The following is a 115,343-nucleotide window of genomic DNA, read 5'->3' as shown; positions in this document are numbered from 1 at the left end:
TGAAAAGTGATGATATATTTATAAATACAGCAAGTGGATTACTCCTTATCCCATCTATTCCATTTGCAGCAGCTCCATTTATACAAAATAATATAAGTGAAATAAATGCAATAAATAGTTTAAAAAAAGAACAAAAGAAAAAACTAGATAATATCATAGAAAACTATAAGAAAAATGAACAATTAGTACAGGAGAATCACAATGAAAATAAATAATTTATTTTTTATCTTAATATTATTTATATTTTCAGGGTGTTATACAGGATCTAAAAATTATGATACATTTAAAAAATCAAATAATTTTATTATTCAAAATAATACTAGCTTTAATAATTATTCAAAGGGGTATATTCGAGAAAGTTATAGTGATACACACTATATATATATAAGAAATAATAATAAAAGAAATGTTCCTAAAAAATGTATTTATGGCTTTATAACAAAAAAAGATGACCCAAAACAAATACCAATAAGATGGGAAATCTTATCAGGAAAAGAGTATTGTAAAAAACAACAAAAATGGATATTATCATTTTAATATTTTATTTAATAAATACTGCAAAGGGATTACTCTTTTTCATATCTATTCCATTTGTAGCAGCACCATTTATACAAAATAATATAAATGAAATTAATGCAATAAGTAGTTTTCAAAAAGAACAAAATAGATAATATAATTAAAGAATATGAATAAAAACAATCTATAAAGGAAATGTAAAATGAAAATTAAGAATATTATATTTTTACTTGTAATTTCATTGTTATTAAGTGGGTGTGGAATTGGTGCTAAAAGTTATGAGGTATTTGAAGAACAACAGAATTCAGTTATTAGAAATCAGATTAGTATGTTAAACCCTAAACTAGCTTATATAAAGCAAAATTATAATGAAAATGAATATATATATATAAAAGACTCTAGTCAAATAAAACATATACCAAAGGAATGTAATTATGGCTTTATAACAAAAAAAGATGACCCAAAACAAATACCAATAAGATGGGAAATCTTATCAGGAAAAGAGTATTGTAAACAGCAACAGCAATGGATATTATCATTTTAATATTTCATTTAATAAATACTGCAAAGGGATTACTCTTTTTGATATCTATTCCATTTGCAGCAGCACCATTTATACAAAAATATATAAAGAGTAAAAATTCATGGATTCAAGTGTATTGATTTTTATCACTTTTTAAGGTGGCGACTGTCCCCGTTATCCAATAAATATTTATAAAAAAGGAAAAATAGATAATATCATAGAAAACTATAAGAAAAATGAACAATTAGCACAGGAGATACAAAATGAAAATTAAGAGTATTCTTTTAATATTTATAATTTCTTTATTATTAAGTGGATGTGGTATTGGTGTTAAGAGTTATGAAATATTTGAACAACAACAAAATGCTATAACAAACAATACAAATATATATAATAGTCATTCTAGTATTGAGTTTTACTCACAATACTATATTCAAAAAGACTATAATGATGATAAATATATATATATAAGAAATAATTACAAAAGAAAAGTATCAGAAAAATGTATTTATGGACATTTAGCAAAGAAAAATGATCCAAAACAAAAAGTCATAGGTTGGAAAATACTCTCAGGAAAAGAGTATTGTAAACAGCAACAGCAATGGATATTATCATTTTAATATATATAAGTCTAATTAAAAATATTATAGAGGAACTAATAAAATTACACTTATGGTAAGTAACAAATACCTATTTATAATGATTTGAATGATTAAAAGAATATTTACCTCTACCTCATCTTAATTTATAAATAAAGTAGCCACTAATTTAACTAAAAATTTAAAATTTAAAATTTTTTGTAATTTTAATTTAAATGTGACAGCTTTTGTAACATCTTTTTAATAAACTTTTCTTCTAAAGCAAAATTAGGAGAAAAAATGAATAAAATAAAATTAGGGTGTGCTCTATTGTTAGTAGTAACTTTAGCACAAGCAGAAAATAATAATTGGTATTTAGGTATAAGTGCTGGTCAAGCTAAAGTAGACACAGGAATTAATACTACTAGCTCTACAGAATCATTAGATGAAAAAGATACAGGATATAAAATATTTGGTGGATATCAATTTAATAAATATTTAGCAACAGAACTTTATTATAGTGATTTAGGAACCGTTACATATAAAGATAGTGCATCTTCATTAAATCTAGAAGCAGATATTAAATCTTATGGTATAACAGGTGTTGTATCATATCCTATACATAAACATATTAAACCATTTTTAAAAGCTGGTCTACAACATTGGAAGGGAAAAATAACAGGAACAAATGATATTAATGAAAATTCAAAAATAAAAGGAGATGGGAATAAACCAATATATGGACTAGGTATAAATTTTCCAATTACTGAATCTATATCTATAAGAACTGAATATGAAGTTATTAAACTTGATGAATCAGATTCTAAGTTTTTATCAGCTGGTTTTGTATATAGATTCTAATAAAGCCTAGAAAATCTTTCTTGTAGCAATATTTATTTGGATATATTTTTATTCAAATAGTTTTAAAATGAACTACAACTAAAAGAAGTAAATCTTATAAAATAAAAGGGAAAGTATTTATAAAAAGTGGTGCGGATGAGAGGACTCGAACCTCCACACCGTGAGGCACCAGATCCTAAGTCTGGCGTGTCTACCAATTTCACCACATCCGCATATAGACAAAAAAAAAGATTAAGTTGCAAACAACTTTAATCTTATTTAAAAGTGGCACGCCTGACACGATTCGAACGTGTGACCGATGCCTTAGAAGGGCATTGCTCTATCCAGCTGAGCTACAGACGCATCAAAAAATTATACAAAAAACATTCTGAAAGAATGCTAAAATGGGGTAAGTAATGGGATTCGAACCCACGGCCCTCGGAACCACAACCCGATGCTCTAACCAACTGAGCTATACCTACCACTTAAAAAAATGGTCGGGGCGAGAGGATTCGAACCTCCGGCCCCCTGGTCCCAAACCAGGTGCGCTAACCAGACTGCGCTACGCCCCGAATCATTCACTAATCTTTCAAAAAGTGGACGGAATTATACTATATAAATAAAAGTTTGTCAAGACCTTTTTGCGAAAATTAGAAAAAATTTTCTAATTTTCTATTTTTCACTAAAATTGGATTAACCCATCTACCGGTGAAGATGCCGTTGCATAGGGCTTCTTAGGTATTCTTCCTGCTTTATATGAAATTCTTCCTGCAATTGTTGCATACTTAAATGCTTCTGCCATTGCCATTGGATCTTGTGCTTGTGCTATTGCTGTATTAGCTAAAATACCATCTGCACCTAATTCCATTGCATATGCTGCATCACTTGCACAACCAAGTCCAGCATCAACTAAAACAGGAACTTTTACTGCATCTCTAATAAATGCAATATTATATGGATTTTGAATTCCAAGACCAGAACCAATTGGAGCAGCTAAAGGCATAATTGCATCTGCACCTGCATTTTCTAATCTCTTAGCAACAATTGGATCATCACTTGTATATGCCATAACTGTAAAACCATCTTTTTTTAGTACTTCACAAGCTTTGATTGTATCAATCACATCTGGATATAAAGTTTTTTGTGCATCACCTATAACTTCTAATTTAATAATATCAATTCCAGTTGCTTCTCTCATAAGTCTAAAAGTTGTGATAGCCTCTTCAGCTGTAAAACATCCAGCTGAGTTAGGAAGTAATTTTACATTTGTATCTTTAAAATAGTCTAATAAATTCTCTTCATTTGGATTTGTAATATTTACTCTTCTAATTGCAACAGTGATAAGTTCACTTCCACTTGCAAGAGTTGCATCTTTTGTTGTTTGGAAATCTTTATATTTACCAGAACCAACAATTAATCTACTGTTAAATTCATAATTACCAATTTTTAAAATATGGTCATTCATTTCTATTTTTCCTCCATAAGTTTTAACAATTTTTATCTATAAACTTTCTATAATCTTTACTAGTATCATTAATATCTAAGCTTATAATTTCGGGCACATCATAGCTATGTAATTCTTTAATTTTGCTTTTGATTTTTTTGAAGTTTTCTTTTTTAGTTTTGATACTTAAAAGGATTTCTTCATCATTACAAAACTCTTTTTCCCAGATATAAAATGAGTTTATTTCACTCATTTGAACACAGGCTGCTAACTTCTCTTCTATTAAGATTTTAGCGATTATTTTTGCCTCTTCTTTTGAAGAACAAGTTGTTTGTACAAGGATTGCTTTCATAATTTTTTTACCTCTTCTACTAAATCTGATGGAATTAAAGAGTAGTTATTCTTTTTATAATTCTTTGCAGCTAAAGTATGTGCTAGATTTGCAGTAATTGCTGCATCTAATGAGTTATAGCTTTGAGCAAGTAAAGAGGCTATAAGTCCACTTAAAACATCTCCACTTCCACCTTTACTTAAAGTTGATGTACCAAAACTATTAACATATATCTCTTTATCTTTTCCAATAAGTACATTTGCACCTTTTAAAAGAAGAGTTACCTTTGGATATTTATTACAAAATTTAGAAACATACTCAAATCTATCTTTTTGTAATTGTATTACACTAATATCTGCTATTTCACATAGTTTTAAAAGAGCACAAAACTCTTTTGGATGAGGAGTTAAAACAACATCACTCTTTAATTTTTCTAAAATAATCTCTTCATAAAAAAGGTCAGCATCTATAATAGTAGGTATCTCTTTTGCTAAAATTGTTTTAATTTCCTCAGTTTCATACTTACCAAGTCCCATTCCAATTGCAATTGCAGTACAGTTATCACTTAAGAAATGTGTCTGCATAATATGATATGGTAAATCAATATCTTCATGGCAAACTACACTTACTAAACCAGCACCAAAACCAAAAGCAGCTTTGGCAGCTATTATTCCTGCACCTTTTTTACAACCTGCAATTACATTTAGATGTCCAAAACTACCTTTATGTGAATTCTTTTTATTTCGTAAAGGAAGATTCATATCCTCTTTTTCAAGAAGAAAAATATTTGTCTTCTCTTCATAAATAGACCTTTGAATACCAAGATTAGCAACTTCAATCTTACCTACATAATCTTTTGCTTCATCATTAAAAAGAGCTACTTTTAATGCTCCCATAGTGATAGTTGTATCTGCATAAAAAGCCTCTTGATTTACTTGACCTTTTATATTTATACCGCTTGGAATATCACAAGCTATTTTATAAGTATTTAATTGATTTAAAGTATTGATAATGTTTAGTGAAGTTTCATCTAAGTCTTTATTTAAACCACTTCCAAATAGAGCATCTACAACAATATCAGACTCACTTATCTCTTCATGTAAAGTTAAGCCTAAAAGTTCTACTCTATTTTTCTGTAATTTTGCCATTTGAGATTTAGCACCAAAGGGAAGGTAGAGTTTAACTTCATATTCTTTATAAAGTAATCTTCCAAGGGCAAGTCCATCAGCTCCATTGTTTCCAGGTCCACACACAATTAAAACAGAACTTTTCTTTTCAAAGTTTTCTTCTATAAAACGAGCTATTGATGAAGCTGCATGCTCCATTAGAATATCTTCTGTTAAAGCAAATTTTTCATAACACTTTTTATCTAAAGAGCCTACTTCATAATAAATATGTTGCATAATGATATACCTCTATTTTTTAAACTTCCAACCCTCTTTCTCTAAAGTTAGTTTTACTTTCTCTTTTACATCGCCTTGTAGTTCAATCCACTCTTCTTTAATACTTCCACCACAAGCAAGCTTCTTCTTTAAAAGTTTTAAAACTTCTTTTTTATCACTCTCTTCAAGATAAAATCTTCCCACTAAAGTTACTGGTTTTCCTTTTCTTTTTTCAAAGGTAAATACTAAATGATGTTGATTTTTAGGAAGAATTTCTAAAGCTTTTTCTTTTGCCTTTTTATCATTTTTACTTGTATCAAACTCATTGCCTTCTAATTTTGAACCAAGATTTTGTGCTAATAAATCTGCTAATCCCATTTTAAAAGCCTTTTAATCGTGTTTGAACATCAATCTCATCTATTGATACAAACTCTTTATTTTTATATTGTTCTACTGCTACTCTTCCAATCATTGCTGCATTATCAGAACAATATTTCAGTTCACTAAGATAAAGATTTATTCTATTAGCTTTACATAACTCTTCAATTGCTGTACGAAGTCTTATATTTGCACTTGCACCACCAACTATTGCAAAATTTTTAGGTAGTTTTTGTTTAAATAGTTTTTTTAGTTTCTGCATAATATGAGCTACTGCTGTTTTTTCAAAAGAGGCACAAATATCACATACATCTTCTTCACAAAGCCCTTCTTCTTCTAACTTTTCAAGTCTCATTCTTACTGCATTTTTTAAGCCTGAATAAGAGAATTCTATATTTGGACTTTGTCTTAAAGGAACTGGAAAATCAAATCTATTTTCATCTCCTTTAAGTGCTTTTTCTTGAACTATTGGACCACCAGGGTAACCTAAATTCATCATCTTAGCTACCTTATCAAAACTCTCTCCAAAACTATCATCTAAGGTACTTGCAATTAGTTTCATATCATTTAAAGAGTTTGCCTCTATAATTTGAGTATGTCCACCTGAAACCAAAAGAATAGTCATAGGTAAAACCTCTTCTTTTTCAATAAAAAGAGAGTAGATATGACCTTTTAAATGGTTTACTGCAATAAGAGGAAGATTTAAACTTACACTTAAAGCTTTTGCCATTGTTACACCTTCCATAAGAGTAACAGAAAGGCCAGGAGCATTTGTAACGGCAATAGCTTTTAGTTTAGGAAAATACTCTTTACACTCCTCAAGTATTTTAGGAAGTGCTTCCACATGAAGTCTTGCAGCTAATTCAGGAACTACTCCCCCATAAACTGAGTGTTGAAGTTCTTGAGATATTTTTTTATGATATATTAATTTCTTTGTTTCAATCTCTGTTATTGCAATTGAACTATCATCACATGATGATTCTATCGATAAAATCAAGATTTCGACTCCTCACACTCTTCTTCTCTATTTATCCAATCAAGAGCACAATCTAATTTACCAAACCCTGATTCAGCATTTATATGTCCAGCTTCTTCTAATAGCTTCATTCCAATTTGTAATTTACTTTGTAATCTAATAGCCTCTTCCACATTCATATATGGATCATTTGTTGAAGCTGCCATAATTATCTCTTCCGCTTTTAAATCCGTTGGTATTGGATAAGGGAAAAATGTTTTTGCCTGTTCTAGCTCTTTGTCTCTAACAGGAGCAACTAACATTAATTTTTTTAAGTTAATATCTAATTCATCACAAAGATGAAACCATAAAAGGTTTGCTAAAGAGTGACAAACTACAATTGTTGGTTTAAAGTGTTCAATCTCTTTTTTTACATAAGCTTTCCACTCATTTAAATTTGGATTATCTCTATTTGGTAAAGAGGGAAATGATACAGGAGTATTTTGCTCTATTAAATCCCTTGCTAAATGTGCTTGCCAATGAGGGAAGTCACTCCCCCCTAATCCATGTAACACTAAAACTCTTTTTTCCATTTTTTCCTTTCTTTATATATCTCTAACACATCGAACATATTTTTTCTTGTGCCTACTATCAAAATATGGTGTTCCACTTATAAAATACATATAGTCAGCATAAAACCAAAAAGTTCTCCAATGAGCTTTACTAGCCCAGAAACCATCTGCTATATTAAATCTAAAACTTCTATTTATATAGGTTTTTTGGTTTTTTTTATCAACTATCAATTTTAATTCATCAATATCTGGTACTCTCCAATTTGAGAAACCAGCATAAGTTAGCTCCTCACAATAAGCTTCTGCTTCTTTATGAGTAAAAGTCTGTTTTAAGATGATTGAATCATCCATCCACATTAATTTATTTTTATTATCTACTACAACTTTTAATGAGCCATTTCTTTTCAAATCATTTGCAAAAGCAAATGAAAAAAAGCAAATAAACATTAAGAAGAATAAGGCTTTCATTACTTATCCTTTATTTTATATTTCCCTTGTTGTAAGTTTCTTCTTACACTTTCGTCAATAAGTTCTACTGTTATATTATACTCTTCTTTATAAATAATTCCCACAAGCTCTTTACAAACTTTTTTATTATTTTCATTTACTTGTGAATTTTCTTTCCACTGCTCAAACTTTTCTTCATACATATCTACAATATTTTTTTCAAATTTATTTCTTGTGTAGATTAAATAAATTACTAAGATTAATAGAATTCCAAAAGGTATGAGTAAATCAAGTGTCATAAAAAGACCTCACCTCTTTATCTATTTCAAAAATATCTTCTATTGATGTAGGTTTTACCCCTGAAAACTTCTCTAAAGCTTCTAAAGTTATTTTTGAAACATCTAAAAATCCAATTTCTGAGTTTAAGAATTTTGATACGGCTACTTCATTTGCTGCATTTAAAACCACACCCAAATCAAGGTTATTTAAAATTTCATCTTTTACTTGCCAAATAGGATATCTCTCTTTTTCTATTTGCCTAAACTCTAGACTTCCTACTTTTATTAAATCTACAGGTTCTAAAACTTGCTCATCACACTTTCCTAAAATTGCATAGGCAATTGGAAGTTGCATAGAAGCATTTGCAATATGTGCAGTTGAACTTCCATCTTCAAAATTAATAAGAGCATGAATTAAAGATTTTGTTTCAATTATGGCATCTAATTTTCTTGTATCAAATAACCACGCTGCTTCCATTAGCTCAAACATTTTATTTGTCATAGTTGCAGAATCAATTGTGATTTTATTTCCCATCGACCAATTAGGATGATTTAAAGCCTCTTTAATAGAGACATTTTTTAATTTCTCTAAAGAATAATCTCTAAAAGAACCACCACTTGCTGTAACCGTCATCGATGAGATTTTTTTATCTTGAAGTAGATACCAAAGAGCAAAGTGTTCTGAATCAATTGGACTTAAATGAGTTTGGTCTATAAATTTTCCAGCTACAACTAAAGACTCTTTATTTGCCAGTGCTATTTTTTTACCACACTCTATTGCTTTTAAGGTAGGTCTTAAACCTAAAAAACCTACAAGTGCATTTACAACTGTTTTAGAGTTTGATTCTTCAATTACTTTTAAAATTGAAGCCTCTCCAAAAGATACATCAGAGTGATTTATTTTATGAATATCTTCTTTTTTTGAGATTACAACCTTTTTAGGTTTAAACTCTTCTATTTGTTTATTTAAAAGTTCAATATTAGTTCCAGCAACTAATACCTCAACATTTAGATTAAATTTTCTTGCAATATTTAGAGTATTAACTCCTATAGAGCCTGTAGAACCTAAGATAATCAAATTACAGCTCTTAGAATCATTAACATTACTACCCCACCAAAAAGGTATCCATCTGTTCTATCTAATATTCCACCATGTCCAGGTAAAATATCTCCACTATCTTTCACATCTGCAAGTCTTTTTAAATATGACTCAAAAAGATCTCCAAATACTGAAGCTAAAGCAACTACAATTGAAATAACAATTGCTCCAAAAGTTGATACATTTTCTAAAGAGAAGATAAGTCCAAAAAGTGTTGCAACAATAACTCCACCTATCACACCCTCTACTGTTTTGTTTGGACTAGTTTCACAAAATTTAGTTTTACCCATACTTCTTCCTACAAAGTATGCTCCAATATCCGCTCCTGCTACAATTACAAGTAGCCATAATAAAGACATTACACCATATTCACTATAAAGTGCAAGTAAAAATAAAAATGAAGCTGTTGGATAAAGAAGTGGTAAGAAAAGTTTTCTGTCAATCTCTTTTTTATAAGCAATTAATGAAGCATAAAGAAGAGCTAATAAAAATACTAAATCCTCAGGATAAGGATAAAAATATGCTAAAAACCAAATGATTCCAGTATAAAAATATATTGAATCACTTTGCATTTTATAAAGTTTCATCGATTCATTAATTGAAACTACTAATAAAATACCAAAAAGTAACCACATTATAAAAAATGAGTCAATGTACCCTATAACTAATACTGCAATTATTAATGCGATACCAGTTTTAATTCTTGTATTACTTGATTTAATTATCTCGTTAAGTGCCATTTCTAGTCCTAAAATAATAAGTTATATATTTTAGCATTTTATCTCTTGTTATTAAATAATAGGCTACTTATCTGGGTATATTAGAAGAAAAGTAGAGAATTAACTCTACTCTTGAATCATAACAGTTAATATTCCTGTCGCATAATTTGTAGTTTCACTTAAATCATAAACCTCAAAATAAAATTCACATACAGAAGCAAAGGCTATCTTTTTTTCTACTTTGATTATATACTCTAAAGTATCTGCTTCTTTATTTAATTTCACCTCTTTTAAAGAGATTAGAAACCCTACTTTTGCCTCTTCCTCTTGTGAAAAACCTGCTGAGCTTTGAGCTGCTGCTTCAAAAAACATTGCTAATGAAGGTAAAGAGTCAAAAGCACATTTAACCTTTACAAACTCATCATTTACTTCTAAAAGCTCTTTTGCAAATTTAACTGGTTCTTGATGGGGGATATTCATAATTTTACTTCTATTATATTTTTTTTATTCTCATTAAACTGTTTTGCATATGATAAGAGCTCTTTTACAGAATTAGGAGCTTTTATATCATCATTTTGAATACTTAAAGTTGCTTCTTCTTTTGTAACTCTTACTTTTAAAGCGACTGCAACTTCTAAAAAATCGATACAGTTATTTACTTGTTCAATATTTTCAATATTCATAGTCTCTGTTACTACTAATAAAATCTCATCTCCATCTAAAGCTTTAATGGCACCCATTTTTAAAACTCTATTAGAAGTATTATCTCCACAAGAGATAGTCATAACTTCATTTTGATTTTTTTCTAAAATTGAAGCATATGAAACAGGTGTATTATAAACAGAATTTTGGAAATCTGTTGGAGAGATACCCTCTTTATTTAAAATTGCATTTAAAATATTTGCTGTTGCTGGCAATTCTCCATAAGCACTTCCATACATTATTCTTCCTACTTTGAACTCTACTTTATCCATAAGTTCTATAACAAGTTTTGAGGCTCTTGTTAATCTTCTTCTAAATACCATTTTAGGAACTAATGTTTTTGTATTTAAATCCTCTATTTCAGTTGGAGCTAAAAGATAAGAAGCATTTAAAATCTCTAAATTAATTGTCATCATCTAGTCCTAAAAGAATACTTGTATTATTTCCACCAAAAGCAAAAGAGTTAGAAAGCACATAAGAGAACTCTTTATTTAAAGCCTCATTAGAGAATAAAACATCCTCCCTTTCTACTGCTTTTATATCCTTTGAAGGAGGAATAATCTGTTTTTGTAAAGCCATAGTTGATATAATAGCCTCTATTGCTCCTGCTGCACCTAAAGTATGTCCAGTGAAAGCTTTTGTTGAACTAACATAAGGTTTGCTAGTATCAAATAATAAAGAAATAGCATTTAACTCTGAAGAGTCATTTGCCATTGTACCAGTACCATGGGCATTTATATAAAGAATCTTCTCTTTTTCTATCTTTGCATCATTTATTGCATTTTGCATTGCTTTAGCAGCACCATGTCCTTCGGGATGGGGTTGAGTCATATGATGTGCATCTGAACTATAACCTACCCCACATATTTCAACACTAGATGAAGCTACTTTTTCATCTTGAATTAATAATACAGCAATAGCTTCAGCTACATTCATTCCTTCTCTATTTTTTTCAAAGGGAGTACAAGGTTTTGAAGAGAGTACACTTAAAGCAGAAAAACCACATACTGTAGTATATGATAAAGCATCCACTCCAACAACTAATACATTTTTATAAATACCTTTTGAGATAACCTCTTTTGCATATCCTAAAGCATTTGCACTAGAAGTACAAGCAGTAGAAAATGAGATATCATCATAAAAAGAGAACTCTTTTTTTAATAAATAAGCAATTGCATCTATTGGGTGTTTTCTATAATCAATATTTTCATAAGAAGAGTCTTTAAAGAAAACTCTTTCAGTCTCATTCATCCCACCAACAGAAGAACCAACAATAAGTAAAGTATTTTCAAAATTATTTAAAGTCGAACTTTTTAAAACTTTTAAAACAGTCTCTAAAAGTAGTTCATTGAAAGTTTTATCTGATTTTATTTTACCAATTGCAACTTCTCTATCTTGAACATAAGTGTTGTCAATTGTTATGCAATCTTTTTTTTCGCAGATTGAAGCAAAAAGTTGTTCAGCATTTAAACCTGCACAACTTACTGCCTCATAATTATTTATGAAAGCTTTTTTATTTGTTGTCATTTATGTATTTTAATAAATTCTCAACTGATGCAAAAATCTCATTATATTGCTCTGGATTTTGTATCTTTACACCATACTCTTTTTCTATAATTAATACTAACTCAATTGAATCAACAGAATCTAAACCTAATCCCTCATCTCCAAAAAGAGCATCAGAATCTTCAATATCTGTAACTTCAATATCTTCAAGTTTTAAACCATCAATTAAAACTTGTTTAAACTCATCACTTGTAATAGCCATATATAATTCCTTCTTTTATTGATAGAATTGTATTATTATTGTACTTATAATTTATTTAGTGTTAAAATTATAAAATTAATATAATTTTTAGTGATAAATAAGTAAAATCACAAAATAACAAATGAAAGAAATAGATGCCCTTAACAAATAATTTATATACTATAACTTGTAAAACAGATTCGAGTATAGATATTTTATTAGCAGATGAAAATCATCCTGTTTTTGCTGCTCATTTTCCAAAATTACCGATACTACCTAGCTTTTTACAACTTGAAATAGCAAGTGAAATCTTTGATATTAAAATAACAGAAATAAAAAAAGCAAAGTTTATAAAAACAATAACACCTCAAAATAAAATTTCATTTAAAAAGAGCAATAATAAAATAATTATTGAATCAGAAGAAAAATTAAAAATTAGCGAGATAATCTATGAATAGTTTTATTATTGTTGTTCCTACTTATAATAATTTTCATACTATACAAGATGTTGTTAATGATATTTTATCTTATGACTACAAAGTAATAGTTGTAGATGATGGTTCTTCCACAGAGCTAACAAAAATATTAAAAGAGTCTCCTAATCTTACAATTGTAAGACATAAGAGTAATATGGGGAAAGGGCAAGCCATAATAAGTGGAGCAAAGAAAGCTAGAGAATTAGGTTTTACTCACATTGTAACAATGGATGGAGATGGACAACATTTAGCAAGTCAAGTTAATAAATTAATAAGTGCCTGTTCAAATGATGAAATTATAATTGGTTCAAGAAATTTTGATATTTCTAATGTACCAAATAGCTCAAAATTTGGTAGATGGTTTAGTAACTTTTGGGCATCATGGGATACAGGTTATGAAATAAAAGACTCTCTTTCAGGTTTTAGACTATATCCTCTTTCAATTATTGAACTACCAATTAAAACTTCTAGGTTTGATTGGGAAATGGAAGTTATCGTAAGACATGCAGATGCAGGAAAACCAATCAAAGAAGTAGAGATTGAATGCTTTTATCCAACATCTGAAGATAGAGTATCTCATTTTAGAAAATTTTGGGATACAGCTGCTATTGTTTGGGTTCATGTTCAAATACTTCCTATTAAGTGGGTTAAATATATATTTAACTTGTTTAGATTTAAAAAAAGTTAATGAAAACAAAACAGAGAGGAAGTGGCTGGAGTATTGCTCTAGTATTTAATCTATATAAACTTTTTGGCTATAAGTTTATATATATTTTAATGTATCCTGTTTCATTTTTTTATTTTATCTTTGCCACAAATGTAAAAAAAGCATTAAGAGATTATTATCAAACTATAAATATAAAATTTACTAATAGAATTTATTTCAAACACTTAAGATTTTTTGCTATTTGTATGGTTGATAGATTTATCTCTAAAGTTGATGTTAAAAGTTATACCTTCAATTATGATGATATAACTAAAATGACTGAGATTTTAAATAAAGGAACTATTTTATTATGCTCCCACTTTGGTGGATGGGCAGCCTCTACAAATGCTTCACATGTAAACAATAAACTAAATATTGTAATGCAGGAAGTTTTATTAGAAGGAATTAAAAAAATAGAAGACTCTTTACCTGTAAAAGAGAGCATTAATATTATTGATTTGAATAAAGGTACTATAAGAGTTTCAGTAGAGATTGCAAATGCTTTAATGAATAATGAAATAGTTGCAATTATGGGGGATAGAGCCTCAAATAAAAAAGCTGAAATAGAAATAGACTTTTTTAAAAGAAAAGCAAATTTTAATAAAAATCCTTTTGAAATTGCCTATAAAACAGATAAACCTATATTGATTTACTTTATTATTTTAATGGGTATTCAAGAATATAAAATTGAACATACTATAATTTATTTAGATAAGACAAAAGAACAAGAAGATGCAATTAGTCTTGCATTATCTACTTATATACAAAAATATGAAGAAGTTATAAAAAAATATCCAGAGCAATGGTTTAATTTTTACAATTTCTGGGAGAACAAATGAAACTAACAATTGACAAAAGACATATTAGCCTTAAAGAGATTGTAAATGCTACTAGCGTTGAAATCTCAAATGATGAGAACTTTATTACTTTTATTAACCATACTCATGATTTTATGATGGATACAATCAAACAAGGTAAGCCTATTTATGGAATAACAACTGGATATGGAGATAGTGGTAAAAACTATGTAAACTATGATGATGCAGCAAAACTACAAACAAATCTATTTAGATTTCATGGATGTGGAATAGGTAAAAACCTATCTTATGAAGTATGTAGATATGCAGTTATTTGCAGAACTATCTCATTAAGTAAAGCAAGATCTGGGGTTTCTATGAATCTACTTCATAGACTTGAAATGTTAATTGAAAAAGATATTATTCCAGTAATTCCTTCTCAGGGTTCAGTTGGAGCAAGTGGTGACCTAACTCCATTATCATATATTGCTGCTGTTGTTGCAGGGGAAAGGGAAGTTTACTATAAAGGTGAAATTAAACCTGCTATTGAAGTTTACAATGAACTTGGAATAGAACCATACTCTTTTGAACCAAAAGAAGCCTTAGCAATTATGAATGGTACAACTATCATGAGTGCTATTGCTTTAAAAGCTATTGAAGAGTTTGAAGTTATTTTAGATTCTATGGAATCATATGTTGCTGGTATGTTTGAAGTTCTATTAGGAGATGATACTCCTGTTGCTGATTTTGTTCATGATTCAAAACCATTTGAGGGACAAATAAAAGCTGCAAAAAATATCAAAGAAAAAATTGCTGGTTCAAAGTTAACTCATGGAAGAGATGATAGATATGATAAATTCTTTGCTGATAATAATTTAAATATCCAAGATACTTACTCTATGAGATGTGCTCCACAAGTTCTTGGTGTAATTAGAGATAATCTTGATATTTCTAAAAAATGGGTTGAGACTGAAATCAACTCTGTAAATGACAATCCATTAATTGATGGAGAAAATCAAAAAATTTATACTTCTGGTAACTTCTATGGTGGTTATGTAGCTCACGCTATGGATACCCTAAAAATTTGTGCTGCAAATTTAGCTGACTTATTAGATAAAGAGTTTGCTCTACTTGTTGACCACAAATTTAATAGAGGTTTAGGAGAGAATCTAAAGCTTTCTAAAGAGCCTTTCTTCCATGGATTTAAAGCTATGCAAATTAGTCTTAGTTCATTAAGTGCTGATGTTATTAAAAATACAACTGCAGCTTCAATTCACTCAAGACCAACTGAATCACTAAATCAAGATAAAGTTTCTATGGGTACAACAGCAGCAAACGACTTTGCAAAGATGATGCCAGAACTTCACAATATGCTTTCTATTGCCTTTATTGGTATGGCACAAGCAGTTGATATTAGAGGTAAAGAACAAGTATCTCCTCACTTAAGAAAAATCTACGAGACAACTAGGCAGATTGTAGAGCCTTTAATTGAAGATAGAAGAATGGATATTGATATAAAAAATATCAATAAACTAATTAAAGAAGCTAAATTTATATAAAGAGTTTGTTGTGGAAATTAAAAAAGTATTAGTAACAGGAGCAACTGGTTCTATTGGTGAAGCTATAGTAAAAGAGTATGCAAAAAATGGTTACTTTGTATATGTTCATTATAATAGCAACAAAGAGAAAGCCCAAGCTATTTTAGACTCAATTGAGCATGGTGAATTAATCACTTTTAATATGCAAGATAAAGAGGATATTAAAGCTACTTTAGAGAATCTAAGTGTTGATGTTTTAGTAAATAATGCTGGAATCATCAAAGACAATCTATTTTTCTTTATGGATGATGAGCAATGGGAAGATGTAATAAATACTAACCTTTCTGGAATGTATCATGTTACCAAAACTATCTCTAGAAATATGATGATGAATAAAAAAGGAAGTATCGTAAATGTAGCTTCTATCTCAGGTATTTCAGGAAATGCTGGACAAGCAAACTACTCAGCTTCTAAGGGTGGAGTAATTGCTTTTACAAAGACTTTAGCAATTGAGCTTGGAAGATATAATATTAGAGTTAATGCTCTTGCTCCAGGTATCATAGAATCTGAGATGATAGAAAATATTCCAAACAGTAAGGAACTTAAAAAAGCTATTCCTTTAAATAGATTTGGGAAACCTGAAGAAGTAGCAAAATGTGCTTACTTTATTGGAAATGATGCTACTTATGTAAGTGGTGAAGTTTTAAATATTAGTGGAGCAATGGTTAGGTAGAAATGAACCTAATTATCTCACTACTTTATGCACCAATTGTATTTACTTCACTAAGATATTTTGATATTACAAAAGTAAGCTTGGCAATTCTTTGCCTAAGTATTCTTTGGTTTTTATTGGTTTTTAAAAAAGGTTATAAAGAGTATTTGTATCCTCTTTTATATATTTGTATCTCTATTTTAGCTTTTTTCTTAAAAGAGTTTTTGATATTAAAAACTCTTCCTTTATTGATTTCAAGTTTTATTACTGCATTGATATTTATCTCTTACCTCAACAAAACTTCTATAATTCTATTTTTTGCAAAAAAGTTTTCTAAAAAGGAACTTTCACAAAAAGAGGAGGAGTATATTCACAAATCAACTCTTTTTTGGTTTTTTACTTCTTTAATTAATGCTATAATTCATCTTATTATTTTCTTTGATACAAATATAAATTATTGGATTTATTATAGTTCTATTGGCTGGTACTTTGTTTTTATCTTTGCAGGAGTATTACAGTTTTTACATAGAAAATTTATTTTTTTAAAGGCACAAAATGATTAAAGCACTATTTTTTACTCTTTTTAGTATCAACTTATTTGCACAAACTATTCACTTTCAAGAATCAAAATATATAGATGCTTTAAATAGTAGCACAAAAAAAACTGGCTATATAAACTTTAGAGAAAACTCTATTGAAACCTCTTATGAAAATAGTGATGTAGTTTTATTATTTGAAGAGGATACTCTTTTTATAATGAAAAATGAAGGAACAGTAGAGATTGATTTAACTAGAGATATGCCAAAAAAAATCTATGTTACTCTACTTCAAGCTATCTACTTAGATGAGATTTCAAAACTTGAATTATATTTTGAAGTACAGATGAAAAAAGATGAAATTTTTCTAAAACCTAAAAGTATTGTTGCAAACTACATAAAAAGTATTAACTATAAAAAAACTACAAAACTAGAATATCTTCATATAAATATGTTAAATAATGATAGGATAAGTATTGAGCAAATTGATTAAACTATCAAACTTTTTTATCTTTTCTTTTGCCTTATTACTCTTATTTTTAACTAATAACTATTCAAATATTTCAAATAGTATTTTAGCTGTTTTGCCAGATTCTAAAGATAAACAGATTTTACAAGCCTATTCAAAATACTATGATTCAAAAACTCTTTTTGTCTCTTTTGAAAATCTTCCTAAAGAGCTAATTTCAAAAGTTGAGCAAGAGTTACAAACTATTAAAGAGATAAAAAAAGAGTCTTTTTACAATAACTCTTTGTTTGAATATAAAAATAAAAATCAACTTCTTTTAAATAATTTGAATGAAGAAAAATTAAAAAATATAGATATTAAAAAAGAGTTGCAAATAATTCAAGACTCTCTTTTAAACTCTTTTTTCCCTTTTATAGTAAACAAATATGATCCTTTAAATCTTTTTATTAAAAAAGAGCAAAATCAACAAATAAAAGATATACGTGTTTATAAAATAAATAAAGAGATAAACAATTTAAACAGTTATAAAAAGCTTTATAAAAAGATTCAACTATTAGAAAAAAGATATCCTGAGCTAAAGATATTTAGTACTATTTTTTATTTTGTTGAAAATTCACAAGCAATAAAAGAGGATGTAAATAAGATTATAATTCTTGCTTTTTTGATTTTACTAACTCTATATCTTTTTATTTTAAGAAATATCTCTTTACTTCTTAATACTTTAACGACTCTTGCTACTTCTGCAATTATCTCAACAATAGTTGTTACTACTCTTTTTAGTGAGGTCTCAATTTTTGTTTTAGTTTTTGGTTTATCGATTAGTACTGTTGCTATTGATTATATGTTTCATCACTATATGCATGGTTATTATGTAGAAAAGAAAAGATTTAATAAAGAGGTGTTCTTTGGTTTCTTTACTACTTTTATAGCCTTTTTTATCATTAGTTTTGTCTCTTTTCCTCTAATTAAACAACTTGCAATATTTACTATAGTTTCACTTTTAATCTCTTATTTACATTTTAGTTTTTTATATCCTAAAATTGCTTTTTCATTTAGAGAAAAAGGCTTTAAAAAAAGTTTTGATTTTAATATAAATAAATTCTATATTCTTAGCTTTTCTACTATTTTAATTGCTATTTCACTTTTTACAATTACTTTTGATACAAACTTGCGAAACTTAGATTATCAAAATGAAAAACTTGATAGGCTAAATATCTATTTTAAAGAAAAACTAAAACACACAACTACCATACCTATTTTAATTGAAACTACTACAATAGATGATTTAATGAAAAAATATAAAATCATTAAAAAAGAGCTTCCTTCCTTAAACTCTTCTTTGGATCTATTAATAAGTAACTCTAAATTTGAAGAGAAAAAAAGCCTTTTAGAGAATAAGGAGTTCAGAGCTTTAAAAGAGAAGCTTATAAAGGAATCAATCACTTTAGGCTTTAAAAAAGAGTATTTTCAAGAAGCCTATACAATAGAAGAAAAACCAAGTTATAGTTTTGAAAAACTAAAAGAGTTACATATCAACTTCTTTAAATACAAAAACAAATATTACCTATTTATAAATATAGAAACTTCTTCTTATGAGGTTATAAAGGAGTATGAATTTATAAAAGCATTAAGTATGAATTTACTATTTAAAGATTCACTAAATAAAGTTAAAAATGAGATTTTAATTCTAGGAGTAATCTCTTTAAGTTTAATTGTTTTACTGATTTTATTTATTGCAAAAAAAGAGTCTCTTTTTGCTCTTTGCTTTTTACTTTTTCCTTTAGCAATGATTCTTACATACTCATTTTTTACAGCCTTTAATATTTTACATCTATTTATGATATTTGTAATCTTAGCCCTTAGTATTGATTATGCTATTTATAGCTCTAAAGGCTTAGATATAAATACAAGAAAAGCAATACTTTATTCTCTTCTTAGTACTTTTGCAGGTTTTGGAGTATTAGTATTTAGTAAGATTAACTCTTTATACTCTATTGGAATAGTTGCAACAATTGGTGTTTTAGCTATTTCATTTTTATTAATTTTTTTAAAAAGGTCATCTAATGAAAATTGAGGTTCATAATGATAATGGAACTATTACAACATATACTATAAATAAAGAAGATTTTACAAATAGTTCTTTAGAAAATCATCTTGGATATATAAATTCAAAATCAAAAGAGAAAAATGTACTAAATATTATTAAAGCTTATTACAGTAACTCAAAGATTATACTATTTGATGAAACAAACCAAATTATCTCAAAAAAACTTGAAGATTTAAAGATTAAAGAGTTTAACTCTGATAATAATACTAAAACTATTTTTGATGAGAAAGATTTTTCTATGATATTTTTTACAAGTGGAAGTACAGGAAATCCTGTTGGAGCTTTAAAAACGAAAAAACATCTAGAAGAGGAAGTTAAAGTTCTAACAAAACTATTTGAGAATAAAAATATTAATAAAGTAGTTTTAACTGTACCTTTTGTACATATCTACGGAATGTTATTTGGTCTTTTATATCCATTGTTAAATAATATAGATATAGTTTTAAAAGAGCATTTTTTACCAAATGATTTATTGAATCTAATTGATGATAATAGTTTAGTTGTTACAACTCCTTTATATATCAAAGCTTTAAATAAAATCTCTTCTATAAAAGATTTATCAAAAGCTATCTTTGTAAGTTCTACTGCTCCTTTAGATGCTCTAAATGCAAAAGAGTTTAAAGATAAATTTAATACAGATATTATGCAAATTTTTGGTTCAACAGAAACAGGTGGTATCGCATACAAACTTAATGATGAAAGCTTATGGACACCTATGCCAGAAGTTGAAATAAAAACTAATGAAAATAATGAATTAAAAGTTGTTTCTCCTTTTGTTTCAACAACTCTATATGAAAATGAGTTTAAAGATATAAATGGGATTATGCAAACTTTTGATTATATAGAAAAAGAAAATAATAAATTTAAACTTGTAGGAAGAAGTTCACAAATTCTAAAAATTGCAGGGAAAAGATACTCTACAATTCAAATAGAGAATATTTTAGAAGAAGTAGAAGAGATAAATAAAGCTTTAGTTTTTGTTTCTTCAAACGAAGATTCATTAAGAGGAGAAAGACTAGATATCACAATTGAGGGTTCAAAAGAGTTTAGTTCAAAAGAGATAAAAAAGATTTTACAAAATAGACTTTCAAATTTAAAATTCTCATTGTCTTTAAAGTATGTAGATAAAATACCAACTTCAAGTGTTGGTAAAAAACTAAGAGTTTAAACCCTTAGCTTTTTATTTACATTGCAGATAATTGAACTTGAATAGCATTATCTAAATTTTGAACCCATCCATTATAGTTACTATGGATAGTACCTTTTTGAGAGTCATAATTTAAGTTCATACTATTTTTATAGTTAATAGAATAGTTTTTATTGTTATATTTAATTTCAACTAAAGCCATGTGTTTTCTAATATTTAATCTTGCTTCTGCTACACCTGGTTTAACTTTTTTAACAATCCAACCTAAACTTGTACCAGCAGTTTTAATTGCATCATAAACTTTCTCATCAGAAACTTTCTTTGCTGCTTCTACAGGACTATTTGGAACATTATAAACTGCTGCTGTTCTACAACCAGTTAGAACAAATAAACCAATTGCTGCTACGAAAATTAACTTAATTAATTTTTTCATTTTTTCTCCATTTTATTAAATTTTTTTGATTGTATCATATAGTATGTTATTAATTATTTAAATATTACTAATTTATCACTCTAGTAGTTTTAATAAAAATTAAAATAATCTAAATTTTGTTATACTCCACTTTATAAAAGGGAAATATTATTTAATGTCAATAGTCATAAAAAATCTATGCAAATCATATAAAAAAAATCTTGTCTTAGACAATCTTAATTTAGAAGTAAAAGAGGGCACACTTTTTGGCTTATTAGGTCCAAATGGTGCAGGGAAAACCACTTTATTATCTATATTAAACTTTTTAATTCCTAAAGATTCAGGCACAATTGAGATTGCAGGTAAAAGTTTAGATACTAATCAAAAGGAAATAAAATCTATTTGTAGTATCGTTCCACAAAGTTATGCTTTTTATCCTAAATTAACTGCCTATGAAAATTTAGAGTTTTTTGCCTCTTTATATGGTTTAAAAAATGAAGCTCTTAAAAAAAGAATAAACTATTGTGTTGAAGTTTGCTCTTTAGAAAAATATATAAACAAACAAGCTCATAGTTTTTCAGGGGGCTTAAAAAGAAGATTAAATATTGCAATTGGATTATTAAATAAACCAAAAATTCTATATCTTGATGAACCAACTGTTGGAATTGACCCACAATCAAGAAAATATATTTTAGAAGTAATTAAAGAGATTAATAAAAAAGAGAAAACAACTATCATTTATACTTCTCATTATATGGAAGAAGTTGAATACTTATGCGATGAAATAGCTATTTTAGATAACTCTAAAATTATTTTTCAAGAGAATAAAGAGCAAATAAAAAATAGTGAGTTTGGATATAAAAATCTTGAAGAGATGTTTTTATCTTTAACAAAACAGGATTTAAGAGACTAATGTTTAAATATTTACTAAAAAAAGAGTTTACCCTTATTCTTAGAGACTTACATGCTTTATTAGTTCTTTTTGTAATGCCTGTTATTTTTATTTTAATTATGTCTTTAGCTTTAAAAAACAGCTATTCTAATAGCGTGGATACTCCTTTAAAAGTAGCTATTAGTAGTTCAAAAAATAATAAATCTATAAAAACTATGATTGAGAGTCTAAATAAAAGTAATTTCTTTGAAGCAAAATACTTAGAAATAGAGAATAAAAAAGAGACTCTATATAAACAAGAATATGATTTTATAATAGAGATTCAAAGAGATTATATTGAAAGAATCAAACTAAATGATGATAATTTCAAAGTAAGCATTTATAGTAAACCAGATATCTCTTTGCAGAAAATTGAACTTTTAAAAAATCTTATTTCAAATGCAAGTACCAAAATTATTTTAGAAGATTTAATGCTTGCACAAAAAATTGATACAAAAAATGTTTTAGATTTTGAAGCAAAAATTCAAAATAACTATATCTATAAAAAAGATAACTTTGAGATAGAACCTAGCTCTACACAACAAAGTGTACCAGCTTGGCTTGTATTTTCTATGTTTTTTATACTTATTCCTATTTCAAATACATTTATAAATGAAAAAAACTTTGGAACAATTGATAGAATTAGAAGTATCAAGGTATCTTTATTTCCTATTTTATTAGGAAAAATCATTCCTTATTATTTTATAAATCAAATACAAGTAGTTTTTATGATACTTGTAGGTATCTATCTTGTTCCTCTTTTAGGTGGAGATTCTTTAGAGATAAAAGGAAATATTGCTTTAATCTTTTTAGTCTCATCAGCCCTTAGTTTTGCTTCTATCTCTTTTGCACTTTTAATTGCAAATATAAGTAAGACAACGGAAGAGGCAACTACAATTGGAGGAGTATCAAATATTATTCTTGCAGCAATTGGTGGGATAATGGTACCTAAATTTGTAATGCCTAAATTTATGCAAGATTTTTCAGATTATTCACCGATGTCTTGGGGACTAGAAAGCTTTTTAGAGGTTTTTGTCAGAGGTGGAAGTTTTAATGATATTTCTACATATTTATATAACATGATAGTTTTTGCTATAATTTGCCTTTTATTAGCATATACATTATTAAAAAAGAGGAGATGACTTGATAGGGTCTAAAGATGAAAAGTTAAAATTAGAATTAAAAGAGTTAATTATTGAAGAGTGTGATAAAGATATTGAAGCCGAAGAGATAAGTGATGATGAAATACTTTTTGGTTCAGACTCAAAATTAGAATTAGACTCAATGGATGCCCTTCAAATATCTATGGCTTTACATAAAAAATATGGAATAGATGCAAATGATAGTAAAAAACTTAGAAAAATTATGGCATCAATAAATACTTTGGCAGACTACATTCAACCGGAATAATTTTGAACGCATATATCACAGGAACATCTTTAGTTTGTAATATTGGAGATAATAAACAAGATATTATCTCCAATTTAAAAAAGCTTTCATTTAAAAACTACAAAGAGTATTTAGAAGAGCTTTTTAAAGAAAAGACTTTTTATAAAATTTATAATTATGATTATTCAAAAGAAGAAAGATTTCAAAAGATTTTAGAAAAAGTAGTTTTAGAGGCAATAAAAGAGGCAAAACTTTCAAAAGAAGAACAAGAGGATTTACATATTTTTCTTGGTTCTACTTCTATGGAAATGGGAACAAATGAAGAGTTCAAAAACAACTATGACAAAAGTACTTGTAACTTTGAGTTTAAAGATATTGGAAATGGAGCTATTGGAGAGTATGTTAAAAAAATCTTGAACTCAAAACATAAACCCCTACTTTTCTCAACGGCTTGTACTTCAAGTGTAAATGCTCTAGCTTACGCAGCTAAAATGATAGAAAAGAAAAAAATCAAAAGAGCAATTGTAATTGGCTTTGAACTTTTTAATAAATCTACTTTAGGTGGTTTTTCTTCACTAATGCTTCTATCTAAATCAAAAATTTATAGACCCTTTGATAAAAATAGTGATGGCATTATTTTAGGAGAAGCTTGCTCTGCAATAGTTCTTGAAGATAAAAAAAGAGATGAAAAAGATTTTAGATATATCTGCTCTTCAAATGTTTGTGATAACTACTCTGAAACTACAAGTGATCCATCGGGAGTTCCTATTTTTGAAGCAATGAATCAATCTTTAGAAAAAGCAAATTTAAAGATAGAAGATATAGATTGTATAAAAGCACATGCAACAGGAAGTGAAAATAATAACTCTTCTGAGGCAAAAGCTCTATCTTTATTATTTGAAAAATATAAAAGCAAAACAAAAGTTACTGCACTTAAACCAATAATAGGACACACCTTAGGTGCTTGTGGTACAAATGAAATTACATTAATGTTAGAAGCTATAAAAAATGGTTTTTTACCTGCTACTTTTGGTTTTGAAGAGCCAATTGAAGATTTAGCCTTTACTCCAATATTAGAAAATCAAACTTGTAAAGAGAAACAAACTATTTTATTAAACTATATTGCCTTTGGCGGGAATAATAGTTCAATTATCTTAAGTAATAAGGCTTAATATGTATATTCACTCTGCTTATAAATTTATCAATTCCAACACAGATGTAAAAGAGTATAGAAAAGAGCTAAAAGAGCTTTCAAAAATAAATCTTAGAAGATCAAGTAAGTTTAATGTTTTAGCAGTGTTAGGAGCTTTAAAAGCTACAAATGATATAGACTTAAGCCAAAACCTTGGAATTTATGTAGCAAGTGAATATGGACCTATTAATGATGTTTATAAAATCTTACAAACGATAAATGAAGAGAACAATATTGTTATGCCTTTTGATTTTTTAAATATCAATAGCAATAATGTAAGTTTTTATGTTTCTCAAGCATTAAATAAAAAAGCTAAAAATATGCTTTTAACCTCTCAATGCTTATCTTTTGAAAAATCTTTACAACTTGCACTTTTTGACTTAGAGATAGAAGAGGTAAAGGATGTCTTAATTGGTGGAGTTGATGAATCCTTAGAAGAGATAAAAGCCTATGAAAACTATATCAATCTTGCAAAAAAAACAGAATCAAAAGATGGAACCTGTTGGTTATACTTAAATAACAATAGTGAAAATGCCCTTGGAAAAATTATAAAGATTGAAGAGTTTTCTAATTTAGAAGAACTTTTCTCAAAAAAGAATAAAGAGTACTCAAAAATCACTCTTAATCACTTTGCTCTTGCAGATGAGGAGTTAAGCTCTAAACTACCCCAAGAAAAAGTTTTTATCTCAGAGGATTTTTATGCCTGTGAAGGAGCTTTAAGAATACTTGAATTACTTGAATTTAAAGGAGAACATCTTTATATTGCTAAAGATGCAAAAGATAACTTCATTACAATAGAACTTAAAGTTTAAGTTCTATTATATTTTTTTTAATAAGATAAAAGCCTCTTCTTCATATTTTGAAGCTTCAATCAGTTTTTGGGCAATTTTACTTCTATCAAACTTCTCTATTTTTTTACTAGCTTCAACACAAAGTAAGGCAAACTCTCTTAAAGTATTTCCAGATTTTACAAGTAAAGATGAAGCCTCATCTAGCAGTTCTTGGTTTAAGTTATACTGTTTTGATTCTTTTAAAAAAGCAGCATATAAAAACCTAAAACCTCCACCACCAGTTCCTATTTCTTCTTGCATTCTAACAATATGAGTTAAATAGTTTTTTAAATATCTTTCATCTTTAGAGCTTAACTTTGAAATCTTTTTAGCTAAGGTTCTCATTCCTTTTACTCCCGCATATGGAAAAGGAGTTAACATTGATTTTGCATTTTTTTTAATTGCTTTTTTAACAATTAAAGATAAATCAAGATTACTTGGAATATTTTTAGGATAATACATAAAACCTTTTGGAGCAAATACTCCTTTAGCAAATCTGGCTTTTGTAAGCTCTTTTTCATCACATAAAACTGGCTCTTCAAAAACAGGGTCAGATACTTTGTAGTTACTTCCTTCTTTTCCATATACTAAGAGATTATGTGCATTAAAGTGAAACCTCATATCTTTTGGAAAATATGGCAAATAAAATACTGAGGTTTGAAGCCCAACCAATTTTTTTTCTTCAACAAATTTAGTTAAATCTTTATTTGCTTCAATACCATTTTTATATGTTTTTTTAACAATCTCTATACCTAAAACTCTAGATACTTTATTAACAATATTTTTAGGTAACTCTCTATACGCAATAAGTGGCATATTATTAAGTTTTATAATAGGAAGAAAAACAAAAGATAAAGAGCTTGTAAGTCCAAAAACCATTGGCTCACTAAGCTTTAAACCATAATGAGTTAATAAAGTTGAAACAACCCCACTCTCACAGTGTGCAAATTGAGAGTGTTCAAACTTTTCACTCATACTTTAAAATCCTTTAACTCTTCTATTTTAATATTAAATGCTTCAGCATATTTTGCAAGAATCTTTTCATTTAATTTTTTAAAATTACTCATTTTGAGATGTCTTTTTACTCTAAATTGAAACATTCCAACAACACTTGCTAAAGTAGCTAAATCCATTCTATTTTCATACATAAAATATTCAAGAGGAGAACTAATACCTCTTTTAATATTTTCAATGCTTTCTTGCTTTAAAACTTCAAACTCTTCAACAGCAGTTTGTGTAGCAAATTCTTCTACTGAACTTCCATAGTTAGTTCTTTGAAAATCACCAGTTTCAGTTGTTGTATACATCACTTTTTGATGACCTTCTAAAACTTTGTTCTCCTCTTTTGGAACTTCAATTTTTTCCATTAAACCACTTCTAAATACATAAATGAAGTAGAGAATCTTCCACTTTCAGGAACATAACAAAGAATTTTCTGCCCCTTAACTAATCTATTTGAGTTAAAAAGTTCTTCAAGCATAATATAAATTGAAGCTGAACCTGTGTTTCCAAATTCAGTTAGATTTGTAAACCATTTTTCATAAGGAATTTCTAAACCACCTTTTTTCATACCTTCATATAGTTTTTCTCTAAAAAATTTTGAAGAGTAGTGAGGCACAAAATAAGAGATGTCTTCCTCTTTTAAACCTCTTTTTTCTAATATTTTTTTAATAGGTTTTGTCACAGTGTATTCAGTAATATTTTCATTTAAAAGTTTCACATTTTGCTTTATTGATAAAAGCGATTTATTCATAACTTCTTGTTGTTCAAAAGCTCTCCAAGGAGTTACATTATTCTTATCATCCACTTCACAACCACTATACATACAAATTGGCATTTCACCAGCATATGATAATATATCAATCCATTTTATCTCTAAAGATAAGCCTTGTTTATTTGGTTTATCTTCTAAAAGCATAGCCCCTGCACCATCTGAAAGCATCCATCTTAGGAAATCTTTTTCAAACTCTATTCCTGGATTATTTTCTAACTCTTTATAATCAGACTCTTCTTTAAAGTTTTTTGAATTTAAAACCATTGATGAAGTTTCAGAACCAGTTGAAACTCCATTTTTAAGCTCCCCTGCTTTTATTCCATAATAGATATATTTTAAAGCATTTATACCACTTAGACAAATTCCAGAAGCACTTAAAGTTTCAACTTCATTTATACCTAATTCCCCTTGTACCATCAAGGTATGTCCAGGTAATAGTTGGTCAGCTAAAGTTGTTCCACATGATAAAGCTTCTAAATCTTTTAATTTAAAACTCTCATTTTCTAATTTTTTTATTGCATTTGCAGTAATTTGAGCATTTGTGAAAAGAGGTTTTAAACTACCCTTTTCTAAAACATAAAATCTTCTTTTTATTCCATTACTTCTTAAAACAATATTTTTAGCTTTTGATTTTTTTCCACCAATATAACCTAAATAATCTTCCATTTCATCGTTATAAACTGGTTCATTTGGCATAAACTTTTGTATATTGTTTATATAAACTTTATTCATCTGCTGAAAAATCCTTCATTCTATCTTTCGCACTTCCAGAGGGTGCTTCATAAATCTTTTTTTGTTCTAATATTTTTTCTTTATTTATTTTTCTTATTATAGTTTGAACTAGCATATTTATTGGAACAATGGTAATAATCATTAAAAGTAAAAAAACAACATAAAGTATCACAATCGGTTTTCTTTTTGCTTCACCTTGTTTTCCTACTTTTCTAATAAGTTTTCCCCAAATCATAAAACTCTTAGTTCCAATTTGTTCACTTTTAATTAGCTTCTCATCTACATTTACTGTATTTAAACCAGAACAAATAGATTTTTGTTTTTTTTCTTCATCTTTTGCTAAAGCTTGTTTTATTGCTTTTCCAAATCTTGATGCCTCTTTTATATCTTTTTTTGAAATCCCAGCTTCAGGGAATATTCCCCATAAAGAGTCTCTTTTCCCTGTTAACATCCATCTAGGTGTTGTAATAAAAGTTGCAAGAGAGTTTCCTTGGTCTATTAAAACTATATTATCAATTAGTTTAGCTTCAACCTCAGTAAGTAACTGTTTCATTTTTTCTTGTGCCATTACCCACATATTTCTACAACCAATAAGAGTAATTACAGGTTTACCTTTTAATTTTCTTTTTGCATAATCACTTTTTAAAAATGCAGTAATAGGTAAAGAAGGAGATAAGAACCATACTTGATAAGGTAAAATTATCAAATCATAGTCATTGTCATCCTCTTCAATCTCTTTAATTTTTGGTGGATCTAAATATACAGATTCAGGAAAACAATCCATAAAACTCATAAAATCCCAAGGAAAAGGATAAGGCTTAAGTGGCTCAATTTTCTTATAAACCACTTCGATATTTTCATCCTCTTCAAGAGGTGCTAACATGGAGTTTGTTACTTGGCTTAATTGTCCTGTTTGGGAATATGATATAACTAATACTTTTTTAATAATCAAAATAAAACCTAATATATTATTAAATTAAATTATATCCAAGAATTTGTTAATAGTTTATTCATATATTAACTTTTATTGTTGTATAGGGATTATATAAAACATTTGCTCCATGCTGTATTTTAACATTTCTTCTTTGAGTATAATCTACACTATAAGCCCCTTCAAAATCTGTTGAAAATTGAGCACATATTTTTGCAGCTTTTTCAATAACATTTCCAGGAATTGTTTTTTTACTATTTTGAACAATAACATGTGAAGAGGGAGCATCTTTTAAATGAAACCAAAAATCACTTGCTTTTGAATTTTCTAATAAATAAATATTTTCTCTTTCATTTGTTCCAAGCATAATTTTATAACCTTCATAAAAAAAGCTTTCATAGTTTTGACTCTTTTTTGTACGAGCTTGATTTTTCTGCTTCTTAGGAAGTAAAAACTCTATTTCATCAATACTAGAACAAGAGTTAATATTGTTTATCAACCTCTTTAAAAACTCAACTTTCTCTTCTAAATTTGATTTTTCTATCTTAATATTATTAGCTTTTTGTTTTGCTCTTTTTGCTTTTTTAAATAGATTATTTGAAAAAGTTGAGGCTTGATATCTAGTATCTAACTCTATTGTAATGCTATTTCCTTGATAGTCATAGGTTTCTAAAACATCTTGATATGGTTTTATACTATGTAAATTTGCAAGAATTAAATTAGCTTTTTCATATAAAGAGTTAGACTCAATCTCCAAATCCTCTTTTTTAGGTAATGTTTCTAAAGTCTTTTGTAACTTTTTTAACTTTTTATTTACTTGAGTAATTTTTTGTTTTCTATGATTTTCAAGATTCTCTTTTTCTATTTTTTTATATACATCAAAAAGATACTCTTCCACATCTTTAATCTCTTCTATTTTTGGAATAAAATCATTTTTTGGTATCTCATCTAATTTTACCCCTACTTTTACAACTCTACTTGATGCAAATTCATCAATATGCCTTAAGGCTTCTAAAATAATTCTATTTTCATCTAAAATAATTGCATTTGTATGTTTACCGGTAAACTCTAATTGTAAAATAGTTGTTAGTTTTTTATAAGAAGAGGAAGAGTTAACTTTTATATTTATTATCTTATCTTCATTATAAATCTCGATGTTTTCGATTCTTGCATTGATAAATCTTTTTTGAAGGACTACATCAAAAGGAGCATTAAAGTCTTTTTTTGATGTTTTTTCTCCATTTTTCTTATAAATATAACTTTTCCCTTTACTCATATCAAAATAAATAGAGTTTTTATTATTAAATTCTATTATAATTAAGTTATTATCAATTCTTCTTATATGTTTTATAACTTGGGCTTCTTCTTGGAGATACTTTACAATCTCTTTTAAAATATAGTATTTCAATTTTTATCACTTTTTCTTATACTTGTATAAGTATTATTTTTATCAAAATTAGATATAATGATACCAAATTATATATTAGGAGATGAATAATGACTAGATTTTTAAAGCTTACTATGGCTGCTGTTTTATTATTAGGAGTTGCTTCAACAACAGCTTCTGCTGATGCAAGAAAGGGTCAAAAGATTTTTATTAAAAAATTTAAATCAAAATGTGGATTCAATGGTGCTAAATTTGCAGCAAAACATTCTCAATCTGAGTGGGCTTCAATTAATGAAGCAGGTAACTTTAAAAAAGAGATGATGACAATTTGTCCAGAAGTAAAAGAAGCAGATATTAATGATTCTTGGGTTCCTCATCTTTATGATTTCTCATATGAGTACGCAAATGATTCAGGAAATGTTCCTGCTTGTTAATCAGATTACTATAAGAGGATAATCCTCTTATAGATTCTCGTTTGCTTCAACTTTACAATTATTCTTTTCACAACTTACATTTGCATCAAAATAAAATATATCTTTACCTACTCTTTTCTTTAGACTAAGTGCAGCTTCAGCTGATTGCATACCTGTATTACAATAAAATACTAAAACTTTATCAGTTGATACTTTTGATAAATCAATTTTTTCAGCTTTTGAATCCCAAGGAGCATTTATAGCACCTTTAATATGACCCTCTTTAAAATCACTCTCTTTTCTAATATCAATAAGTTGAACATTTTTTGGTAAATCATTTAATACTACTTTCTCAAACCAAAATTGATCAATCATTCCCTTATCTTGTCCTAAAAAGATTGTTGCACCTTTTACTTGATATTTTTTACCTTTAGCTTCAATAACTTTATTCTCTTGTTGAACTTCTTCAGCTTTTAAAGCCATTAAAGGCATAGCTTTTTCTTTCCACTCAGGATAACCACCTTTATAAACTAGAACATTACTATATCCCTCTTTTTCTAAAAGTACAGCTAATTCATCTGATTTCTCACATTTAAAACCATTACAAAAAGATACTATTTTTGCATTTTTATTTATAGGTAAAAGTCCTACACTTTTTGAAAATCTATTTACAGGTAAATTTAAAGAACCTAAAATAGTTCCTCTCATATAAAGTTTCTCACCTCTAGCATCTAAAAATAGTGCTTCTTTATTTTCAAAAAGCTTTTTAGCTTCTGTAAAATCAATTATCTTTAACTCACTTGCCTGAGAAAAAGAGAAAACCATGATAAGTGCAAAAATTTTGCTTAATAAAAGTTTCATAACTCTCCTTACTAAATTATTTAGGAGAATTATACATAAGTTAAGATTAATTTTATTTATATTTATATTATAAGTAATTCTTATTTAAATGAGATGGCATCATATTTATAAATCAAGGCTTCTGCTAGCTCTAGCATAAGAATATTTATTTTTTTAAAAGTTTCATCTTTTATATTAATTAAAAGTTTGTCATAAACATTAGCATAAGGATAAATAGTAAAATAGATATATTCTTTAGAACGACTCTCTTTGTCTAACTCTTTAAACCAAACAGCAAGCATTGAAAAATAAAGCATTGAAGGATTAAATACCCTCTTTGATTCTTCTATTTTCTCAAACTCTTTAGTCAAAGTATTATTTATAAAGTCATATGCTTTTAATACAGCATTAATTCTATAGTGTTTTTTATTATTTATATAATGCTCTGTAGGAAAAGTTACATTATTTATCTGTTTTAATATTTCATCAGAAATAGAGTTTATATAATCTACTAACTCTTTATCTATATCAAAAAAATTATCTTTGTTATCTTTATATGAAAGAATTAAATCTTTGCAGAACAGTAATAAGGCTTCAGTTTTTATTTTAGATAGGTTCAAAATCATACACTATTTTAGCAATTTTTACTTAATAAGTAACTGTTAAGATTAAGTTTAAGAGCATTTAAGATAAAATATAAGAATTTTAAAAACTTTTAAGGAAAAAAGGAATTTATTGGAACCTATTGGTATATTAAAAGAAGGCCAAATCTATGACCTTCAAACAGCGGAGGCTTTAAACTTAAGTGGAGATGAGATTAAAGCTGACAACTCTCCTGAATCTCTAGAGATATTAAAACACTCATGTGCTCACTTAATGGCACAAGCTATCAAAGAACTATACCCAGATGCAAAATTCTTTGTTGGTCCTGTTGTAAAAGAAGGTTTTTACTACGACTTTAAAACAGAAGAAAAAATCTCTGATGAAGATCTTCCAAAAATTGAAAAAAAGATGAAAGATTTAGCGAATGCTAAACTTCCGATTGAAAGATATGAAGCATCAAGAGAAGAGATTCAAACAAAATTTGCAAATGATGAATTAAAACAAGCAGTTCTTGCAAACATTACTGATGAGACATTAACACTTTATAAGCAAGGTGATTTTGAAGATTTATGTAGAGGGCCTCATGTACCTAATACAAGAATGATTAGAAGCTTCAAACTTACAAGAGTAGCAGGTGCTTATTTAGGTGGGGATGAAGAAAATGAAATGATCACAAGAATCTATGGAATCGCTTTCTTTGATAAAAAAGAATTAAATGATTACATTAGAATGCTTGAAGAAGCTAAAAAAAGAGATCACAGAAAATTAGGAACTGAATTAGAACTATTCACATTTAGTGATGAAATTGGAGCAGGACTTCCATTATGGTTACCTAATGGTGCAAAACTAAGAAGTAAATTAGAACACCTTTTATATAAAGCTCACAGAGTTAGAGGTTATGAGCCAGTAAGAGGTCCAGAGATGCTAAAAGCAGATATGTGGAAAATTTCTGGTCACTATGATAACTATAAAGAAAATATGTATTTCACTACTATTGATGAGCAAGAGTATGGAATTAAACCAATGAACTGTGTTGGACATATTCAAATTTTTAAAAATGATTTAGTATCATATAAAGAGCTACCTCTTAAATTCTTTGAATATGGAGTTGTTCATAGACATGAAATGTCAGGTGCAATGCATGGACTTTTTAGAGTTAGAGAATTTACTCAAGATGATGCACATATTTTTTGTACAAAAGACCAAATCAAAGATGTAATTATTGAAGTATTAGATTTCGTTGATAGCTTAATGAAAGTATTTGATTTCAAATATGAAATGGAAGTTTCAACAAAACCTAAAAAAGCAATTGGAGATGATGCTTTCTGGGAAGCAACAACAAAAGGTATTATGGATGCCTTAGATTCAGAAAATCTACCTTATGGAATTGATGAAGGTGGAGGTGCATTCTATGGACCAAAAATTGATATTAAAATTACTGATGCAATTGGAAGAAAATGGCAATGTGGTACTGTTCAAGTAGATATGAACTTACCAAGTAGATTTAATATTGAGTATGTAAATGATAAGGGTGAAAAAGAACAACCTGTTATGATTCACAGAGCAATTCTTGGTTCATTTGAAAGATTTGTTGGTATCTTAACAGAACACTGTGCTGGTGAATTTCCATTTGTAGTAGCACCAACACAAGTTATTTTTGTACCAATTGCTGATACTCATGTTGAGTATGCAAAATCTTTACAAAAAGAGCTTTTAGAGAATGATATAGATTCAAAAATCTTTAATATGAATGAATCATTAAATAAAAGAATTAGAATGGCTGAAAAGCAAAGAGTACCAATGATTGTTGTTGTTGGGGATGAAGAAGTTGCTAATGAAACTATTGCATTAAGAGATAGAAGAAATAGAGAACAATCAAATATAAGTAAAAAAGAGTTCATTGATATGTTAAATGAAATTAAATCAGGGAGTAAAATTTGAGTAGACAAAACAAAAAACCAGAAGTAATTATGAATGAGGACATCACTTCAAAAGAAGTAAGGTGTATGGGAGATGATGGTACAAATTATGGAATTATATCAACAACAGATGCATTAAGCACTGCAGACGAATTAGGATTAGATTTAGTTCTTATTGCACCAGAAGCAAAACCGCCTGTTGCAAAAATCATGGATTATGGTAAGTTTAAATACCAACAAGAGAAAAAGAAAAAAGAAGCTAAGAAAAAACAAAAAGTAATTGTAGTTAAAGAAGTTAAATTTTCTGTAAAAATTGCAGAAAATGATGTTAACTATAAAGTTAAACATGCTGTTGAATTCCTAGAAAAAGGATATCATGTTAAGTGTAGAGTATTTCTAAAGGGGCGAGAAATGGCTCATCCTGAAGCTGGTGTTGAAGTACTGGAAAGAGTATGGCCAATGCTTGAAGAGTATGGAACAAGAGATGGAATTCCAAAGCAAGAAGGAAGATTTGTAAATATGATGGTTCTTCCTAAAGCTGAAAGTAAAAAATAATATACACAATAAAATAATCTCCACAAACTATTTTATTTAGCAGAGGAGCTACTCCCTCTGCCCTCCCTTCCATTTTTATTTAAACTTAAATAAAGCAAACTTTAAGTAAAATCTCACACTTTTTCATAATTATGAAAATGCAAATTTATTAGAAAGGAACTGTACGATGCCAAAGATGAAATCAAACAGTGGTGCTTTAAAGAGATTTAAAGTAAAAAAGAATGGTTCTATTACAAGAGGATCAGCTTTTAGAAGCCACATCTTAACTAAGATGACTCAAAAAAGAAAAAGAGCTCTAAGAGGGCCACAAACTGTAGATGCTGCTGATGCAACTAGAGTTAAAAGAATGTTATGCCAAGCATAATTAACTTTTAAAAGTTAATTATTTAGTCCCTCCACATAAGTGGACAAGTTCGACAACACTATTATGAAGAGTGTCGACACCTATTAAAAAATAGAGTAAAGAAAGGAAAAATATGCCTAGAGTAAAAACTGGTGTAGTTAGAAGAAGAAGACATAAAAAAGTTTTAAAGCAAGCTAGAGGATTTTTCTCAGGAAGAAGAAAACACTTTAGAAAAGCAAAAGAGCAATTAGAACACTCTTTAGTATATGCTTATAGAGATAGAAGACAAAAGAAAAGAGATATTAGAAAGCTTTGGATCGTAAGAATCAATGCTGCTTGTAGATTAAATGATATTAACTACTCAAGATTCATGAATGGATTAAAACTAGCTAACATTGAGTTAGATAGAAAAATCTTAGCTGACATGGCTATGAATGATGCTCAAGCATTTACAGCATTAGTTGTAAAAGCAAAAGAAGCATTAGCAGCATAATTAATAAATTTGCTAAATATAAAAAAGGGGAAGAATTAATTTTCTTCCCCTTTTTTTATCTTTAAAATAAAGCTAAAGGTATTAAATACCTAAAGCCTCATTTACTTCAATTTTACAAGAGTTTCCTTTACAATCAACATTTGCATCAAAATAGAAAACTTCACTAATATCAAGTTTTGCATCTTTTAATTTTGTCCATGCTTCAATTGATCTTCCACCAGCTGTACAGTTAAATACTACTGTTTTTCCTTTTGGAAGCTTTTCAAAAAGCTCTTTTGCTGATAACTTTTCTGCAGGAATATTTATAGCACCCTTGATATGTCCATTTTTAAACTCACTTGGGTCAGTTACATCAACAATTTGGATAAATGCAGGTACTTTATCCTCTTTAATTAAAGAGTTTAACCATTCTCCATTAATACTTCCTTCATCAACACCTAATTTAGCCCCATTTTTACTCATTGTAGGTTTATTAGAAACTTTTTTTGTATCTACTTTTGCAGCACTTTTAGTTGTACTTAAACCAGCTTTTTTCCACTCTGGTAATCCACCTGCAAATACATTTACATCTCTATATCCCATAGAAATAAGTTTTTTAGCAACATTGTGAGATTTAACACATTTAAATCCACCACAATAAACAATGATTTTTTCATTTTGATGAACTGGAAATCTTCCTTTTAATTTTTCTACTTCTGTATCAGGAATAGAGATTGAACCTGCAATTGTCTCTGTTAAAAACATTTTATATGGTCTTGCATCAATTAATACTGCACTATTATTAACTTGTGCTGCTTGAGCTACAACTAAATCAACTTCTTGATAGTTTCTTTTTGCCCATTCAGGTTCACCTGCTTGATATAATTTAACATTTGTAAAACCATCTTTTTTTAGCATATTAGCTACTTTTGGAGATTTACCACAATTCCACCCACCACAAAATACTAAAATTTCTTTATTTTTTGGTGTATCTTTTAATTGTCCTACATACTTCTCATAATCAGTATCTGGAATATTTATAGAAGAAGGAATAGTTCCTACTTTGAACATCTTAGAAGGTCTAGCATCAACAAAGATTGCTTTTGCTCCATTGTGAGTTCCTTTTCCTACTTTTGCTTTTGCATAATTATAATCAACTACTTCAAGATTAAACTTTTTAATCATTGATTCAACTTTTGGGCTTGGCTTAATTAAATTTCCAGGCTCATTTGCATATGCACTACTTGTAAGTAAACCTACAACTACTAAACTTTTTAATACATTTTTTACTTTCATTTTCTTCTCCTTTTTTAAATTAAGCTCTACCTGACAACATTCCATACTGTGTCATTGGTTTTAGAATATATGCTTTTAATAACCACCAGATATATCTCTCTTTTGTTGGGTCAAGAGGGAAAGATGGAGTTGGTTTCATACTCCAATCAAATTCAGCTAACATTACAGTTCCAATTCCTGTAATAATTGGACATACAGTATATCCATCATATTTAGCTTTTAACTCTTTTCCTTCCATTGCAGAGATTAAGTTATCAACAACCACTTTATATTGTTTTCTTACACTTCCACCCGTTTTACCTAATGGAACTGCTGCTATATCTCCTAAAGAGAAGATATTTTTATATTTTACATGTTGAAGAGTTTCTTTATTTACAGGAACCCAACCTTTTCCTGAACCAATTGAAGATTTTCCTATCTCATCTGGAGCTTTCATTGGAGGAGCTACATGTAAGAAATCAAAATTTACTTCAACTTTTTTAGTTTTTCTTACTAAATCATACTCTTGTAAATCAGGGTCCCAATCCCCTTTTTCATCCCAAAAGTTTTCAAAAGTTGCAATTTTATTTTTTATATCAACTTCTTTTAGATTATGTGCAAACTTCCACTTCATATTTCTATCTTCATATTGTTTTTGAATTGCATCTGCATACTCTTTTACAGAAAATAGCTTTGTAGAATTTGGATAAAAAGTCATATCTACATTTGCTCTTACTTCTTTTCCTGCTTCATTTAATCTTGCATCCATAAGATACATCATCTTTTTAGGAGCCCCTCCACATTTAATTGCAGTATCGGGATGAGAAAAAATAGCATTTAACTTTTTACCTTTTTTAGCTTCTTCTATTGTTGCTTGCATATTTTTCCAAGTATAAACAGCTGCATCAGTATTATATACTGTACTAACTCCTGTACCATCAAATAACTCTTTGATTTTACTTTTTTCATCCATGGTATATGTATCACCAAGCTCTTCTAAACCTTTGATCTTCCCAAAATCTAAAGTTAACCCTGCTGCCACAACTAAAAAGTCATAAGTAATTTTTTCTCCACTTGAAATTGTTAAACTATTATTTTCAGGGTCAAATTCAATAGCTTTGTCTTTAATAAGTTTTACTCCTTGAGGAATAAAATCTTTTAAATTATACATTACATCTTTTTTTTCATATACTCCTGCACCAATAAAAGTATTCCCAGGTTGATATGAAACAGACACATCACTTGGCTCTATTACTGTAACATCTGGATTACTTAATGAATTCATTAATCTTGCAGCTGTTGAGATTCCTGATAATCCACCACCAACTATTACAACCTTTGCTTTAACATCACTTGCTTTTGCTTCAGAGGCTTTAGATTCAATTGGATTTAATAAAGCTGCACTTGCAGTTCCTAATCCCATTAATTTTAAAGCATCTCTTCTTGATATCCCATTTTTAATCAGTTCTTTTTCAAACTCATTAAGTAAATCTTTTTTATCCATTTCTTTCTCCTTCAATGAATATATAAATATTATATACTCTTTAATATTAATTATATTGATAATTTTGAATTGATATTCATTTTTTTTAAAAAATATTATTTTTTTATTGTTATTGACCATAAAATGTTACAAAAAACACCTTTTTATGGTATCTAGTAAGAATTATTTTTTATTATAAATAATATAATCAAAAGTTATATTAGTTATTTTTTTGTTTTACTTTTCTAATTATTTTAAATATAGTTCTTGGGATAAGTAGTATTAAATATACTAATAATGTAAATATTAAAGGGTGAAAAGAGTCAAAGCCATAAGCTCCTGCAGTTGATAGATTTTGTATATGAAGAAGAGGAGAGATTAGAAATTCATTATAATGCATTCCTAATGTTAATATAAGAAATATAATAAGAATAAAGCTAATCTCTCTTTTCACTATTATGCTCTTCCTGCTAATAATCCATATTGAGTCATTGGTTTTAACATATATACTTTTAATAACCACCAAACATATCTCTCTACTGTTGGATCTAGTGGGAAAGAAGGTGTTGGTTTTTTACTCCAATCAAATTCTGCAAGCATAACTTTTCCAATATCAGTAATTAATGGACAAACAGTATATCCTTCATATTTAGCTTTTAACTCTTTACCCTCCATTGCAGAGATTAAGTTATCAACTAATACTTTATATTGTTTTCTTACACTTCCACCAGTTTTTCCCATAGGTACAGCCGCAATATCTCCTAATGAAAAGATATTCTTATATTTAATATGTTGTAATGTCTCTTTATTTACAGGAACCCAACCTTTTCCTGAACCAATTGCAGATTTTCCAATTTCATCTGGAGCTTTCATTGGTGGAGTTATATGTAAAAAGTCATATTCAACTTCAACATCTTTATGTTTAGTTACAATATCATATTCTCCTAAATCAGCATCATATTCACCTTTTTCATCCCAGAAGTTATCAAAAGTTGCAATTTTTTTCTCTAAATCAACTCCTACTAGATTATGATTATAATGCCATTTAAAATCTCTTACTTCAAACTGTTTTAAAATAGCTTCATGATACTCTTTTACTCCAAACATGTTTCCACCATTTGGATAGAAAGTAAGTTCAGCATTTTGTCTTGCACCAGCTTCTTCTAATCTAGAATTTGTAAGATACATAATTTTTTTAGGTGCTCCACCACATTTTATTGGTGTATTAGGATGAGTAAATACTGCATTTACTTTCTTACCAGCTTTTGCATCTTGTACAAGTTTTTGCATATTTTCCCAAGTAGCTACTGCCCCATCTGTTGAGTAAATAGAACAAACACCACTATCTTTTAATTTTGAAATAAGTTTACTTGAATCACCTAATGTTGTAAGTTCTCCTATCTCTTCTAATCCTTGGATTTTTCCAAAATCTAATTTTAATCCTGCTGCAATAACCATATAGTCATAATCTAAAGTTTCACCATTTTCTGTTTTTACTTTATTGTTTTCTGGATCAAATTCAACTGCTCTATCTTTGATTACAGTAACTCCATTTGGTACAAAATCTTTTGTATCATACATAACATCATCTTTTGTATAAATACCTGCTGCAATTAAAGTATTACCTGGTTGATATGAAACAGACTTAGGATTTGGTTCTATTACTGTTATATCTGGATTTGATAAACTACTTGATAATCTTGCTGCTGTTGCAATTCCAGCAAGACCTCCACCAATAATTAAAATTTTTGCTTTAACATCACTTGCATTTGCAACTGTAGCTGCTTCAAGCTCACTACTTCCCATTAAAAATGAAGCAGAACCTATTCCTGCTAATTTTAATGCTTCCCTTCTTGAAAGACCCTTGTTTTTCAGCTCTTTATCGATTATATTCAAGGCTTCTTTTAACTCAGTATTATTAGACATACTAATATCCTTATTATAAGTATAATTTATATGTAAGAGTATCAAAAATTAAATAATACGAAACTTATATATTTCTGAAATGAGTAATATTTATTATTAATTTAACTTATAATTGATAAAGCTTTTTTATACTCATTTTTATCATTTAAATTTATGAACTCATCTTCATTAGAAAAGTTTATATATTGAGTATTTAACTCTTTTAATAAAAAGCCTACTTTATGAAAATCTTCACTAAGCATTTTATCTATAACTAATAAAGATTTTTCTCTATTATATATACCACAAAGGTTATGAATCCTATGTGTTTTTGCAACAGTAATATCATAACTATTATGTGAAGAAATTAGTTTCTTAATTGAATCAAGTTTTATTAAAGGAGTATCAACAGTTATAATAAAAATATTCTTATCATTTAAACTTGTAAAAATAGAATTTAAGGCAATAATAGGAGAATAAATATCTGAATCATCAATTATTAATTGCTCTTTATTTATAAAATCAAATTTATTATCTTTAGAAGAAAGATATACTTTTTTAAAAATCTTTTTTAATTTATCAAATTGGTATTGAGTAAGTGTTTTTGAAGAATCAAAAGGAAGAAGAGCTTTATCTTCTCCCATTCTTGAACTTTTACCACCACAAAGAATAACACAAGGTATATCAAGTGGTGAAGTGTTCATTTTTATAAACCTCTTGGGTCAGTAATATATCCAGAGATTGCAGATGCAGCAGCAACTGCACTATTTGCTAAATAGATTTTAGATGATCTAGATCCCATTCTTCCAACAAAGTTTCTATTTGTAGTAGAGATACATACTTCATTATCTCCTAAGATTCCCATATATCCACCTAAACATGCTCCACAAGTTGGATTTGATACAACAGCACCAGCATCTACTAAGATATCAATATATCCTGCTTTTGTTGCATCTCTAAGAATTTTTTGAGTACCTGGAGTTAAAATCATTCTTACATGTCTTGCAACTTTTTTGCCCTTCATAATTTCTGCTGCTACTTTAAAGTCAGATAATCTTCCATTTGTACAAGAACCTATAAATACTTGGTCAACACGGATTTCATCAGCAACTGCTTGAGAAACAGAATGTCCATTATCTGGTAAAAATGGATATGCAATAACTGGCTCTAAATTTGCTACATCAATTTCAATAACTTTAGTATAGTTAGCATCTTCATCAGAGTAGTGAATTTTTGGTTCAGCTCTTAAACCATCATTTAATTCAGCAGTTCTCTTTAAAAATTCTTCTGTAATTTCATCATAAGCAAAAATACCATTTTTTGCTCCAGCTTCAATAGCCATATTACAAATAGAGAATCTATCATCCATAGATAAATATTGTACTGTATCACCAGTAAATTCTAATGTTTGATAAAGTGCTCCATCAACACCTAACATTCTAATTACTTCTAAGATAATATCTTTTCCAGATACATATTCAGTCGGTTTTCCAGTCATAACAACTTTGATTGATTCAGGAACTTTAAACCAGTTTCCACCAGTAATCATTCCAAATGAAATATCAGTAGAACCCATACCTGTAGAGAATGCTCCAAGACCACCATGTGTACATGTATGTGAATCTGCACCAATAATTACATCACCTGGTAATACTAAACCTTTCTCTGGTAATAATGCATGCTCAATACCCATATCTTTTTCATCAAAGAAATGTTTTAAATCATGTTTCATTGCAAAATCTCTAGAGATTTTTGCTTGGTTTGCAGATGCAATATCTTTCGCTGGAATAAAGTGGTCAAGAACAATAGCAAAACCATCTGGATTTGCTAATTCTTTAAATCCACCTTCTTCAAATGCTCTAATAGAAATAGGAGTAGTAATATCATTTCCAATTACCATATCAATTGGACTTCTTACAATTTCTCCTGCGTAAACTTCTCTTCCTACGTGTTCACTAAATATTTTTTCTGTTATTGTCTGACCCATAAAAACCCCATTATTAATAATTTTTGTCCGGATTATACCTAAATAAATATTTAAGTCCCAAATTTTACGATTTGGACTTTTTTTTCTTCTCTTCTCTTGCTTCTAATATTTGCATAATTATAATAATTGCAACTGCAAGATTTATCATCACATCTGCTATATTAAATATTGCAAATTCGAAACCATAATGCCAATAAAAATAATCTACTACAGCTCCATAGGTAAATCTATCTAAAATATTAGATAATCCTGCTGCATAAAGTATTGATATTGGTATAAAATATTTATAAAAAATCTCTTTATTTTTTACTAAATAAATTGTTGCTACAAGAGCTATTACTAGTTGAATATACTTTAAATACTCTTGTAAAAAAGCAAACATTGAGAAAGCAACCCCATAGTTATATGCTAATTTTAAAGACATATAAGGACCATCTACTTCCCAAGAAAAGTTCACAAAAGCATATTTTACAAACTGGTCAAAAATAAAAATAGATATAAAAATGATTAATGATAATTTATACTCTTTTCTCATAAAACTTTTTCTATAAACTCTTTTAATACTTTCATTGAATCTTCAACTTCTTTTTTATCTTTACCTTCTAAAAGAAGTCTTATTTTATTTTCTGTTCCTGAGTATCTAATTAAATCTCTAATACCTTTTTTTCTAATTGGTTCTAAAATCTCTTCTAGTCCAGCAATCTCTTCTAAAGGTTTTTTCTCATTTACTTTTAAATTTACTAAAAGTTGAGGATATAATTCAAATGGATTTAAAGCAATACTTGCTTTTTGTTTTTTTCTTAAAATTAAAGCTAATACTTGAAGTGCTGATGCTAAGCCATCTCCTGTTTTAGCTACGTCAGAGAAAATTATATGTCCACTTTGTTCTCCACCAAAATTAACTTTATTCTCTTTCATTTGCTCTAAAACATTTTTATCTCCAACATTAGATCGTAATAGTTTTAAATCATGAGAATTTAAAAAGTCTTCTAAAGCTTTGTTTGACATAACTGTTGCTACACAAGCATCACCTTTTAAAGTTTTCTCTTCTTTTAGGAAAAGGCAAAGAGCTCCAAGAAGTTTATCCCCATCTACTACTTCCCCTTCCTCATCTATAACAACTAGTCTATCTGCATCTCCATCCAGAGCAATACCAATATCAGCTCTATACTCTTTCACAACTTTTCCTACTGTTGCAGGATGTAAAGCTCCACAACCATCATTTATGTTATATCCATTTGGTTTATCATTTAATGTAATTACATCTGCACCTAATTCATCTAAAATTGTAGGAGCAACTTTATAAGCAGCACCATTCGCACAATCTAATACAATTCTCATACCACGTAGTGATAAATCATTAGGAAAAGAACTTTTAATAGAAACGATATATCGTCCTATAACATCATCAATTCTCTTTGAAGAACCTATTTTTTTCCCAGTTACTGTCCCTTCTTTTAAAAGGTCATCATTAAAAAATATTTTTTCAATATTCTCTTCACACTTTGTTCCAAGTTTATTTCCATGATTATCAAAGAATTTAATTCCATTATCTTCAAATGGATTATGTGAAGCAGAGATCATAATACCAGCATCACATCTCATACTCTCTGTTAAATATGCAATTGCAGGTGTTGGCATAGGTCCAATTTGAATTACATCATAACCTACAGATGTAAGACCACTTACAAGTGCATTTTCAATCATATATCCACTTCTTCTAGTATCCTTACCAACTAAGATTCTTTTTGTTGTAGAGTGCTTTCTAAAATAGATTCCAGCAGCCTTTGCAAGCTTTAATACAGTGATTGCATCAAGAAACTCACCAGCTAATCCTCTAACTCCGTCTGTTCCAAATAGTTTCATTAAATCTTCCTAAATTTAAACTAACTTTAAAGTTATTTAGGTACTATTCTATCCTTAAAATTTTTATAAAGAGGTTAAATAATAATGGCAAATCATAAATCTGCTGAGAAAAGAGCAAGACAAACAAAAATTAGAACTGAAAGAAACAGATTCTATAAAACAAGAATCAAAAATGTTACTAAAAATGTAGTAGCTGCAATTGAAGCTGCGGATAAAGATAAAGCAGTTGAAGCTATGAAAGCGGCAAATAAATACATTCACCATTGTGTTTCTAAAGGTATCCTAAAAAAAGGTACTGCTGCTAGAAAAGTATCAAGATTACAAGTACAAGTTAACGCTATATAATTCAAATATTTTATTTAGAGTCTATATAACATTACATAAATACAAACAAATATGCTACAAGATAAACTAAGACCATTTATAGACAGATATGAGGAAATCAATAATTTATTGATCTCTCCTGATATCACTTCTGACATCAAAAGGATGACTGATCTTTCAAAAGAACAATCTAGTATTGAACCTATTGTAAGTAAAGCAAAAGAGTATATCAAAACGATAGAAGATATTGAAGAAAATAAAATGATGCTTGATGATCCAGAACTTGGAGAATTAGCAAAAGAGGAACTTAAAGAGTTAGAGGCTAAAAAACCTATGCTTGAGGATGATATTAAATTTTTAATGATTCCTAAAGATCCTAATGATGAAAAAAATATCTATCTAGAGCTTAGAGCTGGTACTGGTGGAGATGAAGCGGCGATTTTCGTTGGTGACCTTTTCAGAGCTTACCTAAGATATGCTGAGGGTAATGGTTGGAAAGTTGAGATCATGAACCAAAGTGAGAGTGAAGCTGGGGGTTATAAAGAGATTGTAGCTTTATTTAAAGGTGACCATGTATTTTCAAAATTAAAGTTTGAAGGTGGTACCCATAGAGTACAAAGAGTTCCTGCAACTGAATCTCAAGGAAGAGTTCATACATCAGCAATTACTGTTGCAGTAATGCCAGAAGTTGATGATGTTGAAATTGAAATCAACCCTAACGATTTAAAAATTGATGTTATGAGAGCTAGTGGAAATGGTGGACAATCAGTAAATACAACTGACTCAGCAGTTAGAATTACTCACATTCCATCAGGTATCGTAGTAACAAACCAAGATCAAAAGTCTCAACATAAGAACAAAGATAGAGCAATGAAAGTTCTTAAAGCTAGACTTTATGATTTACAAATGCAAGAAAAAATGCAAGAAGAAGGTGCCAATAGAAAAGAGCAAGTTGGTACTGGAGATAGAAGTGGAAGAATTAGAACATATAATTATCCACAAGGAAGAATCTCAGATCATAGAATCAATCTAACTCTATATAGATTAGATGCGATTATGAACGACGGTCTTTTTGATGAAGTAATTGATCCTCTTATTGCTGATCATCAAGCAAGACTTATTGAAGCAAATGGGCTATAAGCTCATTTGTTCTTACATAATAAATCCCCATATATAAAATTTCATTTCGTAACCAAGTTGTAATCAACAACTAATATACTTCCATATCATAATTAAAATATGGAGACAAAAATGACATTCAAAAAAACAACAGTTGCTTTATTAGCAAGTGCTGCACTTACTGTATCTTTAAGTGCTAGAGATCAGATTAAAATTGTAGGTTCATCTACAGTATACCCTTTCTCATCTGCAGTTGCTGAAGAATTAGGTGCTACAACTAAATTCCCAACTCCAGTAGTTGAATCAACTGGTTCAGGTGGTGGAATGAAACTATTTTGTGCTGGAAATGATTTAAATACACCAGATATTACAAATGCATCAAGAAGAATGAAAGCAAAAGAGTTCACTATGTGTGAAAAAAATGGAGTTACTGATATTACTGAATCAGTAATTGGATATGATGGAATTGCATTTGCACAATCAAAATCTAATCCTGCATTTAATATTACAAGTGAACAATTAGCATTAGCAGTTGCTGCTGAAGTTCCTTCTAAAGATGGAAAATCTTTAATTGCTAACCCATATAAAAAATGGTCAGATATTGATGCTTCTTTACCAAATAGAGAAATCATTATTTATGGACCACCAAAGTCATCTGGAACAAGAGATGCATTTGAAGAGCTAGTAATGCAAAAAGTATTCAAAAAAATGCCTGTATATACTGATTTATTCAAAAAAGATAATAAAGCTAACAAAAAATATAAAAAATACTCTGTTGTTAGAACTGATGGTGTTTATGTTCCATCTGGAGAGAATGATAATATTATCGTTCAAAAGTTAAATAAGAACAAAGAAGCATTTGGTATATTTGGATTCTCTTTCTTAATTGAAAATGATGATAAACTTTCTGGTGCAACAATTAATAATGTATCTCCAACTCCTGAAACTATTTCATCTGGAGAATATCCTGTTTCTAGATCATTATTCTTCTACATTAAAAACTCTCATAAAAAAGAAGTTCCTTCTATGAATAAATATGTAGAGATGTTTATGTCAGAAAATATGATTGGACCTGATGGTATTTTAGCAGAAATTGGTCTAATTTCTTTACCTGATGCAACAAGATCAGAAATTAGAAATGCTGTTATGAGTTCTAAAAAACTTAAAATTGAAGACTTAAAACACTAATCCTTCCCTACTAATAATATATAAATTAAAAGAAGACTTTGTCTTCTTTTAATAGTTTTATATATGGACTTTTATTATTTCACGCGAACAAATACTAAGAGCCCATATTTAATACTATTTTAAAGAGGTGCTCCATGTCAACTAAAATTGATGTTGACAAACTTGACTTTGCTTTTCAACCTATTGTAAATACATATACAGGTAAAATTTTTGCTGTAGAAGCCTTAATTAGAAATGTTGAAGAATTAGAGTTTGAATCAATCTTTCATTTCTTTGATACTTTAGCTGAAAAAAAAATTTTATACAAAGTTGATATGCTCTTAAGAAAAAAAGCTATTAAAAAATATAGAAAAATTAATATTAATAATCTAAAACTTTTTTATAATATTGATAATAGATTTTTTACAATGCCTGATTTTAAATTTGGGGAAACTGCCGAACTACTAGAGAAATATGAACTTAGTAAAGATTCAATATGTTTTGAGATTACAGAACATAGTTCTTTTGATAAAGACCAAGAAATCAAACATATTATTAGTACCTATAAATCAAAAAACTATAATATTGCAATAGATGATTTTGGAACAGGAATTTCAGGTCTTCACTTATTATACATCTCAGATACAAATTTTATTAAAATTGATAAATTCTTTATTGAAAATATTCACAAAGATGCAAAAAAAAGATTGTTTTGTGCTTCTATTGTAGAGATGGCTCATACTATGGGAATAAAAGTTATTGCAGAGGGCATTGAAACAAAAGAAGAATATTATGTTTGTAAAGAGATTAAAGCAGACTACATTCAAGGGTATTTAGTTTCTAGACCCACTTTAGATATAAAAGAGATAAAAAAATTCTATACTAAAGAGAATATTTTTGAAAAAGATAGAAGGGTATCAAGAGGAAATTTTATTGATAAATCCTTTATCGATAAGATTGACCCTTTAAATGTAAATGCAAGTTTACATGAACTATTTGTATATTTTAAAGAGCATACTTTAAATACTTTTGTACCAATTATTGATGATGAAAAAAAGATTCTAGGTGCAATTTATGAAGTTGATATTAAAGAGATTTCTTATTCACAATATGGTTTATCATTGGCTAAAAATGACTCTTTTAAAGCTAAGTTAAAAAGTTATATAAAACCTGTACTTGAAATTGATATTAGTTGGGGAATAGATAAAGCTTTAGAAATATTTAATATGCAAAATGATGCAAAAGGTATTTTTGTAACCAAAGATTCTCAATATTATGGTTTCATTAACTTAAATAACCTATTATCTCTTTCATATAAAAGAAATATAGAGATAGCTCAGAATCAAAATCCTTTAACAAAACTACCGGGGAACAATCAAATAGAGAGCTTTATTTCGAATAGTTTTAAAAATAATAAACATGCTCAAATTGTATATTTTGATTTTAATGATTTTAAACCTTTCAATGATACTTATGGATTCAGACAAGGTGATCGTGCAATTTTAATGTTCTCAGAAATCCTACAAAAAAATATTTCAAGTGAAAATTTTATTGCCCATGTTGGAGGTGATGACTTTTTTGTAGGTTTTACAAATAGTCAATATGAAGATGTCTATTATCTAATAAAAAATATTCAAGAAGAGTTTCAATCAAGTGCTTCAAGTTTATATAATGAAAAAGATATTGCTAATGCTTATATGACTTCTAAAGATAGATTTGGTGTAAGTAGAAACTTTAAACTCTTATCAGTAAGTGCTGCTATAATTGAAATCTCTGAAAATAGCTCTTTACAACAATTTAATCTATGCCTTGGAAATATAAAAAGTGCTTCTAAAAAAAGTTCTATACCTTTAGGAACTTCAATCTTTTAAATCTACAATTTATACACATTAAAATAATAAATTTAAATATATTTTATAATATATATCGTTAAATATTATTTTAATGATTATTTATATAAAATAACAAAAAATATTTTTAGGAGAAGAAAATGTTCAAACTTAAGAAGTTGTTTCTAATTACATTGTTAGCATCAGCACCTGTTTTTGCTTTTGATTTTGGTAATAAAATGGATCAATTTGCAGATAGCTTTTCAAATAAGTTATTTGATAAAGCAGTTGACGGAGTAAATAATTCACTTGATGGTGAGCCAGAACAAAAGGTTCAAGCAAATACAAAAGCATCTAAAAATAATAAAATGCAGCAGTTAAAAGAACTAGTTGAAATGAAAAAACAAGGCTATATTACAGAGCAAGAATTTAAAGCTCAAAAAAAATTAATTCTATCTCAAAAATAAACTAAAAGAGGGATATTTAAGTTTCCCTCTTTTCTCTTAATAAAAACATTACTTATTTCACAATTTTGTAACCATCATGTAACTAAGCCATTGTAGAATTACGAAAATTTAATATAAGGTTGTCAATTGCATTCATTTGAATCAAAAAACAAATCAACAGCAATTAAAGAAAGTATGATTAAGTTTGCGTTAATTACAGCATCTACAATCTCTATTCTTACAACATTTGGAATACTTTTTTCAATTCTGTTTGAAGCAATCGCCTTCTTTGAAGTAAGAAGTATGTGGTATTTTTTAACTGGAACTGAGTGGTCTCCGGGGATACCAGGAAGTAAATTTGGAGCTGTTCCTATTTTTGCAGGTACTTTAATGATTACATTTATTGCGATGTGTGTTGCAATTCCTGTAGGATTAGGTAGTGCTATTTATATGAGTGAATATGCTTCTCACAAGACTAGGTCTTATTTAAAACCTATTTTAGAGGTTCTTGCAGGTATTCCTACTGTTGTTTATGGTTTCTTTGCTGCAATTACAGTTGCACCTTTTATTGTTAAAGCTGCTGCATGGTTTGGATTAGAAGCTACTTTTAACTCAGCCCTTGCTTCAGGTGTTGTTATGGGAATTATGATTATCCCTGTAATTTCATCTTTATCTGATGATGTTATTAAAGCAGTTCCTGATTCTCAAAGAAAAGCATCTTTAGGGTTAGGGATGACTCAAGGGGAAACTATTAGGAATATTGTTCTTCCTTCTGCATTACCAGGAATTATCTCAGCAACACTACTTGGTTTTTCAAAAGCAATTGGAGAGACTATGATTGTTGTTATGGCAGCAGGTTTAAGACCAAACTTATCTATTAATCCTTTAGAAGATATGACTACTGTTACTGTTAGAATTGTTGATGCTCTTGTTGGAGACCAAGCTTTTAACTCACCTGAAACATTAGTTGCTTTTGCCTTAGGATTAGCACTATTTATTGTGACTTTAATATTAAATATTATTTCACTGTCACTAATTAGAAAGTTCAAAGAAAAATATAAAGTGAATACATTATGATTAAAAGAAAAGATAAACAAAAAGATAATCCATTTTATGACCCAACATTGACTAAAAGGCATAGAAGCTCAAGAAGATTTAAAAGATTTACACTAACTTCTTTAGTTTTCTCAATCGCTTTTTTAATTTTTTTCCTTTTTGATATTGTGACAAAAGGAACTCCAGCTTTTCAACAAGCTTATTTAAAAATTGATGTAACTTATAGTCAAGAAGCTAAACAAAACTATAGAAAAGCAATTGATAAAAAATATCAAAATATAGTTTCAAGAGCATGGCTTAGAACTATTCCTATGGAGATTGAAAATAATCCAGAACTTTTAGGAACAAAAACTACAATTTGGGTTCTTGCTGATGACCAAGTTGACCAATATTTAAAAGGTCACTACTATAAACTAAAAAGAAAAGATAGAGCTTTAATTGATGATATGAAAGCTGATGGACATGCAGAACTTAAGTTCAATGAAATTTTCTTTAAAAATGGGGACTCAAAAACACCTGAGTTTGCAGGTTTAAAGTCAGCAATTATTGGTTCTATTTTAACACTAATAATTACTATGGTATTTGCTTTCCCAATTGGGGTTATGACAGCCGTATATTTAGAAGAGTTTGCAGAAGATAATAAGTTTACTCAAACTATTGAAGTAAATATTAATAATCTTGCAGCTATTCCATCAATTTTATTTGGTCTTTTAGGTCTTGCAATTTTCATTAATTTGTTTGGTCTTCCAAGGTCATCACCACTTGTTGGAGGACTTACCCTTGCACTTATGACTTTACCAATTATTATTGTAAGTTCAAGAGCTGCATTAAGAGCTGTTCCAGATTCAATTAGACAAGCAGGATATGGTTTAGGTCTTACAAAGATTGAAGTTACAAGAGACCATGTTTTACCATTAGCTTTCCCTGGAATTCTTACTGGTTCTATTATTGGTTTAGCACAAGCTATGGGAGAGACTGCTCCTTTAATCATTATTGGTATGATTGCATTTATTCCAGATTCTCCTAGTTCAATCATGGAAGCAGCAACAGTTATGCCTGCACAATTATTTACATGGGCTGGGATGCCAGAAAGAATGTATATAGAAAAAACAGCAGCTGGTATTATGGTGTTATTAACAATCTTAATCTCACTAAATGCTTTAGCAATTTATTTAAGAAAAAAATACGAAGTTAAATGGTAATAAGGAATAAAAAAAGATGTCAAACGAAAATAATATTAAAATTGATGTAAGTGAATTAAATTTATGGTACGGAGATAACCACGCACTTCATAATATCACTGTACCTTTATATGAAAATAAAATTACTGCACTTATTGGACCTTCTGGATGTGGAAAATCTACCTTCTTAAGATGTTTAAATAGAATGAATGATTTAATCTCAACTGTAAAAATTGATGGTGCAGTTGTAATTGACAATAAAAATGTTTATGATAAAGATGTTGATGAAGTAAGTGTAAGAAAAAGAGTAGGAATGGTTTTTCAACAACCAAATCCTTTTCCAAAATCAATTTATGATAATGTTGCCTATGCTCCTTTAAAACACCACCAAGTTAGAAAAGGAAAAGAGTGTGATGAATTAGTTGAAAAATCACTAAGAGATGCTGGTCTTTGGGAAGAGGTTAAAGATAAACTTCACGAACCAGGAACTTCACTTTCTGGTGGACAACAACAAAGATTATGTATTGCTAGAACAATTGCTGTTAAACCTGAAATTATCTTAATGGATGAACCAACCTCAGCACTTGACCCTATTTCAACAGAAAAAATTGAAGCTTTAATGTTAGAGTTAAAGAAAAAATATACAATTATCACAGTAACTCATAATATGCAGCAAGCAGCAAGAGTAGCTGACTATACAGCATTTTTCCACTTAGGAAAGTTAATTGAATATGATGAAACAGAGACTATCTTTGTAAACCCATCAAATAAAAAAACTGAAGACTATATTACAGGAAGGTTTGGATAATGTTAAAGCCATATATTGAGAATATTAATAAAATTAAAAGTGAAATTTCAAGTATTGGAGAAGAGATTTCTCATGCAAATAAAATCTCTTTATCTGCATTAAAAGAGAATGATTTATCAATGTTAAAAGATGTAAATCTATCTTTAAAACAGTTATCAACTAAATCAAATGATATTGATAAACTAATTGTTAAGACTTTAGCTCTTTATTCACCAGAAGCTAAAGATTTAAGAGAGATGGTTTCATTTTTAAAAATCACAAATGAATTAATAAGAGCAGCGGCTTATTCTAAAACATTTGCTAAAAACTTTAGAAAATCTTTCTCTGAAGATTTAAACTCAGAAGCAATTTTAGAGTATGCTATTCCTCTATTAAAATCATCAAATTTAGCTCTTCAAACAGCTATTGAGATGGTATTAGAAGATGATGAAAAAATTATTGAACAAAAATTTAATAAAGTATTAGTTGAAGATAGCAAAACTGATGACCTATATGCAATGGTTGAAAAAAATATCTTAAAACTTATTACTAAAAAAATTGAACTTTCTAAAGACTATTTTGAGGTATTAAGTTCTTTAAGAAAATTAGAGAAAATCTCTGGAAGAGCAGCTTCGATTGCAAACCTTTTAGTTTTTGCAGAAGTTGGCGGGGATTTAGAAAACGTATAGTATGAGAGCTATTGAACGAATAAAAAAATACTTTAGTTCAAATTATGAAGTATTAGCAGCTATAATTATTTTTACAATAGTTTTAGTTGCTAAACTAGAATTCTACAAAACAATTATCTTAATGCTTGAATTCATTGTTTTAATGGAAGTAGCTAAGATGATATCTGATTTTATTAAAAAAGAGAAGTTACGCCTAAGATTTGTTATTGACATATTTATTATATTTTTAATTCGAGATGTTATAATCTATACTTCAAATACAAATAAAGATTACTTTACAATTTTGTTTTTATTATTTGTAATTTTTGTATTCTTTATTTTTAGAATACTAGCTATAAAATACTCTCCAGGAATTGTAAAGTTACATCAAGGAAACAAAGAAGAACATGAATGATAAATTAATATTAATAGTAGAAGATGAAGAAGATATCTTAGAACTTTTAGAATATACTTTACAAAAAGAAGGTTATGAAACAATAGGTTTTTTAAGTGTAAATAAAAGCTTAGAAAAAGTATTAGAAGAAGAAAAAATTGACCTTATTTTAATGGATAGAAACTTGCCAGGGATTGATGGTACAGAGTTTATTTCAAAAATAAAACAAAAAGGTTATAACTATCCAGTAATCTATCTTACTGCAAAAGATAAAGATGAAGATATTTTAGAAGGCTTTAAATCTCACGCAGATGATTATATTACTAAACCTTTTAAAATCCAAGAGCTACTTGCTAGAGTAAATGCTGTAATAAAAAGAAGTTCAAAAGATGTAGATGTCTTAAAAGTTAAAGATATTACATATAAAGCTTCAAATAAAAAGTTTTATATTGAGTCAGAAGAGATAGAATTAACACATTTAGAACATGATTTACTATTAGAATTTATTAAAAACAGAGATATTCTTATGACAAGAGAACACTTACTTGAGACAGTATGGGAAGACTCTTATGATAAGAAACTAAAAACTGTAAATGTTGCTATCAAAAGATTAAAAGCTAAGATTGATCCTGATAATAGTAAAGAGTATATAAAATCTGTAAGAGGAGAAGGTTACTTATTTTGCTAAAACTTCACCAAGTATTCTTTAGAACATTTTCTTTAATCTTTTTATTTATATTAATAATTATTAGTACTACAACATACTTTTGGTCAAAGAATATATATCTTGACCAAATTGAAAAAAACTTATCTCAAAATATAGACTCTTTATCTATAAATCTAACTTCATTTAAAACCCTAGACTATACAATTAAAACCTTTAAAGGGAAAACAGGTCTTAGAATTACAATTATTAATGAAGAAGGGAATGTTATCGCCGATAGTGATAGAGATATTTTAACAATGGAAAATCACTCTACTCGATATGAGATTATTCACGCAAAATATGAAGGTTATGGAAAAAAAGTTAGATTTTCAAGAACTCTAAACCAAGAATTACTTTATGTTGCTAAAAAAATTGTAATTGATGATGAAATTTACTATTTAAGATTAGCAGATTATACTGCTAAAATTATTGAAAACTTCACAAAACTTGCATTTCAAATTATCTCTTTTATCTCTTTATTTATAATTGCTACTTTTATTGCAACATATTTTATTAGTATAAAAATTAGAAATGAGACAAATGCAATTTTAGGTTATCTAATTGAATTAAGTAATAAAAAACCTACTTCTACAATCTACTCTGATTTTTCTGAAGAGTTTTATAAAATTACTAGATTGCTAAATAAGGTTGCTTCAAAACTTGCAAAAAAAGAGCGGCAAAAATCAAAACAGACAGCAAAACTAAAACTTGCAAATAAACAAAAAGATGAGATTATCTCAGCCATTTCCCATGAATTTAAAAATCCTATTGCTGTAATTACAGGATATAGTGAAACAATTCTTACAGATAAAGATTTACCAGAAGCTATGAAAGAAAAGTTTTTAAAGAAGATACATTCAAATGGTATAAAGATGTCTCATATAATTGATAAGTTAAGACTTACACTAAAATTAGAAGAAGGAAAACAACAAATTCTTACAACAAAATGCTCTATAAAAAAAATCTGTACTCAAGTTGTTTCTGATTTAAAAGATAAATATCCTCAACGAGAAATTATCATTAATAGTGAACAAGATTATGAGTTTAATGTAGATGAGACTCTATTTGCAATGGTACTAGAAAATCTTGTTGAAAATGCTCTAAAATATTCAGAAGATGAAGTTATTATAAAATATGATGACAAACATATTTCTGTAATAGATAAAGGTATAGGTATTGGTGAAGCTGATTTAAAAAGTATTAAACAGAAATTTTTTCGTGTCTCACAAAATGGTTGGAATAACTCTTTAGGTTTAGGATTATTTATAGTATCATCTATCATCTCTTTACATAATTTCTCACTAGAAATAAATAGTGAACTTTCAAAAGGTTCTGAATTTATAATAAAATATTAAAATAGACTTAATTTAAGTTAATTTTAAGTAGTTGTACACTATTATTCCACCTCATTAACAAAATCGGAGAAAATAAATGAAATTTACTCAAATGGCAAAAGCTAACGAAATCGAGAGAGATTGGATAGTAGTTGATGCAACTGATAAGATTTTTGGTAGAATTATTACAGAAGTTGCAACACTATTAAGAGGTAAACATAAACCTAGCTATACTCCAAACGTTGACTGTGGAGATAACGTAATTATCATCAATGCTTCAAAAGCAAGATTTACTGGAGCTAAATTAGAAGATAAAAACTATTTTACACACTCTGGTTATTTTGGAAGTACAAAGACTCACAAAATGTCTGATATGTTAGAAAAAAACCCAGAAAAACTATATAAATTAGCAGCAAGAGGTATGCTTCCAAAAACTAAACTTGGAAAAGCAATGCTTAAAAAATTAAAAGTATACGCAGGTTCTGAACACCCTCACACTGCGCAAATTAAAGGATAAGACTAATGGCAAAAGTATACGCAACTGGAAGAAGAAAATCAGCTGTAGCAAAAGTATGGTTAGAAAACGGTACAGGTGAGCTTACAATCAATGGTCAATCTTTAGACGCATGGTTAGGTGGACACGAAGCAATTAAAAAAAGAGTTATGCAACCATTAGAAGTATCTAAACAAGAAACTTCTGTAAACGTAGTTGTTAAAACTGTTGGTGGTGGATATTCTGCACAAGCTGATGCTGTAAGACATGGTATTTCTAGAGCACTAGTAGCTTTCGATGAGCAATTCAGAGCAATCTTAAAACCTTATGGTTTATTAACAAGAGATGCAAGAGCTGTTGAAAGAAAAAAATACGGAAAGAAAAAAGCAAGAAAATCTACACAATTCTCAAAAAGATAATCTGTACTTCAAATTATCTTTTGCATTTGTGCAAAGCTTTTTACAAAGGAGAGACAAAAGTCTCTCCTTTTTTTATGCACTTTTTTCAATCAAAAGATTAAAAAAGATATAATCTTTCCATGAAAAAAATAGTATTAATATTCATCCTAATAATAACAGCAAATGCAAGTACTTTAAATCTTTCAATGACTTCAAGTCCTAGTAGATTAAATCCTATTTTATCAAATGACACTGCAAGTTCTCAAGTTTCGGGATGGTTATTTAATGGACTATTTAAATATGATAAAGATGGGAATATTATTCCTGATATAGCTACTTCTTATAAATTTGAAACAAATACCAAACTAATAATAAATTTACGAAAAGATGTTCTTTGGCATGATAATAAAAAAGTTACTGCACATGATGTGGTTTTTACCTATGAAAAGATTATAGACCCTAAAGTTTTTAACTCTATTGTCTCAAATTTTAAAGAGGTTAAAAGAGTAAAAGCCTTAGATGATTTTACCCTTGAAGTAATTTATAAAAAACCTTATTTTAAAGCTTTACATATTTGGATGATAGGAGTTCTTCCAAAACATTTATTAGAAAAAGAAGAGAATTTAATGACAAGTTCTTTTAATAAACAACCTGTTGGAAATGGACCTTATAAACTAGAATCATTTAAAAACTCCTCAGATATTATTCTAAAGGCAAATGAGAACTATCATGAGGGAAAACCAAAGATAGATGAAATCTCTTTTAAATTTCTTCCAAATCCTGATACTGTTTTTTTAATGTTAAAAGAGAATAAATTAGATGTAGGAGCTTTAAGTCCTCTACAAATTGATAGGCAAATCAGTCCAAAGTTTAAAGAGGATTTCAAAATTGTTGAATCACAAAGTTTTTCTTATGACTATTTAGGTTTTAATCTTAGAAATAAAAAGTTTCAAGATAAAAGAGTTAGAGAAGCCTTATCTTTAGCTATAAATAGGCAAGAGATGGTTGATATTCTTTTCTTTGGGCATGGAAAGGTTTGTAATGGTCCTTTTTTACCAGGAAGTTTTGCTTTTAATGAGAAGATTAAACAGACAAAACAAGACCTTAAAAAAGCAAAGCAACTTTTAAAAGAAGCAGGATATGATGAAAAAAATCCTTTTAGCTTTGAAATAGTTACAAATACAGGAAATGAGATAAGACTTAACGCGGCTCTTATTATTCAATACCAACTTGCAAAAATTGGTGTAAATGCTAAAATCAAAGTAATGGAGTGGCAAGCTTTTTTAAACACAATTGTTCATCCAAGAAAATTTGAAACTGTACTTCTTGGTTGGAGTTTAGCTCTTATGCCAGATGCCTATCCTTTATGGCATAGTGACTCTGATAAATTAGGAAGATTTAATCTTGTAGGATATAGAAATAGTGAAGTTGATGAACTTATAGAAAAAGGTGCACTTACTATAGACCAAGAAGAGTTAAGTAATATTTATAAAAAGCTTTTTAAACTTATTAGTGAAGATCTTCCTTACTTATTTTTATATATTCCAAACTCAATTACTGTTGTAAATTCTAAAATAAAAAATGTAGAACCTTCTTTTATAGGAGTTATGCATAATCAAAAAGATTGGATAAAGCCATAAAAAACTAATTTATATATTAAATATGCTTGTAATGAATTTTATACTATATTTCTATCAAATTTAATTTAGGTGGAAACTTAGTGGAAAAAATTATACTTTTTGATTTAGATGGTACTTTAATTGACTCAACAGAAGCTATTGTTTCAACATTTCATCACTCATTTAAAGAACTTAATTATAATTTTCAAGGAACTGATGAAGATATTAAAGCCCTAATAGGACACCCTCTTGATATTATGTATCAAGAATTAGGAGTAGATAAAGAAGTTGTTTGGGATTTTGTTGATTCATATAAACAAAGATATAGACAAATTTCAAGACAACAAACAGAACTACTTGAATTTGCAAAAGAAGCAATAGAATTAGCAAATACTTTTGCAAGACTTTCTGTTGTTACAACAAAAACAGGACTTTATAGTCAAGAACTATTAGAGCATATGGATATTATGAAATACTTTGAACATATTACAGGAAGAGAGCATGTTGAACATCCTAAACCACATCCTGAGCCTATTCATAGAACACTTGATTTAATGCAAATCAAACAAACTTGTGATATTTGGATGGTAGGAGATACGGAATTAGACTTAATTGCAGCACAAAGTGCTGGTATCAATTGTGTAGGTGTTTTATGTGGTTATGGTAAAGAAGAATCACTTAAAGAACATACTCCTTTTGTTGTAGGAAATCCTCTTGAAGCAGTTAAATTAATAAAGGATATGTAATCCTTTATTAATGCTTTTCTTTTAACTTTACTTATTCTATTTACTATTCATATCTTTTTAAGCCTTTTTTAATTATTATCTAAATAAATAACCTGAATTATAAGGATAGATAATGATTAAACAATTTGCTACAATGGATGGGAATGAAGCGGCTGCATATGTTTCATATGCTTTTACAGAAGTAGCAGGAGTATACCCTATTACACCCTCTTCTCAAATGGGTGACAATACTGAAAAATGGGCTACTCAAGGCAAAAAGAACCTTTTTGGTTCTACTGTTAAAGTTATCGAAATGCAAAGTGAAGCTGGTGCTGCTGGAACTTTTCATGGTTCACTTCAAGCTGGAGCTTTAACTACTACATATACTGCTTCACAAGGTTTACTTTTAAAAATACCAAATATGTATAAAGTTGCAGGACAATTATTACCTGGTGTTATACATGTAAGTGCAAGAGCCCTAGCAACACATGCTTTATCTATCTTTGGTGACCATCAAGATGTAATGAGTGCAAGAGCTACTGGTTTTGCTATGCTTGCAACTGGTTCAGTACAACAAGTTATGGATTTAGGAGGAGTTGCTCATCTTAGTGCAATAAAAGGAAGAGTTCCTTTTTTACATTTTTTTGATGGATTTAGAACTTCACATGAAATAAATAAAATTGAAGTAATGCCTTATGAAGAGTTTGATAGATTGCTTGATTATGAAGCTGTACAGAAGTTTAGAGACACTTCACTTAATCCAGAGTCTCCAATTACAAGAGGAACAGCTCAAAATGATGATATTTACTTTCAAGGTAGAGAAGCTTCAAATAGATATTATGATGCCCTTCCTGATGTTGTAAATGAGTATATGAAAGAGATTTCTAAAATCACTGGAAGAGATTATGCTCCATTTACATATTATGGAGATGAAAATGCAACAGATATTATTGTAGCAATGGGTTCTGTAACAGAGACAATAAAAGAGACAATTGATTATCTAATACAAAAAGAGAATAGAAAAGTAGGACTTCTTACAGTTCATCTATACAGACCCTTTTCTGCAAAATATTTTATGAATGTTTTACCATTAAGCGTAGAAAGAGTTTGTGTAATAGATAGAACAAAAGAACCGGGAAGTTTAGGTGAGCCACTATATCTTGATGTAAAAGCCTTATTCTATGGACAAAAGAATCAACCTAAAATCATTGGTGGAAGATATGGACTTTCTTCAAAAGATGTACCACCAAATCAAATTATTGCACTTTTTGATAATCTTGCAAGTGATAATTCAAAAGATAATTTTACTGTTGGGATTATTGATGATGTAACAAATACTTCAATTGATGTAAAAGAGAATATTTCTGTAGTAGAAGATATAAATGAGTGTCTTTTTTATGGACTTGGAGCAGATGGAACAGTAGGAGCAAATAAAAACTCTGTAAAAATTATAGGAGATAAAACAGAGCTTTATGCACAAGCATATTTTGCTTATGATTCTAAAAAAAGTGGTGGATACACAAGGTCACACTTAAGATTTAGTAAAAATCCTATTCGCTCAACATATCTTGTATCAAATCCAAGTTTTGTAGCCTGTTCAAAAGAGGTTTATTTAGAGCAATATGAAGTTGTAGATAAACTAAAAGAGAATGGTACTTTCTTATTAAACTCTATTCACTCAAAAGATGAGATAGAAAATAAATTACCAAATAGAGTAAAAAAAATACTTTCAGATAAGAATATTAAATTTTATATCATAAATGCTACAAGATTAGCACATGATATTGGTTTAGGAAATAGAACAAACACTATTATGCAAGCTGCTTTTTTCAAGTTAGCAAATATCATCCCTTATGAAGAAGCAAAAGAGTATATGAAAGAGTATGCTAAAAAAGCTTATGGAAACAAAGGGGAAGAGATAGTTAAAATGAACTATCTTGCAATTGACCAAGGGGAACATGGGGTTGAAGAAGTAGAAGTAAAAAAAGAGTGGTCAAAACTTGAAGCAGAAGAGTTAGTAGTTAACTCAAAATATAAAGGTTCAACATATGTAGAAAATTTTGCAAAAGTAGTTAATGCTGCAAAAGGTGATGAAATTCCTGTTTCTACAATTGTTGAGCTTGGTATGGAGTGTGGTACTTTTGAAAATGGTTCAACTCAATTTGAAAAAAGAGGTATTGCAACAATGGTTCCTCAATGGAATGAAGATACCTGTATTCAATGTAACCAATGTGCTTTTGAGTGTCCACATGCTGTTATTAGACCATTTTTAATGGATGAAGAAGAGTTTGAAAATGCTCCAACTGGTGTAAAAGAACACTCACTTGAAGCAAAAGGAAAAGAGTTTAAAGGAAAAGATTTAAGATATAAAATCCAAGTATCCATTTTAGACTGTACTGGATGTAATATCTGTGTTGATATCTGTCCTACAAAAGAGAAATCACTAAAAATGGTTCCATATGGAATAGAAGAAGATAACAATGAACAAGAAAATGCTGATTATCTATTTAATGAAGTTACATATAAAGACTATTTAGTAGAAAAAAACAATGTAAAAAATTCACAATTTGCACAACCACTTTTTGAGTACCACTCAGCTTGTCCAGGTTGTGGAGAAACTCCATATATTACCTTAGCAACTCAATTATTTGGAGATAGAATGATGATTGCAAATGCAACTGGATGTTCATCTATTTATTCTGCTTCAGCACCTTCAACTCCATATACAAAAAATGCAAAGGGAGAAGGACCAGCATGGGCAAACTCTTTATTTGAGGATACAGCAGAGTTTGGTTATGGAATGCATGCTGCAAATGAGACTATTAGAAATAGAATTGCAAGAATTATACTAAAGACTATGGATGAAGTATCAAATCCTCTTAAAGTACTTTATAAAGAGTGGTTAGAACATAGAAGTAATGGAGTTAAAACTCAAGAGATAAGAGATAAACTTGTACCTCAGCTTGAAAATAATCAAGACCAAAATGGAGTGAAAGAGTTACTATCTTTAAGAAAATACCTTGTAAGAAAATCACAATGGATGATTGGTGGAGATGGTTGGGCTTATGATATCGGATATGGCGGAGTTGACCACGTTTTATCAACTGGGGAAAATGTAAATATTCTTGTTGTAGATACAGAAGTTTATTCAAATACAGGAGGTCAATCTTCAAAAGCTGCAAGAGCTGGTTCTATTGCTGACTTTACAAATGATGGTAAACCAAATGCTAAAAAAGATTTAGGATATATCTCTATGACCTATGGAAATATCTATGTGGCACAGATAAACTCAAGAGCAAATCAAAAACAAGCAGTACAAGCTATGAAAGAAGCAGAAGCTTATGATGGACCATCTTTAATCATCTGTTACTCTCCATGTATTGCCCATGGTATCCAAGGTGGACTTATGAAATCAGTAGAGCAAGGACAACTTGCTACAGACTGTGGATATTGGCCTATATATACTTTTGACCCAAGAAAGATAGAGGAAGGACAAAACCCTATTAAAATTTTCGGTAAAAAACCAGCTTGGGATAGATATGAAGAGTTTTTATTAAAAGAGAATAGATATAGATCTTTAAAAAAACTGAATCCTAAACATGCTGATGAACTACTTGATAAAAATAAAAAAGATGCTCAATATAGATATAGACAGTTACAAAGATGGGCTTCTATGGATTATAGTGATGAAGTAGAGATTAGTGTTACACAAGAAGCAAAAGAGGTAATTGAAGAGTAATTTACTCTTCACCTCTTAGCCATTGCTAATTTTATTCCAAAAAATACAAACTAGATACTTTTTAAACAGTTTTTTAAAAAGAAAACTCATTGATTAGGATATAGTTATCTTATGTTTTAAGAGTTAGCAGCCCTCTTAAAATTCTTTTGTCATATCAAGTAGCAAAAACCCTAAATAAGTACTCTTAATTTAGTATCGTCCTTTAAAAGCTACTTGATATGATTCTAATACTAAATTTTTATACTAATTACCCATTCAAGCTTTTTTAGATAAAATCCAAAAATATTAAAAAAAAGGTAACAATATGCCACTATTAGATAGTTTTAGAGTAGACCATACAATTATGCCAGCACCTGCTGTAAGAGTTGCAAAAACTATGAAATCACCATCTGGTGATGTTATCACAGTATTTGATTTAAGATTCTGTGTTCCAAATGAAAAAATGTTAGGAGAGAAAGGTATTCATACCTTAGAGCACCTTTTTGCTGGTTTTATTAGAGAGCATTTAAACTCTGATAAAGTAGAGATAATTGATGTTTCTCCTATGGGATGTAGAACTGGGTTTTATATGAGTTTATTAGGGGCTCCTTCTGAAGAAGAAGTTGCAAGTGCTTGGAAAAAGTCAATGGAAGATGTATTAAAAGTAAAATCACAAAATGATATTCCAGAATTAAATGTATATCAATGTGGTACATATAAAATGCACTCACTTGAAGAAGCAAAAGAGATTGCACAAGATATTTTAGACCAAAATATTGGTGTAATGTCAAATGAAAAACTTTTCCTTTCAGAAGAGACATTAAATAAATTAGGAAACTAAGAGTCTAAGCCCAATAACTTTCTGGGCTTAGTTTAAAATATGATAATAAAAACAAAAGATAATTCAAATACACTTTTTTCAACTAAATATAATCAACACTTTCATGATTTAAAAACAGGGGCAATAAATGAATCCCTAATGAAGCATGTTATTCCTGCACTTGAATTTCATAAAAATAAAAAGAAGTTAAAAATACTTGATATCTGTTTTGGTTTAGGTTATAACACTTTTTCTACAATAAATTATATTTTAGAAAACAAACTTAATAAAGAACTACAAATCTTCTCTCCTGAGCTTGATTTGGAACTTATAGACTCACTAAAAGATTTTGAGTTTCCACAAGAGTTTGAAAAAATATCTTATATAATCAAAAAGCTTATTGAGACAAAAAAATATAAAGATGAAAAAATAGAAATAGAACTTTATATTGGAGATGCAAGGGAGTATATTAAAAAACTTAATGATATAGATATTGTCTATCAAGATGCTTTTAGTTCTGAGGTAAATAGTGAACTTTGGACAGTTGAATATTTTACTGATATTTTTTCTGCAACAAATGAAGAAGCCGTAGTAACCACATACTCAATTGCAAGTAATGTTAGACTTTCCCTTTATGAAGCTGGCTTTGAAATATATGAAAACAATCCTACTGGAAAAAGAAAACAGACTATGGCAGTTAAAAATAAAAAAGATATTGATGCAAAATATATTGATATGAAGTTAAAACAAACAAGGAATAAAGAGCTAAAAGCCCTTTATGATTAATCTTCTACAAGATTGTCTAAGATATATCTTTCTAAATCTTTTTTAGAAATCTCTTCTTTAATTGCTTGTTCATAAATCTCTTCAATTTTTTTATTGTACTCTTCATAAGAGAAATATGGGAATCTTAACTTCCAAGATTTTTTAATTTGTCTTTTTGTAATTTCATCTCTTAATCTTGCACGAAAAAAATTAAAACCAATAAAAATTACAGCAGTAATAACCATTGCTCCTAAAATAGAAATATGTGGGTCTATATTTGCTAAAGGTTTGTGCATTATCACTGAAATAGGAACTATAATTGCTAAGACAATTAAAATATATAAAAAATATGCTCGTCCTAGTTTTAGTCTAAAACCAAGTCTTGCTGGGTCAACATGCATTCCTTCATTATATTGTCTATTTGCATCAAGTAAATCTCTTAATAAAATTGGTTGCTTTGATAAAATATAAAGGTAATCTAATACTTTATCTATAATTGTTTTTTCTCTATTAGGCATCTTTTTTCCCTATGTAATTATTGAAACTATTTTATCTAAGAATTGTTTATAATTCTTAGACATTATAATATTTAGCCTTATGATGAGGCACAACAATAGCACAAGTTGACTGTTCAGGATGGATTTGGAAAGTCTCACTTAACTCTATTCCAAACTCTTCTGGTTTTAATAAATCAAACATATCTCTACTTTGTTCTAAATCAGGACAAGCAGCATAACCAGGAGAATATCTACATCCAATATACTGTTTCATCTGTACATCATGAAGAGTATGTCCTTCATTTGGAACAATATCAAGGTCAAGTCTTACTTGTTTATGTAAAACTTCTGCTAAAGCTTCTGCTAACTCAACACCTAAACCATGCACTTGATAATACTCTGTAAACTTACTATCTTTGTAAAGTTGTGCTTCATATGGAGTAAGTTTTAATCCTGCACTTGCAAAAGTAAAGGCAACCACATCTAACCTATCATTTGCAAAATAATCAGCAATACATCTATGAGGTTTTTTTCTCTGTCTTGGGAACTCCATCACTTTTATAGCTTTTTCTAAAGATGGTACCTTTCTTGCTTCTTCTTCTGAGTGAAAAGCATAATCTTCACTAAAGATATATAATTTATTCTCTTTTGCAATACAAGGATAATAAGCATAAATAGCAATTGGGTCAAAAAGCTTCTCTTCAATAAATTGCTCTTTTAATCTCTCATAAATAGGTTCAACCACATTTTTTTCATGGTCTAAAAACTTCTCTTTTGATTGTTTTGCTCTTTTATAACCCCATCTTTGTCTAAATAAAACTCTATGATTAATCCATTTGAATACAAGTTCTTTATCAATAGCTTTGTTATCAAGAGCTACTCTACCCCATAAAGGAGGGAAAGTAAATGTTCCTGCTTCAGGAAGAACTACATCCTCTTCTTTAATAGTAATATCAACATCTTCTTTTCTAGCAATCTCTTCTTCATCAATTAAGTCTGCAGCTAAACTTGTATTTTCTAAATCACCCTCTTCTATTCTTTGCATAGAAACAACACCATCAAAAGCATCTCTACAATAAAAAATTGGACCATCATAAATTGGTCTACAATAATCATTTACAAAACTTTTTGTAAGAGCAGCTCCACCTAAAAGTACAGGAATATCAATACCTTGTTTTTGTAACTCTTCAAGGTTATCTTTCATTACTGCTGTTGATTTTACAAGTAAACCACTCATACCAATAGCTTGTGCTTTATGCTCACGTACGGCTATAATAAAATCATTTAAATCAGCTTTAATACCAATATTGATTACTTTAAAGCCATTATTTGAAAGAATAATATCAACTAAATTTTTACCAACATCATGTACATCACCTTTAACAGTTCCAAGAACTAATACAGTCTCACTAGCTTTCTCTTCTTTTGGTAAATATGGATTTAAGGCATCAACTGTTGCTTTCATAGTCTCTGCACTTTGAAGTACAAATGGTAACTGCATTTGACCTGAACCAAATAATTCTCCAATTACTTTCATTCCATCAATTAGCCATTCATTTACTATAAGTTCTGGACTTACTGTATGTCTTAATTCATCTACAAGAGGAAGCATTCTCTCTTTATCTCCATCTAGTAGAAGTTTCTTAACCTTATCAATAGGTGCTAGTTTTTGATACTCTTCATCACTTTGCTCTTCCATATCACCTACATTTGCAAAGTGTTCAATAAATTTAAATAAGGGGTCACCATTTTCGCAGACGTTGAAAATTAAATCATCACAAGCTTTTCTATCTTCCTCAGAAATTTTATTTAAAGGCAAGATATGTTTAACATTTACAATTGCAGATGTTAATCCAGCTTTTACACAATGGTCAAGATAGATTGAGTTTAGATAAATTCTAGCTTTTTGGTCAAGACCAAATGAGATATTAGAAAGCCCTAAAGTAGTACCCACTTCTGGATGCCTTATTTGAAACTCTTTAATTGCTTCAAGTGTCTCAATACCAGCTGTTCTATACTCATCATCTCCTGAACCAATAGTAAATGTAAGCATATCAAATACTAAATCATCAGGTTTAAATCCATGTCTATTAACACATAAATCATAGATTCTCTCAGCTACTTCAAGTTTTCGCTCTAAAGTTTTTGCCATACCAATTTCATCAATTACAAGACAAACAAGTGCAGCACCAAACTTTTTAGCTAACTTACAAACAGCATCAAACTTTTCTTCCCCATCTTCAAGGTTTACTGAGTTGATAATACATCTTCCACCAATTTGTTTTAAAGCAGCTTCAAGAGCTGGAAGTTGAGTTGAGTCTGGCATTAAAGGAAGTGAAACTTTTTGAGAATATAAAGATACTACTTTATCCATATCTCCTGTTTCATCCCTTCCAGCAAATCCAACTGATACATCAATAACATGAGCTCCTGCACGTACCTGTTGTTGACCTACTGATAAAGTACCTTCATAATCATTTGCTTTAAGTAACTCTCTAAATGCTTTAGAACCCGTTGCATTTGACCTTTCTCCTATTAAAAGTGGAGCTGGGTCTTGTTTTAAAGGAACAACATTAAATAATGAAGCTAATGAAGCCTTTAAGAAACCACTAGGCTTTCTAGGTTTTATCCCTTCAACTGCTTTACTTAAAGCTTCAATATGTTCAGGTGTTGTTCCACAACAACCACCTAAGAAAGATACTCCATTAAATTGTAAAAACTCACTTGTTAGTTCAGTAAACTCTTTTGGTTGCATTGGATAATAAGTTTGCCCACCTCTATTTTGAGGAAGTCCTGCATTTGAGTGAACTGAGATTGGAAATTTACATACTTCACTTAAAGTCTTAACATGTTTATGTACTTGTTTTGGTCCCGTACCACAGTTAAATCCTAAAGATAAAATATTAAAAGGCTCCATAATAGCTGCAATTGTCATTGCATCTGTTCCAATAAGCATAGTACCACTTAACTCAATAGTTACAGAGACCATAATAGGTGTTTTTGGAGAAACTTCAGTAAGAGCATGAAGAGCTGCTTTTATTTGTAAAGGGTCTTGACAAGTTTCAAGTAAAAATACATCTGTTCCACCATCAACTAAACCTTGTGCCATAATTTTATAGCCTTCAAACATATCATCATAAGTAATATGTCCAAGAGAAGGTAGTTTTGTTCCAGGACCAATTGAACCTAATACAAATCTTGGTTTTTCTGGTGTTGAATATTTTTCACAAGATTTTTTTACAAGCTCAGCCCCAAGCCTTGATAACTCATATGAAGTTTCAGGAATATCATATTCATCTAATACCCATGGCATAGAACCAAAAGTATTTGTAGTGATAAAATCTGCTCCAGATTTTGCGTAAGCATCATGAATCCCTTCTAAAATATGTGGTGCTGTTAAGTTTAAAAGTTCATTACACCCTTCTAAATTTAAACCCTCATATAACCAATTCTCATCTTTGATATCTGCAATCTGAAGCTGTGTTCCCATTGCTCCATCTATAATTATTACTTTTTCTTCTATTATCTTTTTTATATCTATCATTTTTTCTTATTATCTTTGTTTTTTTTCTTTTATAAATAGTAGATAGTATATTGAAAAGTGCTTTAAAATTCAAATGAAAGTTATAAACTTCTTTTCTTCTTTTAGCTTTTTTGAAGCACTACTCTAATCACACTAGCCTCTCCTTGATGACCTTTCCCTTCGTCTAAAATAGTGATTTGTTCTTTTACTTGTGCCTCACTAAAAGTATAATGAGTTTTAAAATCTTCAACTTTGTATAAAAGCTCTTTATCTTTTGGTCCACCACTATCATATTTTAATTGGTTTTGAGAAAAGAACTCTCCTACAAAAATTCCATTTTCTTTTAAAGACTCATCAATATTATCAAATAATCTATCTCTATCTTTTTCATACATATGTAAATAAGAAGCTACAATTACATCATATTTTTCTTCAACTTCCCACTCATTTAAATCTATACAAATAGTTTTTATATTTAAGCCCTCTTCTTTTGCTCTTTGTTGTAATTTTGAAAGTCCTATATCAGAAGCATCTATTGCACTAACTTCAAAACCTCTTTGAGCTAAAAAGATTGCATTTCTACCCTCTCCTTCTCCTAAACATAACACTTTTGAGTTAGCAGGGAAAGATTTAATCTTTGAAGAAATAAAACTATTTGGCTTTAATCCATATAAAAAGCCATCTCTTGAGAATTTTTGATTCCAGAACTCTTGTTGAGACATAATATTACCTTTAATTTTTTTTTAAATAATAGCAAAGAAAAAAGAAAGCAATCTTAAAAAACTCCATATAAAATTCACATTGATTTAATATAATAATTAGTTGTAAAGAATAAAAACAATCATTCACTTTATTTTAAAGCAAGCTTGGATAAACTATCAGACAAAAATCAAAAAGTAAATTGAAAATACAATTACTTTATTTATAGGGATGGATATATGACAGAAGCAAAATACATCTGGATGGATGGGAAATTTGTTGATTGGAATGATGCAAAAGTTCATGTTTTAAGTCACACTCTGCATTATGGGAATGGTGCTATTGAGGGTACTAAAGCTTATAAAACGCATGATGGAAGATGTGCCATCTTCAAATTAAAAGAGCACACTAAGAGATTAATTAACTCTGCTAAAATGACACTTATTCAAGTTCCTTTTACTGAAGATGAGTTAAATGATGCTCAAGTTGAATTATTACAAAAAAACGAACTATTTGAAGGTGCATATATTAGACCATTAGTTTATTTAGGTTACGGAGTTATGGGATTATATCATAAAGATGCTCCTGTAAATGTTTCTGTTTCTGCTTGGGAATGGGGAGCATATTTAGGTGAAGAGGGAATGAAAAAAGGTGTAAGAGTTAAAATTGCATCTATGACTAGAAACCCTAATACATCTGGTATGGGAAAAGCAAAAGCTGTTGCAAACTACCTTAACTCTCAAATGGCTAAATTTGAGGCAGTTGAAGCTGGATATGATGAAGCTTTATTAAGAGATGACCAAGGATATATTGCAGAAGCATCTGGTGCTTGTTTCTTTATTGTTAGAGATGGTGTAATTATTACTCCTCCAAATGATAATACTTTAGAATCAATTACTCAAGCAACAGTTATTGACCTAGCTGAAGATTTAGGTTATACAGTTGTTAGAAGAAGAATCACTAGAGAAGAAGTATATATTGCAGATGAAGCTTTCTTTACAGGAACTGCTGTAGAAGTAACTCCAATTAGAGAAGTAGATTGTAGAGTTATTGGAGCTGGTGAAAGAGGTCCAATTACTGAAGCTTTACAAAAAGCATACTTTGACGCTGTTCAAGGTAAAAATGAAAAGTATGAAAAGTATTTAACTTATATCAACTAAAAATAAAAAGGGTAATTTATGCCAATAGATAATGACTATTTTAAAAATAGACAACAACAAAACAAAGGTAACAACTCAAATGGTGGTGGTAACTACCAACCTCCTTTTGAGCCACCTGAGTTTTTCAAAAATTTCGGTAAAAAAGCAGGATTCATTTATGTAATTATTATCATAGTAGCTGCTTTATTTATTTTCAAGCCATTTGTAATCATTGAATCTGGTCAAGTAGGTATCAAAGTTACTACAGGTAAATATGAAGACAAACCTTTAAATCCTGGTTTCCACTTATATATTCCAGTATTCCAAAAGGTTATTGTAGTTGATACAAAAGTAAGACTTATTAACTATGCATCAGTAGAAACAAGTGGTAGTGCAGGATTTGATCAAAGTATCAAATTAAACCCGGCTATTAATATTCTTGATGCAAGAGGTTTACCAGTTTCTATTGAATTAACTGTTCAATATAGACTTACTGCAACAGGTGCTCCTGTAACTATTGCTACTTGGGGTAGAGCTTGGGAAGACAAAATTGTTAACCCTGTTGTAAGAAATATCGTAAGAAATGTTGTTGGTGGATTTAATGCAGAAGAGTTACCAACAAAAAGAAATGAGATTGCAACTCTAATTGAAAATGGAATTAGAACTCAAATTGAGTCTTTAGAAGGTACTCCTGTAACAGTTGAGTCTGTTCAATTAAGAGAGATTGTACTTCCAGCAAAAATTAAAGAGCAAATTGAGAGAGTTCAAATTGCTAACCAAGAATCTGAAAGAGTAAGATACGAGGTTTTAAGAGCTAAACAAGAAGCTGAGAAAAAAGCTGCACTTGCAAAGGGTGAGGCTGATAGAAACAGAATTGAAGCACAAGGTAGAGCAGATGCTGTAACTATTGAAGCAAAAGCACAAGCTGCTGCAAATAAAGAGATTGCTAACTCTTTAACACCAAGATTACTTGAAATGCAACAAATTCAAGTTCAAGGTAAATTTAATGACGCTCTTAGAGAAAACAAAGATGCGAAAATTTTCTTAACTCCAGGTGGTTCAACTCCAAATATCTGGGTTGACACTAAAGATAAGTCAAGAGATACCGCAATTAACAAATAAAAGGAAATAAGAAGTATTTTTACTTCTTATTTTGAACAAAGATGAAATATATATTATTAATTAGTTTACTTTTTCTAGCTTTAAAAGCTGAAAACAAAGTAGACTACTCAAATGTAGAAATAAAAAAAGAACTTAATACTGAACTTCCAAAAGAGAATAACTACTACCAAAACAATTCAAATGTATATGATGAAGTTAAAAATAAAATAGATAATGCTCCTAAAACTAAGAAGGGCATCATTACTTATAAAAATAATCTGAAACCTACAGATGGACCTATTGATCCTTCAAAAGAAGAAGACATCAATATAAAAAGTAATTTTGATATAAATAATGAAACAAAATCTATTGACAAAATAGAAGTTGAGCTTGGTAAAAAATTTTAATATTAAGTTATAAAAAAGGGAAAAACATGAGTATGGTAGATAAAATAGACTGGAAAAAAATGGAAGGTTTAATTCCTGTTATTACACAAGATGCTACAACTAATGAGGTTTTAATGCTAGCATATATGGATGAAGAAGCATTAAAATTAACTTTAGAAACAAAACAAGCTCACTATTTTAGTAGAAGTAAACAAAGAATATGGAAAAAGGGTGAAAGCTCTGGACATACTCAAGAAGTAGCTTCTACAATGGTAGATTGTGATAATGATACTATTTTATTAAAAGTAAATCAAAATGGAGTTGCTTGCCATACAGGAAGAAAATCATGTTTTTTTACAGACTTAGAAAGCAATGAAATAAAACTAGACGTAGAAGTTAATACTACAAGTGCTTATGGAGTAATTGATACTTTATACCATGTGATTGAATCTAGAAAAAATGATGACCCTTCAACATCATATACTGCAAAACTTTTACAAGGTAAAGAGAACTCTATGCTTAAAAAGATTGTAGAAGAAGCAGGGGAATTTACATTTGCTGTTAAAGATAATGATGAAGAAGAGATTATCTATGAAGCAGCTGATTTACTATATCATAGTTTAGTTGCTCTTTCAAGCAAAGGAATTAATCCAGATAGAGTAAAGCAAGAACTTTCAAGAAGGTTTGGTTTATCTGGAATTGAAGAAAAAAACTCTAGAGAAAAATAGCCTTAGGCTTTTTTCTCTTTCTTTCTAATAAAGTGTTTAACCACAAAACTAGCACCCATAAAAGCTAATAATCCAACTACAACAAATATAAAAATCTCAGTTAAAAACATTTCTTAGCTCCTTTTGTCTTTATTTATAGTTTATTATAATTTTTAATTAAACTAAAATTTTCTTAGACAATTTGATTTTTTTCTTTAAATTGAATTATAAAAAGTAACAATAGTATAAAGAATTTAAACCTTATACTTTTTATAATTAAGCTCTTTTGCCATTTGAAGTTTATTTGAGTAATAGTTTTTAGGTGTTTCACTCATAAAAGATTTAAACTCTTTTATAAAATGCGCTTGATCAAAAAAACCATTATCATAGGCAGTATTTGTTAAAGTATCAACCTTTAAAGAGCTTATTTTATCCCTTGTATTTCTAAGCCTTATTATACGAATAAAAAGTTTTACAGTAAGCCCTAACTCTTTTTTAAATACTCTTTCTATTTGTCTTGCTGAAATATTAAAATAAGAACTTAGTTCCTCAACTGAAATATCACCTTTTCTTTTATTAATTAACTCAATAATTTTAAAGGTATATTTTGAGTTCTCCTTTTTTGATAAAGATAATCTTTTTAATAAAAACTCATCACATAATATGACTTTTTGTTCTTCACTACAAGTTTTTAACTTCTCAAAAAATTCTATAAAATTCCAAAAAGAGTCTTTATAATCTATATTTTTATTTTGAAAATAAAAGAGTTCTTCATCAAAAAATCTATATGCTCCACCAGGATTAAATCTAATGCCAAAGGCTTCAATTTTCTTGTTAAAATTAATAATAGTTGGATATTTAGTTTGCCCAGTTAAAGTTACAGGTGAACTACATAATATTTGCTTTTGATTTACTTCCAAAGAGAAGGGATTTGCAAAATTAATTACAAATCCAAGACTTCCATCAGTTAAAATTTTTAAGCTTTTTTTCTCACTAAGATTTGCTTCTATTTTCCAATAATTAAAAATGTAAGGTTTTAACTCTTTACAGGGTTCATAAAGTTTAAAACCTATCTCAGCTAACTCTTTATTAAAATATGCCACTATTTTTTTAATACCTTTTCTTTTACTTCTTGAAGATGCTTTTGAAGTTTTTCTTCTGTAATATCACCATACTCAGAGCCATATATAAAAACAGATTCCTTCTCTTTTGTTCCTAACATTTTCATTGTATAAAAATATGAATTTAAACACTCTTTTACACTTAATCTATCTTCTCCATAAAATGACTCCTCTTTTGCTCCCATTGAAATAAGAGTTTGAAACTCTTTATCTTTTAAAGCTAAAGCTTCAAACTCTCCTTTCTCATTGATTATAAAAGAGAAACCATACTCTAAAACCGTATCTACCCATCTTTTAAGTAATGCTGGTGCACTATACCAATACATTGGAAATTGAAATACAATTTTTGAGATATTTTTTAAATCCTCTTGCTCTTTTTTAACATCAATATTAAAATCAGGATATAGTTCATTTAAATCTTTATAAAGAACATTTTCTTCACATCTTAGTTCTTCTTTGATTCTTCTATTTACAAGTGAATTTTCTAAATCATCATGGGCTAGTAGTACAAGTATTTTTTTCATATAAACTCCTTTTTTTAGAAGTTTATAAAAATTTAAAATCTATTAATTGTATAAAAACGACAAGAAAGAATAAAAAGAGCAAAAGCTCTTTTTATTTAGTGACAACCACAACCAGTTCCACATCCACCTGATGATTGTTGTTGTGCTTGAGATTGAGATTGAGAAGCTGCTGCACCACTTGTAGAACAAGCTGATACACCATTTGTAGTTGGTTGAATAGAAGCATTTTCAGCTTTATCTGAGTTAGCATCTACAAATTGTAGTAACTTCTCTGTTGCTTGCATATATCTTTTTGCAGATTCAGATTCTGGTTTGAAATAAACTACTGGTTTACCACCATCTCCACCTTCTCTAATTGCTGGTTCAATTGGAAGTAATCCTAATACTTGTGTATTATATTGCTCTGCAAGCTCTTCACAAGTTCCTCTTCCAAAAATATCTGATTCAGTGTTACACTCTGGACAAATAAATCCACTCATATTTTCAACAATTCCACCAATAGGAATATGAAGTTTTTGGAACATATCTAAAGATCTTCTTGAATCATCAAGTGCTACATGTTGAGGAGTAGTAACATTAATACCACATGTTACAGGAACACTTTGAGCTAAAGTTAATTGAGCATCACCAGTTCCTGGAGGCATATCAATAAATAAAATATCTAAATCTTCCCAAAGAATATCTCTTAATAGTTGTTGAATTGCTTTCATAATCATAGCACCTCTCCAAATAAGAGATTGTCCCTCTTCCATTAAAGAACCCATTGACATTACAGCAACACCATAAGCATTAAAAGGTTTAGCTTTATTACCAACTACCTCAACTTCTAATCCATTTATTCCCATCATACGAGGAATATTTGGTCCATAAATATCAGCATCTAAGATACCTACTTTTTTACCTTGCATTGCTGCAGCAATTGCTAAGTTTACAGTTGTAGTTGATTTACCAACTCCACCTTTTCCTGAACTTACCATTACAAAGTTTTTAATTTGTGGAGCAATATTACTTCCACTTACACTATTACTTTGTTGTTTTGGAGCTTCTGGTTTACTAATTTTTAAATTTACATTTGTAACACCAATTGTGTTTAATACTTCTGAAATATCTTGTTCTAATTTAGAAGATACTTCTTGTGCACTTGAAGTAATATCTAAAAGTATTGTACAGGCGTCATCAGCATCAATTTGGATATCTTTTACGAACCCAAAATCAATAATAGATTTTTGGAATCCTGGATATATAACTTTTGATAACTCTTCTTTTATATCAGCTATACTTGCCATATCTTTTGTCCTTATAAATAGTTTCTATTGAAAATTTTATCGTATTATATTTTAAATAGGATAATTTTAGTCTTAATTGAATTCATTAATAAAAAAAGGTCAAGTAAAAAATACTTGACCTTTTTATAACTTATATTTTATTAATATTTTAAACTGTTGCAGTTGCTTCAATTTTATCACCATGATCTTTTACAATCTTTTGTGTGATTTTATATGAACAAAATTTAGGTCCACACATTGAACAAAACTCTGCTTCTTTAAATACATCTTGAGGAAGAGTTTCATCATGGTACTCTCTTGCTCTTTCTGGATCTAAACATAATTCAAATTGTTTATTCCAATCAAAAGCATATCTTGCATCTGACATTTCATCATCAATATCTCTTGCACCTTTTCTTCCTCTTGCAATATCTGCTGAGTGAGCTGCAATTTTATATGCAATAATACCTTCTCTAACATCATTAGCATTTGGTAAACCTAAATGCTCTTTTGGTGTAACATAACAAAGCATTGATGCTCCATGCCATCCACCAACAGCTGCACCAATTGCAGAAGAGATGTGGTCATAACCAGCAGCAATATCAGTTGTAAGAGGTCCTAAAATATAGAAAGGTGCTTCATGGCAATACTCTCTTTCTAATTTCATATTTCTTTCAATTTGGTTTAATGGAACGTGACCTGGTCCTTCAATCATAACTTGAACATCTTTTTCCCAAGCTCTAAGTGTTAATTCTCCTAAAACTTTAAGCTCAGATAATTGTGCTTCATCAGATGCATCAGCAAGACAACCTGGTCTTAAAGAATCTCCTAAAGATAAAGATACATCATATTTTCTACAAATATCTAAGATATCATCAAAAGCATCATAGAATGGATTTTCTTTATGGTAGTGCATCATCCATGCAGCCATTAAAGAACCACCTCTTGAAACGATACCCATTTTTCTTTTAGCAATGTGTGGCATAAATTGTAAAAGGAATCCCGCATGAATTGTAAAATATGAAACCCCTTGTTGAGCTTGCTTTTCTAAAACTTTAAGCATATTCTCAATACTTAAATCTTCAATTTTATCTTTTACATCATGTAAGATTTGATACATTGGTACTGTACCAATTGGAACAGTTGAGTGTTCAATTACAGCTTCTCTAATTGAATCTAAGTCTCCACCTGTACTTAAGTCCATAATTGTATCTGCACCATGTTTTAAACAAACATCTACTTTTTCAATCTCACCAGCTATATCTGATGCTAGTGCAGATGAACCGATATTTGCATTAATTTTACATGAAGATGCTATACCTATTGCCATAGGTTTTAAGTGCTTATGATTTACATTTGCAGGAATAATTAATCTACCTCTTGCTATTTCACTTCTTACAAGTTCTGGGTCAATATTCTCTACTTTTGCAACATATTCCATATCTGGTGTAATAATGCCTTTTTTAGCATAATACATCTGTGTTCTTACTTCATCATCTTTGTGATTGTCTAGCCAATCTCTCATAAAAAAATCCTATGTAATAATTTGGGATGATTATATCAAATTTAGATTATATAAACTTAATTAAAACAACTAGTTTCAATTTATTAATTATATAAGAAACATTAGATTATAATAATCTATTCTACTATTTAAGGTTCATATGAAAAAGGTCGAAACACTAGCAGCTATTTATGAACAATCCGTACAAAAGCTAAAAGAAATTCTTTCTTATGAACAAAATAAAGAAAAACAACTACTTTTTTTAATTCAAGACCTATCTTTTGAAAACTCTTTTTCTCTTTCAGTAAATGAAAACTATGATATAAATGAAGTTGATAAACTTTTTAGATATTACGAAGAGCTTTTAAAAAATAGTTTTAATCAAAACAAAGAGCTTTTTGAAATTGAGTTTAAGCTTTATCTTTTAATTATAAAAGTTTTTACAGAACTTTGTAATACTTTTATTTGTGATAAAGAAAAAAGAAAACAAATCTCTACTTTCTTTCAAACATTAAAAGAATCAAAAAATATGTTAAAACTTTTGTTACCCCTTGATATTAAACATATAAATATCTTAAATAATTTAATTGGCGAACAGCTATATTATTTTTCACATCTTGATTATCATGATATTTCTAAATATCCTTTAGACTATACTCTTGAAAAATATCTTTTAAACTTAGAAAGAATGTTTCATGGATTTGATTTAAGTGTAGCTTCTAATTTTGGAAATAAAGAGTTTACAAATAAAGAAATAGAATTAGCTATTTTAAAAAATAATGCTTCATTTTTGATTTTAACTCTTATTTATAAAATTTATTCCCTTGAAGATAATAAAATTTTTAAAAATGAAAAATTTAAAAATATTATTAATTTTTACAAAAATAATTTTTCTTTAAATGAATGTAATAATTTTTATGACATAGAATGCTTAGAAAAAGTACTGTTAAGTAATTTTAGAAAAAGTTCTTCTTATATAAATAAAATAACAAAGCAAAATTTATTCAAAGATAAACTTAATTTATTAGCTCTTGATACAGATGAGTATAAACAATTAATTGATATTATAAGAAAATTTGATTTCCAGGATAGAAAATGAAACAGTTGATAGTAGAAAAAATTGATTCTTTGCCACCTTTACCTCGTTCTGTTATTGAGCTTGAAGAATTTAGAAAAATGCCTACTAAAGAACCTCTTGATTTATTAAAGATTATAGAGAAAGATCCTCTAATAATCACTACTGTTTTAAGAGTAGCTAATTCTGCAATGTTTGGGTTTGTAAGTGAAGTAGAAACTCCAAGTCGTGCGATTTCATTATTAGGTGTTAATTTTACTATCTCTATTGCATTGGGTTCAGTAATTCAAAATCTAATTCAAACAGATTTAAGAGCATATGGTTCAACTACTGATGACTTTATGTTTACTTGTAATCTTGCCTCAAATCTTATAAATACTTGGGTTGCTAAAATTGATAAAGACTTAAAAGAGGATTTACTATTACCTGCCTTTTTACAAGAGACTGGTAAGTTTATTATTTCTGAAATAATTAATGATAATAATAAAATAGAAGAGTTTCAAGAACAACTAGCAATTACTAAAAATGTATCATTAGTAGAAAGAGAATTTATTGGCTACTCATGTGCAAGAATTACTGCAAATATCTTTAAACACTGGAATTTAAGTCATAATCTTATTTTTTCAATTGGTTTTGTAGAAGATTTAGAAAACTGTCCTGCAGATTATCTTAAAAAAGTACAAATATTAGAAATTGTAAAAATTTTATCTGACATTAAAAATCCTTTATCAGAGGCAAATATCCAAAGAGCTTTAAACAAAGCAGAAGAGTATGGTTTTGACTCAGAAATATTACATAAAGCAATTGAATCTATTAAATATAAATTAGAAGAAGATCTTTAAGAATTCATAAGTTACATTAAAGTATAATTTGTAACTTTTTTACTCAAAGGGGCCTTGTGTCGAACGTAACGCTGATTGTATTATGTGCTGGGAACTCTACTAGATTTGGGCTTCAAGCAAAAAAACAGTGGCTTAGAATAGATAATGATCCACTCTGGTTTTTTGTTACTAAAAGACTCGCTAAACTCTATAAATTTGATAAAGTTATTCTAACTTCATCTCAAAATGAACTCAGATATATGGAAAATTTTAGTGATGATTACACCTTTGTTGCTGGTGGAGATACTAGACAACAATCAATGAAAAACTCTTTAGAGTATGTTACCTCTGAATATGTGATGGTTACTGATGTAGCAAGAGCATGTATCCCTGATGAAGTTATTACTTCTCTTATTAAATCAAAAGAAAAAGCTGACTGTATTGTTCCTGTATTAAATGTAAGTGATACTGTTATTTACAATGAAGATACAATAAATAGAGATAAAGTAAAACTTATTCAAACTCCACAAATATCAAAAACTTCTGTTTTAAAAAATGCATTAAATACAAATACAGAGTTTACAGATGATAGTTCAGCAATTAAAAATATTGGTGGTTCAGTATTGTATGTTGATGGTTCAATAAAGAGTAAAAAACTAACTTTTGAAGATGATATAAAAGAACTATCATGTTTAAAAGCTCCTAGTAATAACTTCTTTACAGGGATTGGATATGATATACATCCTTTTGAAGATGATAAAAAAATGTATCTTGGTGGAATTAATATTGATGTTCCCTATGGTTTCAAAGCACATAGTGATGGAGATGTTTTAATTCACTCTATTATTGATGCACTTCTTGGAGCTTGTGGAGCAGGAGATATAGGAGAATTTTTCCCTGATACAGATGCTGAATTTAAAAATATAGATTCAAAAATACTTTTACAAGAGATTGTAAAGTTTATTTATAATGTTGGCTATAAAATTGTAAATATTGATTTAACAATCATTGCTCAACAACCCAAAATTAATCCATATAAAAATGATATTAAAAAAACTATTGCTTCTCTTTTAAAAATTGAAAAACAGTTTGTTAATATCAAAGCAACAACTGCTGAAAAACTTGGATTTATAGGACGAAAAGAGGGAGTTGCTGTACAATCTATTGCAACGCTAAAATACTATGACTGGACGAAAAAATGAATATACTTATAATTGAAAGTGAGATTTATCTCGCTCAAAAAGTTGTTTCAAGATTATTAGATGATGGACATAATTGTGATTTTGTAGAATCACCTAATATTGATAATCTTACAAAAGATTACGATATTATATTACTTTCTACATCATTACCTGCTGCACTTTGTAAAACAATAATTAGAAGATATAGTGACTCTATTATTCTACTTCTTGTATCTTATATCTCTGATGAAACAGTAACAGATCCAATAAAAGAAGGTGCTAAAGATTATATAATGAAGCCTTTTATTATGGATGAATTAGTTAGGAAAATTTATCATTATAGAGAGTGTAAATCAATTAGAAAAGAGTTACAAACATTAAGAGAATATCTTGATTTCCAATTTACTGAAGTGGATACTAGTGACCATGTACTACCAACTTCATTTCCAACACTTATTGAAACAAATTCTCAAATTAGTGCTGATAAATTAGCTTTTGAATTAGTTAGAAAGCTTGATTTACAAATGAAATTTATCTCTCTTAGTTCAGAAAACTGGCAAAAAAGAGTAAATGAAAAATTTAATGGTATTCTTTATTTAACTGATTATCATAGTTTAAAAAAGAGCGCAAAAGAGAATTTAAATAAACTTGTTGAAGATAAAAAATGTATTATTGTCTCTTTAGAAAAAGAGGATGATTTCCCATTTACTAAAATAGAGTTTGAAAAAACTGATACTCTACTTATGTCAAATAATATTATGACTATCAATGACTATGTTAAAATGATGGTATTATCTTATCAAACAAAATATCCTGATACAGAGCTTTCTAAAAAACTTGGTATTTCTAGAAAATCACTTTGGGAAAAAAGAAAAAAACTTGGAATTGAGAAAAAGAAATAATGAGAAAGCTATTTTTAACAGTTTTTTATAGTGGATTAAGTCCAAAAGCTCCTGGTACTATGGGAAGTATCGTTGCTTTAATCTTAGGAGTAATATTACTTCAATATATCCATGAATCTACAATGTTTCTACTTGCCTTTTTAATTTCTGCTATTGCAGTAAAAGAAATTAATAAATATGAGGAAGAAGTTGGAGAGCATGATAGTAAAGAGATAGTTATTGATGAATTAGCTGGAATGTGGATTGCACTATCTATTTGTGGTATCACAACTGAAAACATGTATTATTTAGCTCCAATTGCTTTTGTTTTCTTTAGAATTTTTGACATTTGGAAGCCTTCTATTATTGGAAGAATTGATAAAAATGTAAAAGGTGGTTGGGGTGTTATGGGTGATGACATCGTAGCTGGACTTGCGGCTGGTATTGCTACTTCAGGAACTTATTATTTATTAGAAAAGTTTGTATTTTAAATAGTAGTAAAAACTACTATTTAAATACCTCTAAAATTTCTCTAGTTGCATTTGTAACTCTAAAAATTTTATCTTGAATTTCATAAACCTTTGTTCCCTTAATCTCTGGATACTTTTTATAATCTCTTATTTCTCTAGCTTTTCTTAAGTCTTCTTTATCAAGAACTTCACCTCTTTGGTATTTTTTCTCCCATCCAGGAGGTAACTTACCATCTTTATGAACTTTTTTTTCTAGTCCTGGTGGAAGTTGTTTATATTTAGTATGCTTTTTTTCTTCATACTTTTTTTCATACTTCTCTTTTTTATCATGCTTATACTTGTCTTCATAATTATTATATTTATCTGCAAGTAATGTTGTAGAGAAAAATAATATCGAAGAGATAGCTATTGTTTTTACTACTTTCATTTTTACTCCTATTGCAATTTATTAAATCTTACTATATATTTGTGAAAAAATAGTTTACAACTTATAGAATAATATATTAAAATGATTGTCTTATTAAATTAATGTTTGGGAAGGATTTATAGTGTAAAGAGAAAAAGATGCTAAAATTCATCTTCTAAATTGAAGATGAATAAATAGCTAGTTTATTTTACAATCTTAGCGAATTCGTCGAAGATATATTTCGACTCATGAGGACCTGGACTTGCCTCTGGGTGATGTTGTACAGAGAAAATCTCTTTATTTTTATATTTTACACCCTCAATTGTTCCATCAAATAAATTTTGGTGAGTAATCTCAGCAATTTCTACTATATTATCAGGAACGTTATAGTTATGGTTTTGTGCAGTAATTTCTACTACTCTTTCTGGATTTGCAACTGGATGGTTACCACCATGTTGTCCAAATTTTAGTTTATATGTATCATATCCATGAGCAATTGATAACATTTGGTGTCCTAAACAAATAGCAAAGATTGGGATATTTGCATTGATTAATTTTTCTACTTGTTTTTTCTCTTCAGTCAATGTAAGTGGATCTCCTGGACCATTTGATAAGAAGATTCCACCAATTTCTTTAGCTTCAAATCTAGCAATTAAATCATCTGCTTTAAAATCTGCTGGTACAACTTCTACTTCAAGTCCAGATTCTACTAATTCATTTAAAATATTTCTTTTTACTCCAAAGTCAATAACTACAACTTTTTTATCACTCATTACAGCTTTGTTGTACTCTTTTTTAGCATGATTCCATGCTCCATTTTTATGTACATAAGCCTCTTTTGTAGTAACTTCTTTAATATAGTTAATATCTTCAATTCTTGGACTTTCAGATAGTTTTTTAGCTAATTCATCTTTATCACTAATTTCAGTTGAAGCAATCATCATCATTGCTCCTTCATCTCTTAACATTTTAGTTAAATATCTTGTATCAATATCACAAATACCTAATACTCCATGTTCTTTTAAAAATGAATCTAAATCACCTTCGGCTCTATAGTTTGAATATTCATGATGATAATTTCTAACCAGAATACCTTTACAGTATGCTGTTTTACTCTCCATATCATCTGAATTTACACCTACATTTCCAATTTCTGGCATAGTAAACGTTACAAATTGACCTGCATAACTTGGATCTGAAATAATTTCTTGATAACCAGTTAATGAAGTATTAAATACAATTTCTCCAACTGTTGTACCAGTTGCACCAAATGAAGTTGCTTCTAAATATGTTCCATTTTCTAAGTAAATCCAAACTTTTTGCATTACATTAACCCTCTTTTAATTAGTTCTTCCTCATATAACCTATGATAAACAATATCATACTCTTCTGTACCTGGAATAAGTTTTCTCTTATAGTGTTTGATTTTTTCAATTACTGCATCATCAGCTTTTTCAAACCCTTTTAAAAACTCATCAATTGAAGAGAAAATTACATTTTTAACTTGATTGTCTGAACAAGTATAATGAATATAATCTTCTTCCCATAAATAATCTAATACTTTGTGTGCAATATCTGAAAATCTATCTTCATTGTTTAATATTACACCAAAATCATTAGCAAGTCTTTTTTTAGTTAACCAAAAAAGTTGTCTTCTATCTGCATTTAAGAACTCAATCTCTTCTTCTTGTGCATCTAATAACTCATGAACTTTTTCATCTAACTCATGCTCTTTTTCAATATCTGCATCTAAAATTTTCTCAATTTGAGCACTAATCTCTTCTTTTGTTTTTCTAATCTCTACAAAATCGCAATTAACTAAATCTCTTGAAATTCTCCTTGAGATATATGGCGTATGATGTAACTTCATTCTCATAGGGCTATCCTCTTATAATTGTATCTGCTCTCTCTGGTGATGTTGATACTATTCCAACTTTTACACCTGTTAATTCTTCAATTTTTTCAATATATTTTTTAGCATTAGCTGGTAGTGCATCAAACTCTCTACATCCAACTACACTATCCCATCCATCAATCTCTTCATAAATTGCTTTCGCATTTTCTAAATCTGTTGGCATATAATCAATTCTTTCCCCATTATAATCATAAGCAACACAGATTTTTATTTTTGGAAATCCATCAAGTACATCTAATTTCATTAATGATAATTGATCACATCCGTTTAATCTACTAGCATGTTTAACTGCAACAGCATCAAACCATCCACATCTTCTTCTTCTACCTGTTGTAGTTCCTACTTCTTTTCCTACATCAGCCATAGTATCACCATCTTTTCCAAAATCTTCAGATGGGAAAGGTCCATTTCCTACTCTTGTAGTATAAGCTTTAACAATACCAGTTACAATACCAATATCTTTTGGTGCAATTCCTAAACCAGTACAAGCACCAGCACTTACTGTACTTGAAGATGTAACATATGGATATGTACCATGGTCAATATCAAGTAAAGTTCCTTGTGCACCTTCTAATAAAATCTTTTTATTTTCATCTAATGCTTTCCATACCATGTTTGTAGTATTTGCAATAAATGGTGCAAGTTTCTCTTTATATGAGTTTAATAAAGCTTCTAATTCATCTTTTGATGGTGTTGCAATCTCTAATACATCAAAAATTGCCCTATTTTGCTCAAAAAACTCAATAATATCTGTTGCCAATTTATTTGGATTTAATAATTCACCAACTCTAAATCCAGATCTTGCAATTTTTTCAGCATATGCAGGTCCAATTCCTTTACCTGTTGTACCAATTGCTTTATCACCTTTTAGCTTCTCTTTTGCTTGGTCAATTTGAGCATGGTATGGTAAATTTAAGTGTGCTTTATCAGAGATAAAAAGTCTACCTTCTAAATTTTCAAATTGCTCCATTTCTTTGATAATTGATTCAGGAGATAAAACAACACCATTACCAATTACATTTACTGCATTTGGGTTTAAAACACCAGAAGGAATTAAGTGTAATGCGTATCTAACACCATCAACCCAAATAGTATGACCTGCATTGTGACCACCTTGTGATCTACAAACCATATCATAATTTTGAGCAAGCATGTCAACCATCTTACCTTTTCCTTCGTCTCCCCATTGAATACCAACTATTAAATCTGCTTTCATCTTTTCCCTAATCCTCTAAAATTTTTAATAAACTATCTGTATAAAGTGCAAATCCTAATGAGCTAATTCCATCAGAACTATATTTTCCACCTCTGCTAATTACAAAGTTGTCTTGAATCACTCTAAAGTATACATCATCATAATATTTTAAACTACCATGATAAAGTGGTGCAACAACTAAGTTTTTATATTCAACACTTCTTGCTACAGCTAATAATTTTTCAAGTTCTGCTTTTATAACTTCAGGTGAAATTTTAATTGCTTTTTCTAAATCTTTTATATCTTTTACTTTAATTAATTGATTTAACCAAGCATCGTCAATTTCAAATAGTTTTGCAATTTCACCATTCTTGAAATAGTCAATATCAATATCAAACTCTTTTGAAATAAGTTTTGGAATATTGATATTTGATAATTGTAATACTGGATTTATCTCTAAATCTTCTAAAATAGTTCCAGTAATATTTACTAAATCAACAATATTATCATGGTCTATCCACTCACAACCAATTTGATAATCTTCTGTTGATGGATATGAAAATACTGGTTGTACATAAAACCATTTTTTATGAGATGTTGCTCTTCCTAATCTTTTTGTAATAATTCTCACAACATCTAATGTAGAATCAGCTCTAAGTGAAACTTGCTCATTCTCTTCATCTGAAAACTTAATTAGTTTTCTATCATTTGCTATTGCTTGATGTTGAGAATAAGAGAAGTTTGGAGTGATTATCTCTTCAAAACCTTTTGAATCAAGAATCTCACAAACTCTATTCTCTAAATTTCTTTTTGCTTTTGCTGTTTTACCAAAATATAGTCTTGACCCTTTTGGTATCTCATGTTCAAAAACCATGATAATTATTTCCCTTTAAACATTGTTTGAGAAAATACTTTTGATGCTGTTCCATCAAAACTTCTGATATTTAACTCATCCATTGCTAATTCAATTGCATTTACAGCCCATGTAGCTTCATAATCTTCTACTAATCCCATATGATTAATTCTGTAGATTGAAGTTTTGATATGGTCTTGCCCACCTGCAATATTTACATTATATTTTGTTTTTAAAATTTTTCTAATTTGTGGTGCATTTTCAGTATAGATTGTAGTCATTGCATTTGCTGGAGTTTGAGGATAAATCTCACATCCAATAGCTTTTAAAGCTTCTCTTGTAGCTTCTGCTCTTAATGCTGTATTTGCATATAACGTTTCAAATCCACCATTTGCTTTAACATAAGCTAAAATCTCTTTTAAGCCTATAATTAAAGTTGTAGCTGCTGTCCATGCAGTAGTATTTGTTCTTTGTTTTTTGATTTCTGTAGCTAAATTGAAATAGAAACCTCTTGCGTTCTCTTCAATTTTAGAAACTGCTGCATTTGATAAACCAATAATTGCAAGTCCAGGAGGAAGCATAAGTGCTTTTTGACTTCCTGTGATAACTGCATCTATGTTTGTGATATCAATTTTTTCTACACCAATTGCAGTAATTCCATCTGCAACAATTGTAATATCTTTATTAATCTTTTTTATTTCAGCTGCAAGTTCTTCTACTGGATGTCTTAATCCTCCAGCACTTTCACAAATTTGGATATAAACAGAATCGATATCACTGTCATTTTTTATAGCTTCAACTACTGCATCAACACTTACAGGAGTATTCCACTCATTTTTAATTTCAGTATATTCGATATTAAAAGCTTTACAAATTTTCCCAAATCTTTCACCAAATTTTCCTGAATTGATAGTTAATGCTTTTTTCTTTGTTAAGTTAGTAACACAAGCTTCCATCGCACCTGAGCCACTTGATGCAAGCATAACTACTTCATCCATTCCAAATAATTCAAATAATAGTTCTCTTGTTTCTTCAAATATTTTTTCAAATTCAGGCGTTCTATGATGTATTGTTACATCTGCCATAGCTTTTCTTACAAATTCCGGTACAGGCGTTGGTCCTGGTGTTAGTAACATATAATTTCCTTATAAGCTTTTAGTAAAACTCGATATTATATCTAAGTGTTTATAATTAATTGGTTAAATATACAAAAAACATTTTTTAAGCTATTATTAAGTTATAATCCTTGACATTATCAATTTAAAAATGTACAATACCCATATTTTATTACTATTTTCAATAAGTAATAGATAATTTTACATTTAAAAGGAATATAAAATGGCAAAAGAATTAAAAGAAAAGAAAGTTGCAAAAATCGCTACAAAAGCTGCAAAAAAAGTAGCTAAGAAAAAAGATGTTGAAAAAGTAGCTAAAAAAGTGACTAAGAAAGTATTAAAATTAAAACTTACTAAACCTAAAAAAGCTAAAAAAGTAGCAAAGAAAGTAGCTAAAAAAGCTGCATAATTTTTTATATAAATAAAAGGTAGACTCTTTCTACCTTTTATTTTTCAACTAAAATTTAATATAATCTTCTCTTATTTTACTCACAAAAGATTTTTTATGAACTTAGATGTTTGGATTACACTATTTCTAGCCTCTTTGGCTATTTCTATCTCTCCTGGAGCAGGTGCTGTTGTATCTATGAATTATGGAATTAAGTATGGTTTAAAAAAGTCTTATGCCGCAATTTTTGGTTTACAAGCAGGACTATTTATTCAAACTTTTATTGTTGTTATTGGTTTAGGTGCATTAATTGCAAACTCTGTAATGCTTTTTAATATAATAAAATGGATAGGTGTAGGTTATTTACTATATTTAGGTTTTACAAAAATATTTGAAAAAGTTGAAACTATTGAAGAGACAGAACACTTAAAAAACTATAGTGCAAAAAAAGCTTTTATATCTGCTACATTGATAAACCTTACTAATCCGAAAGCAACAGTTTTTTTAGTGGCATTTATTCCACAGTTTTTAGACCCAAACTACTCTTTATGGATTCAATTTCTTATCATTATTACAACCTTATGTATTATTGATATTTTTGTTATGACAGGTTACTCTTCAATGGCTTCTAAGCTAAAATTCTTAATCAAAGATGTAAAAGCAATGAAGATTCAAAATAGAATTACTGGTACATTTTTAATTTTAGCTGCACTATTTATGAGTACTACAAAAAGGGGATAAATTTTTATCACTTGACATTTACTACTAATTAGTAGTATAATTTTATCCAAGGAGTTAGAATGATTAAAGAATCACTTAAAAGCTATGGTCAAAGAGCAGACAAAAGTATGAAAACCTATCTAAGAATTGAAAGACTTAGATTAAAGATTCATAATAAAACTGTATCTTATCTAAGTGAAAACAATCTAACTTTCAATCAATTTAAAGTATTAGAAGTACTTTACCATAGAGGTGACCTAAATATAGGTTCAATAACTAAACTCACAATGAGTACACCAGGAAATACAACTGTTGTAATAAAAAATCTAAAAAGAGATGCTTGGATTACTTCAATTGCAGACCCTGAAGATAAAAGAGCTTCAATACTAACTCTTACTAAAAAAGGAAGAGATATTATTGAAAAAGTATTCCCTACTCATGCACAAAAGTTAAATAGTTACTTTGATGCTTTAGATGAAGAGGAAATTGATACTCTATATAATTTACTTGATAAGTTATATCAAGCAAATTAAAAAATTTTACATTCATATTACTAATTAGTAATAATTTTAATAAAAGGAAATAAAATGACAAAAATTGCAAAACTAAGTTTAGCTTCTATTTTAGCAGCAGGTGCATTATATGCAGGTACTTATAATGTGGATAAGAGCCACTCAAATATTGGATTCAAAGTAAAACATATGATGATTTCAAATGTAACTGGAAAATTTGATGATTTTAAAGGTAGCTTTGAATATGATGAAAAAACTAATCAACTAAAATCATTAACTGGAACAGTAGAAGTAAAATCAGTTAATACAGCAAATGAAAAAAGAGATAACCACTTAAGAGAATCTGATTTCTTTGCAGCAGAAGAATTTCCTTTAATCACATTTAATCTTGAAAAAGTTGAAGATGATAAAGCTTATGGAAAATTAACAATGAGAGGGGTTACTAAAGATGTTGTTTTAAATGTTGAAACAAATGGAACAATTAAAGATCCTTGGGGAAATACAAGAGCTGGTTTAGTTCTTGAAGGAAGTGTTAATAGATTTGATTATGGAATTAAATATAACTCAGTATTAGAAGCTGGTGGTGTTGCAGTTGGTGAAAAAGTAAAACTAATTGTTGAATTAGAAGGTATTTTAGCAAAGTAGTAAAAAGATGAACTCTTCACTATTTATTTCACATGGTGCACCAAATATTATTCTAAAAAACTCTCTTAGTAAAACAAACTTTGAGAATTTTTCAAAAAGAGTAAAAAAACCTCAATATATCATAATATTTTCTGCTCACTACCTAACAAAAACTCTAAAAGTGATTAATTATGAAAAGAATAGTCTTCTTTATGATTTTTATGGTTTTGAAAAAGAACTTTATGAGTTTAAATATGAAATAAAAAGTGATAAAGAAAAAACTCTTAATTTGATAACTTATTTAAAAAAAAGAGGAATTGAAGTCTCAATTGATAAGGATAAGTCTACTTATGACCATGGAGTCTGGACTGCCTTATCAATGATATATGAAAAACTAAATGTCCCAGTTATTCAATTATCAATTCCTACTTCTTATAGTTATAAACAACTAATAAACCTTGGAGAGACTCTTCAAGGTTTAAAAGAAGAGGCTTTAATCGTAGGAAGTGGAGGCACTACTCATAACCTCTTTGATATGCAAAATAGTACTATGATAAAAAAATATGCGAAAAATTTTAATAATGAGCTAATCAATATAGTAAATAAAGGAAAGGAAAATCAGTTACTAGCTTTGAGTAAAACTCCTTCTTTTAAACAAAATCATCCCTCAGATGAACATTTTTTGCCTTTATTTATTATATTTGGAAGTGCTAAAGATAAAAAAGGAGTATCTTTTAATAGTGAATTTTTCTATTCAAATATCTCCATGGAATCTTTTTATTTTGATAAGGAGGGTTTATTATGTTAAAAAAAATATCTAAAGAGAAGATGGGTTCTTCAAATCTTGGGTGGCTTGAGTCAAGATTTCACTTCTCCTTTGCAGAGTATAAAAATCCTAATAACATGAATTTTGGTGTCTTAAGAGTTTTAAATGATGATGTAGTTCATCCCAAAAGTGGCTTTGATACTCATCCACATCATAATATGGAAATTATCTCATACATAGTTGAAGGAGAGATTACCCATAAAGATTCAATGGGAAATGAAGAGACCTTAAAAAGAGGAGAAGTTCAATACTTAAGTGCAGGAAATGGAATTTATCATAGTGAATATAATCTACATGAAGCTAAGGATTTAAGACTTTTACAGATTTGGATTATTCCCCCTACTATAGGTCTTCCTAGGCTGTATGGTTCCCAAAAATTTGAAAAAGAGCAAAGAGAGAATAGACTTTTAAATATTGTCTCATCAAAAGATGGAAATGCTCCTATAAAAATACATCAAGATGTGAATCTTTATGTAAGTGAATTAGAAAAAGGAAATAGTTTAGATTTTAAAATAGATAAAAATAGACAAATATATTTTGTACAAATTGAAGGAACTTCATCAATTAATAATATAGACTTAAATGAAGGTGATGCCCTGGAAATCACAAAAGAAGAAAAGTTAACTATTCTAGCAAGTAGTAACTCTCATTTTTTATTTATTGAAATGCCACAAGCATAAAAAAAGGCAAGCTTTTAAACTCGCCTTTTTGATAAGAAAAAAGAGCTTATTAAATATACTCTACTTCTGCTGTTCCAGCTTTAATTTCACCAATCACATAACCATCTGTATTTGCTAATATTGCGTCAACATTTGCAGGGTTCACAACAAGAACCATACCAACACCCATATTGAATGTTCTGTACATCTCTTCTAATTCTACATGATTAGACATAAATTCGAAAATAGGTAATACTTTGATTTTACTTCTATCAACAACTGCTTTTAGATGAGAAGGTAAAACTCTTGGTAAGTTCTCAGTAATACCACCACCAGTGATATGTGCTAATGCATTGATTTTGTCTTTATTTGCTTTAAACTCTTTTACATAAATTCTTGTTGGCTCTAATAAAACATCAGATAATTTTTTACCTTGGAAATCATCCTCTAAAGACATTCCAAGTTTTTCTAAAAGAAGTTTTCTAACTAATGAGAATCCATTTGAGTGAACACCTGAAGATGGAAGAGCAATTAATACATCACCCTCTTCTATTTTCTCAACTCTATTTAACTCCTCTTTTTCTGCAATACCAACACAGAAACCTGCTAAGTCAAAGTCACCCTCTTTGTACATTCCTGGCATTTCAGCAGTTTCACCACCTACTAAGGCACACTCAGATCTAATACAACCTTCTGCAATACCTTTTACAACATCTGTTGCTTCTGCAACTTCTAGTTTTGCAGTTGCATAATAATCTAGGAAAAATAATGGCTCTCCAAAATTACAAAGTAAATCATTTGTACACATTGCTACTAAGTCAATTCCTACTGTATCAAATTTTTTTGAGTCAATTGCTAGTTTAAGTTTTGTACCTACCCCATCAGTTCCTGATAATAAAACTGGGTTTTTATAACCTGTTGGTAATTCAAATGCACCTGCAAAAGAACCAATTCCTCCAAGTACTCCTGGGATTAAAGTAGATTTAACATGTGGCTTGATATTTTCAACAAACTGATTTCCAGCATCAATATCTACACCAGCATCTTTATAACTTACTGTTGACATTATTTTCCTTCTTTTTTTGTTTTGAATATTACTCTTAAATATAAACTTAATTTTTTGCAGTCTCAAGATATATTTATTTAGTTTAATAGTATTTTGCTATTATACCTAAAATTTTATAAAATATAAGGACTTATAAAAATGAAAAATAATCAAGCCTTTAATGAAATGATGGTGCATACTCCTATTTGTACGCATAAAGAACCAGAAAACATTTTAGTTATTGGGACTGTAAATGATGAATTAAAAAAAGAAGTTGAAAAGCATAATATTAAAAATGTAGAATATGGTGACACTTCAATTTTAACTTCAAAAGATGAAAAAAATATTGACTTAATCATTTTTACTGATGTAAATCTTGATGAGCTACTTCTTGCAAATATTCAAAAAGTATTAAAAGATGATGGGCTTATTACTTTTTCTACTGCAAGTTTTAGTGCTGATGAAGAGAAATTAAAAGCTGACTTATCACTTGTTGGTGAAAAATTTTGGATTGCTATGCCATTCAAATTTGGACATGAAACTGCAGTTTTAGCTTCTAAAAAATATCACCCAACAGCAGATATAATCTTACAAAGATCTGATTTATTAGTTGATTTAGATTACTACTCAACAGAAATTCACCACGCTTCTTTCGTATTCCCAGCATCTCAATATAGAGCTTTAACTGGTATCGCTAAAAGATAATCTATCATTAAATAATTATAAATAAATCATTTTTATAGTAAAATATTTACTATGAGTAATGATTTATTTAAAAATGCAATCGCCCTTACAGGCGGAATATCTACAGGTAAAAGTACAGTTTGTAACCTTTTCAAACTTCATGGTTTTTTAATAATTGATGCAGATGAAATTGCACATAAACTACTGGATGAAAATTCAAATAAAATTGCTGAAATGTTTGGTAGCCAATATGTTCAAAATGGAAAAGTTCTTAGAAAAGAGCTAGGAAAAATCATCTTTACAAATGAAGAGAACAAAGAGAACCTAGAGGCTTTACTTCATCCACTAATCAAAGATGAAATTGTAAAAAGGTCAAGACTTTTTGAAAGCCAAGATAAACCTTATTTCATAGATATTCCACTATTTTTTGAAAAAATGCACTATCCTATTCCTCGGTCACTTGTAATTTATACTCCAAAAGATTTACAAGTACAAAGATTAATGAAAAGAGACAATATTAGTGAAGAAGAAGCATTAATAAAAATCTCAAATCAATGGGATATAGAAAAGAAAAAAGAGTTAGCCGATATGGTAATTGATAACTCTAAAGATTTAAAAAATTTACAAAATGAAGTTGAAAGAATTATTGAGGAAATAATATGACATATACAAAATACTCTGCAAGTGGAAATGACTTTGTGATTTTTCACACTTTTGTGGAAGAAGATTTTTCAAACAAAGCAATTGAACTATGTAATAGAACAGAAGGAATTGGTGCAGATGGTTTAGTAGCACTTATTCCAAGTAAAGATGCAGATTTTAAATGGTTATTTTATAATAGTGATGGAAGTGTTGCAGCTATGTGTGGAAATGCAACAAGAGCAGTTGCTCATTATGCTTATAATAATGGCTTAGCGAACTCTTCAATGAAATTTTTAACACAAGCTGGACTTATAGAATCAATTGTAGAAGATGATGTAGTACAAACTCAAATGACTGAACCTAAAATTATTAAAGATAGTTTTGAACAAGAAGGATTTACTTGGTATTTAATAGATACTGGTGTTCCTCATTTAGTAACTATTGTAGATGATTTAAAAGCATATGACCATGATTTATGTGCAAAAATGAGATATGAACATAATGCAAATGTAAATCTTGTAAAAGTTGAAGATAAAAAACTTTATGTAAGAACTTATGAAAGAGGTGTAGAAGGAGAGACAAAAGCTTGTGGAACAGGTATGGTTGCTTGTTTTTTAAGAGCTCTTGATTTAAACCTTGTAGATAAAAAAGCTCTTGTTTACCCAAAAAGTCAAGAAGAGCTAACTATCTCTAAAATAGATGGGAAAATCTATTTTAAAGGTGCAGTTAAAAAAGTTTTTACAACAACAATAGGATAAAAAATGAAACTATTAAAAATACTTTTTCTTGTACTAACTATTTGTTCTTTTGCTTTAGCAAATAGTTCAAATAAAGGTTTCTCACAAGAATATTATAAACTTCAAGGAAAAAAAGCAAAGGATTATTTCTTCAATTTTCTTGGTAAAAAAGTTGAAATTGAAAATCTAAAAATTTTAAAAGAGAGAGATTTTATTCTTTCACTTGATGGAAAAAAAGATTTAAACAAAGACTCAAAAGAGTATAAAGAGTTAGAAAAACTACAAAAAAAATATAAAGTAAAAAATATCTATGACTATAAAACTTTTTTAAATAGAGTAGATATTATTCCACCATCACTTGCCATTGCTCAAGCAGCAACAGAGAGTGCTTGGGGGAAAAGTAGATTTATAAGAGAAGCAAACAATATTTTTGGACACTGGACTTATGATAAAAAAATAGGAATGGTACCCCTAAGAAGAGAAGAAGGGAAAAAACATATGGTAAGAATTTTTCCTAACTTAGAATCTTCTATTGCTGTTTATATGAGAAATCTAAATAGAACAGGAGCTTATAAAAGCTTTAGAGATAACAGAGAAAAAATGAGAAAGAATGGAAAGTTTATTAATGGTCTTATCTTAAGTGAAGATATGACGAAATACTCTGCTATTGGATATGATTATGTGATAATTCTTAAATCTATTATCAAAAAATATAAGTTAACCCAACTTGATAAAAAATTCTATGAAAAACAAATAACTAAATAAGGAAAAATAAAAAAATGAATTTTACAGCACCTCTTAAATCAGACTCTATAAAGATTATGCTTCTTGGAAGTGGAGAGTTAGGAAAAGAAGTTATTATTGAAGCACAAAGATTAGGAATAGAGACTATTGCAGTTGATTCTTATAATAATGCTCCTGCACAATTAGTTGCAAACAAAGCTTATACTATCAATATGAAAAACAAGAATGAGATTTTAGATGTAATTAGAAGAGAAAAACCAACTTATATTTTACCTGAAGTTGAAGCTATTAATATTGAAGCACTTTTTACAGCAGAAGAAGAAGGTTACCATGTAATTCCAAATGCTGACGCAGTAAATAAAACAATGAATAGAAAAAATATTAGAGAATTTGCAGCTGTTGAACTTGGTCTTCCAACTTCAAAGTACGAGTTTGTAACTACTTTTGAAGCTTTAGAAAAAGCAGCTTCTAAAATAGGTTTCCCTTGCGTAATCAAGCCTGTAATGAGTTCATCTGGACATGGACAAAGTATTGCAAGAAGTGAAGCTGATTTACAAAACTCTTGGGAACTTGCAAAAGAAGCAAGAGGTGATGCTAGTGAGTTAATTGTTGAAGAGTTTATCACTTTTGATTATGAGATTACTATGCTTACAGCAAGAAATGAAAAGCAAACTGTATTTTGTGAACCAATTGGACATATTCAACAAGATGGAGATTATATTTTCTCATGGCAACCAATGAACATGAGTGAAGAAGCAAAAAGAAAATCTCAAGAAGTTGCACAAAAAATCACAGATGGTTTAGGTGGAAGAGGTATTTTTGGTGTTGAATTATTTATAAAAGCAGATGAAGTATACTTCTCTGAAGTAAGTCCAAGACCACACGATACAGGAATGGTTACTATGATTACTCAATCTCAAAGTGAATTTGCCCTTCATGTAAGAGCAGTTCTTGGTTTACCATTAGACTTTATTGATTATGGTGCAGGAGCAAGTGCTGCATATAAAGCAAAAGATGATACATTTAATCCAATTGTTGAAATAAAAGATGAAGCTTTTACAGCTACTTCATTTGCAAGAGTATTTGGAAAACCTCAAAGTCATAAAGGAAGAAGAATGGCTGTTGCTTTAACTTTTGATAAAGAAAGCAGTGACAAAGCACTTCAAAAAGCAAAAGAATTAATTGAAAACTATAGTGATAGATAATGATTAAAACTCTTTTCTCTTCAATTTGCTTAATAATTTTATTTAGTGGTTGTTTTTCTGTTTCATCACTTAATCCTTTTAGTGATGATACAGAGGAGACTCAAAAAAAGCAAGTTGTAATTTCTGATAATGCTCCTGTATGGATTAAAAATCCAAATGAAAAAAACTATATTAGTGTGCTAGGATACTCTTTCTTAAAACAAAAGGAAGTATCTGATTTTGATAAAAAAAGAACTTTACTTAATGCAAGTAATAATCTTAGTAAAAAAATTTATAAACAAATAGTAACTTACTATAAAGAGTATGAAAAAAAACTTGATAAACCAAGTGGTTTTGATAAAGATATTCATAATATTGCAGAGCAAATTTCATTAAAAGCTATATCAAAGAGTAAAATAAAAAATTCTTGGTTAAGTGAAGACAATACCTTATTTGTAAAAATTTCAATTGATTCAGATTTTGTTGCTACACAAATTCAAAATGAGAGTAAAAATATATACAAAGTTGATGAAACTTTATATAAAAATGTTTTATCAAATAGAGCAAAAGCTCTATTAATAGAGTACTTGGAGAAGTAATTTGTTTATAAAAAGCGAAAAACAGCTTTTAACTTTTATTAGGTTTTCACCTATAATTATTATATTTATTATTGCTATTTTAATAAATATTCTAATCTATTTTCAAAATGAACAAAATTTTAAAAAAGATTTAGAAATCTATAAAAGAAACTATATTGAATCAAATAAAATACTTACAAGATTTCAAGTTGAAAAGGCATATAAAGATATTTTAAGAGAGAGAAATAATCTTGAAAAAAGCCTTGAGGAGAAATTAAAAAGAAGAGTAAATGAAGCTTTTAGTATTATTGAAAATCTACATAAAAAATATTCTCATCTAAAAGAAGAGGAACTTCTTAATATAATAAAAGAGAGTCTAAGGGCAATTAGATTCAATGAGCAAAGAGGCTATTTTTATATAGCAAAACCTAATGGAATAAGTGTTCTTCATCCTATTTATCCTCAATTTGAAAATACAAATATTTCAAATAAAAAAGATATGCATGGTCACTATATTTATAAAGATGCTATTGAACATTTTAAAAATAATAGTGATTTTTTAGGATATTTAAAAGCAACAAAACCCAATGAAAATACAGGAAAAGAGTATGAAAAATTAACATATATGAAACTATACAAACCTCTTAATCTTGTTATTGGTACAGGTGAATACAAAGATGAATATACAAAAAATATCCAAAATCATATAATTGCAGAGCATATTCAAAATGTAAGATACGGAGAAAATGGCTATATTTTTATCTTTGATTATGAGGGGAAACAACTTGCCCATGTAAAAAAAGATTATATTGGTAAAAATAGAATTGATTTAGTTGATTCAAATGGTTTTATGATTACACAAGAAATTATAAAACAAGCAAAAAAAGGCTCAGGCTTTATTAATTATATTGGTTCTATTATGCCAGAGACTGGGGAACCAGCTTATAAAACAACTTATATCAAAGGTGTTGATGACTGGGGATGGGCTATTGGTTCAGGATTTTATAATTTAGATTTATTAAAATATTTAGAGCTCAAAAAAGATGAGTTAAGAGAGATTAATAATGAAGCATTAAAAAAGACCTTAGTAATTAGTTTTATTTTAACTCTTATTTTAATAACTTTAGCTTTTTATATTTCTAAAATTCTTGAAAACTTTTTTAAAAAATATCATGAAAAAATTGCAGAAGAGATTGAAGAAAATAGAAAAAAAGATATGGTTTTATATCAACAATCAAAAATGGCTTCAATGGGAGAGATGTTAGGAAATATTGCGCACCAATGGAGACAACCTTTATCTACAATTTCAACTATTGCTTCAGGAACAAGAATCCAAAAAGAGCTTAATATTCTAGAAGACAAAGAGTTTGATAAAGGAATGGAACTTATTGTTACTACAACAAAACATCTTTCTCAAACAATTGAAGATTTCAGAGAATTTTTTAATCCCAATAAAGTAGCAAAAAACTTAAATACTCTTATAATTTATGAAAAAGCTATTCAACTTATTTCATCAAGACTTACAGCAAAAGATATTGAGTTAGAAAGTAGTGTAGAAGAAACAAGTTTCATTACTTTTGAAAATGAACTTTTACAATCTCTTATGAATATTTTAAATAATGCAATTGATGCTTTTGAAAATAAAAAGATGGAAAATAAACTTATTGAATTTAAAATAAAGTATCAAAAAGAGTGTAAAATGCCTAACTGCAATATTATAGAATGTACTCAAGGCAAAGAAGGATATATTACAATAACTATACAAGATAATGCTGGTGGTATTTCAAAAGAGTATATAGATAAGATTTTTGATGCTTATTTTACAACTAAACATAAAAGTCAAGGCACAGGTATAGGTTTATATATGACTTATGAGATTATAAACAAACATTTAAATGGTTATATCAATGTAGAAAATGAAATAATTAAATATAAAGAAAAAGAGTACTTAGGAGCTAAATTTACTATTATCTTACCAATTAAAATAGAAGAGGAAAGTTAACTTACTTTCCTTCTTCTAAATTCCACTGAGCATAAAGTTTTTCAGCGGCTAAAATCTCTTCTCTTGATGGTTTTCTTCTACAAGATAAATATCCTTTTGTTCCATCACAACTCTCAAATGGATATACTGTTGCAAATACCCAATAATACCCTCCTGTTTTTGTTGCATTCTTCACATATCCTGTCCAGGTATCACCTTTTTGTACTGTCTCCCACAAGCTTTTAAATGCTTTCTTTGGCATATCTTTGTGTCTTACCATACTATGCGGATTCCCTACTAACTCTTCTAGTGAGTATTCTGCTATTTTACAAAAATCATCATTTGCAAATCTTATCATCCCTTTTGCATCTGTCTCACTAACTAGGAATGCGTATTCATCTAATACTGTCTCTTGTCCTGCTGCCATCTATCTCTTCCTTTAGTTAAACTTTTTACTTTTTGCGTCACTTACTAGTTCATTTGCCATTGTTGCTACTTCATCTGCTATTGCTTTTACTTGATTCGCTTCACTTGCGTTCTCTTGTGTTACTCGGTCTAGCATTGTTACTGCATCATTTATTTGTTCTATTCCTGTCATCTGTTCTTTACTTGCTTTTGACACATCTTCTATGATATGGATTGTTTCTGATATATGTGTATTTAATTCTTTATATCCGTTTATCATCTCATCTGATATCTTTTTACCATCATTTGCTTTTTGGTTTGCATCTTCTACTAAGTCTTTTATTTCTCTTGCTGCTTCTGCACTTCTATTTGCTAGATTTCTAACTTCTTGTGCTACTACTGCAAATCCTTTCCCTGCTTCTCCTGCTGTTGCTGCTTCTACTGCTGCATTAAGTGAAAGAATATTTGTTTGGAAGGCTATTTGATCAATAACAGTAATTGCTTCATTAATTGAAGTTACTTTTTCATTTATCTCATCCATTGAGCTTGCTGTTTTGCTTGCTAACTCTTCTCCTGTTGTTACTGATGTTCTTACTGTTTTTCCTAGCTCAGCCATTTTTGTAGCATTCTCTGCATTATTTCTTGTTATTGAAGTAATCTCTTCTACTGCTGCTGCTGTCTCTTCTAATGAGGCTGCTTGTTCATTCGCTTTTGCTGCTAGGTTATTCATTGAGGCTGTCATTGTTGCTGAATTATTCTCTAAGGTTTGTCCATTATTTAAGTTTAATCTTGCGTTACTCCCTAATGCCTCTCCTAGCTTATTTATACTTTCCATAAGCTCTCTCATCTCAGCAGTATAATTTTCGTAAACCTTAATACTATCTGTATAGTCATTATTTGTATAACTTGACATAACTCTTAAAATTCTAGTAGTTGCATCATCTAAACTATTTAGCATCTTATTAAGAGTATTTTTTAAAGTAACAATTGTAGGATTTGAACTATTTGAATTAATTCTACATTTGTACATACCTTGTTCTACTTTATCTGTAGTAAGAACAATCTCTCCAATTACTCTCATATCATCTTTAGTTCTTTTATCAACCTCAATAATTTTTTCATTCCATCTTTTAAACATTGCATCAACTTTGCTATTTCCTGTTGATTCAATATAATCAAATTCACTTTTATCATAAGAGATAAAATCAATAAATTGCATAAAATACTTATCAATATTTTCTAAATCTTTATTTGAAATACTTCCAAACATCATATTCCCCTTTCCTCAATTTTTTTACTTTTTGAATTAATATTTAACTCTAATTTAAAACACGCCCCTTTATAAACATTCTCTTTATAAACGTATGTTTTATTATAAACAGAGATATAACCTTTAAATAGTTTTGTAATTATCTCTTGAGACATATATAAACCTATACCTGTACCTTGGCTTTTATGCTTAGTTGTAAAATATGGTTCAAATACTCTATTTATAATCTCTAAATCAATACCATTTGCATTGTCATATATCTTTAATTCAAGTTTCTCTTTTATTCTTTTTGACTCAATAAAGATTAGTCTTTTTTCATTTTTACCTTTTAATAAAAGTGCATCTCTTGAGTTATTTAAAATATTTATTAATACTTGAATAAACTCATTTTCTAAAATGAAAAGATCTATATCTTCAATATTTTTTATTATCTCAATATCTTTTGCTTTAAATTGAGAATCAATCAAAGATAAAGACCTATCAATTAAATCTATTAAATTTATCTCTTTAAAACTATTGTTTTTAGGATTAAAAAAGTTTCTAAAATCTTCAATTGTTTGAGATAAATATTGTGCTGATTTATTTATATTATCCATAGCATGAATTAAATCTTCATCCTTTAAAATATCCATATCTTTTTGTAATTTAATTCCCGTAGAAGCAGTTGAGATTGTAGATAAAGGTTGCCTCCATTGGTGGGCAATATTACTTAGCATCTCACCCATTGCTGCCATTTTTGATTGTTGATAAAGTATTTTTTCTTGTTGTTCTTTTTCAATTTCTAATTTTTTTCTATCAGTAATATCCTGAATTGTTCCAACTACAATATTACTCTCTTCATCAAATTCACCAGTACAATCAATCCATCTAATTTTTTTATCATTTTCTCTTTTTATTTTATAAATAGCATTATGTTTAGTTTTGTTTAAAATTGTATTTTTAATAGAATCTTTAAAATAAGATTTATACTCATCATTAATCAATTCAACTACATAATCTAAATCAATTTTTTTATCTTTATCAACACCAAAAATTCTGTAAATCTCTTCAGACCAATAAAGTTCAGAGTTCTCTACATCTAACTTCCAGTCTCCTAATTTAGCAACTTTTTGAGCTTGAAGCAAGTTTTTATTTTTATTTTTTAAAGTACATTTATAATCTGTAAATATTTTTTCTAAGTACTTTGACATCAAATAAGATATAACTAATAAAAAAACTAAAAATATCGTACTTAAGATTATTAAATTTTTTAAATATCTATTATATTTCTCTTCTAAAGATTTTTGTCTATTTTCTACAATAGAACTTGCCTCTTCTATATTGAATCCTGAACCAATTACCCAATCCCAATTATCAAATTTCAACATAAAAGAAATTTTATTTTTAGGATTCTTATCCTCTAAATTTTTATGTATTTCATATTGAATAAATCTTCCTTTATCATCTGAATTCATAAAAGATGAAAAAGATTTAGAAAGTTTATCAAAAAGATTTACTTCATGAATATTTATTCCTATCATATCTTTTTGTAAAGTATTTAATAATAAACCATTTTTTTCAAAAACAAAAAGGTAACCATCATTTTTATATTTTAAAGTTTTGATTATATCAAGAGTCTCTTCTTTTAACTCTTCTGTGAAATCTTCCATATATTCACCAGTTCCAATAAACCAATCATATGGACCAAACTTTTTAAAGAATCCCACTTTTAAATATTCATCTTTTTTACCGTTTGGCTTATTCCAATACCAATCATAAAATACTTCATCTTGTATTTGTAGCTGTTTGTTCATCTCTTGAAGTAAAGATACTCCTTTTGAGTCTTGATAATGCCAAAGACTTTTCCCTTCAAGTTTTGGAAAAGCTGCATTAAGAACATTTGTTCCATCCATCTTATAGATAAAGAAGTAGCCTCTTCCATTTAAAAATCGAATATCTCGTAAAGCATCTTTTATGAGTTTTGTTATCTCTTCTTTTGATTTTGTATTTTTATTATTCTCATAGATAGACATCGTTATTTTATAGGCATTTAAAACATGATTTCTTATTTTTGCTTTCAAAAGCTCTTTTTTAGATTCATCTTTCTTTTCTAATAATTCATAAGCTTTTTTTGTAATAAATTCTACTCTTTTTCTCTCTTCAAGCACAAACTCTTTTTCTATTTGGTCTTTTTCTTCTTTTATATTTTTTTTGTGCTCAATATTAATAAAATAGGCAATAACAAGACTGATTACAAATATAAATATTGTAGATGAATATCTAATAATACTTAAAATTCTCTTCTCATTTTTATCAGTCACTTGTTACCTACTTTTTAAATATTTTTATATAATAAAAATCATAATTTCTTATAAAGGTCGAATACTACCCACTAAAGACTTAAAAGCAATTTTTTCTTAATTAAATTGTTTTTCTTTTGCCTCATTTACTAAATCATTTGCCATAGCTAAAGTATCATTTGCTATTTGAGCCACATTATTTGCTTCATTTGCATTTTCTTGAGTTACACGGTCTAACATAGATACTGTATCATTTATCTGTTCAATTCCTGTCATTTGTTCTTTTGAAGCACTTGAAACATCTGAAATAATATTTAAAGTTTGTGAAATATGCATATTTAATTCATCATAGCCTTTTATCATATTATCAGAGATGTTTTTACCACTATTTGTTTTATCTCTGGCCTTCTCAACTAAATCTTTTATCTCTTTTGCAGCTTCTGCACTTCTATTTGCAAGATTTCTAACCTCTTGAGCTACTACTGCGAAACCTTTTCCAGCTTCTCCAGCTGTCGCTGCCTCTACTGCTGCATTTAATGAAAGGATATTTGTTTGAAAAGCAATTTGATCAATTACTGTAATTGCTTCATTTATTGCAGCTACCTCTTCATTTATCTCTTCCATTGATTGAGCAGTTTTTGAAGCTAAGATTTGACCACTTTCAACAGATTTTTGTACAGTTGCTCCTAAGTTTGCCATTTCCACTGCATTATTTGCATTATTTCTTGTAATTGAAGTTATCTCTTCTAAAGCAGCAGCTGTCTCTTCTAATGAAGCTGCTTGCTCATTTGCTTTATGAGCTACATTCCTAACTGAATTATTCATATTAATTGAGTTTTTTTCTAGTTTTTGTCCATTTTGAAGATTTTTCTTAGCATTAGTAGATAGGTTTTCCCCTAAAATATTAATAGAGTTCATAACTCTAAGCATTTCATCACTTAACTTAGATGAAATCTCTATTTTCTCTGTGTAATCATCATCTGCATATTTTTCAACTACAGACCTCACATTTTTCATATTTTCTTCTGTAGTATCAAGCATTTTATTTATTGTTTCTTTTAAAGCTTTTATCATAAAGTTTTTAGAATCACTATGAATCCTACATTTATAAGTTCCTCTTGAAACCTTGTCCATTGTAAGAACAACTTCTCCAAGAACTTTCATATCTTCTTTTCTAAGTAAATCTATTTTATCTACATAAGAATTCATTTCTGTAAGAATTAATCCTATTTCATCATTCTTCATATATTGAGCTTTTTGAATTCTGTTTGTTCTCATAAAAACAAAATCCATAATATCATCCATATATCTTTTAAATCTGTCAATCCCACCTACGATTCTTTTCATTGCTGCAAAATTCATATATCCAACAATAATTGCAAAAATTAAATTCACAACAATAATTGCAACTAAATCATTTGAAGTAAGTATTGCTGTTGTAGTAATTAAAGCAAATCCAAACTGTGCTATAAGCATATTAATTAAAAGTTTTACTTTTGTAGGAAGATTCTTATACATCTAGTACCTTGAAAAAAATTTAGTCTAAAATTATAGCATATTTTACCTATTATTGAGACATTTGTGAGACATTCTTAAATGTAGAATTAAAGTTTAGAGTTAATTAGTAAATGTTATTTTATTACTTATTTATAGAGAAGCTTTAAAATGGTCTTTAAATTAATTATTTTTATAGATTTTTTTAATACTATTATTTAGAAAACATTGATTTTATTAAAGAAATGGCACGCCTGGTAGGATTCGAACCCACAACCACCGGGGCCGAAACCCGGCGCTCTATCCAGTTAAGCCACAGACGCGCTTGTTTTAAGAACCGTATTTTACAAATTTTGTCATTAAGAATATCTTATCTTATATAAAAGGTAAGTTTATTTTTACTATAATCCCTATTATATAGCTATTTAAAGGGTATTCATGAAATTTCAAATTACTATTTTTAAACTTCTAATTTTGATTATTCTTCCTATTTTTTTATTTTCGCAAGATAAAGAATTAAAAAAAAGTGTAGAAGAACATCTTGATGAGCAGATGGTTGTTGCTCTAAAAGTAGTAGAAAATATCAATAAGGAAAAATATCTAAAGCAAACTATAAATGAAAGAGAATATGATAAACAAGTAAACTATTTATTAAATAAAATTGCTATAAATCAAAGAGAAGGAAATTTTGTAGCAGTTAAAAGAGATGAGATAAATCTTCAAATCCTTCAAGAAAAAAGAGAGTATGAAAAAACATTAAAAGAGATTATTCAAGCTAAGAATTCGTACAAAGATAAAGAATATTTTAGAAAAATCATAAAAGAAAATATTGATTTAATAAAAAAGAATTCCCTTGTCAAATATAAAGAGATTTATCAAAAAGCAAAAAAAGATACAGAAAATATCGTATCTCAAGAGTTACTAGATAGTTATAATACTTTAAAAGAACAAAAAAATAAACAACATTTTATTTTAAAATATCTTTATGATAATATGGACCAATATAGACAAAGCTACTTTTTTATTGACAATTTTAATATAGAATATATTATCTCATTGATTGATTCTCAACCTATGGTATCAACCATTTCACAATTTACTTCATACTATTTTAAATTCTCTATTGGTGAGATACTTTTTGTAATTATTGTAATGGTATTTTTTAGAATTATTAATACAAAGCTTATCTTTTTGTTTACTACTTTTATAAATAAAATTTTTATGAAAAAAAGTGATAAAGAAGAAGATGAGATGGAACTTTTTATAAAAGACTCTATAGAAAAGCCTCTAATCTTTGCTCTGTATACACTATCAATTCATATTTCTATTTATGCGTTAATCAAAGATGTAGATGCTATAAGTATTATTATTCCTTGGATAAATACTATTTATATAGGAATCCTTACTTGGGCTTCCTATTCACTTTTAAACAACTGGATTTCAAACTATGCTGAGAATTTAGTAGAAAGATATCCAAATGTTAGAAGAGAGATGATTGCTTTTATTCTTAGAATTACAAAAGTTGTATTGATTTTATTAGTGATTCTATTTCTTTTTACTCAATTAGGTATTGATATAAAAGCTATTGCCGCTTCACTTGGGGTTGGAGGTATTGCTATTGCTCTTGCTTCAAAAGATACTCTTGCTAACTTCTTTGGTTCTTTAAATATTATGACTGATAACTCTTTTTCTCAAGGAGATTGGATTGTTGCAAACAATGTAGAAGGAACAGTTGTTGATATTAGAATGAGAACTACTAGAGTTAGAACTTTTGATAATGCAATGATTACTATTCCTAACTCTGAACTTGCTACTACTCATATAAAAAACTACTCAAAACGAAGAATTGGTAGAAGAATTAAAATGAAAATAGGTGTAACTTATGAAAGTTCAATGCAAGATGTTAAAAACTTAAAAGAAGATATTAAACAAATGCTTTTAAATCATCCAGATATAGCTACAGAAAACAACTCTGTACTGGGAAGAACAAGAAGATTTGAAGCTGCAAAAAGAGAAGACTTACAAGGGGTAAAAAGAACACTTCTTGTATATATTGATGAGTTTGATAATAGTTCAGTAAATATCTTAGTTTATTGTTTTAGTAGAAGTCCTGATTGGGAAGAGTGGCTAAGAGTAAAAGAGGATGTGATTATGAAAATTAGTGACTTAGTTGATAAAAACAACTGTGAATTTGCATATCCTACACAAACTCTATATGTGAAAAAGTAGTTTAGCTACTTTTTCTACTTTGTTTTTTATTTTCATACATTAATTCATCTACTTTATCTAAAAGTATTTCAAATTCATCACCTTTTTTAAATGGTACTATTCCATAAGAAAAAGAGAATCTTAATGATTTGATTTTTGAAGATTTTAATCTTTGTTCAGAAAGTTTTGTTTGTGCTTCTAAAACTTTTTTATCTACATTTAAAACACTACATTTATCTTTATTAAATAAAACAATAAACTCATCTCCTGCATATCTTACAATATCTACACCAGAATAATTTAACTCATTTTTTAAAAAAGTAACTAGATATTTTAAAACCTGATCTCCTACAATATGTCCATAAGTATCATTTATTATTTTAAATTTATTTAAATCTATAAATGCCATAAATCCATCATGAACAAACTTATCTTCATCTAAATAGTTATCTATAAACCATCTTCTATTATAAGCACTTGTTAATACATCTGAAAATAGCTCTTTTTGTAAAGAGTCTATTTGTTTTTGCATTCTTTTTAAATCTTCATTAATAGTATTAAGAGTTTTTTCATCTTTATCTACAATTGCTTTTTGAGCCATTTTTGTTGATGTGTGTAAAGAGTTTAAGTTTTCACTCGTCTTTTTTACAACAGTATCAATAGAATCACAATCTTGTTTTAAATCATTAAATATTAACTCTTTATCTTCTAAATCAACTTGAAGTTCTTTAGCATGATTATGAAAAGTTTTACTATACTTATCAGGAAGAATAATACTCTCTCTTTTTAGAGTTTTTAGTGTTAAATAAGTTAGTTCTTTTAATTTATTTTCCATATTATTTTTAAACCCTTAAAACTAAACTATACTAATGAATCTACTAAAACTAAAAAGAAAAAAACAATTCCAAGGTAACCATTTACTGTAAAAAAGGCTTTATCAATTTTTGTAAAATCTTTATTTACTAAATAGTGTTCATAACTTAGCATTATTGCACTAACTAACACAGCTATATAAATAAACATTCCACTATTTGAAGTTATTGCAAATAGAAGCCAAAAAATAACAGTTAATGCATGAAAAACTCTTGATATAAGCATTGTGTTTTTTGCACCAAATTTACTTGGAATTGAATGTAATCCAAGTTTTTTATCTACTTCCATATCTTGTAATGAATATAAAAGGTCAAATCCAGCTACCCAAAACATAACACCTAAACTTAATAACACTGACCATAGAGTAATAGTTTCACTAACTGCAACAACCCCTGCTATTGGAGCAAGAGCAAGTGAGATTCCTAAAATTACATGTGCTAAATAAGAAAATCTTTTAAAATAAGAGTATGAACCAATAATTATTAAAATTGGAACAGATAAATAAAATGCTAAGTCATTTACAAAATATGATACAAGGATAAAACCTAAAGCATTTGCAATATTAAAAATTAGCATTTGAGAGGCACTCACTCTTCCATCAACATTTGGTCTATTTTCAGTTCTTGGATTTAAAGCATCAATATCTCTATCCATATATCTATTAAATCCCATAGCAAAGTTTCTTGCTGTAATTGCAGCTAATACTCCTAATAATAAGAGTTTGAATCCAAACCATGCAGAATTATTAATCTCTACAGAAGCTACTATCATTGCAATAAAAATAAAAGGCAATGAGAAAATTGAGTGTTTGAACATTACAAGTTCATTGAAGTCATTCATAATTTTAATTAACTTATTCATGCGCAGATTTTATCGAATATATTATTTAAAAGATATTTCATAAGCAAATATATATAATAAATACTATAATAATCTTTATATATTAAATTTATAGGAGTAGTTAATGGATAGTGCTCATATTGAAAAAATAGAACTTGTGTATTTAAAAAAAGAGGATCATGAAAGCATCTGCAAACTTATGGAAGATGAATATAGATATTTAGATGATTCATCATGGAGTAAAGAGGAGTATGAATCATTAATAGAAAAGTTTCCTAAGGGTCAAGTTGCTATAAAAATTGATGACAAATTTGCTGGTTTTGCTTTATGTATAATAGTTGACTATACAAAGTTTAGTGATTCTCATAGCTATAAACAAATTACAGGAAACTATACTTTTAATACACATGATGACAATGGAAATATGTTATATGGAATAGATATTTTTATAAATAAAAAATATAGAGGATTAAGACTTGGAAGAAGGTTATATGATTTCAGAAAAGAACTTTGTGAAGAACTTAATTTAGAAGGAATAATATTTGGAGGTAGAATTCCAAACTACTCAAAATATGCAAATGAAATTTCTCCAAAAGAGTATATTTTAAAAGTTAAACAAAGAGAGATTTACGACCCAGTACTTAATTTTCAACTATCAAATGATTTTTATGTAAGAAGAGTAATTAAAAACTATCTTGAAGGAGATATTCAAAGTAAAGAGTACGCTTGTTTATTAGCATGGGATAATATCTATTATTCTAAACCTACTATAGAACCAATGGCTCAAAAAAAAGTTATACGATTAGGTCTTATACAATGGCAGATGAGACTTTACAAAAATTATGAAGAAGTAATAGAACAAGCTGAATATTTTATTGATGCTGTTTCTGGATATAGAAGTGATTTTGCTCTTTTCCCTGAATTTTTCAATGCTCCATTAATGGCAGAATTCAACCACCTAAGTGAAGCCGATGCTATAAGAGAACTTGCAAAATACACAAATAGATTTAAAGAAGATTTTTCAAAATTAGCAATTGCTTATAATATTAATATTATTACAGGAAGTATGCCTGAACTTAAAAATGGAATACTTAATAATGTAGGCTTTGTTTGTAAAAGAGATGGTACTATTGAAAAATATGCAAAAATGCACGTAACCCCTGATGAACAAAAAGTTTGGGGGCTAAAAGGTTCTGATGAAATTAGAGCTTTTGATACTGATTGTGGGAAAATAGGTGTTCTTATCTGTTATGATAGTGAATTTCCTGAACTTGGAAGATTGCTTGCTAAAGAGGGAGTTCATATTTTATTTGTGCCTTTTTTAACAGATACTCAAAATGGATACTCAAGGGTTAAAATATGTGCACAAGCAAGAGCTATTGAAAATGAGTGTTATGTTGCAATTGCAGGTTGTGTAGGAAATCTTCCAAAAGTAGAAAATATGGATATTCAATATGCACAATCAGCTGTATTTACTCCTTGTGATTTTGCCTTCCCTGCAAATGGTATAAAAGCTGAATCTACTCCAAATACAGAAATGATATTAATTGCCGATGTAGATATTGAACTTCTTACAGAACTTCATAATTTAGGTAGTGTAAATAATCTAAAAGACAGAAGAACTGATATCTATGATGTAATTAAGTTCTAAAAAGAGATATACTAAAATGCAAAAAAAGAAAGGCTTTACTTTTTCTATTTATAGGAATGAAACAACAAAATGAAAGAACTTGCAATTATTGGCTCAACAGCCTCAGGAAAAACTGGCTTATCTTTAGATATAGCTTCAAAAACTAATTCAATTATTTTATCTCTTGATTCTTTATCAGTTTATAAAGAGATTGATATTGCTTCTGCCAAACCAACAAAAGAAGAGAGAGGGGATATTATACATTTTGGTATTGATGAAGTTTATCCAAATGAGCAATATGATGTTGTTGAATTTTTTGAATCTTATAAAAAAGCAAAAAACTATGCTAAAGAAAAAGAGAAAAACCTTATTATCGTAGGAGGTACAGGTTTTTATTTAAAAGCTTTAGTTGAAGGCCTTTCTACTGGTGTGGAAAAAGATATAAAACTTGATATCTCTTTAGAAGAAGCCTATGAGCTATTACATTCTCTTGATAAAAACTATATGGAAAAAATTGCAAAGAATGATAAATATAGAATAGAAAAAGCTTACTCTATTTATAAACAATCAAATCTAGCTCCAAGTGAATATTTTGAAAAAAATCCTAAAATTCCTCTAGCAAAAGATTTAAAAATTTTTGAAATTGTTTGGGAAAGAGAAGAGCTAAGAAAAAGAATTGAATTAAGAACAGCTCAAATGATGAAAGAAGGAATAATAGATGAAGTAATTTATCTAGAAAAAAAATATAGAAGAGCACCAAATTGTATGGCTTCAATTGGTATCATTGAAACTTTAGAATATTTAGATGGAAAGCTTACAAAAAAAGAGTTAGAAGAAAAAATTGCCCTAAACACAGCTAAATTAGCAAAAAGACAAAATACCTTTAACAAGGGTCAATTTAAAGAGAAAACTTCTAATATTATAGAAAACTTAAATTCAGATATCATTAAGTATTTTTCGCTATAATCCAACTTCAAATTCAAGAGTTTAATAAAGGGCGACAAAGACTCGACCTTTTATTGAACATTAACTAAAATAAGGAAATTTGAAGTGAAAAAAGAAATTCACCCAGATTATAAAGATTGTACAGTAAGTTGTGCGTGTGGAAACACATTTGAAACTAAGTCAAACGTTGAGTCAATGAGAATTGACATTTGTTCTGCTTGTCACCCATTCTTCACAGGTGAGCAAAAAATCGTTGATGCTGCTGGTAGAGTAGAGAAATTCAAAGCTAAATACGCACAAAAATAATTGTTGCAATAACTTGCTTACATTAGTTCCAACTCCTATAGGGAATTTAGATGATATTTCTAAAAGAGCAATAACTGCTCTTTTGGAGGCGGAACTAATTTATTGCGAAGATACAAGAGTAACCAAAAAACTACTTCAACTTCTAAGTGAAAGAGAAAACTTAGATTTTAACTGCAAAGATTTTAAATCTTTCCATTCTCATAATGAAAAACAAATCTTAAAAAACTTATCTATAGAAGATTTTAATAAAAATATTGTTTATGTTAGTGATGCAGGAATGCCTTGTGTTTCAGACCCAGGAGCTTCACTAGTTCAATATTGTATAGAAAACTCTTTAGACTATGATGTAATACCAGGAGCAAATGCTGTTTTAACTGCTTTTGCAATGAGTGGTTTTTTAAATACTGAATTTACTTTTTTTGGTTTTTTAGCTCATAAAGGAAAAGAGCGAAGAGAAAAACTAACAAAGGTAATGCAAAGTAATACCTTATCAATTCTTTATGAATCACCACATAGACTTTTAAAGACTTTAGAAGAGATAAAAGATATAGATGAAAACCGAACAATCTTTTTAGCAAAAGAACTTACAAAACTTCATCAAAAAAGCTTTAAAGATAGTGCAATAAATATCTATGAAACATTCCTTTCAGAAAATATAAGAGGAGAATGGGTTATTGTTATTGAACCTACCCAAACTTTAGGGGAAAATTTAGAATTTGCTGATATTGAATCTTTAGATATTGCACCAAAAATAAAAGCAAAACTTCTTGCTAAAATGACAGGCAAAAGTGTGAAAGAGATTTATCAACAACTTTTAGATAAAATCTAGCCATGATTATATACGGCAAACAAGTAGTACTTTATGTACTAGATAAACACCCTAACCTCATAGAAGAGGTAATGTTCTCAAAAGAACTAGAACCAAAACTTTTTAAAAGATTTGCAAATCTAAATAAAAAAATTATCAAATTAGATAATAAAAAAGCACAAAGCTTAGCAAAAGGTGGGAATCATCAAGGTTTCTTCTTAAAACTTAAAGAGTTTGAAACAATAAACTTAAAAGAGATAAAAAACTCTAACTTTATTCTTGTGCTTGATGGCTTAACAGATGTTGGAAATATCGGTGCTATTTGTAGAACTGCTTATTCACTTGGAGTTGATGCAATTATTGCTTCAAATGTTAAACAACTAAATTATGAAGGTATTGCAAGGACAAGTAGTGGTGCTTTATTTGATATACCATTTTGCCAAACACAAAATATTTTAGATGTTTTAAATGAATTAAAACAAAATAATTTTACTCTAATGGGTGCTTCTATGGATGGAGAAAGCCTAAAAGAGTTTAAAAATGAAAGTGAAAAAACTGCACTATTTTTAGGAAGTGAAGGTTTTGGACTTTCTAATAAAGTAGTTAAAAAACTTGACAAAAAAATATCTATAGAGATGTCTAATGGCTTTGATTCATTAAATGTTTCTGTAGCAGGTGGAATATTAATTTACAACTTAATTAAATAAGAGAAGAGTGATGATAAAGAAACTTTTACTAATTTTTACATGTTCTATTGTTTTAAATGCAAATAGCCTTGATGAAAGGATTATTCAACTTATTGGAAATAATAAGTTTGTTGAAAACAAAGGTTTAATAAACTATCTTTTTTCTAAAAAAAGTGACTATTATGATGTAAATGGTACTGTAAAATATGTTGATTTATTAAACAAACTTCAAGAAAATGGTTTATTATATCTTAGCTTTGGAAAACCAGAAGACTTAACAATTACTTTTAATATTAGCCATGACCCAATAAAATCACTTAAAATTGTTTCAGACTCACTAAAATCATTGGGTTATTATCATTACTTTACAAAAAAACTTTCTTATACTCAAGAGGGTGAATTAAATTGGACTATTAACTTAAAAACTGAGGCCGCCATTGACCCTCTTATGTTATCAAAAGAGTTTGAAAAACATAATTGCAAACCTACTGATATCAAGAAAGAGGGAGAACTATCGTGGATATATGATGTTGACACATCATTATCAACTTTCAATGACGCTAAGGATTTAATCACTGGCGAAGAGATTGATTTAAAAAAACCATTAAGACCTTATTTTCTAAAAGTTTCAAATGCGAGTAAAATCCTAATTGATTCAAAGGTGGGGAATAGATGGTTTCCGCATATTGTATTTTATGATAGACACTTGACAATTGTGGATGTTGTAAAAAAAGAACAAAGACATCAAAAACTTGAAGTGGAGATTCCACAATATACAAAATATATTAAAATTGATGATCTTTTTACCCTTGCTAATATCAAGCGAGGTCTAAGCGTAACAATTAAGGAGAAATAAGATGTTTCCAGAAATAGAATTTGAAAGAATGAAAAGACTTCCGAACTATGTGTTTGCAGAAGTTAACAATATTAAGATGGAAGCAAGAAGAGCTGGAGAAGATATTATAGATTTTTCAATGGGGAACCCAGATGGTCCAGCTCCTCAACATATAGTTGATAAATTAAAAGAGACTTCAGATAAACCAAAAAATCATGGTTACTCTGCAAGTGCTGGTATTTATAAATTAAGATTAGCAATTTGTAATTGGTATAAAAGAAAGTATGGAGTTGACTATTTAGATCCAAATAAACATGCTTGTGCAACAATGGGAAGTAAAGAGGGATATGTACACCTTGTTCAAGCAATCGTAAATGTTGGAGATGTGGCAGTTGTTCCAGACCCAACTTATCCAATTCACTCTTATGCATTTATGTTAGCTGGTGCTGGTATCCACAATTTTGAGTTACCATTTGGTAGAGACTTTAAAGTTGATGAAGAGTTATTTTTTGAAAGATTACAAAAAACATTAAATGAATCTATTCCAAAAGTAAAATATGTATTAGTAAACTTTCCACACAACCCATCTTGTGCAACAGTTGAACCAGAATTTTATCAAAGATTAGTTGATTTAGCTAAAAAAGAGAGATTCTATATTATCTCAGATATTGCTTATGCAGATATCACTTTTGATGGATATAAAACTCCATCAATTTTCCAAGCTCAAGGTGCACTTGATGTAGCTGTTGAGTCTTTTACTCTTTCTAAGTCATATAATATGGCAGGATGGAGAGTTGGTTTTATGGTTGGAAATGAAAAACTAATTGGAGCATTAAAAAGAATTAAATCTTGGCTTGATTATGGAATGTTTACTCCTATTCAAGTTGCTGCAACAGTAGCATTAGATGGTCCTCAAGAGTGTGTAGAACAACATATTGAGAAGTATAGAAAAAGAAGAGATATAATGATTGAAACATTTAAAGATGCAGGTTGGGATATGGATGTTCCAAATGCTTCTATGTTTATTTGGGCTAAAATCCCAGAAAAAGCAAGACATCTTGGAAGTATGGAATTTTCTAAACAACTTTTAACAGAAGCAAAAGTAGCAGTAAGTCCAGGTGTTGGATTCGGTCACTATGGTGATGGATATGTTAGAATTGCTTTAATTGAAAATGAAAAAAGAATTAGACAAGCTGCAAAAAATATAAAAAAATATTTAAATAGTTTATAGGATGAATTAATGAGAATAGGAATACTTGGTGTTGGAACAGTAGGTGCAAGTGTTGCAAATATACTAAAAGACAATAAAGATATTATCACAGCAAGAGCAGGTGTTGAATTAGAACCCGTAATAGGTTTAGTAAATAATCTAAACAAAGAAAGAAATGTATCAATTAAATTAACAACTGATGTTGATGAGATTTTAAATGATGAATCAATTGATATTATTGTTGAGCTTATGGGTGGAATTGAAAAGCCTTATGAAGTAGTAAAAAAAGCTTTAGAAAAAGGAAAAGCTGTAGTTACTGCAAATAAAGCACTTCTTGCATATCATAGATATGAACTTCAAGATTTAGCAGGAGATACTCCTTTTGAATATGAAGCTGCTGTTGCTGGAGGTATTCCAATTATTAATGCATTAAGAGATGGTTTAACAGCAAATCATATTGAATCAATTAGAGGTATCATGAATGGTACTTGTAACTATATGCTTACAAAAATGATTAACGAAGGTGTAGATTACCATACTATTCTAGCAGAAGCACAAGAATTAGGTTATGCAGAAGCTGACCCTACTTTTGATGTGGGTGGATTTGATGCTGCACACAAACTTCTTATTTTAGGTTCTATTGCATATGGAATTGATGCAAAACCAGAAGATATTTTAATTGAAGGTATTGAGAATATTGCTCCTGCGGATATTGATTTTGCAAGTGAGTTTAACTATTCAATCAAACTTTTAACAATTGCTAAAAAAGTTGGAACTAAAATTGAACTAAGAGTTCATCCAGTTTTAATTTCAAATGATGAAATGATTGCAAAAGTTGATGGAGTAATGAATGGAGTTTCTGTTATTGGTGATAAAGTTGGTGAGACAATGTATTATGGACCAGGAGCAGGAGGAGATGCAACTGCTTCAGCTGTAATTGCAAATATTGTTGATATTGCAAGAAGAGGAAAAGGTTCTCCGATGCTTGGATTTGAGTCTTCTCATGGAGAAAACTTAACTTTAATGCCAAAGGAAGAAATTCAAACTAAATATTATCTAAGACTTAAAATTGAAGATAAAGCAGGTGTTTTAGCAAAAGTATCAAATATCTTTGCAGATAAAAATATCTCTATTGAAAAAATGATTCAAAAGCCACTTAAAAATAATTGTGCACATCTTCTTCTTTCAACTCATACTTGTATTGAAAAAGATATAAATGAAGCACTTAAAACACTTGAAGATACAAGTGTAGTAACAGATAAGCCTGTAATGATTAGAATTGAGGATTAATCCTTAATTCTAACCTCTTTAAAACTTTTCTTAGATACTATTATTTATTAATTATAATAGGCTAAAACTTGAAAGCAAATGCTCACTTACTAAATGATGACATTCCAACACTTTTAAAACAAATTACTATCCCAGCTAGTACTGGTATGTTTTTTAATACCATGTATAATGTTGTAGATACTTTTTATGCTGGACTTATTTCAACTCAAGCTATTTCTGCACTTTCACTTTCATTTATGATATTTTTCACAATAGTTGGATTAGGATATGGTTTTTCTTCTGCAATTACAGCATTAATAGGAAATGCAAGTGGAAAATCAAAAAGATTTTTAGCCTCTTTATATGCTCATAAGGGAATCTTTTTTATGCAACTTGTTGCCATAGTTTTAACCCTTATTGGTTTTTTAATGTCTCCCTATCTATTCATGCTACTTGGAGCTAGTGGAGCATATATGGATATGGCATTAGATTACATAAATATAATACTTGCTGGTACTATCTTTTTTATGACAAATTTTGCTCTAAATGCCATACTTGTTTCAAGGGGAGATACAAAATCTTATAGAAATACTTTAATCTTTGGATTCTTTGCAAACTTAGTTTTAAACCCTTTATTTATTTATGGATTTCTATTTATTCCAGCAATGGGAATAAAAGGAATAGCCCTTTCTACAGTTTTGATACAACTTATAAATGCTCTTTATCTTCTTAAAAAAGTTATGGAAACAAAACTTGTGCACTTTGAAAAAATAAACTACTTCTTCCCCCATAAGAA

General features: G+C 28.7%; 123 protein-coding genes, 5 tRNA genes and 1 pseudogene (2 of these 129 cut by a window edge). 75 read left to right on the top strand and 54 right to left on the bottom strand.

All coding sequences use genetic code 11. The features are described from left to right. From ABIV_RS01220 to ABIV_RS01200, 5 genes are all read left to right on the top strand, one after another. Positions 1 to 215, top strand: the 3' portion of a protein-coding gene (locus ABIV_RS01220) for a two-partner secretion domain-containing protein (protein ID WP_114838164.1). 5,134 nt of this gene lie to the left of the window's left edge; the window shows 215 of its 5,349 coding nt (coding positions 5,135–5,349); its start codon lies beyond the left edge, outside the window; its stop codon occupies positions 213 to 215. Next, positions 202 to 537, top strand: coding sequence for a hypothetical protein (locus ABIV_RS01215; RefSeq protein WP_114838163.1), 336 nt, complete (start codon positions 202 to 204; stop codon positions 535 to 537). Before ABIV_RS01220 ends, ABIV_RS01215 begins: the two co-directional genes overlap by 14 nt. Before the next feature lie 181 nt (positions 538 to 718). Further along, on the top strand, positions 719 to 1,060 hold the full coding sequence (locus tag ABIV_RS01210; protein ID WP_114838162.1) for a hypothetical protein: 342 nt from the start codon (positions 719 to 721) through the stop codon (positions 1,058 to 1,060). A 242-nt stretch (positions 1,061 to 1,302) separates the two neighbouring features. After that, positions 1,303 to 1,659, top strand: a complete 357-nt coding sequence (locus ABIV_RS01205; protein WP_114838161.1) for a hypothetical protein — start codon at positions 1,303 to 1,305, stop codon at positions 1,657 to 1,659. A 258-nt stretch (positions 1,660 to 1,917) separates the two neighbouring features. Beyond that, a complete protein-coding gene (locus ABIV_RS01200; RefSeq protein WP_114838160.1) occupies positions 1,918 to 2,478 on the top strand; it encodes an outer membrane beta-barrel protein in 561 nt (186 codons plus the stop codon). Between the two features lie 127 nt (positions 2,479 to 2,605). On the opposite strand, the gene ABIV_RS01195 is transcribed toward ABIV_RS01200, so the two are convergent. From ABIV_RS01195 to ABIV_RS01110, 18 genes are all read right to left on the bottom strand, one after another. Continuing rightward, a tRNA-Leu gene (locus tag ABIV_RS01195) sits at positions 2,606 to 2,690 on the bottom strand. 53 nt (positions 2,691 to 2,743) lie between these two features. Further along, positions 2,744 to 2,820: transfer RNA gene (locus ABIV_RS01190), tRNA-Arg, on the bottom strand. A 42-nt stretch (positions 2,821 to 2,862) separates the two neighbouring features. After that, a tRNA-His gene (locus ABIV_RS01185) sits at positions 2,863 to 2,939 on the bottom strand. 12 nt (positions 2,940 to 2,951) lie between these two features. Beyond that, positions 2,952 to 3,029: transfer RNA gene (locus ABIV_RS01180), tRNA-Pro, on the bottom strand. Between the two features lie 110 nt (positions 3,030 to 3,139). Further along, the gene (locus tag ABIV_RS01175) at positions 3,140 to 3,922 is read right to left on the bottom strand and encodes a thiazole synthase (protein ID WP_114838159.1); all 783 of its coding nucleotides are present in this window, start codon (positions 3,920 to 3,922) and stop codon (positions 3,140 to 3,142) included. A gap of 22 nt (positions 3,923 to 3,944) precedes the next feature. After that, positions 3,945 to 4,253, bottom strand: a complete 309-nt coding sequence (gene cutA, locus ABIV_RS01170; RefSeq protein ID WP_114838158.1) for a divalent-cation tolerance protein CutA — start codon at positions 4,251 to 4,253, stop codon at positions 3,945 to 3,947. Continuing rightward, the gene (locus ABIV_RS01165; RefSeq protein WP_114838157.1) at positions 4,250 to 5,635 is read right to left on the bottom strand and encodes an NAD(P)H-hydrate dehydratase; all 1,386 of its coding nucleotides are present in this window, start codon (positions 5,633 to 5,635) and stop codon (positions 4,250 to 4,252) included. Before ABIV_RS01165 ends, cutA begins: the two co-directional genes overlap by 4 nt. Positions 5,636 to 5,647: 12 nt before the next feature. Then, on the bottom strand, positions 5,648 to 5,992 hold the full coding sequence (locus tag ABIV_RS01160) for an SUI1 family translation initiation factor (protein WP_114838156.1): 345 nt from the start codon (positions 5,990 to 5,992) through the stop codon (positions 5,648 to 5,650). Position 5,993: 1 nt separating this feature from the next. Beyond that, the gene (tsaD, locus tag ABIV_RS01155; protein WP_114838155.1) at positions 5,994 to 6,989 is read right to left on the bottom strand and encodes a tRNA (adenosine(37)-N6)-threonylcarbamoyltransferase complex transferase subunit TsaD; all 996 of its coding nucleotides are present in this window, start codon (positions 6,987 to 6,989) and stop codon (positions 5,994 to 5,996) included. Further along, entirely contained in the window at positions 6,986 to 7,540 is a 555-nt protein-coding gene (locus ABIV_RS01150) for an RBBP9/YdeN family alpha/beta hydrolase (protein ID WP_114838154.1), read from the bottom strand. Before ABIV_RS01150 ends, tsaD begins: the two co-directional genes overlap by 4 nt. Before the next feature lie 12 nt (positions 7,541 to 7,552). Continuing rightward, entirely contained in the window at positions 7,553 to 7,987 is a 435-nt protein-coding gene (locus ABIV_RS01145) for an Lcl C-terminal domain-containing protein (protein ID WP_114838153.1), read from the bottom strand. Then, entirely contained in the window at positions 7,987 to 8,265 is a 279-nt protein-coding gene (locus ABIV_RS01140) for a hypothetical protein (protein WP_114838152.1), read from the bottom strand. The genes ABIV_RS01145 and ABIV_RS01140 overlap by 1 nt, the downstream gene beginning before the upstream one ends. Further along, complete coding sequence (dxr, locus tag ABIV_RS01135) at positions 8,255 to 9,322, bottom strand: 1-deoxy-D-xylulose-5-phosphate reductoisomerase (protein ID WP_114838151.1); 1,068 nt, start codon at positions 9,320 to 9,322, stop codon at positions 8,255 to 8,257. The genes ABIV_RS01140 and dxr overlap by 11 nt, the downstream gene beginning before the upstream one ends. Continuing rightward, on the bottom strand, positions 9,319 to 10,083 hold the full coding sequence (locus ABIV_RS01130) for a phosphatidate cytidylyltransferase (protein ID WP_114838150.1): 765 nt from the start codon (positions 10,081 to 10,083) through the stop codon (positions 9,319 to 9,321). The genes dxr and ABIV_RS01130 overlap by 4 nt, the downstream gene beginning before the upstream one ends. A 105-nt stretch (positions 10,084 to 10,188) precedes the next feature. After that, on the bottom strand, positions 10,189 to 10,542 hold the full coding sequence (locus tag ABIV_RS01125; protein WP_114838149.1) for a hypothetical protein: 354 nt from the start codon (positions 10,540 to 10,542) through the stop codon (positions 10,189 to 10,191). Next, positions 10,539 to 11,177 (bottom strand): beta-ketoacyl synthase chain length factor, encoded by a 639-nt coding sequence (locus ABIV_RS01120; protein ID WP_114838148.1) that lies wholly within the window; start codon positions 11,175 to 11,177, stop codon positions 10,539 to 10,541. The genes ABIV_RS01125 and ABIV_RS01120 overlap by 4 nt, the downstream gene beginning before the upstream one ends. Continuing rightward, entirely contained in the window at positions 11,167 to 12,291 is a 1,125-nt protein-coding gene (locus ABIV_RS01115; protein ID WP_114838147.1) for a beta-ketoacyl-[acyl-carrier-protein] synthase family protein, read from the bottom strand. The genes ABIV_RS01120 and ABIV_RS01115 overlap by 11 nt, the downstream gene beginning before the upstream one ends. Further along, complete coding sequence (locus ABIV_RS01110; protein WP_114838146.1) at positions 12,278 to 12,532, bottom strand: phosphopantetheine-binding protein; 255 nt, start codon at positions 12,530 to 12,532, stop codon at positions 12,278 to 12,280. The genes ABIV_RS01115 and ABIV_RS01110 overlap by 14 nt, the downstream gene beginning before the upstream one ends. A gap of 134 nt (positions 12,533 to 12,666) precedes the next feature. Between ABIV_RS01110 and ABIV_RS01105 the strand changes: the two genes are divergently transcribed. Genes ABIV_RS01105 through ABIV_RS01065 form a run of 9 tightly spaced genes read left to right on the top strand, consistent with a single transcriptional unit; the run spans position 12,667 to position 21,020 of the window. Beyond that, positions 12,667 to 12,969 (top strand): ApeI family dehydratase, encoded by a 303-nt coding sequence (locus tag ABIV_RS01105; RefSeq protein WP_114838145.1) that lies wholly within the window; start codon positions 12,667 to 12,669, stop codon positions 12,967 to 12,969. After that, entirely contained in the window at positions 12,962 to 13,675 is a 714-nt protein-coding gene (locus ABIV_RS01100; protein WP_114838144.1) for a glycosyltransferase family 2 protein, read from the top strand. The genes ABIV_RS01105 and ABIV_RS01100 overlap by 8 nt, the downstream gene beginning before the upstream one ends. Continuing rightward, positions 13,675 to 14,532, top strand: coding sequence for a lysophospholipid acyltransferase family protein (locus tag ABIV_RS01095; RefSeq protein WP_114838143.1), 858 nt, complete (start codon positions 13,675 to 13,677; stop codon positions 14,530 to 14,532). Before ABIV_RS01100 ends, ABIV_RS01095 begins: the two co-directional genes overlap by 1 nt. Beyond that, a complete protein-coding gene (locus ABIV_RS01090; protein ID WP_114838142.1) occupies positions 14,529 to 16,049 on the top strand; it encodes an HAL/PAL/TAL family ammonia-lyase in 1,521 nt (506 codons plus the stop codon). Before ABIV_RS01095 ends, ABIV_RS01090 begins: the two co-directional genes overlap by 4 nt. 16 nt (positions 16,050 to 16,065) lie before the next feature. Further along, positions 16,066 to 16,761: a 3-oxoacyl-ACP reductase FabG gene (fabG, locus tag ABIV_RS01085; protein WP_114840420.1), complete on the top strand. Its 696-nt coding sequence runs from the start codon at positions 16,066 to 16,068 to the stop codon at positions 16,759 to 16,761. A gap of 2 nt (positions 16,762 to 16,763) precedes the next feature. Then, on the top strand, positions 16,764 to 17,303 hold the full coding sequence (locus tag ABIV_RS01080; RefSeq protein ID WP_114838141.1) for a hypothetical protein: 540 nt from the start codon (positions 16,764 to 16,766) through the stop codon (positions 17,301 to 17,303). After that, positions 17,296 to 17,769 (top strand): hypothetical protein, encoded by a 474-nt coding sequence (locus ABIV_RS01075; RefSeq protein ID WP_114838140.1) that lies wholly within the window; start codon positions 17,296 to 17,298, stop codon positions 17,767 to 17,769. The genes ABIV_RS01080 and ABIV_RS01075 overlap by 8 nt, the downstream gene beginning before the upstream one ends. Beyond that, positions 17,753 to 19,819: an MMPL family transporter gene (locus tag ABIV_RS01070; protein ID WP_114838139.1), complete on the top strand. Its 2,067-nt coding sequence runs from the start codon at positions 17,753 to 17,755 to the stop codon at positions 19,817 to 19,819. Before ABIV_RS01075 ends, ABIV_RS01070 begins: the two co-directional genes overlap by 17 nt. Then, a complete protein-coding gene (locus ABIV_RS01065) occupies positions 19,809 to 21,020 on the top strand; it encodes an AMP-binding protein (protein WP_114838138.1) in 1,212 nt (403 codons plus the stop codon). Before ABIV_RS01070 ends, ABIV_RS01065 begins: the two co-directional genes overlap by 11 nt. A gap of 16 nt (positions 21,021 to 21,036) precedes the next feature. On the opposite strand, the gene ABIV_RS01060 is transcribed toward ABIV_RS01065, so the two are convergent. Beyond that, positions 21,037 to 21,432: a hypothetical protein gene (locus ABIV_RS01060; RefSeq protein ID WP_114838137.1), complete on the bottom strand. Its 396-nt coding sequence runs from the start codon at positions 21,430 to 21,432 to the stop codon at positions 21,037 to 21,039. Between the two features lie 154 nt (positions 21,433 to 21,586). Between ABIV_RS01060 and ABIV_RS01055 the strand changes: the two genes are divergently transcribed. The 5 genes from ABIV_RS01055 to ABIV_RS01035 are packed head-to-tail and all read left to right on the top strand — an operon-like array spanning position 21,587 to position 25,735. Further along, a complete protein-coding gene (locus ABIV_RS01055; RefSeq protein ID WP_114838136.1) occupies positions 21,587 to 22,324 on the top strand; it encodes an ABC transporter ATP-binding protein in 738 nt (245 codons plus the stop codon). Beyond that, positions 22,324 to 23,484, top strand: a complete 1,161-nt coding sequence (locus tag ABIV_RS01050; RefSeq protein WP_114838135.1) for an ABC transporter permease — start codon at positions 22,324 to 22,326, stop codon at positions 23,482 to 23,484. Before ABIV_RS01055 ends, ABIV_RS01050 begins: the two co-directional genes overlap by 1 nt. A gap of 1 nt (position 23,485) precedes the next feature. Further along, positions 23,486 to 23,752 (top strand): phosphopantetheine-binding protein, encoded by a 267-nt coding sequence (locus ABIV_RS01045; RefSeq protein ID WP_114838134.1) that lies wholly within the window; start codon positions 23,486 to 23,488, stop codon positions 23,750 to 23,752. Between the two features lie 2 nt (positions 23,753 to 23,754). Beyond that, positions 23,755 to 24,903: a beta-ketoacyl synthase N-terminal-like domain-containing protein gene (locus tag ABIV_RS01040; RefSeq protein ID WP_228254321.1), complete on the top strand. Its 1,149-nt coding sequence runs from the start codon at positions 23,755 to 23,757 to the stop codon at positions 24,901 to 24,903. A 1-nt stretch (position 24,904) separates the two neighbouring features. Next, on the top strand, positions 24,905 to 25,735 hold the full coding sequence (locus ABIV_RS01035) for a hypothetical protein (protein ID WP_114838132.1): 831 nt from the start codon (positions 24,905 to 24,907) through the stop codon (positions 25,733 to 25,735). A 6-nt stretch (positions 25,736 to 25,741) separates the two neighbouring features. Here the strand turns inward: ABIV_RS01035 and darH are convergent, their stop codons facing one another. From darH to ABIV_RS01010, 5 genes are read right to left on the bottom strand one after another with little or no spacing between them, the layout of a single operon-like run. Next, entirely contained in the window at positions 25,742 to 26,728 is a 987-nt protein-coding gene (gene darH, locus ABIV_RS01030) for a BtrH-related acyltransferase DarH (RefSeq protein ID WP_114838131.1), read from the bottom strand. Further along, entirely contained in the window at positions 26,725 to 27,120 is a 396-nt protein-coding gene (locus tag ABIV_RS01025; protein WP_114838130.1) for a DarG family dialkylresorcinol biosynthesis protein, read from the bottom strand. The genes darH and ABIV_RS01025 overlap by 4 nt, the downstream gene beginning before the upstream one ends. Further along, positions 27,120 to 28,259, bottom strand: coding sequence for a beta-ketoacyl-ACP synthase III (locus tag ABIV_RS01020; RefSeq protein ID WP_114838129.1), 1,140 nt, complete (start codon positions 28,257 to 28,259; stop codon positions 27,120 to 27,122). Before ABIV_RS01020 ends, ABIV_RS01025 begins: the two co-directional genes overlap by 1 nt. Next, on the bottom strand, positions 28,252 to 29,211 hold the full coding sequence (locus ABIV_RS01015) for a dialkylrecorsinol condensing enzyme (RefSeq protein WP_228254320.1): 960 nt from the start codon (positions 29,209 to 29,211) through the stop codon (positions 28,252 to 28,254). Before ABIV_RS01015 ends, ABIV_RS01020 begins: the two co-directional genes overlap by 8 nt. Positions 29,212 to 29,269: 58 nt before the next feature. After that, entirely contained in the window at positions 29,270 to 30,598 is a 1,329-nt protein-coding gene (locus ABIV_RS01010; protein ID WP_114838128.1) for an NFACT RNA binding domain-containing protein, read from the bottom strand. 89 nt (positions 30,599 to 30,687) lie between these two features. Here ABIV_RS01010 and ABIV_RS01005 point away from each other — a divergent pair, with 89 nt between their 5' ends. Further along, the gene (locus ABIV_RS01005) at positions 30,688 to 31,011 is read left to right on the top strand and encodes a cytochrome C (RefSeq protein WP_114838127.1); all 324 of its coding nucleotides are present in this window, start codon (positions 30,688 to 30,690) and stop codon (positions 31,009 to 31,011) included. Positions 31,012 to 31,038: 27 nt separating this feature from the next. Here the strand turns inward: ABIV_RS01005 and ABIV_RS01000 are convergent, their stop codons facing one another. Then, complete coding sequence (locus ABIV_RS01000) at positions 31,039 to 31,851, bottom strand: rhodanese-like domain-containing protein (protein ID WP_114838126.1); 813 nt, start codon at positions 31,849 to 31,851, stop codon at positions 31,039 to 31,041. A gap of 80 nt (positions 31,852 to 31,931) precedes the next feature. Next, positions 31,932 to 32,456 (bottom strand): hypothetical protein, encoded by a 525-nt coding sequence (locus tag ABIV_RS00995; protein ID WP_114838125.1) that lies wholly within the window; start codon positions 32,454 to 32,456, stop codon positions 31,932 to 31,934. Between the two features lie 109 nt (positions 32,457 to 32,565). Between ABIV_RS00995 and thrS the strand changes: the two genes are divergently transcribed. The 4 genes from thrS to rplT all read left to right on the top strand — a co-directional run bounded on the left by thrS (position 32,566) and on the right by rplT (position 35,743). Further along, the gene (gene thrS, locus ABIV_RS00990) at positions 32,566 to 34,374 is read left to right on the top strand and encodes a threonine--tRNA ligase (protein ID WP_114838124.1); all 1,809 of its coding nucleotides are present in this window, start codon (positions 32,566 to 32,568) and stop codon (positions 34,372 to 34,374) included. 29 nt (positions 34,375 to 34,403) lie between these two features. Next, the gene (gene infC / locus ABIV_RS00985) at positions 34,404 to 34,907 is read left to right on the top strand and encodes a translation initiation factor IF-3 (RefSeq protein ID WP_114840418.1); all 504 of its coding nucleotides are present in this window, start codon (positions 34,404 to 34,406) and stop codon (positions 34,905 to 34,907) included. Positions 34,908 to 35,073: 166 nt separating this feature from the next. Further along, positions 35,074 to 35,271 carry a 50S ribosomal protein L35 gene (rpmI, locus tag ABIV_RS00980; RefSeq protein ID WP_114838123.1) on the top strand — a complete coding sequence of 66 codons (198 nt, stop codon included), beginning with the start codon at positions 35,074 to 35,076 and terminating at the stop codon, positions 35,269 to 35,271. Positions 35,272 to 35,383: 112 nt separating this feature from the next. Next, on the top strand, positions 35,384 to 35,743 hold the full coding sequence (gene rplT, locus ABIV_RS00975) for a 50S ribosomal protein L20 (RefSeq protein ID WP_114838122.1): 360 nt from the start codon (positions 35,384 to 35,386) through the stop codon (positions 35,741 to 35,743). Positions 35,744 to 35,824: 81 nt separating this feature from the next. Here rplT and ABIV_RS00970 read toward each other — a convergent pair whose 3' ends face one another. The 7 genes from ABIV_RS00970 to glmM all read right to left on the bottom strand — a co-directional run bounded on the left by ABIV_RS00970 (position 35,825) and on the right by glmM (position 44,238). Beyond that, a complete protein-coding gene (locus ABIV_RS00970; protein WP_114838121.1) occupies positions 35,825 to 37,018 on the bottom strand; it encodes a rhodanese-like domain-containing protein in 1,194 nt (397 codons plus the stop codon). Positions 37,019 to 37,037: 19 nt separating this feature from the next. Next, positions 37,038 to 38,501: an NAD(P)/FAD-dependent oxidoreductase gene (locus ABIV_RS00965; RefSeq protein WP_162917961.1), complete on the bottom strand. Its 1,464-nt coding sequence runs from the start codon at positions 38,499 to 38,501 to the stop codon at positions 37,038 to 37,040. A gap of 435 nt (positions 38,502 to 38,936) precedes the next feature. Next, entirely contained in the window at positions 38,937 to 40,406 is a 1,470-nt protein-coding gene (locus tag ABIV_RS00955; protein WP_114838119.1) for an NAD(P)/FAD-dependent oxidoreductase, read from the bottom strand. 101 nt (positions 40,407 to 40,507) lie between these two features. Then, positions 40,508 to 41,089, bottom strand: a complete 582-nt coding sequence (gene mobA, locus ABIV_RS00950) for a molybdenum cofactor guanylyltransferase MobA (RefSeq protein ID WP_114838118.1) — start codon at positions 41,087 to 41,089, stop codon at positions 40,508 to 40,510. 2 nt (positions 41,090 to 41,091) lie between these two features. After that, positions 41,092 to 42,372, bottom strand: coding sequence for a 3-isopropylmalate dehydratase large subunit (locus ABIV_RS00945; RefSeq protein ID WP_114838117.1), 1,281 nt, complete (start codon positions 42,370 to 42,372; stop codon positions 41,092 to 41,094). Positions 42,373 to 42,436: 64 nt separating this feature from the next. Continuing rightward, on the bottom strand, positions 42,437 to 42,907 hold the full coding sequence (gene lspA / locus ABIV_RS00940; protein WP_114838116.1) for a signal peptidase II: 471 nt from the start codon (positions 42,905 to 42,907) through the stop codon (positions 42,437 to 42,439). After that, a complete protein-coding gene (glmM, locus tag ABIV_RS00935; RefSeq protein WP_114838115.1) occupies positions 42,904 to 44,238 on the bottom strand; it encodes a phosphoglucosamine mutase in 1,335 nt (444 codons plus the stop codon). Before glmM ends, lspA begins: the two co-directional genes overlap by 4 nt. Before the next feature lie 84 nt (positions 44,239 to 44,322). On the opposite strand from glmM, the gene rpsT reads away from it, so the two are divergent. From rpsT to ABIV_RS00840, 19 genes are all read left to right on the top strand, one after another. After that, a complete protein-coding gene (gene rpsT / locus ABIV_RS00930) occupies positions 44,323 to 44,583 on the top strand; it encodes a 30S ribosomal protein S20 (RefSeq protein ID WP_114838114.1) in 261 nt (86 codons plus the stop codon). Positions 44,584 to 44,634: 51 nt separating this feature from the next. Further along, positions 44,635 to 45,702 carry a peptide chain release factor 1 gene (prfA, locus tag ABIV_RS00925; protein WP_114838113.1) on the top strand — a complete coding sequence of 356 codons (1,068 nt, stop codon included), beginning with the start codon at positions 44,635 to 44,637 and terminating at the stop codon, positions 45,700 to 45,702. A gap of 111 nt (positions 45,703 to 45,813) precedes the next feature. Then, entirely contained in the window at positions 45,814 to 46,869 is a 1,056-nt protein-coding gene (locus tag ABIV_RS00920) for a substrate-binding domain-containing protein (RefSeq protein WP_114838112.1), read from the top strand. Between the two features lie 134 nt (positions 46,870 to 47,003). Next, a complete protein-coding gene (locus tag ABIV_RS00915) occupies positions 47,004 to 48,719 on the top strand; it encodes a GGDEF domain-containing protein (RefSeq protein WP_114838111.1) in 1,716 nt (571 codons plus the stop codon). 119 nt (positions 48,720 to 48,838) lie between these two features. Then, complete coding sequence (locus tag ABIV_RS00910) at positions 48,839 to 49,144, top strand: SHOCT domain-containing protein (RefSeq protein ID WP_114838110.1); 306 nt, start codon at positions 48,839 to 48,841, stop codon at positions 49,142 to 49,144. 174 nt (positions 49,145 to 49,318) lie between these two features. Continuing rightward, entirely contained in the window at positions 49,319 to 50,200 is an 882-nt protein-coding gene (gene pstC, locus ABIV_RS00905) for a phosphate ABC transporter permease subunit PstC (protein ID WP_228254350.1), read from the top strand. Beyond that, a complete protein-coding gene (gene pstA / locus ABIV_RS00900; protein ID WP_114838108.1) occupies positions 50,197 to 51,381 on the top strand; it encodes a phosphate ABC transporter permease PstA in 1,185 nt (394 codons plus the stop codon). Before pstC ends, pstA begins: the two co-directional genes overlap by 4 nt. Before the next feature lie 16 nt (positions 51,382 to 51,397). Further along, positions 51,398 to 52,168, top strand: a complete 771-nt coding sequence (gene pstB, locus ABIV_RS00895) for a phosphate ABC transporter ATP-binding protein PstB (protein ID WP_114838107.1) — start codon at positions 51,398 to 51,400, stop codon at positions 52,166 to 52,168. Continuing rightward, the gene (locus ABIV_RS00890; protein ID WP_114838106.1) at positions 52,168 to 52,836 is read left to right on the top strand and encodes a phosphate signaling complex PhoU family protein; all 669 of its coding nucleotides are present in this window, start codon (positions 52,168 to 52,170) and stop codon (positions 52,834 to 52,836) included. The genes pstB and ABIV_RS00890 overlap by 1 nt, the downstream gene beginning before the upstream one ends. A gap of 1 nt (position 52,837) precedes the next feature. Continuing rightward, a complete protein-coding gene (locus tag ABIV_RS00885) occupies positions 52,838 to 53,230 on the top strand; it encodes a phosphate-starvation-inducible PsiE family protein (RefSeq protein ID WP_114838105.1) in 393 nt (130 codons plus the stop codon). After that, positions 53,223 to 53,897 carry a response regulator transcription factor gene (locus ABIV_RS00880; protein WP_114838104.1) on the top strand — a complete coding sequence of 225 codons (675 nt, stop codon included), beginning with the start codon at positions 53,223 to 53,225 and terminating at the stop codon, positions 53,895 to 53,897. The genes ABIV_RS00885 and ABIV_RS00880 overlap by 8 nt, the downstream gene beginning before the upstream one ends. Then, positions 53,891 to 55,270 (top strand): sensor histidine kinase, encoded by a 1,380-nt coding sequence (locus ABIV_RS00875; RefSeq protein WP_114838103.1) that lies wholly within the window; start codon positions 53,891 to 53,893, stop codon positions 55,268 to 55,270. Before ABIV_RS00880 ends, ABIV_RS00875 begins: the two co-directional genes overlap by 7 nt. Positions 55,271 to 55,346: 76 nt before the next feature. Further along, on the top strand, positions 55,347 to 55,766 hold the full coding sequence (gene rplM, locus ABIV_RS00870) for a 50S ribosomal protein L13 (RefSeq protein ID WP_114838102.1): 420 nt from the start codon (positions 55,347 to 55,349) through the stop codon (positions 55,764 to 55,766). Positions 55,767 to 55,771: 5 nt separating this feature from the next. Continuing rightward, complete coding sequence (gene rpsI, locus ABIV_RS00865; RefSeq protein ID WP_114838101.1) at positions 55,772 to 56,161, top strand: 30S ribosomal protein S9; 390 nt, start codon at positions 55,772 to 55,774, stop codon at positions 56,159 to 56,161. A gap of 119 nt (positions 56,162 to 56,280) precedes the next feature. Then, positions 56,281 to 57,780: a peptide-binding protein gene (locus tag ABIV_RS00860; RefSeq protein WP_114838100.1), complete on the top strand. Its 1,500-nt coding sequence runs from the start codon at positions 56,281 to 56,283 to the stop codon at positions 57,778 to 57,780. A gap of 80 nt (positions 57,781 to 57,860) precedes the next feature. Further along, positions 57,861 to 58,505: an HAD family hydrolase gene (locus ABIV_RS00855; protein WP_114838099.1), complete on the top strand. Its 645-nt coding sequence runs from the start codon at positions 57,861 to 57,863 to the stop codon at positions 58,503 to 58,505. Between the two features lie 112 nt (positions 58,506 to 58,617). After that, positions 58,618 to 62,223, top strand: coding sequence for a pyruvate:ferredoxin (flavodoxin) oxidoreductase (gene nifJ, locus ABIV_RS00850; protein WP_114838098.1), 3,606 nt, complete (start codon positions 58,618 to 58,620; stop codon positions 62,221 to 62,223). 304 nt (positions 62,224 to 62,527) lie between these two features. Continuing rightward, the gene (gene luxS / locus ABIV_RS00845; RefSeq protein WP_114838097.1) at positions 62,528 to 63,043 is read left to right on the top strand and encodes an S-ribosylhomocysteine lyase; all 516 of its coding nucleotides are present in this window, start codon (positions 62,528 to 62,530) and stop codon (positions 63,041 to 63,043) included. Between the two features lie 39 nt (positions 63,044 to 63,082). Beyond that, the gene (locus ABIV_RS00840) at positions 63,083 to 63,808 is read left to right on the top strand and encodes a tRNA (5-methylaminomethyl-2-thiouridine)(34)-methyltransferase MnmD (RefSeq protein ID WP_114838096.1); all 726 of its coding nucleotides are present in this window, start codon (positions 63,083 to 63,085) and stop codon (positions 63,806 to 63,808) included. Here ABIV_RS00840 and ABIV_RS00835 read toward each other — a convergent pair. The 3 genes from ABIV_RS00835 to ABIV_RS00825 form a co-directional block, all read right to left on the bottom strand. Further along, positions 63,805 to 64,305 (bottom strand): hypothetical protein, encoded by a 501-nt coding sequence (locus ABIV_RS00835; protein WP_114838095.1) that lies wholly within the window; start codon positions 64,303 to 64,305, stop codon positions 63,805 to 63,807. The genes ABIV_RS00840 and ABIV_RS00835 overlap by 4 nt on opposite strands. Positions 64,306 to 64,360: 55 nt before the next feature. After that, positions 64,361 to 67,828, bottom strand: a complete 3,468-nt coding sequence (gene metH / locus ABIV_RS00830) for a methionine synthase (RefSeq protein ID WP_114838094.1) — start codon at positions 67,826 to 67,828, stop codon at positions 64,361 to 64,363. 101 nt (positions 67,829 to 67,929) lie between these two features. After that, positions 67,930 to 68,529: an SAM-dependent methyltransferase gene (locus tag ABIV_RS00825; RefSeq protein WP_114838093.1), complete on the bottom strand. Its 600-nt coding sequence runs from the start codon at positions 68,527 to 68,529 to the stop codon at positions 67,930 to 67,932. A gap of 216 nt (positions 68,530 to 68,745) precedes the next feature. Between ABIV_RS00825 and ABIV_RS00820 the strand changes: the two genes are divergently transcribed. The 4 genes from ABIV_RS00820 to hisIE are packed head-to-tail and all read left to right on the top strand — an operon-like array spanning position 68,746 to position 71,860. Further along, entirely contained in the window at positions 68,746 to 69,666 is a 921-nt protein-coding gene (locus ABIV_RS00820; protein ID WP_114838092.1) for a branched-chain amino acid transaminase, read from the top strand. Between the two features lie 18 nt (positions 69,667 to 69,684). Beyond that, a complete protein-coding gene (locus ABIV_RS00815) occupies positions 69,685 to 70,767 on the top strand; it encodes an SPFH domain-containing protein (protein ID WP_114838091.1) in 1,083 nt (360 codons plus the stop codon). 41 nt (positions 70,768 to 70,808) lie between these two features. Then, positions 70,809 to 71,153: a hypothetical protein gene (locus tag ABIV_RS00810; RefSeq protein ID WP_114838090.1), complete on the top strand. Its 345-nt coding sequence runs from the start codon at positions 70,809 to 70,811 to the stop codon at positions 71,151 to 71,153. A 26-nt stretch (positions 71,154 to 71,179) separates the two neighbouring features. Next, the gene (gene hisIE, locus ABIV_RS00805) at positions 71,180 to 71,860 is read left to right on the top strand and encodes a bifunctional phosphoribosyl-AMP cyclohydrolase/phosphoribosyl-ATP diphosphatase HisIE (protein WP_114838089.1); all 681 of its coding nucleotides are present in this window, start codon (positions 71,180 to 71,182) and stop codon (positions 71,858 to 71,860) included. A 233-nt stretch (positions 71,861 to 72,093) separates the two neighbouring features. Here the strand turns inward: hisIE and ABIV_RS00800 are convergent, their stop codons facing one another. The 4 genes from ABIV_RS00800 to thiC form a co-directional block, all read right to left on the bottom strand. Then, a complete protein-coding gene (locus ABIV_RS00800; RefSeq protein ID WP_162917960.1) occupies positions 72,094 to 72,942 on the bottom strand; it encodes an AraC family transcriptional regulator in 849 nt (282 codons plus the stop codon). Beyond that, entirely contained in the window at positions 72,942 to 73,484 is a 543-nt protein-coding gene (locus tag ABIV_RS00795) for an NAD(P)H-dependent oxidoreductase (protein ID WP_114838087.1), read from the bottom strand. Before ABIV_RS00795 ends, ABIV_RS00800 begins: the two co-directional genes overlap by 1 nt. A gap of 95 nt (positions 73,485 to 73,579) precedes the next feature. Beyond that, entirely contained in the window at positions 73,580 to 74,770 is a 1,191-nt protein-coding gene (locus ABIV_RS00790; RefSeq protein ID WP_114838086.1) for an Mrp/NBP35 family ATP-binding protein, read from the bottom strand. A 148-nt stretch (positions 74,771 to 74,918) separates the two neighbouring features. After that, positions 74,919 to 76,274 (bottom strand): phosphomethylpyrimidine synthase ThiC, encoded by a 1,356-nt coding sequence (gene thiC / locus ABIV_RS00785; RefSeq protein ID WP_114838085.1) that lies wholly within the window; start codon positions 76,272 to 76,274, stop codon positions 74,919 to 74,921. 139 nt (positions 76,275 to 76,413) lie between these two features. On the opposite strand from thiC, the gene ABIV_RS00780 reads away from it, so the two are divergent. The 5 genes from ABIV_RS00780 to ABIV_RS00760 are packed head-to-tail and all read left to right on the top strand — an operon-like array spanning position 76,414 to position 80,702. After that, positions 76,414 to 77,352 carry a hypothetical protein gene (locus ABIV_RS00780; RefSeq protein WP_114838084.1) on the top strand — a complete coding sequence of 313 codons (939 nt, stop codon included), beginning with the start codon at positions 76,414 to 76,416 and terminating at the stop codon, positions 77,350 to 77,352. Then, positions 77,349 to 78,170 (top strand): HDOD domain-containing protein, encoded by an 822-nt coding sequence (locus ABIV_RS00775; protein ID WP_114838083.1) that lies wholly within the window; start codon positions 77,349 to 77,351, stop codon positions 78,168 to 78,170. Before ABIV_RS00780 ends, ABIV_RS00775 begins: the two co-directional genes overlap by 4 nt. A 56-nt stretch (positions 78,171 to 78,226) precedes the next feature. Beyond that, a complete protein-coding gene (locus ABIV_RS00770; RefSeq protein ID WP_114838082.1) occupies positions 78,227 to 79,351 on the top strand; it encodes a bifunctional 2-C-methyl-D-erythritol 4-phosphate cytidylyltransferase/2-C-methyl-D-erythritol 2,4-cyclodiphosphate synthase in 1,125 nt (374 codons plus the stop codon). After that, positions 79,348 to 80,232, top strand: coding sequence for a DNA-binding transcriptional response regulator (locus ABIV_RS00765; protein ID WP_114838081.1), 885 nt, complete (start codon positions 79,348 to 79,350; stop codon positions 80,230 to 80,232). Before ABIV_RS00770 ends, ABIV_RS00765 begins: the two co-directional genes overlap by 4 nt. After that, complete coding sequence (locus ABIV_RS00760; protein WP_114838080.1) at positions 80,232 to 80,702, top strand: phosphatidylglycerophosphatase A family protein; 471 nt, start codon at positions 80,232 to 80,234, stop codon at positions 80,700 to 80,702. Before ABIV_RS00765 ends, ABIV_RS00760 begins: the two co-directional genes overlap by 1 nt. A gap of 16 nt (positions 80,703 to 80,718) precedes the next feature. Here ABIV_RS00760 and ABIV_RS00755 read toward each other — a convergent pair whose 3' ends face one another. From ABIV_RS00755 to ABIV_RS00730, 6 genes are all read right to left on the bottom strand, one after another. Then, positions 80,719 to 81,108, bottom strand: a complete 390-nt coding sequence (locus tag ABIV_RS00755; RefSeq protein ID WP_114838079.1) for a hypothetical protein — start codon at positions 81,106 to 81,108, stop codon at positions 80,719 to 80,721. Positions 81,109 to 81,290: 182 nt separating this feature from the next. Continuing rightward, complete coding sequence (gene carA / locus ABIV_RS00750) at positions 81,291 to 82,412, bottom strand: glutamine-hydrolyzing carbamoyl-phosphate synthase small subunit (protein ID WP_114838078.1); 1,122 nt, start codon at positions 82,410 to 82,412, stop codon at positions 81,291 to 81,293. Then, positions 82,412 to 82,963 (bottom strand): DUF507 family protein, encoded by a 552-nt coding sequence (locus tag ABIV_RS00745; protein ID WP_114838077.1) that lies wholly within the window; start codon positions 82,961 to 82,963, stop codon positions 82,412 to 82,414. Before ABIV_RS00745 ends, carA begins: the two co-directional genes overlap by 1 nt. A 4-nt stretch (positions 82,964 to 82,967) precedes the next feature. Continuing rightward, positions 82,968 to 84,218, bottom strand: a complete 1,251-nt coding sequence (locus ABIV_RS00740) for an adenylosuccinate synthase (protein ID WP_114838076.1) — start codon at positions 84,216 to 84,218, stop codon at positions 82,968 to 82,970. Between the two features lie 7 nt (positions 84,219 to 84,225). Beyond that, positions 84,226 to 85,071: an ATP phosphoribosyltransferase regulatory subunit gene (locus tag ABIV_RS00735; RefSeq protein WP_114838075.1), complete on the bottom strand. Its 846-nt coding sequence runs from the start codon at positions 85,069 to 85,071 to the stop codon at positions 84,226 to 84,228. 5 nt (positions 85,072 to 85,076) lie between these two features. Then, positions 85,077 to 86,186 (bottom strand): pyridoxal-phosphate-dependent aminotransferase family protein, encoded by a 1,110-nt coding sequence (locus tag ABIV_RS00730; RefSeq protein ID WP_114838074.1) that lies wholly within the window; start codon positions 86,184 to 86,186, stop codon positions 85,077 to 85,079. 202 nt (positions 86,187 to 86,388) lie between these two features. Between ABIV_RS00730 and ABIV_RS00725 the strand changes: the two genes are divergently transcribed. The 6 genes from ABIV_RS00725 (at position 86,389) to ABIV_RS00700 (ending at position 89,915) form a co-directional block, all read left to right on the top strand. Beyond that, entirely contained in the window at positions 86,389 to 86,574 is a 186-nt protein-coding gene (locus tag ABIV_RS00725; RefSeq protein ID WP_114838073.1) for a hypothetical protein, read from the top strand. A 96-nt stretch (positions 86,575 to 86,670) separates the two neighbouring features. Continuing rightward, complete coding sequence (locus tag ABIV_RS00720) at positions 86,671 to 87,294, top strand: LysE family transporter (protein WP_114838072.1); 624 nt, start codon at positions 86,671 to 86,673, stop codon at positions 87,292 to 87,294. A gap of 59 nt (positions 87,295 to 87,353) precedes the next feature. Then, on the top strand, positions 87,354 to 87,806 hold the full coding sequence (locus ABIV_RS00715) for a MarR family winged helix-turn-helix transcriptional regulator (RefSeq protein WP_114838071.1): 453 nt from the start codon (positions 87,354 to 87,356) through the stop codon (positions 87,804 to 87,806). A gap of 54 nt (positions 87,807 to 87,860) precedes the next feature. Then, entirely contained in the window at positions 87,861 to 88,430 is a 570-nt protein-coding gene (locus tag ABIV_RS00710) for a YceI family protein (RefSeq protein WP_114838070.1), read from the top strand. A gap of 7 nt (positions 88,431 to 88,437) precedes the next feature. After that, positions 88,438 to 89,217 carry a DODA-type extradiol aromatic ring-opening family dioxygenase gene (locus tag ABIV_RS00705; RefSeq protein ID WP_114838069.1) on the top strand — a complete coding sequence of 260 codons (780 nt, stop codon included), beginning with the start codon at positions 88,438 to 88,440 and terminating at the stop codon, positions 89,215 to 89,217. Beyond that, the gene (locus tag ABIV_RS00700) at positions 89,211 to 89,915 is read left to right on the top strand and encodes a pirin family protein (RefSeq protein WP_114838068.1); all 705 of its coding nucleotides are present in this window, start codon (positions 89,211 to 89,213) and stop codon (positions 89,913 to 89,915) included. Before ABIV_RS00705 ends, ABIV_RS00700 begins: the two co-directional genes overlap by 7 nt. A gap of 49 nt (positions 89,916 to 89,964) precedes the next feature. Here the strand turns inward: ABIV_RS00700 and purM are convergent, their stop codons facing one another. Next, complete coding sequence (purM, locus tag ABIV_RS00695) at positions 89,965 to 90,960, bottom strand: phosphoribosylformylglycinamidine cyclo-ligase (protein ID WP_114838067.1); 996 nt, start codon at positions 90,958 to 90,960, stop codon at positions 89,965 to 89,967. 138 nt (positions 90,961 to 91,098) lie between these two features. Here purM and ABIV_RS00690 point away from each other — a divergent pair, with 138 nt between their 5' ends. Genes ABIV_RS00690 through ABIV_RS00660 form a run of 7 tightly spaced genes read left to right on the top strand, consistent with a single transcriptional unit; the run spans position 91,099 to position 97,510 of the window. Next, complete coding sequence (locus ABIV_RS00690; RefSeq protein ID WP_114838066.1) at positions 91,099 to 91,644, top strand: spermine/spermidine synthase domain-containing protein; 546 nt, start codon at positions 91,099 to 91,101, stop codon at positions 91,642 to 91,644. 51 nt (positions 91,645 to 91,695) lie between these two features. Beyond that, positions 91,696 to 92,286, top strand: a complete 591-nt coding sequence (gene coaE, locus ABIV_RS00685) for a dephospho-CoA kinase (protein WP_114838065.1) — start codon at positions 91,696 to 91,698, stop codon at positions 92,284 to 92,286. Next, on the top strand, positions 92,283 to 93,023 hold the full coding sequence (gene dapF, locus ABIV_RS00680; RefSeq protein WP_114838064.1) for a diaminopimelate epimerase: 741 nt from the start codon (positions 92,283 to 92,285) through the stop codon (positions 93,021 to 93,023). The genes coaE and dapF overlap by 4 nt, the downstream gene beginning before the upstream one ends. Positions 93,024 to 93,026: 3 nt before the next feature. Beyond that, a complete protein-coding gene (locus ABIV_RS00675; RefSeq protein ID WP_114838063.1) occupies positions 93,027 to 93,767 on the top strand; it encodes a glucosaminidase domain-containing protein in 741 nt (246 codons plus the stop codon). Between the two features lie 14 nt (positions 93,768 to 93,781). Then, positions 93,782 to 94,951, top strand: coding sequence for a formate-dependent phosphoribosylglycinamide formyltransferase (gene purT / locus ABIV_RS00670; protein ID WP_114838062.1), 1,170 nt, complete (start codon positions 93,782 to 93,784; stop codon positions 94,949 to 94,951). After that, the gene (locus tag ABIV_RS00665; RefSeq protein ID WP_114838061.1) at positions 94,951 to 95,529 is read left to right on the top strand and encodes a hypothetical protein; all 579 of its coding nucleotides are present in this window, start codon (positions 94,951 to 94,953) and stop codon (positions 95,527 to 95,529) included. Before purT ends, ABIV_RS00665 begins: the two co-directional genes overlap by 1 nt. A gap of 1 nt (position 95,530) precedes the next feature. Continuing rightward, complete coding sequence (locus tag ABIV_RS00660) at positions 95,531 to 97,510, top strand: sensor histidine kinase (RefSeq protein WP_114838060.1); 1,980 nt, start codon at positions 95,531 to 95,533, stop codon at positions 97,508 to 97,510. A gap of 1 nt (position 97,511) precedes the next feature. Here the strand turns inward: ABIV_RS00660 and ABIV_RS00655 are convergent, their stop codons facing one another. The 5 genes and pseudogenes from ABIV_RS00655 to ABIV_RS00635 form a co-directional block, all read right to left on the bottom strand. After that, the gene (locus ABIV_RS00655; protein ID WP_114838059.1) at positions 97,512 to 97,916 is read right to left on the bottom strand and encodes a PAS domain-containing protein; all 405 of its coding nucleotides are present in this window, start codon (positions 97,914 to 97,916) and stop codon (positions 97,512 to 97,514) included. Positions 97,917 to 97,928: 12 nt separating this feature from the next. Beyond that, positions 97,929 to 99,164, bottom strand: a complete 1,236-nt coding sequence (locus tag ABIV_RS00650; RefSeq protein ID WP_228254319.1) for a methyl-accepting chemotaxis protein — start codon at positions 99,162 to 99,164, stop codon at positions 97,929 to 97,931. Continuing rightward, positions 99,164 to 101,464, bottom strand: a complete 2,301-nt coding sequence (locus tag ABIV_RS00645) for a cache domain-containing protein (protein ID WP_114838057.1) — start codon at positions 101,462 to 101,464, stop codon at positions 99,164 to 99,166. The genes ABIV_RS00650 and ABIV_RS00645 overlap by 1 nt, the downstream gene beginning before the upstream one ends. Before the next feature lie 96 nt (positions 101,465 to 101,560). Continuing rightward, a pseudogene (locus ABIV_RS13775) lies at positions 101,561 to 102,115 on the bottom strand (methyl-accepting chemotaxis protein); the annotation flags it as partial. Between the two features lie 1,068 nt (positions 102,116 to 103,183). Beyond that, a tRNA-Arg gene (locus ABIV_RS00635) sits at positions 103,184 to 103,260 on the bottom strand. A 115-nt stretch (positions 103,261 to 103,375) separates the two neighbouring features. On the opposite strand from ABIV_RS00635, the gene ABIV_RS00630 reads away from it, so the two are divergent. Beyond that, positions 103,376 to 105,166, top strand: a complete 1,791-nt coding sequence (locus ABIV_RS00630; protein WP_114838055.1) for a mechanosensitive ion channel family protein — start codon at positions 103,376 to 103,378, stop codon at positions 105,164 to 105,166. Between the two features lies 1 nt (position 105,167). Here the strand turns inward: ABIV_RS00630 and ABIV_RS00625 are convergent, their stop codons facing one another. Then, positions 105,168 to 105,980, bottom strand: a complete 813-nt coding sequence (locus ABIV_RS00625; protein ID WP_114838054.1) for a GGDEF domain-containing protein — start codon at positions 105,978 to 105,980, stop codon at positions 105,168 to 105,170. 26 nt (positions 105,981 to 106,006) lie between these two features. Continuing rightward, positions 106,007 to 106,879: a menaquinone biosynthesis prenyltransferase MqnP gene (gene mqnP / locus ABIV_RS00620; RefSeq protein ID WP_114838053.1), complete on the bottom strand. Its 873-nt coding sequence runs from the start codon at positions 106,877 to 106,879 to the stop codon at positions 106,007 to 106,009. 103 nt (positions 106,880 to 106,982) lie between these two features. On the opposite strand from mqnP, the gene ABIV_RS00615 reads away from it, so the two are divergent. From ABIV_RS00615 to ABIV_RS00575, 9 genes are all read left to right on the top strand, one after another. After that, positions 106,983 to 108,509 carry a bifunctional GNAT family N-acetyltransferase/carbon-nitrogen hydrolase family protein gene (locus ABIV_RS00615; protein ID WP_114838052.1) on the top strand — a complete coding sequence of 509 codons (1,527 nt, stop codon included), beginning with the start codon at positions 106,983 to 106,985 and terminating at the stop codon, positions 108,507 to 108,509. Between the two features lie 69 nt (positions 108,510 to 108,578). Continuing rightward, the gene (gene miaA / locus ABIV_RS00610) at positions 108,579 to 109,454 is read left to right on the top strand and encodes a tRNA (adenosine(37)-N6)-dimethylallyltransferase MiaA (RefSeq protein WP_114838051.1); all 876 of its coding nucleotides are present in this window, start codon (positions 108,579 to 108,581) and stop codon (positions 109,452 to 109,454) included. Between the two features lie 84 nt (positions 109,455 to 109,538). Continuing rightward, positions 109,539 to 109,739: a 50S ribosomal protein L31 gene (rpmE, locus tag ABIV_RS00605; RefSeq protein WP_114838050.1), complete on the top strand. Its 201-nt coding sequence runs from the start codon at positions 109,539 to 109,541 to the stop codon at positions 109,737 to 109,739. 13 nt (positions 109,740 to 109,752) lie between these two features. Continuing rightward, positions 109,753 to 110,568: a 16S rRNA (cytidine(1402)-2'-O)-methyltransferase gene (gene rsmI, locus ABIV_RS00600; RefSeq protein WP_114838049.1), complete on the top strand. Its 816-nt coding sequence runs from the start codon at positions 109,753 to 109,755 to the stop codon at positions 110,566 to 110,568. Between the two features lie 2 nt (positions 110,569 to 110,570). Next, a complete protein-coding gene (rlmB, locus tag ABIV_RS00595) occupies positions 110,571 to 111,254 on the top strand; it encodes a 23S rRNA (guanosine(2251)-2'-O)-methyltransferase RlmB (protein WP_114838048.1) in 684 nt (227 codons plus the stop codon). 10 nt (positions 111,255 to 111,264) lie between these two features. Further along, entirely contained in the window at positions 111,265 to 112,089 is an 825-nt protein-coding gene (locus tag ABIV_RS00590) for a hypothetical protein (protein ID WP_114838047.1), read from the top strand. Between the two features lies 1 nt (position 112,090). Next, positions 112,091 to 113,299 carry an LL-diaminopimelate aminotransferase gene (locus tag ABIV_RS00585; protein WP_114838046.1) on the top strand — a complete coding sequence of 403 codons (1,209 nt, stop codon included), beginning with the start codon at positions 112,091 to 112,093 and terminating at the stop codon, positions 113,297 to 113,299. A gap of 9 nt (positions 113,300 to 113,308) precedes the next feature. Continuing rightward, on the top strand, positions 113,309 to 114,568 hold the full coding sequence (locus ABIV_RS00580) for a homoserine dehydrogenase (protein ID WP_114838045.1): 1,260 nt from the start codon (positions 113,309 to 113,311) through the stop codon (positions 114,566 to 114,568). 68 nt (positions 114,569 to 114,636) lie between these two features. Next, positions 114,637 to 115,343 carry the 5' portion of an MATE family efflux transporter gene (locus tag ABIV_RS00575; RefSeq protein WP_228254318.1) on the top strand. It continues 649 nt past the right edge of the window, so 707 of the gene's 1,356 nt are visible here — the first part of the coding sequence; its start codon is at positions 114,637 to 114,639; the stop codon falls past the right edge of the window.

This window comes from Halarcobacter bivalviorum (genome assembly GCF_003346815.1).
Taxonomy (GTDB): Bacteria; Campylobacterota; Campylobacteria; order Campylobacterales; family Arcobacteraceae; genus Halarcobacter; species Halarcobacter bivalviorum.
This window is presented reverse-complemented; position numbering and strand designations above follow the sequence as displayed.

Excerpts from the sequence above, each read along its gene's own strand:
- ABIV_RS01215 (WP_114838163.1), top strand. The coding sequence starts at position 202 with ATGAAAATAAATAATTTATTTTTTATCTTAATATTATTTATATTTTCA.
- ABIV_RS01210 (WP_114838162.1), top strand. The coding sequence starts at position 719 with ATGAAAATTAAGAATATTATATTTTTACTTGTAATTTCATTGTTATTA.
- ABIV_RS01205 (WP_114838161.1), top strand. The coding sequence starts at position 1,303 with ATGAAAATTAAGAGTATTCTTTTAATATTTATAATTTCTTTATTATTA.
- ABIV_RS01200 (WP_114838160.1), top strand. The coding sequence starts at position 1,918 with ATGAATAAAATAAAATTAGGGTGTGCTCTATTGTTAGTAGTAACTTTA.
- ABIV_RS01175 (WP_114838159.1), bottom strand. The coding sequence starts at position 3,922 with ATGAATGACCATATTTTAAAAATTGGTAATTATGAATTTAACAGTAGA.
- cutA (WP_114838158.1), bottom strand. The coding sequence starts at position 4,253 with ATGAAAGCAATCCTTGTACAAACAACTTGTTCTTCAAAAGAAGAGGCA.
- ABIV_RS01165 (WP_114838157.1), bottom strand. The coding sequence starts at position 5,635 with ATGCAACATATTTATTATGAAGTAGGCTCTTTAGATAAAAAGTGTTAT.
- ABIV_RS01160 (WP_114838156.1), bottom strand. The coding sequence starts at position 5,992 with ATGGGATTAGCAGATTTATTAGCACAAAATCTTGGTTCAAAATTAGAA.
- ABIV_RS01150 (WP_114838154.1), bottom strand. The coding sequence starts at position 7,540 with ATGGAAAAAAGAGTTTTAGTGTTACATGGATTAGGGGGGAGTGACTTC.
- ABIV_RS01145 (WP_114838153.1), bottom strand. The coding sequence starts at position 7,987 with ATGAAAGCCTTATTCTTCTTAATGTTTATTTGCTTTTTTTCATTTGCT.
- ABIV_RS01140 (WP_114838152.1), bottom strand. The coding sequence starts at position 8,265 with ATGACACTTGATTTACTCATACCTTTTGGAATTCTATTAATCTTAGTA.
- ABIV_RS01130 (WP_114838150.1), bottom strand. The coding sequence starts at position 10,083 with ATGGCACTTAACGAGATAATTAAATCAAGTAATACAAGAATTAAAACT.
- ABIV_RS01125 (WP_114838149.1), bottom strand. The coding sequence starts at position 10,542 with ATGAATATCCCCCATCAAGAACCAGTTAAATTTGCAAAAGAGCTTTTA.
- ABIV_RS01120 (WP_114838148.1), bottom strand. The coding sequence starts at position 11,177 with ATGACAATTAATTTAGAGATTTTAAATGCTTCTTATCTTTTAGCTCCA.
- ABIV_RS01115 (WP_114838147.1), bottom strand. The coding sequence starts at position 12,291 with ATGACAACAAATAAAAAAGCTTTCATAAATAATTATGAGGCAGTAAGT.
- ABIV_RS01110 (WP_114838146.1), bottom strand. The coding sequence starts at position 12,532 with ATGGCTATTACAAGTGATGAGTTTAAACAAGTTTTAATTGATGGTTTA.
- ABIV_RS01105 (WP_114838145.1), top strand. The coding sequence starts at position 12,667 with ATGCCCTTAACAAATAATTTATATACTATAACTTGTAAAACAGATTCG.
- ABIV_RS01100 (WP_114838144.1), top strand. The coding sequence starts at position 12,962 with ATGAATAGTTTTATTATTGTTGTTCCTACTTATAATAATTTTCATACT.
- ABIV_RS01095 (WP_114838143.1), top strand. The coding sequence starts at position 13,675 with ATGAAAACAAAACAGAGAGGAAGTGGCTGGAGTATTGCTCTAGTATTT.
- ABIV_RS01090 (WP_114838142.1), top strand. The coding sequence starts at position 14,529 with ATGAAACTAACAATTGACAAAAGACATATTAGCCTTAAAGAGATTGTA.
- ABIV_RS01080 (WP_114838141.1), top strand. The coding sequence starts at position 16,764 with ATGAACCTAATTATCTCACTACTTTATGCACCAATTGTATTTACTTCA.
- ABIV_RS01075 (WP_114838140.1), top strand. The coding sequence starts at position 17,296 with ATGATTAAAGCACTATTTTTTACTCTTTTTAGTATCAACTTATTTGCA.
- ABIV_RS01065 (WP_114838138.1), top strand. The coding sequence starts at position 19,809 with ATGAAAATTGAGGTTCATAATGATAATGGAACTATTACAACATATACT.
- ABIV_RS01060 (WP_114838137.1), bottom strand. The coding sequence starts at position 21,432 with ATGAAAAAATTAATTAAGTTAATTTTCGTAGCAGCAATTGGTTTATTT.
- ABIV_RS01055 (WP_114838136.1), top strand. The coding sequence starts at position 21,587 with ATGTCAATAGTCATAAAAAATCTATGCAAATCATATAAAAAAAATCTT.
- ABIV_RS01050 (WP_114838135.1), top strand. The coding sequence starts at position 22,324 with ATGTTTAAATATTTACTAAAAAAAGAGTTTACCCTTATTCTTAGAGAC.
- ABIV_RS01035 (WP_114838132.1), top strand. The coding sequence starts at position 24,905 with ATGTATATTCACTCTGCTTATAAATTTATCAATTCCAACACAGATGTA.
- darH (WP_114838131.1), bottom strand. The coding sequence starts at position 26,728 with ATGAGTGAAAAGTTTGAACACTCTCAATTTGCACACTGTGAGAGTGGG.
- ABIV_RS01025 (WP_114838130.1), bottom strand. The coding sequence starts at position 27,120 with ATGGAAAAAATTGAAGTTCCAAAAGAGGAGAACAAAGTTTTAGAAGGT.
- ABIV_RS01020 (WP_114838129.1), bottom strand. The coding sequence starts at position 28,259 with ATGAATAAAGTTTATATAAACAATATACAAAAGTTTATGCCAAATGAA.
- ABIV_RS01005 (WP_114838127.1), top strand. The coding sequence starts at position 30,688 with ATGACTAGATTTTTAAAGCTTACTATGGCTGCTGTTTTATTATTAGGA.
- ABIV_RS01000 (WP_114838126.1), bottom strand. The coding sequence starts at position 31,851 with ATGAAACTTTTATTAAGCAAAATTTTTGCACTTATCATGGTTTTCTCT.
- ABIV_RS00995 (WP_114838125.1), bottom strand. The coding sequence starts at position 32,456 with ATGATTTTGAACCTATCTAAAATAAAAACTGAAGCCTTATTACTGTTC.
- infC (WP_114840418.1), top strand. The coding sequence starts at position 34,404 with ATGAATGAGGACATCACTTCAAAAGAAGTAAGGTGTATGGGAGATGAT.
- rpmI (WP_114838123.1), top strand. The coding sequence starts at position 35,074 with ATGCCAAAGATGAAATCAAACAGTGGTGCTTTAAAGAGATTTAAAGTA.
- rplT (WP_114838122.1), top strand. The coding sequence starts at position 35,384 with ATGCCTAGAGTAAAAACTGGTGTAGTTAGAAGAAGAAGACATAAAAAA.
- ABIV_RS00970 (WP_114838121.1), bottom strand. The coding sequence starts at position 37,018 with ATGAAAGTAAAAAATGTATTAAAAAGTTTAGTAGTTGTAGGTTTACTT.
- ABIV_RS00965 (WP_162917961.1), bottom strand. The coding sequence starts at position 38,501 with ATGGATAAAAAAGATTTACTTAATGAGTTTGAAAAAGAACTGATTAAA.
- ABIV_RS00955 (WP_114838119.1), bottom strand. The coding sequence starts at position 40,406 with ATGTCTAATAATACTGAGTTAAAAGAAGCCTTGAATATAATCGATAAA.
- mobA (WP_114838118.1), bottom strand. The coding sequence starts at position 41,089 with ATGAACACTTCACCACTTGATATACCTTGTGTTATTCTTTGTGGTGGT.
- ABIV_RS00945 (WP_114838117.1), bottom strand. The coding sequence starts at position 42,372 with ATGGGTCAGACAATAACAGAAAAAATATTTAGTGAACACGTAGGAAGA.
- lspA (WP_114838116.1), bottom strand. The coding sequence starts at position 42,907 with ATGAGAAAAGAGTATAAATTATCATTAATCATTTTTATATCTATTTTT.
- glmM (WP_114838115.1), bottom strand. The coding sequence starts at position 44,238 with ATGAAACTATTTGGAACAGACGGAGTTAGAGGATTAGCTGGTGAGTTT.
- rpsT (WP_114838114.1), top strand. The coding sequence starts at position 44,323 with ATGGCAAATCATAAATCTGCTGAGAAAAGAGCAAGACAAACAAAAATT.
- prfA (WP_114838113.1), top strand. The coding sequence starts at position 44,635 with ATGCTACAAGATAAACTAAGACCATTTATAGACAGATATGAGGAAATC.
- ABIV_RS00920 (WP_114838112.1), top strand. The coding sequence starts at position 45,814 with ATGACATTCAAAAAAACAACAGTTGCTTTATTAGCAAGTGCTGCACTT.
- ABIV_RS00915 (WP_114838111.1), top strand. The coding sequence starts at position 47,004 with ATGTCAACTAAAATTGATGTTGACAAACTTGACTTTGCTTTTCAACCT.
- ABIV_RS00910 (WP_114838110.1), top strand. The coding sequence starts at position 48,839 with ATGTTCAAACTTAAGAAGTTGTTTCTAATTACATTGTTAGCATCAGCA.
- pstC (WP_228254350.1), top strand. The coding sequence starts at position 49,319 with ATGATTAAGTTTGCGTTAATTACAGCATCTACAATCTCTATTCTTACA.
- pstA (WP_114838108.1), top strand. The coding sequence starts at position 50,197 with ATGATTAAAAGAAAAGATAAACAAAAAGATAATCCATTTTATGACCCA.
- pstB (WP_114838107.1), top strand. The coding sequence starts at position 51,398 with ATGTCAAACGAAAATAATATTAAAATTGATGTAAGTGAATTAAATTTA.
- ABIV_RS00890 (WP_114838106.1), top strand. The coding sequence starts at position 52,168 with ATGTTAAAGCCATATATTGAGAATATTAATAAAATTAAAAGTGAAATT.
- ABIV_RS00885 (WP_114838105.1), top strand. The coding sequence starts at position 52,838 with ATGAGAGCTATTGAACGAATAAAAAAATACTTTAGTTCAAATTATGAA.
- ABIV_RS00880 (WP_114838104.1), top strand. The coding sequence starts at position 53,223 with ATGAATGATAAATTAATATTAATAGTAGAAGATGAAGAAGATATCTTA.
- rplM (WP_114838102.1), top strand. The coding sequence starts at position 55,347 with ATGAAATTTACTCAAATGGCAAAAGCTAACGAAATCGAGAGAGATTGG.
- rpsI (WP_114838101.1), top strand. The coding sequence starts at position 55,772 with ATGGCAAAAGTATACGCAACTGGAAGAAGAAAATCAGCTGTAGCAAAA.
- ABIV_RS00860 (WP_114838100.1), top strand. The coding sequence starts at position 56,281 with ATGAAAAAAATAGTATTAATATTCATCCTAATAATAACAGCAAATGCA.
- nifJ (WP_114838098.1), top strand. The coding sequence starts at position 58,618 with ATGATTAAACAATTTGCTACAATGGATGGGAATGAAGCGGCTGCATAT.
- luxS (WP_114838097.1), top strand. The coding sequence starts at position 62,528 with ATGCCACTATTAGATAGTTTTAGAGTAGACCATACAATTATGCCAGCA.
- ABIV_RS00840 (WP_114838096.1), top strand. The coding sequence starts at position 63,083 with ATGATAATAAAAACAAAAGATAATTCAAATACACTTTTTTCAACTAAA.
- ABIV_RS00835 (WP_114838095.1), bottom strand. The coding sequence starts at position 64,305 with ATGCCTAATAGAGAAAAAACAATTATAGATAAAGTATTAGATTACCTT.
- metH (WP_114838094.1), bottom strand. The coding sequence starts at position 67,828 with ATGATAGATATAAAAAAGATAATAGAAGAAAAAGTAATAATTATAGAT.
- ABIV_RS00825 (WP_114838093.1), bottom strand. The coding sequence starts at position 68,529 with ATGTCTCAACAAGAGTTCTGGAATCAAAAATTCTCAAGAGATGGCTTT.
- ABIV_RS00820 (WP_114838092.1), top strand. The coding sequence starts at position 68,746 with ATGACAGAAGCAAAATACATCTGGATGGATGGGAAATTTGTTGATTGG.
- ABIV_RS00815 (WP_114838091.1), top strand. The coding sequence starts at position 69,685 with ATGCCAATAGATAATGACTATTTTAAAAATAGACAACAACAAAACAAA.
- ABIV_RS00810 (WP_114838090.1), top strand. The coding sequence starts at position 70,809 with ATGAAATATATATTATTAATTAGTTTACTTTTTCTAGCTTTAAAAGCT.
- hisIE (WP_114838089.1), top strand. The coding sequence starts at position 71,180 with ATGAGTATGGTAGATAAAATAGACTGGAAAAAAATGGAAGGTTTAATT.
- ABIV_RS00795 (WP_114838087.1), bottom strand. The coding sequence starts at position 73,484 with ATGAAAAAAATACTTGTACTACTAGCCCATGATGATTTAGAAAATTCA.
- ABIV_RS00790 (WP_114838086.1), bottom strand. The coding sequence starts at position 74,770 with ATGGCAAGTATAGCTGATATAAAAGAAGAGTTATCAAAAGTTATATAT.
- thiC (WP_114838085.1), bottom strand. The coding sequence starts at position 76,274 with ATGAGAGATTGGCTAGACAATCACAAAGATGATGAAGTAAGAACACAG.
- ABIV_RS00780 (WP_114838084.1), top strand. The coding sequence starts at position 76,414 with ATGAAAAAGGTCGAAACACTAGCAGCTATTTATGAACAATCCGTACAA.
- ABIV_RS00775 (WP_114838083.1), top strand. The coding sequence starts at position 77,349 with ATGAAACAGTTGATAGTAGAAAAAATTGATTCTTTGCCACCTTTACCT.
- ABIV_RS00765 (WP_114838081.1), top strand. The coding sequence starts at position 79,348 with ATGAATATACTTATAATTGAAAGTGAGATTTATCTCGCTCAAAAAGTT.
- ABIV_RS00760 (WP_114838080.1), top strand. The coding sequence starts at position 80,232 with ATGAGAAAGCTATTTTTAACAGTTTTTTATAGTGGATTAAGTCCAAAA.
- ABIV_RS00755 (WP_114838079.1), bottom strand. The coding sequence starts at position 81,108 with ATGAAAGTAGTAAAAACAATAGCTATCTCTTCGATATTATTTTTCTCT.
- carA (WP_114838078.1), bottom strand. The coding sequence starts at position 82,412 with ATGCAAAAAGTTTGGATTTACTTAGAAAATGGAACATATTTAGAAGCA.
- ABIV_RS00745 (WP_114838077.1), bottom strand. The coding sequence starts at position 82,963 with ATGAGAATGAAGTTACATCATACGCCATATATCTCAAGGAGAATTTCA.
- ABIV_RS00740 (WP_114838076.1), bottom strand. The coding sequence starts at position 84,218 with ATGAAAGCAGATTTAATAGTTGGTATTCAATGGGGAGACGAAGGAAAA.
- ABIV_RS00735 (WP_114838075.1), bottom strand. The coding sequence starts at position 85,071 with ATGGTTTTTGAACATGAGATACCAAAAGGGTCAAGACTATATTTTGGT.
- ABIV_RS00730 (WP_114838074.1), bottom strand. The coding sequence starts at position 86,186 with ATGTTACTAACACCAGGACCAACGCCTGTACCGGAATTTGTAAGAAAA.
- ABIV_RS00725 (WP_114838073.1), top strand. The coding sequence starts at position 86,389 with ATGGCAAAAGAATTAAAAGAAAAGAAAGTTGCAAAAATCGCTACAAAA.
- ABIV_RS00720 (WP_114838072.1), top strand. The coding sequence starts at position 86,671 with ATGAACTTAGATGTTTGGATTACACTATTTCTAGCCTCTTTGGCTATT.
- ABIV_RS00715 (WP_114838071.1), top strand. The coding sequence starts at position 87,354 with ATGATTAAAGAATCACTTAAAAGCTATGGTCAAAGAGCAGACAAAAGT.
- ABIV_RS00710 (WP_114838070.1), top strand. The coding sequence starts at position 87,861 with ATGACAAAAATTGCAAAACTAAGTTTAGCTTCTATTTTAGCAGCAGGT.
- ABIV_RS00705 (WP_114838069.1), top strand. The coding sequence starts at position 88,438 with ATGAACTCTTCACTATTTATTTCACATGGTGCACCAAATATTATTCTA.
- ABIV_RS00700 (WP_114838068.1), top strand. The coding sequence starts at position 89,211 with ATGTTAAAAAAAATATCTAAAGAGAAGATGGGTTCTTCAAATCTTGGG.
- purM (WP_114838067.1), bottom strand. The coding sequence starts at position 90,960 with ATGTCAACAGTAAGTTATAAAGATGCTGGTGTAGATATTGATGCTGGA.
- ABIV_RS00690 (WP_114838066.1), top strand. The coding sequence starts at position 91,099 with ATGAAAAATAATCAAGCCTTTAATGAAATGATGGTGCATACTCCTATT.
- coaE (WP_114838065.1), top strand. The coding sequence starts at position 91,696 with ATGAGTAATGATTTATTTAAAAATGCAATCGCCCTTACAGGCGGAATA.
- dapF (WP_114838064.1), top strand. The coding sequence starts at position 92,283 with ATGACATATACAAAATACTCTGCAAGTGGAAATGACTTTGTGATTTTT.
- ABIV_RS00675 (WP_114838063.1), top strand. The coding sequence starts at position 93,027 with ATGAAACTATTAAAAATACTTTTTCTTGTACTAACTATTTGTTCTTTT.
- purT (WP_114838062.1), top strand. The coding sequence starts at position 93,782 with ATGAATTTTACAGCACCTCTTAAATCAGACTCTATAAAGATTATGCTT.
- ABIV_RS00665 (WP_114838061.1), top strand. The coding sequence starts at position 94,951 with ATGATTAAAACTCTTTTCTCTTCAATTTGCTTAATAATTTTATTTAGT.
- ABIV_RS00655 (WP_114838059.1), bottom strand. The coding sequence starts at position 97,916 with ATGGCAGCAGGACAAGAGACAGTATTAGATGAATACGCATTCCTAGTT.
- ABIV_RS00650 (WP_228254319.1), bottom strand. The coding sequence starts at position 99,164 with ATGTTTGGAAGTATTTCAAATAAAGATTTAGAAAATATTGATAAGTAT.
- ABIV_RS00630 (WP_114838055.1), top strand. The coding sequence starts at position 103,376 with ATGAAATTTCAAATTACTATTTTTAAACTTCTAATTTTGATTATTCTT.
- ABIV_RS00625 (WP_114838054.1), bottom strand. The coding sequence starts at position 105,980 with ATGGAAAATAAATTAAAAGAACTAACTTATTTAACACTAAAAACTCTA.
- mqnP (WP_114838053.1), bottom strand. The coding sequence starts at position 106,879 with ATGAATAAGTTAATTAAAATTATGAATGACTTCAATGAACTTGTAATG.
- ABIV_RS00615 (WP_114838052.1), top strand. The coding sequence starts at position 106,983 with ATGGATAGTGCTCATATTGAAAAAATAGAACTTGTGTATTTAAAAAAA.
- miaA (WP_114838051.1), top strand. The coding sequence starts at position 108,579 with ATGAAAGAACTTGCAATTATTGGCTCAACAGCCTCAGGAAAAACTGGC.
- rlmB (WP_114838048.1), top strand. The coding sequence starts at position 110,571 with ATGATTATATACGGCAAACAAGTAGTACTTTATGTACTAGATAAACAC.
- ABIV_RS00590 (WP_114838047.1), top strand. The coding sequence starts at position 111,265 with ATGATAAAGAAACTTTTACTAATTTTTACATGTTCTATTGTTTTAAAT.
- ABIV_RS00585 (WP_114838046.1), top strand. The coding sequence starts at position 112,091 with ATGTTTCCAGAAATAGAATTTGAAAGAATGAAAAGACTTCCGAACTAT.
- ABIV_RS00580 (WP_114838045.1), top strand. The coding sequence starts at position 113,309 with ATGAGAATAGGAATACTTGGTGTTGGAACAGTAGGTGCAAGTGTTGCA.